The sequence below is a fragment of the Gracilibacillus lacisalsi DSM 19029 genome (assembly GCF_000377765.1).
GTDB lineage: Bacteria > Bacillota > Bacilli > Bacillales > Amphibacillaceae > Gracilibacillus > Gracilibacillus lacisalsi.
The window spans coordinates 1-115,343 of the sequence record NZ_KB898671.1 but is presented as its reverse complement, the minus strand read 5'-3'; the positions used below and the strand labels follow the sequence as shown (position 1 = coordinate 115,343).

Sequence of the window (115,343 nt, the reverse complement as noted above, 5' to 3'; positions counted from 1 at the left end):
AGCATTATTTTTTTGTTTTGAAAATAAAATATATTTTGTTACCATTATTTACATAAACATATATTAGGGGGGGGGGCAAAATTGAAACGAATTATTTCGGTCGCTATTGGTGCGACAATATTATTGGCAGGTGTTTGCGTGGTATATGCCGAAGGGGATGAATTGACAACAAGAAGCAACGTCAAAACAACCGACAATGAAACATTACAATCTTCAAACATTCCATTGCAAAAGACGACGCCAAGACACGAAAATCGTTCCGAAGTCGTAAATAAATTTAGAGAAACGGCATATTCGTTTTCTTTAGGTTTTGATTACGTCGATTTTGAAGAAGAAATTTCGTACAAGGACGAAGAAACGGCAAAGGAACGGTTACAATCCGCCACAAATTACTTGAATACTTTAACGGATAACGGAAAAGATTTTTCCGCCGCTGAAAATTTACAACGTAATGACGAATGGAAAAAGTTTGTTAAAGACGTTGCACGTCTAAAATATGAGGATTTCGACAAATCCGAAATCTTGAACGACTTGAACGTTGCAGGTGCTTTAATCTTACAAGCTGAAATGCACAAAGACAAACCTTCATTACAATATTTATATGAAACAATCAACGACTTGAATTCAGTTGTTCAAGGAAATTCGGACAAAAACGAAAACACACGAACATTCGGAAATGATGCATTCGAAGAAGTTCAATCATATTTGAAATCGAAACTATAAAGACGGTGGGGCATTGACACGAAGGAAATCGAACTTAAACAACGTGGGTTTAAAATAAAGTTTAACTATTTGTAATAAATTCTAACAGTTTATAAAAAAAGTTGCACCGTTTTACCCCTGGATATGCTTGTTTAAAGAGCTGTTTATTACGACCACATATGGTATTGGTTCGTTCATTCTTGCTATAAAAGAAGTAACATGTTAACATTTATAATGAACGTTCTATATGGAGGTTGTTACATGAAAAAATCACAGAAAAAAGAAAATATAATTAACACAGCTGAGACATTATTTTATCAGCATGGTTTTCATGCAATTGGTGTAAAAAATATATTGGAGCAAGCAGGAGTAGCAACAATGACAATGTATTATCATTTCAAGTCGAAGGAAGATGTTATCAAAGAAATATTAATTCAAAGGGAAAAACAATATTTCCAATTGGTAGAAGCTAAAATCGACAGAGAGAATGGTATTAATCAGTATGTAGAGTCGCTAATTAATGCGCACCTAGAATGGATAGAAACTGAAGGTTTCAATGGTTGTTTATTCTTAAGAGCGAAACAGGAATACGAAGGTATCAACGAAGAAATTGCTTCAATAAGTAAAGATCATAAAAAAAGACTCTTAAACAAAATTGAAAATGATCTGAAGTTCCTTAATGCTCCCAACTCTCTTAGTGTGCAAATATCTATTATACTAGAGGGAATAACATCGATGGTTCAAATACTAGAGTTAGATAAGGTGAAAAAGACGGCACTTGATTTAGCGAAAAGTATTCTGGATTCCGAAAAATGAATATAACAGAAAATAGGTAGAGAATAGTGTCTTAAATTTTCATTGTTCTCTCTATTTTTTACTTAATTATTATAATGAACGTTATATATAAAAAAGGAGAGAACTATTATGAATCCAAAAAAATTAATAGCAGTGGGCTTACCAATGATTGCCGTGACGTATGGTTTGTCTCGGTTTAGTTATGGTCTTATGCTTCCATATATTAACGAAACGATTAATATGGATCAATCCACTAGTGGTGTCCTCTCGTCTTTATCATACATTGCTTACTGTATAGCAATACTATTTGCAATGGTGTTTTCTAATAAAGTTACTCCAAAATCCTTTCTTGTGGTAGCTGGATTATCATCGATTGTTGGTTTGGGTATAATATCCATTTCTTTTCATCCGGTAGTACTAGGTTTAGGGATATTTTTGGCAGGGTTGAGTACAGGGGTTTCATCGCCGCCATACGCTAATATTGTTAGCACTAACGTAGAAACAAGGTTTCAGAATCAGACGAATTCATGGATTAATTCCGGTACAAGTATTGGAACAGCTAGTACTGGGGCAATTGCAATCCTTATGACTAATAGCTGGAGAGAAACATATTTGATATTTATGATCATTGCTATTTTTGTGCTTATTGTTAATTATAAAGTACTTCCAAAACATCAGAGTTCAGAAAGGAAGGGCACGGTTGGCTACTCTAAAAAAGAATGGAGACGTTCTTTTCAACTAATTATTGCATCTTTCTTTATAGGAATATCCTGTTCGGCATATTGGACATTCTCAAGAGACTTTATATTAAATTTGGATAGAGTTCCTACATACCTAGGAGAGTGGTTTTGGGTAATTATAGGAGTAGCAGGCTTATTGGGAGGAACTTCTGGTGCATTTATACAAGAGTTCGGGTTAGTGAGTGCTTATAGGCTATCTGTTTTAACAATTTCAACTTCTTCCCTTATTCTTGGAATTCATCCTGGTAACAATATAACAGGATTTCTGTCACCAGTACTGTTTGGAAGCTCTTATATTTTCATAACAGGGGTCTTCATCGTATGGGGAATTTCCGTGTTTAAAACTAACCCATCATTCGGACTAGGAATACCGTTCTTAATACTTGCACTGGGGCAGGCCATAGGGTCCATTATATCAGGAGTAGTAGCCGATATATCAGGATATTATATACTTTTTATCGGGGCTTCTATAATTGGTTACGTAACCTTAGTATTTAAACCCAAAGTAAATTAGATTTTTTGCTTATACTACAAAAATGATCAATCTTTATTTTCTCCTTGGGGTAAAACCAGCAACAGGTTCTACCCCTTGTAAGGTTTATTTTAGTTAGCTTTATGTTAAGGTAAGGGTTATTAAGCATTAGAACAGTGAGCTGGTATCCAACCTTTTACCAGTGCACCACCTTCTGAATGGTTATCTACGACAAGGTCACCCCCGTGTTGTCTAATGATCCTTCTTGAAATAGTTAACCCTAACCCGGCCCCTCCGGTTGAACGATTTCGTGATGATTCACCACGATATAGGGGGTCAAAAACACGCTGAATCTCTTCTGAAGAGAAACCTTTCCCTGTATCTTGAACAGTAAAGACCACTATGTTACCGTCCTTATAGCATTGTATATAAATTTTACCAGAGCGTGGTGTATGTCTGACAGCATTATCCAATAAGTTATTGATGGCACGCTCTAATAAATACGAATCGCCCATGATCATACAATCGTCCCCAAGATGGTTTGCGATAATAGAAATGTTGTTTTCCTTAGCTAATGGATTCAAGCTATCAATCGACTTCTTTAATAAAACCGGAAGATTAACTGTATTTTTTTTGAGTTCCATCTCCAAATATTCCGTCTTTGTAAATGTAAAAAGATCCTCTACAAGGCGGTTCAATTGTGCTGACTTTTCCTTACAAACCGCCAAATACTTTGCTTGTTTATCCGGTGAATCAGCAATTCCTTTTTCCAGACCATCCAAATAACCTCGTAAGGCAAATAATGGTGTCCGTAAATCGTGGGCCACTGCAGCAATAATAAATCGCCGTTCTTCTTCCAACTCCACTTGTTTTTGCATGGATGCATGGAGACTATCTGTCATTATTCGAATTCCGCCATGAACTTCCGTAATTTCTTTGATCGGGGACTCAGGTAATTGGATGTCCAAATCCCCATCTGCGACTTGTCGGACTGCCAAGCTCATTCGCTCAAGTGGTTTGAGAATGAACCTTCGCATAACATAACCGATGATAAAAAAGGCTAAAAATAATCCCGCAAATGCCACAATCATCTGAACCATTCTTGAATTCGGCTGAAAAATCATTACTCTTCCCAATATGCGCCCATCTTGTATAATTGAAAACTGTTCCGCACGCGTAAATGAGCGATCCTCCTCAGGGAAAAATTGAAAAATCTCTTGATTTGATTCGGTTAAAATTTCTACACCCATGTCCAATGTTTGTAACTTTCCTCTTAAATCATCTTGCCACTTAGGGTCAGACCAGTTTTCTATATTTGTTTCAATAAAGTGGCTCATTTTTATTAAATCTTCCTTCTGAGCATCATTTGTTTCGAAACTGAGTGATTTCGTTGTTAGTAAGTGGGCCATTACGTAAAACACCCATGGCAACATCAAGATTAAAAGCAAGCTAAGTATAGAAAATGTACGAATACGAATTGGTCTCATTTTATTCTCCTTTAAAACGGTAGCCTATACCCCAGACATTGAATATATATTTTGGTTCGTTTGGATCGGACTCAAGTTTCTCACGTAGACGGCTAATATGAACGCGTACAGTATGTTTATCGCCAATCCCATCCCAAAATTTTTCAAGTAATTGATCATATGTAAAAACATGTTGCGGATGCTCAGCAAATAATCGCAATAATTCATATTCTTTTGGTGTAAGGGAGATGTATCGTCCATCTACAAATACTTCTCTTGTAGATAAATTCAAAGTGAGACCACCGTAATCCAATACCCTCCTGCTAAATCCCTGCTGAGAACCAGAGCGTCGCAATACAGCCTTCACTCGGGCAATAATCTCTCCTGGAGATGCGGTTTTAACGATATAATCATCTCCTCCAAGTGCCAGCCCGCGAATTTTATCTACATCATCACTGAGGGCGCTCAAAAAGAGGATAGGAATGTTACTATCCTCCCGTACCTGCCGACAGAACTCGAAACCATTTTGTCTTGGCATCATGATGTCAAGAATAATGCAATCAATTGTAACCTGCTTAATTATGGACAGTGCTTGATCGGCGTCATAAGCAGTTTTTACAAAGAAACCGTCATTCTCCAAAAAGTCGCTTAATAGTTCGACAATGCTTTTGTCATCATCCACAACCAAAATCGTCTGTATTTCCTTCACAAAATCCTACCTGCCCTTCGATGCTAATTAAAGAAACGAACCTTCCATCAAAATCTACTTTTAGTATATCACTGTTTCAACCATGACTTCACATCACTTTGTAGGATTGTGATTGTTTTGTGACCTTTTTGTACCATTATTTGAGACACTTAAAGGTTATTCTTTAACTGTGAAACGATCAGCAAATATTCACTATAAATAAAATGTTTCACTTCACACTTTTCTGCTTTTAGGCGGTTCGAATCTTTGAAATTCACTGTCGTCCAATCAGAAAGGTAGGACATAACCACGATTCTTCAAAATCGGTTAGTCAAGGGAAGGTTAAAAGAGCTTCAAAGCTTAATTAAAATTATTAAAAATGGAGGTAATATGTATGAATGTTCAGATTGTGTTGTTTGATGGATTTGATTTATTGGATGCAATTGCTCCTTATGAAGTGTTTAATGCAGCTGGAATGTACTCAAAAGAGGAGATAATAGTTAAACTAGTGTCCGCTGAAGGTGAACGAATGGTAACAAGTGGAGTAAATCAATTACAGCTTCAAGCAAGTGACAAAATTGATTTATCCTCTAAAGGAATCATTCTTGTTCCAGGTGCATCTGGTTCTATTGATGATAATGAACCAGATTCAATACCAGTAAGAATAAAACAAGCAACGGAAACAGAATTAAGTAATGTATTAAAAGAAGCAATTCGAAAACCTGATATTTTGCTTTCCACAGTTTGTGGCGGTTCTCTCCTATTAGCCATGAATGATCTGCTAGAAGGCCGTCATGCTGTTACACACCATTTGGGAATGGGGCTTTTGCAAGCTACAAATACGTTTCCGGTTCATGCCCGGGTTGTAGACGACGGTGATCTTATCACTGGTGGTGGTGTTACTTCGGGACTTGATGTTGCGCTTTATTTAGTTGAGCGAGAGTTAGGTCCCCGTATAGCACATGCTGTGGAACAACTATTTGAGTATGAGCGCAGGGGCACGGTTTGGAAAGCTGAAGGAAATGCACCTATAGCAAGCAAACATGAAAACCCAATGGAAGCGACAAGTTCCAACTCCTCTAATCAAACGGATAAGAGCTTTAACTTTCAAGGAAAATGGGATACTACCATTTCCACTCCTATTGGCGATCTTTCCGTTTTATTAGATTTAGATTCTATAGATGGTCAAATAGTGGGAACTGCCAAGCAAGGAGATGATATTGCTAAGCTAGACAACGCTGTACTGGAAGGGAATCAATTAAAGTGGTCCATGAAAGTGACGAAGCCTATGCGTCTTACATTAAAATTTATCGTTTCTGTAGACGGTAACAATATGTATGGTGAAGCAAAGGCTGGTATGCTTCCCTCATCAAAATTAATAGGACATCGTATTTCATAAGAATGGAGTTGTAGTTTATGTATTCATTTATTGTATTTGTTCATGTAATAGGTGCTTTATTGCTCGGTAGTTTTCTAGCTTTTCCAGTTGCGTTTAAATCTCTTTTGTCGCGTTCAGGTACAGAATTAAAAATATCTGTTAAAACATTGGTAAGCTTTACTCGCTTTGGACACTATGCGCTATTTGTGTTAATCATTACAGGAGGATGGATGGTAATGAGATATGCCACTTATCCTTCTTGGTTATGGGTGGTGTTATCATTGATCCTGTTGATGCTTATTGGGGCTTTAATTGGTATGATACAAAAAGGCTTGAAAAGCATTATGCTAGCAAAGAATCCCGACAAAGTGTTGCAACGAAATACGGCCAAACTCAATATACTGGGCTGGTTTACATTTCTTCTTATTGTTATCGCTGTATTTATTATGACAAATCGTGGTTTATTTAGTTAAATTGATGAGGAAAGGATAATCATAATATGAAAAAGAACATGTGGATCATTTTTTTTATCATATCGTTTATGTGGGTCATGCATACATTTTCAAAAAACTTCATGGTTGATCCCACTTTTCAGGATTTTCTTGCTAAAAAAGATGAAGTTTTAACTAACGAATCTTTGTGGATACTGATGATCAGATTACATATCATTTTTGCTATTATCTCCCTTATCACTGGACCCTTGGGTGTGATCAAGAAACTACGAATTAAATCTATCCAATTTCATCGCTGGAATGGTCGAGTCTATGTGCTGTCTATTTTGTTAAACTTTATCCCTGGTGTTTATGTTTCTTTTTTTGCAACAGGAGGCTGGTTGAGCACTATTGGATTTTTTTTTTAAATACACTATGGTTTGGTACAACAATTCTAGGCTATATCCATATTAGAAGAAAAAACGTGATAAAGCATAGTTCATGGATGACAAGAAGCTTCTTTCTTGCCTTTGCCAATATGATTATCTACATCATTGTGGCCATTGCACACAATGCTTTGCAATTTTCATATGGTACTTCTTACACAATTGCTGTATGGTTATGCTGGATGGTCAGTTTATGTATTGCAGAAATTGTGATACGAAAAAAAGTATTGATATAATTGGATATTAATAGATTATAATAGAACGAATCTATCAAGTACCTATACACGTTAGGATCTTGTTATTTATAATATGATTACAGAAAAGCATGTTGATATGGGGACGATTCTTAAGGAGCTTTCTGATGCTTCTCTTGATATAGTGACAATACTGCTCAAAACCTTATAAGGCTCTTAAAATCAAAAATAAGTAGAAAATGATTGTACTAAAAAAGGTTACTTAAAGTAGCCTTTTTTAGTAGATTAATTCCTATAGTCTTTGTCCCCCAACAGTTGCGGATCAACGGTCAAAGAGCTTGTTTTCTAAATGGTTTGATTCTCGTCCTCTATAGCGATAACTTCCCTTGCTGCTTCAATGAAAGACAATATGATTGGTGAAAGCCACTTTTCTTTATGCCAAGCCATATGAGTATATACGTGTAAGTCTGAAAGTTGCCATGGAAGAGCAACAAGATCACCCCGTTCAACTTCTGCTTCCGCTGTGATTTCAGGAAGAAAGGCAATACCGATCCCAGAAATTGCACATTGCTTAATGGCTTCGGCATTTTGAAACTCCAAATAAGTAATACTTTCAATGCCCTTTTTCTCAAATGATCGGTCAAACATGGTTCGATAAGGACAGCCCTTTTCATTAACCAGTAATACTTCTCCGTGAAAATCTTCCTGTTGCAGTACAGGTTGTTTCGCAAGTGGGTGATCAGGAGCAACGAACAAGCGGAAAGTTTCTTCCAGTAACGGTTCTACAGCAAGTCTCGTTGAGAGAATGGTTTCGTCCAGCATAAAGACGACATCTGCGGTTCCATCAAAGAGTGTTTGCTTGAGTTCCTGATTTGGAACAGAGCGGAAGATAAGTCGAACGCCTGGATAGCGGGAACGAAATAGCTTAAAGACAACTGGGAGGCGATAGGCGCAAAGGACCTCGTTGGCACTGATTGTAAGGGTGCCTCTAATATCTTCGTTGTCATGAACGCTATTGCGAGCTTCGTCTAATTTGTCTAGAACGCTTTGGATATGAGTTAAAAAGCGTTTACCCGCAGTGGTGAGAACGAGCTGCTTGCCCAAGCGGTCAAAGAGAGGAACACCAAGCTCATCCTCCAATGCTTTTATTTGCATCGTAACGTTGGAGGGGACGTAGTTTAGCGCGTCCGCAGCCCGACTAAAATTTAAAGTGGAAGCAACTGTGCGAAACGTTTTCAGTTGGCGCAATTTCATTATACTTTCCCCCTTTTATTTTCAATATTATTGAATGCTAGTTTGAATTTTATTCACTTTTATTGAGAGTACCATGGGATTATACTTAGTACAAGAAATACATTCTAGATGTGTTTCATTTTTGAAGGGGGCTACAATACAATGGATTATGAGATTTTTGATTTGGGTGACGTAACCTTGCAATCAGGAGTAACGTTACCGAACGCATTTCTTGCATATAAGACTTATGGAGAATTGAATGAGAAGAAAGATAATGTGATCGTCTATCCAACTGCTTTTGGCGACCATCATGTTCAGAATGAATGGTTGATTGGAAACGGCATGGCACTAGATCCGAGAAAATATTTCATTATCGTTCCAAATCTGCTGGGAAACGGATTATCTTCGTCTCCTAGTAATACTCCTGCTCCATTCGACAAGGCTAATTTTCCACAGGTAACCAACGGATTATCTTCGTCTCCTAGTAATACTCCTGCTCCATTCGACAAGGCTAATTTTCCACAGGTAACCATCTATGATAACGTTAAATTTCAGCATCGACTGGTGACCGAAAAATTCGGCATTGAAAAGATCGCTCTGGTAGTTGGATGGTCAATGGGAGGTGTTCAATCATTCCAATGGGGGTCAAGCTATCCCGACATGGTGGAACGAATTGCCCCCTTCTGCGGAGGTGCAAAGACTTGGCCACAAACGTATATAGTACTAGACGGAATGAAAGCTGCTCTCATGGCTGCAGTTGGCCATGATTTAAATAAACTAAATCATTTGACTTCAGCGGACATGCGCGCTGTTGGTCGTGTCTATGCGGGATGGGGCTTATCTCAGACCTATTACAAAGAGGAACTTTATCGTGAGATGGGATATGATTCATTGGAAAATTTTGTGGCTGGAGTCTGGGAAGATAGCTTTATGAGGATGGATCCACACAATGTCCTAGCTATGTTATGGACTGGACAAAATGGAGATATTAGTGCAAACTCCGCCTATAACGGAGACTTCGATGAGGCGCTTAACAGCATTAAAGCGCTTGCTATCATCATGCCAAGTATCACGGATCTCTTCTGCACGGCGGATGATAACGAATACGAGGCTAAGCATATCCCTAATGCTGTTTTAAATCCTATCGAGTAAGAGGAAAAGGAACCACTGTGGATGACCTAGAAGAAAGACAGCAAATAAAAGTTTGGGTAGAGAAAATTAACGAACGTATGGTAGCAAATAAAATTAATATTATGGAAGAGTAATAACAATTTCTTTTAAAGCAACGGGTGGCTTTAGCTAAAAAACTGTTACTGACTTTGTTGTGGTAACGGAGCAGTTAAGTTGAAGAAGATTGTAACACGAAATAGAACTTCCAATTATTTGGGGGTTCATTTTTTATTGAATATCAACCATGTTTGTGTAATCTATGTGGCTATATCTGTAAAGTGTTCCTCTTATATTGAAATACGAAAATCCGATGGTTATACTACTTTTGAATCATGGATATGGATCACGATGAACGAAAGGAGGTTGCAATTTGAAAATCAAACTTGACATTAGTAATGAGCGTTATGATGAAATCAAATCCGCACTCGAAGAACGAGGAATTGAAATAGATGATACGGCCGACTTGGTATTAAGTCAAACTAACAGCTTCATTGATAATCTGATTGTGAGAGAAAAAGGAACAAATGCGCGGATCATTTTATTGGTAGAGGATATTGTTTGTATCGAATCGTTCGGTCATGTAGTAGAGGTACAAACGCAAGAAGCAATATATCAAGCTACCGACCGATTATACCGAATTGTCAGTTTGCTTGACCCAACAAAATTTTTGCGTATAAGTAATTCTGTTGTAATTGCAAGAAATAAGGTTAAACGAATTACACCTACTCTTTCGACGAAGTTCATCCTTACCATGACTAATGGTAAAAGTGTTGATGTAACAAGAAGCTATTACTACATTTTTAAAGAATATTTCGGAATATAGAGGAGGCAATTACATGGGTTTTCCTATTTATTTTCTCGCACTGTTTGCAATTCTAATTATATTAGTCGCTAGCGTTACTGTCTATTTTCAAGTCTATAAACGACATATCAATAAGGCTTTAGAATCAACCGAGGGCATGCGTACTTCAATGGTCCCTCCATATAGAGTGGCTATTGTTATGACTATAATAGTTTTACTCATTGGTATATTGATTAGCTATTTTGCGGGGTATGTTAATGCCTATAAAGATTACGAAGAAGATGCGTGGGTGATGTCCCATTCTGATATTCAGACATTCTATGCAGAAGTAAAAGAAGTTGGCGAGAAATCTTTATTGGTTGATGGTATATCCCTCAATGATGAGAATTACCGAGGTGAGTTTCAATATGATATATGGGAAGAAGTGAGTATATATCGACAGGATGCTGTTATCTCGCTTTCTGATTTGTCAGAAGGTGATTTGATTTCAATCACACTATTGACCGACCGCGCAGACATTACAAATATCTTCAAAATACAGCTATTAACTGATAAGAAGTAACCTTGTGTTCCGATCAATACCATTGTCATAGCGGGTGATGTTACGGAAAAGATGGTTGTTATGTGCTGCTTAGGTTAACAATATGGTGAATGATCATCTAATCTTTTCTCTTTTATTTACTTTCATTGGAATGGTTATTGGATCTTTACATTTTTCTATATCTGAAGTTTTACGAAATAAAATAAAATAGTTTTATTTAACTAACGGGTAGTGTTAATTCAAGAAGGTATATTAACGGGCAGTTATGTAGAATAAGAAAATTGCCAATTGTTTAATGCGTAGTAGACTATTACTGTGCAACAACAAGTTTTTCCTAAGGGGAAATACTTCAAGGTACCCTATATAAGGTACCTTTTATTTTAGATAAGGGGAGTTTTAATTGATATATTTTTCGCTAGTTTGCATCCATAAAGGGAACCATTAATTTGAAATCCACACTACTTTATACATCAAAATTTATAATAGATAAATTCATAGTTGTCTGAATAAGGTGAGTATTGTATTATAATTGTGACTCATTAAAAGCTATATTACTATTGCTGTATAATCAATATTTTGATGCGCTATTTAAATTGGAAAAGGAGAAAACTTATGAAAAAGTATATTTGTAATGAGTGTGGAGGAGAATTCTCCAAAAATCAACTCGATTCAGAATTACTGGTAGATGGTGAGTCTTTCTGCAAAGGATGTGCTAGCAGCTTAATGGAGGCTGGAAGAGACTTTGTAGATCCTAATCATAATTTTGATTCGTATGAAGACTGGGACAAAAATGGACGTTAACTAAAATAACAGAAGTATTAAGAATAGACCCCAATATAGTTGGTGAAGATTTTTTATTGTTTCTTTGGCTTACTATATTGGGTGCTTATTTTGAATAAGACCAACTAACAATACCCAATTGGTTTGTTGCGCAGTACAACGATACTGCGTATTAAAACAACACCTATTTGTACTATCTTTGTGAAATCATCTACTTAAAGTAAATGGCGCTTTAGTTGAACAAGAGCTATAATATTAAACAGAAACTTTTGTTCCCCAGTAACGATACTATTTAATAAAGAATCGGGTTATAGGCCCTCCGTATCACCAATTTTTCGCGGATAGGTGCTGTACCCCTCCTGTTCTAAATTGAATAAGATTACACAAAAAGTCGATTCCCTATACGTTGGGGAGGTTATGTTTAAGGGGGCAGGCACCATAAAAAGACATTTGTCCATATACGGTGCCCTGATACCTTATCCCATTTGTTACTGGTGCAAGCTATATTGTAATAACAATGATATTTTCTAGTGCTTGTAGCTGTCGTAATTGCTTGCCACGTTGGGTCTCTTCTTCGCCTTTGGGCGTTATTTCTTCTACCTCATCGATAAAAAGGGAAGGATCCCATTGTTTCCATTCCTTTATTTTGGGGTAGATTTTTTTTCCTTGTTCATACAACTCTTTAAAAATTGGGGAATCGCCAACCTTGCTAAACCAATATTTTGAGTTGCCAAAGTCACCTTCTCGTCGGTGCATAATCCCGTGCGAATAGCTACCGATTGGATCTGGAATATTTTGTGAAATCGCATGTGAAGCGTAGAGGTCGTCGTTCCATAGCAATAAGCCTGAACGAGTTGCAAGGATAGTAAGGCTTAACAAGAGTTTCACTTTATTTAGGATCAACTAATTTTCCTTTGAACAGGATTTTCTTTGAAACAGTTAAATTTAATTGCCGACTAAACTTCCGCAGTTGTCGCTCCTCACTCTCCGTGACAATGGCTACAACGGTACCTGAGTCAGACCCTAACCGCCCAGTTCTTCCGGAGCGATGAACGAATTGTGTCGTCTCTTTAGGCAAATCCATATGAATAACATGGGATAAATCAGGGATATCTAAGCCTCTTGCAGCAACATCTGAAGCTAGTAGTAGTTCAGAGTTTCCTTCGCGGAATTCTTTAATTGCTTTAGCGCGCTCTTGCTTTTTGGAGTCACTATGTAAAACTCCTGCATGGATGCCCATATAATCTAGTTTTTCTGCCAGTATCGAAAGCGTTGTAATATCTTTGACGAATACCAGTGCTTTCATGTCATGATTACGTACGAGCCTTCTTAGTGCTTCAATTTTATCTCTCGCTTCACAAACAAGATACATATACTCCACATTTGGTCGATCATCCTCTTCTTTACCTACTCGAAATACTTCAGGACTATTCATTAGTTCTTCTGCCTTTGATTGTACTGTCTCAGGTAGCGTTGCCGAAAAGATGAGCACTTGCCGATCACTTAAGGTACTTTTCACAATTTTTTCGATAGTAGCTATATGTTCGGGTATTAACAGTTGATCTGCTTCATCCAATACAATCGTTTTTACTTGATGCATCTTTAATTTTTTCTGATTAATTAGTTCGTTCATTCTCCCTGGTGTTCCAATTACGATTTGCGGTTTCTTTTTCAATTTTTCAATTTGTCGTTTTACGTTTGCTCCACCAATCAGTGTAGCACTTCCAATTCCACTATCCCTTGACCACTCCTGAACTTCTTGATTTATTTGCATCACTAGTTCATGGGAGGATGCTAAGATGACAACTTGCGTATTTCTTTGAGTTGGGTCGATTTGTTGCAAAAGCGGTAAAAGGTAAGCTAGTGTTTTACCGCTGCCTGTTGGTGACTCAGCAATGATATCTTTTCCTTCAATTATAAAACGGGCCGTATGCAGTTGAATGGCTGTTAGCTTTACGAACCCGGATTTATCCCAAGCGGTTTGAAGAAATGGTTTTAGGTCAGGTAATACTTCATTTAATGATTGTTGTGTTTTATTCATTATTAATGCCCCTTTTATTGCTTCAATTCGTACGTCCTTATTCAGAGTAATCTTGATTACTATATACGTCAACTTGTACCATTATTTTGTGATAAATTAAATCGATTATGTGCCCTCCATAAGCTGGGGAACGATCACACATAAAAATTTCGCCTTCGTTACAAACTATAAGTATGTTTAGGAGGTAAAGAATATGGACAATCAAGAATTTGAGAAAATATACCAAGATTATAAACAACAGGGTGAGGAACAAGCTCAGCAGGAGGTCTCAGCATCTGGAGAGCATGGAAAAGAACAAATTGTTGCTGTTCGAAAAAATGATGAGGGCGATATTATTGCATTTAAAACGAATAGCGGCAGAGAGTTAGACTACGTCACCGCAATTGATGAAGCAAAAGCAGGAAAATTGGAGCACGTCGATGTTTTTCATAAGTATGGTCGAGACATTATCCGTAGTGAACCTGATGGTATTAAAGCAAATAATCTAGATCAATTAGATACTTTTTAATGGACTGTTGAAATAGACTTCTCTAATTTTTGGAAGTCCAAATGGAGACTAACTTATGAAAAGGAATACCAAACTACATCGTGTGATTGGTATTCTTTTTTCGTGGGTATAGGAAGCAATAATCATCAAAAATAAAGGTATTCTTTAAACTAAAAAGATAGGATTTGCTTTTAAAAACTTTTAACTTGCTGATCATCAGATGATATAATAAACATAAATGATTTGGATTGTCATTACCAACTAAAGGACGTATATTTATGTATGCTGATTATTTGTCATGGCTTGAGGATGAACGAATCGAGATTATTGCTGGTGTACCTTACTTACAAGCAGCACCTGCTAGATTGCATCAGGAGGTATTATCTTCAATTACATCGCCATTTACGTTTGGTATTTGCACAGTAAATCTATCATACTTTAATGGGGCTGTTGTCAGTTATGGGCAATGCCCCTTTTATTAAGTGTTTCATAATAGGAAAGGAGCGACTAAAATGAGTCCAAAGGTAAAATTAAGTGCGATTATAGATGGAATGGAGATGCAATCAGAAGAATTTAATTCATTTTTAAATAAAGAAACAAGTGAAGTTGTATTCGTTTCAAGGAGTGCATTAATAACGGCAGAAGATGGAGATGATTTTGATCATCTTGCTGATTGGGAACAACAAGAGGTGAATACTGCTATCGATATTTTGCAATATGAAGATAAATATGCTTCACTTCCATCACAATATGAAATAGATGAGTATGACATGATGGAACAATTTTGTTTTAGTCAGGAAGATGAATCGATACAATCAGCTTTGCTAAATGCTATCCGTGGAAGAGGAGCATTTAGCAGATTCAAGGATCAGATTATCACACTTGGTGTCAGTGATGAATGGTTTACATTCCAAGAGGATTGTTACAAACAAATAGCCATTGATTTTTGTGAAAAAGAGCAGATCGACTATGTGGAATAGGAGGTACATCATTGAATGTGAACAATTTTGAACAATATATAAATGAGATCATAGTATCTCGAGGCGAAGATTACTATGAATGGGAACTTGTAAATAACATAAATGAGATTCAGTCAGGACATTTTCGTGCAATTGTCAATGGTTCAGAAGATTATCATGTACAAGTAACCCTCGATGAAAAAGGAAATATTCTTTATTCAAGTTGTGATTGTCCCTATGATTTTGGTGATATATGCAAACATGAAACAGCTGTGTTTTTTGCTTTGCGAAATAGAAATTCTGATGTTGATCGGAAAGAATCAACATTACATGAGCTTTTACAAACCTTGACAAAAAAAGAATTAATACAACTATTAGTGGAATACGCTACCGATAACCCTGTAATGGAACAAGAGCTGCGTCTTAAATATGGACCTAAAAAGAATGGCATAGCAGGAGCAAAGGAATTAATTCAGCAATATATTGAGATGGCAGAGGAAGGTGGATTTGTTAATTGGCGCAATGCCAGTCTTGCTGTAAAAGGTGCAGAGTTAGTAATAGAAAAAATGGAAGAAAGCATTGATAATCAGGAAACCAAAATAGCAGTTCTTCTCGGTGAATTAATCTTGACCGAAATGATGGATCTGCTACAATATTGTGATGATTCTGGTGGAGAAGTCGGTATGGTCGTTGACGAGACACTTGATAAAATCGATATGGCGATATTAGAAGGAGCCGATCATCTAAACGATCTAGAAAAAATAGATATTGTTCAACAACTGATAGATGCGTCAAGAAAGAATAGTTATAAAGGATGGAGTGAATGGCGATTTGCTTTACTCGAGTTTTGCGTTTCATTCTGTGATAGTATCGAATGCCGAAAAATGTTAGAAGAAGAGCTTGAACAAATCTTAGCTGAATCAAATAGTGACCGGTGGAGTGCTTCTTATGATCGTAAACAAATAAAACTGATTCAGTTGGAATTAATTGAACAATTCGAGACAGCAGAAAAACATAGATTCTTCTGAATTCAGAGAACGTGTGATCCAAGACAATTTTAATCAGGCAAACTATGAAAAAGTAATAGAACTATGTTTGGACGGCGAGAAAAAAGACAAACAATTTCTAGGACTTATACATAAATGGCAGCAATACCGGTTTCAGGCATATGAAGTAGTACAGGATGAAACGAACCAGAAATCATTAGGCATGTCCCTATTGCTAGATGGCAATTATGACTATTTTCTAATATTAAAGCAGTTATACAGTCAGGAAGAATGGTCGCAAGTTTTAGAGTATATTACCGACAATTTGTCACAAACAAGATTGAGAGGTACTATCTATGTTCGTATCTTAATAGAAGAAGGGCTAACAGATAAATTACTAACATATTGTGAGAATTCCCCTATCGAAATTGAACATCTGTATCCTCATCTAATAGAGCAGTATCCACAACGAGTAACCGAGATATTTATACAGCATATTCATTCAATGGCTGAAAGATCCTCAAATAGAAGCGCTTACCGCAATGTGTGTAAGGTAATAAAAACGTTTAGAAAAGTATGTGGGCCAGAAAGTGCTAATGTTATTATCAAAGAATTAGAAGATAGATACCCTAGAAGACCAGCATTTTTGGATGAATTGTCAAAAGTTTGAGGTAAATTTCACCCTAGACCGTATAAAAACTATGAATGAACAGTGGAGAGGTAAAGTTGAAAATATTTTTCCTTACATTATATTCGATTCTAGTATTCGGAACAGGTGTCTTACATTTTCTTCGTGAGCATAATTTCCGAAAAAATTTAATACTGATTATTACCTATCTTTAACTCGTAGTTATCGCTGCGGGTTATTCAATTTATTCATGTATTAGCTTATTTGTCTTACTGATTATGGGAAATTTTGCTTATTTATTTTTTAACTGGGTGAATAGTTTGAGTGAAAAGCATTGGGATATAAAAGAATTTAAGCACATAAAAAAGAAAAAAATATTTCAAAACAATCTTGTAATGATATTTTTCATCTTGCTGATCGGTTATTTTATTGCAAATTATTCAATCTACCGTCCTTTAAAGCTCTCCTTATAATCAAAGTAACTTCTCCTTGTACATTTGCGGAATAACGCTGAAGAACAAAAATTCGTGTAATTAACATTATACATAAAAGACTGTATAACATACCGTTATATTTATTGGCGCACGAAATACTTACGTTTACAGATTTACGATTATTCTAGCTGAATGACTATTGAGCAGAGATGGAGAATTATCTTCACCATATTAAACTTAGAATGTATTTAAAAAAGTGTTCCAACTGACAGTTATATTACCTATATAACCGATAAGATTAAGCTAGTGAGCAAGAAAGGATCCGCTTCACTTTTTATGATGAAGTAGTAAAAAAATGAAGGAGAGCGATATTGGGCAGCTCGTGTGAAGGAATGGGAAGAGAGTGGTCAAAGCGCCGCCCAATGGTGCAGAACTAAGAAATGCATATAATATAACCCGTAGCGGACACTACGGGTTATGGATAAGCGGTTCCCCCAGAGGGATCGGCTATCAAGTGTGATAGACCCTCCTAGTTACTTGTTGGGCAAATAGGGAGGTCATCTTCTTGCAATTTGTCGATTCTTATTTTACAATAAAATAAGAACGTACATTCGTATTTAGTCATCATTTCATTAGGAAAGAAGATGATGATAGTGACCATTCAAAATCCACACGATAAGTTTTTTAAAGAAACTTTTTCTGATGTGGAAGTTGCTAAATCCTTTATTCAACATTATTTGCCCACCAGTATTGTTAACCTCATTGAAGTAGAAAGTATTCAACCACAGAAAGATAGCTTCATCTCGAATGAGTTACGAGAATCTTTTTCCGATTTACTTTTTCAACTAAAACTTAATGGAAACGAAGGTTATTTACATTTGTTGTTAGAACATAAGAGCTATCCAAGTAAAACAATCGTATTTCAATTATTGAGGTACATGATCGAAATTTGGGAAGCAAAAATGGAGAAAGAAAAACAAAAAGAACTACCGATCGTTATTCCTGTCGTTATTTTTCACAGTGAAAACAAATGGACTTATCCGAAAAACTTAGGTGAAATGTTACAAGGTTTTGATGCGTTTCCTGAAGATATTAAACAATATATACCAGATTTTGCATGTATTTTGTTTGATGTGTCAAACTATGATGATGAGGATATCAAAGGCATCGCTCAACTTAAAATTATTCTAACAATTTTTCGAGATATGACCACGAAAAACAAACAAAATGCCATCAAAGCAGTTAAAAGATCTATCTATTATTTGCAACAACTAGATGATCAAGAGACAGCCATACAATACCTGGAAACATTGCTACGCTATGTGTTTCACCTAGATCGTCAGCTTACAAAAGCGGATTTTCATGATATGATAAAGTATGTAGAAAGTTCTTATTCTGAAGGGAGCGAAATAGTGATGACTTTAGCGGATTTATTCCGAGATGAAGGAAAAAGAGAAGGAAAAAAAGAGGGAATTCAAGAAGGAATGCATAAAGGAATAAAAGAAGGTTTAGCAAAAGGAAAAGCACAAGCATTAGCCAACACCGTCATTCGTCTACTCACAAAATTTGTAGCTCCAGTTCCAGAAGAATTGAATCAACAAATACAAAAACAAGATCCCGAAACATTAGAAGTAATAATCGAACATATAGATGAGTTTGACACATTAGATCAAGTTAAGCAGCATTTGAAATAATAATTCACGAATTCGTTTTCGTGGATTTTCTTTTTTTATGATGTAGGTGTCAGTCCCTTCGGAATTCAAGAGCGATATGATTGCACTTGGTTGGGACTATTTAGGGGATTTGAAAAACTATGATGCAAAGGAAGCTATTGAACGAAAAATAGCTGAGCAAAGAGCGGATATCGTTCTTTTAGGGTAAGGTCGGCTAATTCTCCCTATAGAAAGGGTGATGTTTATGAGCATGTATGATAGTTTTATGGTGCTGTTTGCTTTTCGTACTTTCTTGACTGGATGGTATAGGCGATGGTGCAGGCACCTTTATCCCATTCAATAATTGGTGGCAGTCTTTTGGTATTAGTTAGTTTTACTACTGACTTTGGATAGTATATAATGGGAAACCAAAGAAAAATAGATAGGAAGTGCCTATGAATAAAAGCAAAAAGAATGGATATAAACCAGGAAAAACACGCAATCAAGCGAAAAAAACAAATGGGAAAAAGCGCTCCGCACTGACTAATCAAAAGGGCGGCAAATTCCAAGGTAAGCCCTCGTCAACAAATAAGCATCGAGGTAATAAGAAATCTGTAACAGCAGAGGTGACCTGCACAGGCCTGACCAATGAGGGGAAAGGCATCGTTCAATGGAAAGGAAAGCAGCTAGAGGTAGAGCACCTATTGCCAGGTGAAACGGCGGAGATTACTTTGTCTACTAATGGGCGATATGTTAATACGGAATTGAAGCGGGTAATCACCTCATCAAAAGACCGAATCGAGCCAATCTGCTCCTATTTTTATGAGTGTGGCGGATGTCAGCTTCAGCATATGAACGAGGAAGCTCAGGAAGGTTTCAAACAGGAAACAATAGATCAATTGATGAAACCATTCGGTAAACCGGAACCCATTTTAACGATGGACCATCCGTATGATTACCGAAATAAGAGCAATACAACATTTGGTCTCAATCAGGACCGTCAGGTTATTGGTGGGCTATACGCTCAGAATAGTCATCAGCTTATTTCGATGGATAGGTGTCTCATTCATGATCCGAAAGCGGATGAGATCTGGCAAACGATTAAGGACATGATGAAGTCGTTTAAAATGCAGCCATATAATGAAGAAACGGGACGAGGTTTCCTGCGTCACGTACTGGTGAAAGTCGGTAAAGTCAGTGGTGAGATCATGGTGGTGCTGGTTGTGGCTTCACCTATTTTTAAGGGTAAGAATAATTTTGTAAAAGCTCTCAGGAAGGCTCACCCAGAGATTACGACCATCCTCATGAACGTGAATAACCGGGATACGAGCATGGTTCTAGGAGATCAGGAGAAAGTGTTGTTCGGTAAAGGGACTATAACTGACACTCTTTGTGGAATGAAGTTTGAAATTTCCGCGAAATCCTTCTATCAGATTAATCCGGTCCAGACGGAAAAGTTATATGCAAAAGCCATTGAAATGGCCCAGTTGACTGGAAGTGAAACCGTAATTGATGCGTACTGTGGGATCGGTACTATCGGTCTGATTGCTAGTCAAAAGGCTGGCAAAGTCATTGGAGTAGAGTTGAATAAGGATGCTGTTCGAGACGCAATCCGCAATTCAAAGCGCAACGGCGTGAAAAATGCCCGTTTCTATCAAGGCGATTCCGGGGAATTCATGATGGAGATGGCAGCACGTGGTGAGAAAGCGGATGTAGTAATTATGGATCCACCACGAAGCGGAAGTGATAAAGCTTTCTTGTCTAGTGTCGTTAAGCTTAAGCCAAAGCGTATCGTTTATGTGTCCTGCAATCCGGTGACACAGGTGCGGGATATGAGATATTTAGTAAAGAACGGATATCAGGTAAAAGGGATTCAGCCAGTGGATATGTTTCCACAGACGACGCACGTTGAGACAGTCGCGTTGATAGAGTGTAAATAGCTTGGTAGCAATGGTTTTGTAGTTTTTAGTTGAATATTGATGTGTATTTTATGTTCCCTCGGACTAACGGTTCGGGGGATTTTTTGATCCCTAGGGGTCTAACGCCATACTAGAAAATAAGGGTCACTTTATAAATAAGTGGGGACAGAAAGGTAGCGATAATCTTCTAAAAAAATATAAAACAGAACAGTTTATTGAAATCTTCAAGGAAGCTACAACATTAACAGAGTTTGATATAGATTTATACTTTAAGCTAATCGAGAAGATGACGGTATTTAAAGGACAAAAAATTATTGTAACTTTACTAGATGACACTGAAGTAGAGTGTGAAATTGAATAGAGCATTAGTATGCCGGTTGGGGTGTTTTTTCACCCTAACCGGCATTTTTTTTTTTCATTCCGTTTTATTCAAGAATTAAGTTAGCAAAAATGGTACAATTATCCTAAATGATATATATGAGATTTGAGGTGCAGAGATGAGTAGTCAAACTAAGGATACGATTATTGATTATATAGCTAGTTTAGGAGAATATGCAGCGGATCATGCTGTTGAAATAAACAATATACATAAAAGTTTAATAGAAAAAATGCACTATTTAGAAGACGATGTAGTTCGTAGTGAATTACAGAAATTAGAACAGGAGATTCTACATCAATTAAGTGAATTAGAAAAATCAATTTTACAAGTTGGAAAGCATACGAACACAAAGATTTCTTCTGCTGAGGGGAAAATCTTAAATAGTGCCTCCAAACAGATAGAAGAATTAAAGGAAATGAGGAGCCAACTATATACTCAGCTTCAACAAATTGAACGTAAAATTTCTAGTTTGAATACTCAATATCATCAAGAAATTGTCCGGAAAATTGATATTAATCAAAAAGCAGTGATGACAAAACTGGATCAGAATCATAAGAAGGTTAATCAAGATTTTAATGAGATAAACAATTACTTAGAAAGTCTGAATAAAAAAGTAAGGTTTGGTAATGTTGTTAGTACTTTAGGCTTAGGAGTATTAGTTGGATTTATTATTTATTTATACTCGATAGGTGTGATTCTGTGACGAGATTTATATTTTGTTATGAAGAGCAAATATTAATTAATGAAGGTAACAAAGAAAAAGTATGTGAAAATTATTGTGTGAAAAATATCAATAGTCGCTATTATTTCGGAGAAAAAGCCAGTGAACTTCACCGTGTGTGGCCAAATTTGATAAGAATGCATTTTAATAAAGCAATTAGACAAGCATCAACATTAGAGGAAAGAAGTCAATTAGTAAGAAATTTTCTTAATCAAAACATCGATGGTACTGATCGCCATGTTTTCATAATGCCTAGAGATATTATTGAGATTATTGAGAAAGAACAAAAAGAAATTATAGATGAATTTTCTGATCGGGTTCTTTTGCAAGGTTTCGGGATGTTCTACTCGAAAATTACTAAAAATGTTAAAAAGGAAAGCATTACTTATACGATTCATGTATACCAAGGGCTTGAAGGAATCGAGGGAGTATTGTCAGAGATGAAGCCAGGAGGAGAATTAAAAGTAATTTCTGAGATTTATGTTAAGCCATCGAATCAAAGTATTATCCTGAATAAAGTAATAGAACATCTATATAAACAAGTACAACAATCAAGTAGTGTTAAGTTGTATATCAAAACTGGAAATGAATTAACGAAAAAATTTCCTTATCTACCTATTTTGGAACAGAAAGATGAGGATTTTAATTTCACATTCAATTCAAGTGACTTTAATGACGATACAGGGTCATATGAAATGAATGAATTACAATACGACCTTAAATTGCTTGCAAATCATTTAATAGAAAGATTACCAAATGAAAAGTATAAAAGTTTATTTTCTAGTATTATTTATTCGTTTAATAAGGTTGCCATAAAGGACCAAGAATTTGTTCTCGAACAATTAAAAAATGTCATTTTGAAGAATTCGAGAATTACAGATGATGACTTAGAGAAGTTAAGAAATATCTTTCTACTGAGGAAGTCTTCAACTTATAAGGTAGGGTTTATCAGTCCATTTTCTTACGGCAAATCATCATTAATTAATGGACTTCTTGGTAAGTCTCTATTAAAGGCTGATATTCGAGCAGAAACTGCTGTTGTAACTCATGTTACATATGCAGATGAATATTCTCTATTTTTTGTAAATAATGAAGAAATAATAGCTGACCGTTTTGATACAATCGATCAGTTTAAGGAAGAAGTGGATAAAATTACAAGTGTCCATACTGCTGATGAAACTTTGCAGCACTTATATTTAACCTTACCTTATGATACAAGATATCCCTCAATTGAGTGGATAGATACACCGGGATTGTTTGCTAAACATGAGTATCATAATCAGGTAACTGATGAGGCAATTGAAGGTTTAGATTTAGTTGTGTACGTGTTTGATCCCACAAAAATTGGAGAAAAGCCTTTTACTAAAAAAATAAAGGAGTACACAGAAATTATTGGAGAAGAAAATACTATATTTGCAATTGGAAAAAGAGATTCTGTAGTTGATTCGTTAGAGTTAATAGAACAAGAATTAAGACAACATTTACCGAAAAGTCAGGAAAAAAGAGATATTGTTAGTGCCTCTGGGTATTTTGCATTAAGGGCTAGACAGTATAAATCTGGACAGCTTGAGTTAGTGGACCTTCAAAAAGATTATTTAATATATGCACATTATAAAGAAGATTCATACTCGGGGAAACGCTTAGAAGCACATCATATTGATAGGGTGTTAGAAATGAGCAATATTGGTACTCTAGAAAGAGTTATTTATAAAAAAGTAAGAAAGTGGCTTAAAGAGGAGGGAGTTTATGAAAATAGTATTGTTTTACGATAATGAAATGTATGTTGAAATATGGAAGTGCATTATGGATTGTCTAGTAGACCAGGATTCAACTACTGTGACATACACTTCCTTATTTGACCAATATAAAATGGAGGGTTCGTTTTTTTCTTTTTTTCTATTAACACCGCAACAAGCTACATCAATGCCTTTATTAGAAAAAGTAGAAGCTTTAATGAAAGCTGGAGCACATGAAAAAAGTATGTTGTTTATTATTAATGATAAAGATCAAGTGAGCCTAGAGGAAAGAGAAGTTATTACTACAGAAGTATGTAAGACCCTAGGAAAATATATATTTAGTCCAGAAATACTTTGGACTGCTAGCCATGGATATCACTTGTATCAAACATATAAAAAAAATCATGAAGATGAAGAGTTAAAAAGAGAGCTGAGATATACTTATTGGAACACTGAAGGAGAGCCTCTAACTTTACAAGATATGATGAAAAACCAAGAAATGACACTCGTTATTGAAGACTCTGGTATTCCAGCGTTAACTGAGTTTATTGAAAATCAGATGCTTCTCTTTCCACAGAGAGCAAACAGGAGAGATCCGAGCAAAAAACATGTGTTGTTACTAGGAGATAACCGATTAATTAGAGATGCGCTTGCAGAACAAGATAATTTGGTTATACATAAAGTAGAAAATTTTAACCAATTGGAACAGGAAGCGATGCCGCATGACTGTATTTTGATTGTTACTTCTCATGAGCAAGTAGAGTTGCTTGATTATGAAAAGTTAAATAGTTTTTCTTCTGTCACAGTCTTAATAGATGGAGGTAATCAACGAAATGTCTGGGAGATACACTCTGATGAGGCTTCACAACTAACTGTTAAACATCCTTACCTTAAGTTTATAGAGGTTTGTTCATACTATGTAGAGTGTTTAAAGGTTAAAAAGACTCCTGAAGAATTAATTGACGATCCATTTATTGTAATTCGTGGCCAACATGGATTTCCAATTTATAAAGTTGAAGTATCTGACTGGGATGAAGCATTGTTGAATGAAAGTGGAATTCCAAATGTTATTAAAGCTATTTCATAAAACTAAAGAAATAACTATACATCTTTGAATCGATAGGAGGAAAAAAGGTTGTTAAAAGAATTTGCAATTAAAAAAGAATTTACATTACAACAAGCAAATAAGGTAGTTAATGATGAGAATATTGTCAATGAAGTGTTAAAAGAATCTGGTTTAAAGGAGAAGGTAAATAGATTAGAACAAGGCTTGTTTCGCATTGCACTTGTTGCCCCTTTTTCAGCAGGGAAGTCAACATTTATTAACGGCTTGATAGGGAAAGATTTACTTTCAGTAAATATCTTAGCTGAAACAGCCGCAATTACTGTCATTAAATATAGTGAGGAAAAACGTATTGAAATTCATTATAAAGATGGTACTAAGGATATCTTTCCTACTGATGGATCTGAACCAACAGATGAAGAATTAAAGCAGTTTTTAAAAATAAAAACTGCTGTTCAGCGTAAAGATGGGGAAACAGTGGAAATATTTGAAGAAAAAATCGATAAAGTAGAAGTGTATTGGGATCTGCCAATCTGTGAAGATGGAGTAGAGTTAGTTGATACACCCGGATTGTTCTCTGCATATGATCAGCATAGTCAATTGACGAATAATATTCTTCCTACTATTAATGCTGTTCTGTTTGTAGTGGAGCCCCACCAAGTCGGTCAGAAACATTTCATGGAAGTTATACAAGATAGAGTAGAAGAAGCCAAAAATAGTCGCTTAGAAGAAGAAGGGCGTCATATCTTCTTTATTATTAATAAAATCGATAAATACCCAACTGAAGAAGTGGAAAAGGCTGAGAAAGAACTTATAAATATCTTAAAGCCTATTTTAGCTGTTCCAAACATTTTTAAAGTGTCTTCATACTTTGCCGTAAAAGCAAGAATGTTTAAAAATAATGAAATAAGTATAGATGAAATACAAAAGGATACACAGATCCGTTTCACAGATGAAGAAGGATTTCCTGTGGCAGGAAGAGGCATACAAGAACAACACATTCCGGAGATATTAAATATTAGTAATTTTTTACCTTTAGAAAAAGCACTATCGGATTACTTATCTGAAAAGAATGATTTTCTTATTTCAGACGTACTTAATACTATACAAATTTTATTTGATAGAGAGATAGAAGGGCTAAAGCAAAGCATTGAAATTCAAAATAATGCAGGCGATGAAAAGCGTGAATATTATATTGAACGACTAGCTGAGTTAAAAGATTCCTTTGGCGAAATGCTACATAATATTCAAGATGATATTGAGGAAACAATTCATTTTGATTTATTTGGCAGTTCATCATCTTCTGGAGGATTAAAAGAAATATCAGAGAAAATTGAAGATGAAGAAGCTGAGAAATACGCCTTAGATCTTGAAGAGTATGCAGGGAAGTTTTGGAATACAAAATCTGTTTTCCTAGATGAGGACAATGCAGTAGAAATGATGAACGAAGTCGCAGATAAAATAAATTCAAAAATCAACATATTTCGTCGTCAATTAACCAAAAATTCTTTTGATCAAATTGAACAACGTGTTAAGAAAACTGCTAATAAAGTTGTAAACCTTTTTGAGCAATTTGAAGTAGAAGTTAATAAGTCCTTTGAGGACAAACTGGACTTATCAAAGAAAGACCATACATCATTTCTGGATGTAAATGCTTTATTAGAGAAATTACGTTATGATCTTGAAAAGAATTTTTCAAAAACATTAATTAAAATTTCTAAAAAACTAGAAAATGAAATTGCTAACGCTAGAAGAAATCGAGTATCCTATCGTGATAAGCCAGGTGTATGGAACTGGTTTAAATCATGGTTTGGGAAACAGGATACAGAGCGCATGTTTGATGAAGTTGGCTTTCGAAAGGATGTCTCAAAAAAGGTTCGTCAAATGGTTCAAGATGGTGCAGCTACTTTAAGAGAGGAAGCAAGTGAAATTGCACAATATATTTTAGATGAAAGTATTCGTGAGATAATTGAAAACTTTCAACATACTATCGCTGAACGTATATCTTCTTATAACAGCTGGCGAAAGCGAATGCTTAAAGGAATTGAGAAAGACTTAGCTGAAATAGAGCAAACAAAAGAAGAAGTAATTCTGCAATACGAAGATAGAATAAAAGAACTCCAAGAAAAGAAAGTAATGCTAAGAGAAGAAGAAGTAAATTTTATGATTAATACACTCGAATTAGCGGAAAAAGAGGTGGCTGCAAATGTCGATTAATTTTTCTAATTTCAAAACTAATGTCTCGGTTTGGTTGGATCGCCAATATAGTCAATTTGAAAATGAATTTCAAAAGAGAAACGCATCAGAATATGAGAGTTTAATAAAAAAAGAGAAGCTTACAGTAAATAATTATATTCGGAGTCTTATTGATGAAATTAACTTTACAGTGCGCAATGACTTAAAAGATAAGTTTGATTTTAAGGAAGTACGAAGATTATATGAAGAATATCAGTCAATGACTAAACCTTACAATCTCTCATTAATGGAATACAAAGTTGGTGCTATACCAAAAAAAGATTCAGTTTTTGAGCGTATTCCTGCAGACTCTGAAAAAGCTCAAACAGGAAAAGGGCATTCAGTTCAAAGAAATAAAGAACAAAATATGATTATAGGAGCAAGTGTTGGAGGCCTTTTAGGAGCGGGTATTGGATTTAAGGCAGTAAACCCATTAATGTTTAAAATGATTACAACACCGACGGGACTATTTTTAGGAGCAATAGTAGGTGGATATATAGCTCTACAATTGTTGCCTGAAATTGAAAGTAATAAAAAACCTAATCAAGCAGTATCTGTACAGACAAAAACTAAAAATCAGTCTTATAAAGAAGTGGCAATTACTGAAGAAACTAATGTACAGAAGACACAGTCAATTAATAAAGTCTTACAAGAAAGAAAAATTCGAGTAGGAAGAAAATTAAATGACATTGTTGATCATATGGAACAAAATTATAAAAAACTTTTAGCAACTGCTAATGAATAAGGGGGGGGACCAGGGTGATTTCAAATAGTGATAAACAAAAAATTCACAATCATTTAAAAGCACTCGCATCTCCAATAAATCCACAGATTGATTCTGGGCGGACGAAAATTCAACGTCCCCCTTTTCACTGGTTGAAAATTGCAGAAATCAAAGTGGATCACGTAGAACATGATGACATTCTAATGGAGATTAAAAACCGCTGCAAACAATTTACGCATGCTTTAGTAGGTATACGTGAATATGTTTATTTACGGTTATCAAATACGGAACATTTTACTGTTTGTGTTGAAGTAGGAATTGGTGGACCTAAACGTTCAGAAAATGAAATAGTTGGAATTTTCGAGGGGGCTTTTCCAGGAGCTAATCTAAACATCTCAACAACCAGAGAACTAATTAACTCCTATAGTTATAGTGCAGCAGCAATTGGAATTCCTCCAAAGTTGGATTATGAGGAATTGTCTTCATCGTGGTTGAATCATTTGTTTTCTGCTTTGAAAGGACATGTATTTTCACTCGTCATATGTGCAGCACCACTTGACCAAGAAGAAGTCCTGGAAGGAAAAAAAAGGATTTCCCAAGAGAGAGATACGTTTTTTACTAATAAAAAACTTTCCACCTCAAATGGAACATCAAACATGGTTCAAGAAGGAGAAAACACCAATGATAATAGTGGATTTAATGTTCTAATTAAAAGTTCAGGTGACTCTAAGGGCTACACTCATTCGAAGTCCGAAACGGTGACTAAAGACGACACTTATGAATTCGAATCAAGTGATACGGCACGTTACCTCGATTTACTTGATCAACAACTTGATCGTTATGACAATGGCCAATCGATAGGTATGTGGCAAACTGCTATTTATTTTGCAACGAGTGAAGAAGGTAACTTAGATAAAATTGCATCTTCTATATCTAGTTCCTTGCATAATGAAGAAGGGGTACACCCTTTTACATTTGTTAAAAATGAAAAAGTTTTGGATCTTTTAGCTCGCTGTGAAATTCCGGGAGATGATTCTTCAGAAGATTTACTTAGAGGAAAGCTGAGCAAATTAACATCTGTCATAACTACCGATGAACTAGCAAGCTTATTTGTCTTACCATCTATGGAACTACCAGGCTATCAAATATCATCTGTATATGATTCTACGGTGAATGTCCCGCAAACAGGAGGGGAAATTCCATTAGGAAGAGTGTTACACCGTAGTAAAGAAATCAATCAAAATTTTGGAATAACACCTGAACAATTAAATAAACATGCATTAATTACTGGCATCACCGGGAGTGGCAAAACTAACACAATCTATTCCTTGCTCGACTCTTTTCATTTACCGTTTTTAATTATTGAGCCGACAAAGCAGGAATATCGTCATCTTCTCAATAAGTTTGAAACATTAAGAGTGTATACTTTAGGGAATGAGAGGGTTTCACCGATTCGTTTAAATCCTTTTTATTTTCCAGAAGGTATCTCACTATTAACTCATATTGATTCACTAAAAGCAGTATTCACATCATCATTTTCTATGTATGCTTCGATGCCGAATATCTTAGAGCAATGTTTGTACAATATTTATTTAAAAAAAGGATGGAGCCTACATCATTCTACGAATATATATGGAAAAACGCATGAAGAAGCTAAAGAATTTTTCCCAACAATTAAGGATTTATACGAAGAAGTTGATGAATATCTGAGTAAATCAGGCTATGCAGAAGAACAAAAATCTAATATACGTGCTGCTTTATTAACCAGGTTAAAAAGTTTAATGGTTGGAAGTAAGGGTCTAATGCTAAATACAACAGAGTGTACTGATTTTTCAGAATTACTCTCTACTTCCACTGTCCTAGAGCTTGAAGAGATAGCGGATGATGATGATAAGGCTCTTATTATGGGTGTATTATTTATTCGGTTAGCCCAACAACTAAAAATCTCACGTACAAATAGCCAAATTGATAATGACCTTAAGCATATAACCATTGTAGAAGAAGCCCATCGTATTTTTAGTAACCAAGAGGGAAAATCAGAAAGTCAAGAAACAGCCAATATAAAAGGGAAGGCTGTTGAACATTTCTCAAATGTGCTAAGTGAAATTCGCTCAATGGGTGAAGGAATGGTTATTATTGACCAAGTACCAACAAAGCTGGCTCCTGACGCTATTAAGAATACAAACTTAAAAATTGTACATCGTATTGTAAGTGTTGATGATGCTGAACATATGGCACAAGCTTTAGCGATGAAGCCAGACCAAACAGAATTTTTCACTAGACTTAAAAAAGGAGAAGCCTTTGTCTTTCAAGAAGGAATGGATAAGCCAGCACATGTGAAAATGTTTCCTATCAAGAGCACTCAGTCATTTGTACGTGAAGATGAAATTATGAAAGCTGCGATGGAGTATAATGCTTTTGTCACAAACAGTCCTGGTATCCATCCTTTTGCAGAGTTAATGATGGAGCAGGATCTATACGCAATGAAAAAAATTGTTGAAGTAGGAAAGAAATTGTATCATAGCCTAATCTTTGGAGAACTTAGCTCAATTCAATCATATTTAATATATACGGAAAAACAATTACTTTCAATCGCGTATCAAAATGGCTTTGATGTAAATGAAGAAGATCAAGTTCATTTCCTCCAATCAGTAATTCAATTGATGATTGGTCGCTTAATTGAGACAGATCTTTACTTTTCAAAAATACATCGGATTCGCACAAAAGTGCATTATTTCTTGAAACTATTAACAAAGGATCGTAAATATATTTGGTCTGAAAGAGAAATTCAATTGTTAGAGCTAAGGCGTAAGGAATTAATTTACCCTTTACTAGAAGAAGCAACGCGGAGGCAACTATATGAAGAAAGGACAGCTCAATGTTTATGGAGTAGGCCTTCCGCAATTAACGGACAAGCTTATAAAATAGCTAGTAACATGATGGAGAATGGTATTTTTGAAAAAGTTCAAACAAATGTGGATCAATCGGCAATGGAGCATTTATATCAATCAGTAAAACAAGAATTACAAACTTATATGATTCATCCAATTATGAGTTCTCCACAAGACGCTCTATTGCTCTCAAAAGTCTTGGTGCTTCTAATTCAAGGATCAAAAAAAGCAAAAGAAATACAATATGTGATGGATTCTTTTATTGAAAAGGAGATGGAAAAATGGGTGGTGGAGTATCAGCTGCAGTTTTAGAAAAAATAACAGAGGCTTCTGTAGAATTGCAAAAGTCTATCGAAGGTTTGGTTAAAAGTGTCGAATCATCAATTGAATCCGAACAAGCCCAAGGAGTATATGAAGGATTAGAACAAGAAGTAAACGAGAGTTTTGTTCCTTTAAAAAACGAGTTAGGTGAAACAGTAATTGAGGTTCCACCGGCAGAAAAACAACTATATGATGAGATTGGAGTTGACTACGAGAATATCAACGGAATGGATGTATATGTTCGCAACGATATAGATCCTAATCAAACTGACGCACTAGGAAGAACGAACCTTGAAAGGATGGAACAAGGATTAGCTCCATTAGATGAAACAGGACAATCAATTGAGTTGCATCATATTCGTCAAAATCCTGAAGGTCCCCTTGTTGAATTAAAAAGTGTTGAACATGAAGGTAATTTCGAATTGCTCCATCCAAATCTAGAGAGTCCATCTGCCATTGACCGTGGGGAATTTGCAAAGATTCGTGCGGAACATTGGAAAGCGCGGGCAGAAATGATTAAAGCAGGAGGAATGGTATAATGAATCATGATAAGCTTCGTAAATTAATACAGGAAAAACGTGATGCCTCTTATTTCTTCGGTACTGTTGATGATGCAACAATAAAAAAAGCTGAAGAAAAGCTTGATTTAAAGTTTCCAAAAGAATACCGTGAATTTCTTGGAGAGTATGGATGTGGAAATATAGGACCGATAGAAATTTTTGGGTTAGGACCAAGTGTGGAAAGTGTACCAAATGTAGAGTGGGTTATAAAGAATTTGCGAGAAACGAGAGACCTACCCAATTATTTAATTCCTGTTGAAAACATAGGAGATGGTTCTTATGCAGTATTGTCTTCTGCAAGTTCAAGCAAACATGGTGTTATGGAGGGGATCGTCCTACAATGGAATTCTAGGGTGAATGATCCCCAGAAAATAGCAAATAACTTTGGAGAGTATTTACAAGAACGTTTGTTGAACACATGACTTAGAAAAAAACAGGGACTACATAATGGTGTGGTTCCTGTTTTAACGAGGTAAGTGCTTTCGCGATTTTTAGACCCCCTGAAATTAAAGATGAGAAACTGGAAAGATATCGAAAACAACTGAAGGAATACGATCCTGAAATAATTGAGTGGTTAATTGGTATTTATTCAGAGTACGGCAAGCAAATAAATAAAAACATAGGAAATATCCTAAAAGAAGATGAATTCTTTTTTCTGTAGAGCTCCGATAAAGCATCTAGATCATTATCCTATGATTGCTATTCAAAACTAATTAAAAAGCTCCCTTTTATAAAGGATCAAACAGAGATGCTGTTTTTATTTATTAAGGATTATCATAGGGTAATGAGTCAGAGCGGAATGCAAAATGATGATATGTTCATTTCTGCTGAAATAACTGAATGGATAAAAAAACGTGGGCAAAGTACCAGGTTAATTTACAGGAATTTTCGTTTTAGTGGGGGAACTATTTCTGGGATAATGATGATTTGTGGCCAACATCTCATAGGAAGAAGAGTACTACTAATGCATTAATGTTTAAGTTACTTGGAATGTTCCTTGTAAATAAGGGGATAGGAAGTGATAATGTTGGAACGTTTAACAATAGATTATAAAAAGTTTCTAGTAGATCATTATGTTTTTGATTCATGGCAATTTCTTGTAAATGCACAAAAGAATATTGCTACTGCGGATTACTGTTATAAAGTTGTGAAAAAACTACTTTCTAAAATGGAAGAGGAGCATTTGGAATGGCAGGATGAATTTAAGAAAAGAATAACAGACTTAGGAACGGAAAAAGGTTCAATTTCTATTGGTTATGATGATATGCCACAATATAACTTAAATGTTTTAGGGATGGATGTAGGTTACCCTTTCTTTGTTGATAAGTATGTGAAGGATTTTTTTCAGTATTTAAGAAACGCGTTTGATTCAATTGCTCAGGCTGTTAATACAGCATTACTTGCAAATGAAAGTAAAAATATTGAAAGAGTAGACTTTATTAAGATTTATACAGCCCTAAGCAGTGCATCATTTTCACAAAAATTTCCCAAAACATTAGATTGGTTTTCAGTGGTTAAAGATAGTAGTGAATTTTCCTACATTAGTGAATTCAATAATCGTATAAAACACATTAGTGATGCAAGAGTTATAATGTCCCAGAATCTTTTTAATGATGATAAAACTAATAAAATTGATGCATTTTTTAAAAAAGGAATTCAATTTAGTGAACAAGATATTCTGACAATTACAGAAGGTGTTATGGGTTTTGTTAATGATAAATTTAAAGTTTTTTTAGATGTACTAACAGAAGAGATAAAGCTAGATACATTTTCAAAAGGAAGAATACATAACTTAAACTTTTATGGACAACAAATTAAGAATGATCCTGATAGCTCTTTTAATGTAATATTTATTGAAGTTGAAAGTTCAATAGACGAACTTGAAGATATTATCAGAATATTACTAATTAATAAAAATGACGATATATACTCTATGAACTGTGACTACGATGAAATATTAGTAAGAGATCAAAACGAAAAGTATATTGGTAAATTTATATTAGATGATGTAAGTACTGAAGATGGCTTGCTTCGTTATAGAAAGTATAAAAAAGAGTATTGCGACGGTATGTATGCCTTTATAAACCAATCAAGAAAAAAATTATCTGTAAAGCCGTTTTTCATGTCTGGGAAAATTGTGAGAGTAGGGTTTGATGATCCTGAGGTTTAATTATCACAAAAGGTAGGTTGTACGAAAACCGAAGATAGGGGTGAAGATGGTTGGATCATTTGAATATTTTTAATGCTTATAAGAATAAATCAAATAATCATGAAGATGAGCTTACAAGGAGTTTTTTAATTCTAATTAAAAACATACCAATTGTTCAGGTTATGTTTTTTGAGATGATAAAAAGAGAAATGCCAGCAATTAATTTAGAATCTATTGCAAGTGGGGGTTTAAGTGTTGAAGAGGTGCATACTCAGTTATCTAACACTAATGATATATTCTCTAAAAGTATAATTGAAGGAAGAACGCTACTTTCCATTATAATCTCTGATGACAAATTAGAATCAGAGGAAAAGGTGCAGAATGATAATAGGCAGGCACGGTATGATGGAGTAATCCTAGGTAATCCCTCTTGGTTATTTATTATTGAAAATAAACCTTCAAAGGATAATATATGGTTAGGACAGCTTAACCCGAATGTGGCAGAGGATGCAGATGTATCAATAATAGAAGAGCCATGTTGCCTTTCGTGGAGGAGCATTCTCTCAGGAATAAATTCTATTATTCAAAATAAAATGGCAAGTGGGTTTGAGGAATTAATTATTGATAATTTTATTGAGTTTGTCGATAATGAATTCCCTTGGCTAAATCCCTATACAAATTTTAGTGTATGCAAGGGGAACCTCTATTTATTAAATAAACGCTGTGTCTCCGTAATGTCTAATTATCAAATTAACGGGAATTTTCCTGAAGTCAAATATCATAGAGGGTGGAAGAATTATATAATAAGTGGAAAAAATACAGTTAAGCAAATTGCCCTCGATGCAAATCTTTATTCTCAAGAATGGGAAATTAATTTATGGCTACATGCTGGAGATACAATGAATGCTGCAAAAGAAACATTCAAAAAACTCGATGTTGAAAAGCTTTTAGAACTTGAAAAACAAGGTTTCCAATTATCAAAAAATTTTCATGTCTCCTACCGTTCAAGTAATTTATTATGGTTTGAAGGCACGCTTTCTTTTGAAGAATATATAAGATTTTGGAAGAAGGAATATTCCAATTTAAAACAAATTAAAAGAGCAGACTTTGCTGATTTATTTAATGAATTAGAAGACAAGAAGATAATTGTATCTGAGGATAGAAGTAACATTAAAGAAAAAATTTTAGATAAGAGATATGATAAGTTAAACATATGTCCTGGATTCTTAATGAAGTATACATGGAAAGATGAGGATGCAATTAGGCTAGATAAGAGTAATATGTTTGATGCTGATTTTAAAGATAAAGTTGAGGCAGCTTTTAGTGTTATTGGTGGAATCTAACATCACAAGTATTAGGGGGGCCACCTTCTCGCGAAATTGAAACTTTAGCGAAAACGTATCAATCGTTTATAGAAACACATGTCGAGAGTGTAGCGTCGCTAGAGTTAAAATAGCTTTAGTGGTTTTAAACTAAAAATTAAAGTATGTTTTATCCTCCCTCGGACTAATGGTTCGGGGGATTTTTTGACCCCTAGTATCTTTATGTTTACACAAAAAAAGCAAATGCTAGAGGTCTTTCTTATGGAAATATGAGTTATATTAAAATTAACATAAAGACCATGATTTCTTTCATATTGGTCCATTCCATTTCACCTATCCAAAAATTTAGTTTGTAAAATTTGGATTGCCTCTTCCATTTCTTCTAGTTCGGACTCTGTCAAATGGTTAATTCGCTCTTGAAATTTTAATTCAAGCTGTTGAAACACTTCATTCATTAGTGCCGTTCCTTTCTCTGTTAGACGAATGTCAAACTTGCGACGATCATTCGGATCAATAATTTTTTCGCATAGTTGGCTTTGAATTAATTTTTTTAACTCACGGCTAGAATTAGGTAAAGATAAATGTAAACATTCACTGATTTCACTAAGAGTTACTGGTTGGCTAACTGTAATGAACTCTAATATTTTGTATTGAACGGTAGTTATGTTTTCAATTTTGATTTCTTTTGTCATATCGTTTGTCACTTGATGTACTGATGTAGTAAATCGAACAAACTGCTGGAAAAGCTTACCCTTGTCCATATCAATCACCTCATTTACAAAGTATCAAATATATTATCAAAAAACAATTATCAATTGACAACTAAATAGTTAGAGTGTTAATATTTAGTTATCAAATGATAACAAATGAGGTGTTTATTCGTGAATGTCCTGATTGTTTTTACCCATCCAAATCATCAAAGCTTGAGCTACGCTTTTTTACAAGAGGTACTTCGAGGGTGTGAGGAAAACCATGTTATACAAAATGTTCAAGTTTTAGATTTATATGAAGAAAAATTTAATCCGGTCCTTGAATTTGGGGAGAAAAAGAAAAGAAGAGATATGTATAAAGATCCTGAATTAGAAAAATATCGGGATCAACTATCGTGGGCTGAAAAGATTATTTTTATCTACCCGATATGGTGGGGAAGGCCTCCTGCAATGTTAATGGGTTATATCGATAAAATGTTTGCATCAGGATTTGCCTACAAAGATAACGGTAAGTTGTTACCAGACGGCTTGTTGAAGGGTAAATCAGTCGTATGTATTTCTGTAATGAAAGGTCCAACCTTTTATCCAATGTTTTGGCTAAATAATGCTCATAAAGTTTTAATGCGTAAAGCATTATTTCAATACGTAGGCATTAAAAAGGTAAAGTTTTTTGAGTTTGGGAATATGGAAAATCCAAAGGGTAAACATCAGAAAAAAATAAACAAAGTATATAGGTATTTTCAAAAATTGAATAAACAGATCTCCTGATTAAATATATCGATGTAGAGATCATAAGCAGCTGAAATGTTGGTCCAAACATTTAGACGATTTCCACCTTTTAGATGTATGATATATTTTTCTTTTGCTTTTGAAGATTTGAATGGATTTTCATTTTCTGTTTTTAAGTTAATATTTGATATAAAAGTTGAAAAATGAGTAATCGGTATCTTAATTGACAGGATATTATCATGAACTACACCTTAATTCCCCCAAATAAGTCAATAAACGATGAAGTAATAAAAAACAAGAGTAATTTTATATTGTATGGTAGGCGAAGCAAAAGTATATTGTGCAGCAACAATTATCATTTGTTTTCTTAATAGGATTGGGCAGGCCCTATTAAAATGAATTTGGCAGAGCCTGCTTCAGTATTTTCAAATCCGCGTATAAATTAATTTAAACATTTTAGCTGCTCTTTTGTATGATAAGGGAAAATCTCTTGATTTGCTTTCAGACGAATAACCAAATCAGGATTGGCTATAAATAATTGTCCAAATGCAACTAGGTCCGCTTGATTTTCTTCAATGATATCTGCCCCTTCATTAGGAGCTATATTACCAACGGCTATAAGGGTTTCCCTCCAGTATTTCCTAAATAACTCATGAAGCGATCTTTGATCATTTTTAAGTGCAACACCGTAGTTTTCTACAGAGGGATGGATAATTTTTATTCGATGTTTGGAAAGGATCTCTGTGATAGCGCGTACCATTTCTTCAGGTTGCTCCCATACGTAATCCATATCGTCATCTTTCTTTTCAGAAACCCTGATGCTAATTCTATTTTTAGGCACAACTTTCTTTACCTCTTTAATAATTAAATCTAAAAATCGCAGTCTATTTTGTAAGGATCCTCCAAACATGTCTTGACGAATATTTGATTTCTCACTGATAAATTGATAAATGAGATAACCATGTGCGGCATGTATTTCAACACCGTCAAATCCAGCCTCCATTGCATTTCTTGCTGCCTGTCTATAGTCATCGATAATTTGATATATTTCCGCCTGACTTAAAGGTTTAGGTGCTTGGAACGGTTTCCTTAATCTATGCACGTGGCCGCTAGCACTTATGGCAGATGGAGCGACAGGAGTATGACCTTTTAAAATTTCCTGATGACTTAATCTGCCTACATGCCAAAGCTGGGCAAAAATTTTCGTATTATATTGATGAACTTCTCTTGTGACTTTCTTCCAACTTAGGGTTTGACGATGTGTAAATATTCCCGGAATCCCATAGGTTCCTTTGGCTGATTCATTGATGACAATTCCTTCTGTGATGATTAAGCCGGCACCGTATCTAGCTCTTTTTCCATAATAGTCGGCAATCAAATGATTGACTTCACCGGTTTCATTATCAGCAAATCCTCTTGTCATGGGAGCCATCACAATTCTATTGTCTAATGTTAAGTTCCCGATTTTGTAATCAGAGAAAATGGAACAAGTCATATTTATCACCTCATATAGAATGTTAAATCTATTCCGATTTGTTTACAATGGAATTATTAAGCTATATACTATGAAAAACTTTAAATTTTAAAGTAATGGGAGAGTGGGTGAAAGCAATGTTAGATGATATCGATCATCAAATTTTAGATTTATTAAAAAGAAATTCAAGGCTTACTTATACGGAAATCGGTAAACAAATAAACATGTCATCTCCTGCTGTGAAAACGAGGATAGAAAGATTAGAAGATTATGTGATAAATCGTTATACCGTAGAGATAAATCATAAAGAACTCTATAAAGGAATTCATGGTTTTGTTTTATTTAAAACAAAAAGCTGTGAAAAGTTAACGAATTATTGTAAAGAGAACCGTAATATTATCGATTTATGGAGAATTAGCGGAGAGTATAATTATATGGCTGAAGTAGTATGTACAAAGGTGGAGGAGTTGGAGCAAATCTCTAAAGATACAACGCAATATGCCTTTTCCAATATACTATCTGTTCTAGGGAATTATAAGGTTAGTGATGGTTAAAAATGATAGTTCATATCAAGCAAACCTGATGCTTGAATCACTAATAATAACTTATATTATCTCTAGAGATAGCAAATATTCATCCTCCATTTCTTAACTCGATACTTAGTGTTTAACACGAAATAGAGGGTATATTGCGCTTCAACTCATTAACTCTTTTCTACAAAAATTAAAGAAAAAGCAGCTAAGAAAGCTGCTTTATGATGATCTGTCATTTCAAGTTAGGGTTTTCCTTTTTAGCTTCATTGACTTTAGGTTTTCGGTATCCACCAGCAATATCTGCTTGTTTAAATTCTTTTGCATAAATAACTTCTTGAGTGTCTGATGGTTCATCCCCATTTCCTCCTATAGGTTGATACTGTGTTTTTCTGGACATAGTGTTCATCCTTTCTATTGGAATTGGGTTATATAAATTATTTACCCTCTATAGTAAATTGCTAAACATAGGCTTTTCGGAAGTGGATGGAGTAAAACAAGCTTAACCTCCTGTGTGTCACTAACTTTATAGGCTATGATTTCGTTATTATATAAGTCCATAATGGTTGATAAATAAAGCATTTTCTCTCCATATGGTAAGTAAGTAATATCAGTAACCCACTTTTGATTAGGGCGATCAGCCTTGAAATCCTGTTTAAGAAGGGTCACTGTCACTCTATTCTGTTTTGCAGGGTTCTTTGTTGTATAATCAAAGGATAAAAATAGTTGAATTAAAAAGCGAATATTGTCCATCATAAACAGACTATAGTGAATTGGGTGAAAGCGGATTCTTTATTATGATAAGAGTACATTAATCAGTGGGGCTACACGGTGAAGAAATGATTACTAGTAAAACTGCACGATTTACGATTCATTTCTGTCTACTTGCATTTGGATTAGTTTGGATATATCCATTTATATGGATGGTATTTTCTTCTTTTAAAACGAATAATGAATTAATGACCTCTGGAATCAATCCAATTCCTGAATCGTTTAATTGGGATAATTATGTAAGAGCATGGGAAAGCGCTAATTTTTCAGGTTACTTTGTAAATACAGTAATATTAACTGTATCGACAGTTGCTATTGTTGTGTTTCTTTGTGCAATAACTGGATATGCATTGGGCCGTGTCAATTTCCCAGGAAGGAATATCGTTATTATTTGTATAGCCGCGATCATGTTTATTCCAAAAGGTTATACTATAATTCCTTTGTTTAAAATAGTAAATCAGTTGGGACTATCTAATAGTATGCTAGGAGTAATTTTAGCTGAGTCATCTGGAGCCCATGTGCTATTTATTCTCATGTTTACTTCGTTTTTTGCTAAAATACCTAAAGAATTAGAGGAAGCAGCTGAAATTGATGGTGCTGGTTTTTTAAGGACATTTACTAAAGTTATGTTACCTTTAAGTGCACCAATGATTGCAACTACTGCCATCATGCAATTTATATGGACATGGAGTTCTTTTTTAATTCCATTGGTACTGACTTTAAACAAGCCTGAATTAAGAACATTAGCAGTCGGTATGGAATCATTTGTGGGTAATTATGCTTCAGATTATGCTGGAATGGCAGCTGGTGCAAGTATATCATTAGTTCCTGTAATGATTGTATTTATAATCATGCAAAGATACTTTATAGAAGGTGTAGCAGGAGCAGTAAAATCTTAATGAAGAAATATAATGATAAAACTATTTGGAGGTTACTATGCGAGAATATAATATTAATGTAGGTAACGCAAAGAAAGACATTTATCCTTCTTTACCTAATCTGAAAGGGAAAAATAAGAGAGGGAATGAAATAAGTTTCACCAATTATTATATGGAAGTTGATAAAAAACCTTTTTTTGCAATAAGTGGTGAATTTCATTTTAGTCGATATAATCATGAATTATGGGAAGATGAACTGATTAAAATGAAGATGGGAGGAATTAATGTTGTTCCTACCTACATTTTTTGGCATCATCATGAAGAAATCGAAGGAACATTTGAATGGGAAGGCGATAAAGATTTAAGAAAATTTATTGAATTATGCGGAAAACATAAGCTTTACGTTATTATAAGAATTGGACCTTTTGATCATGGGGAAGCACGCAATGGCGGGATACCGGATTGGATGTTTGGGCGACCATTTGAAATACGCTCCAATGATGAAGGGTATTTATATTATGTTAGAAGACTGTACAAAGAAATCGGGAAGCAAGTGAAAGGGTTACTATACAAAGATGATGGTCCAATTATCGGAACCCAGTTAGAAAATGAATTTCAGCATGCAGGGGCACCTTGGGAAATAACTACTGGTACAAGTAATGAATGGCTACCTGGAGGTAGAGATGGTGCTGAACATATGATGAAATTGAAAGAAATCGCTTTAGATTCTGGAATCGATACACCAATTTATACTGGCACTGGTTGGGGAGGAGCTATTGCCCCAACAGATGAAGTACTACCTTTGTGGGGTGGGTATGCTTATTGGCCATGGATATTTTATGGTGATGTAGAGGAACATCCTGCGACACCAAATTATATTTTTAGAGATTACCACAATAACGAGGTGCCTAAAACATTTGACTTTAAACCTGAATATAAACCAGAAAACTTCCCATTTGCATGTGCAGAAATGATGGGAGGAATGACGCCTTTTTATAACTATCGATTCAAGCTCCCTTATGAAAGTGTGGATGCTTTAAGCTCCATTAAAGTAGCGGGTGGTTGTAATTTTATCGGTTATTATGTGTATCATGGGGGATCTAATCCACAAGGGAAGAAAACACCTTTTTTAAATGAAACCGTTACACCAAAAATATCTTATGACTACCAGGCACCAATAGGAGAATATGGCCAAGTTAGAGAATCGTATCATAGATTAAAACGTCAACATTTATTTTATCATCAGTATGGTAAGGGTTTCTCTCAAACTAAAACAGTCCTATCTCAAAATCCTGAAAATATGAATCCAGAAGATGTAGAAACTTTAAGATATGCTGTTAGAGCTGATGGAGATTCGGGTTTTATATATATCAATAACTTTCAAGACCATATAGAAACAAAGGATCAAAATGATTTCACTATTTCTGTTCAGTTAGAAAACGAAACCATTATTTTACCGAACTTGTCATTAGCAAAAGATCAAAATTGCATTTTACCATTTAACTTTAATATGGAAGGTGTTAATCTGAGCTACTCTACTACACAGTTAATTACAGAACTAAATAAGGATGATGAAAAATATTACTTTTTCTTTACCCCAAAGGGTATGAAGGGCGAATATGTTTTTGATAAAAAAAATGTAGATGAAGTACAAGTCAGTAGAGGTAATGTTAAAAGAACTGGTAATAAAGTTATCGTACAGGTTGAGCAAGATGATATGACAAAACTAGTCGGTAAAGATGGACAGAAAATAAATATTTGTACACTAACAGATCAGCAGAGCTTGAATTTCTGGAAGGTATCAATAAAAGGGAAAGAAACCATCTTTATAACAGAAGCAAACGTTTTAGTAGACGATGATCAGTTAAGGTTAGAAGTTGATGGCTTAGATAACGTTTCCTTGAAAGCTTTCCCTGCATTTAGTAATAGCATTGTTGTGGAAGGAGAAGAAGTTACTGGGGAAAAGCAAGGTATATTTACTGAATATATTATTCCGATCAATCCAAAGGAAATAGAACTCGAAGTGAAGCATATCAATAATTCAAAGGCTACTATCAATGTAGATCCAAAAGAATTTAAAAATGTGAAGGAATTATTATTGAAAATAAATTATATTGGAGATATCGGATATGCATTTATTGATGGAGAATTAATAAATGACAATTATTCTAATTATGAGACGTGGGAAATTGGTCTAAAGAGGTTTGAAAAAGATGTTGTCAGCAAAGGAATGTATATATATGTGTCTCCGATTAAAGAAGGCGTATCAGTGAAAAGTGATTCTCCAATGGCAGCAAGAACGGAAATTACAGAGAAAGTGATAGCGGAAATAAAGTCAATTAAAGCTACTCCAGTATATGAATATAATATTTTATACTAAAAAGAGAAGGATTTCGAGGATTAATTTCTTCGAATATCCTTTTTTTATAAGGAAAGAAAGTATAAAAACCGCGGTATCAACGCATTTGTAAGCAGAGTAGCCATTTTGAAATAGCTTGTACAGGAAACCATCGCTGCGGCTGTCCACTTCCCTTTCCACGGGATTTTCGCCTAAGCTAACTTTAGTAAGCAAAGAGCGCTTACCAAAGTGGATCTTAGTCGAAAATCATCCCGTAGGAGTGGAAGTGGACGGCCTCCGCTATGAAACTGTTCTACAACGTTTGTGACTGCTAACTTCTCGAGCTTTCTTAACCTGTGAAATAATAAGAATATTATTAATATAATATATGGATATTACTACATTATAAACTTTTAAATTATTCCATAATAAGATTATAGTCCATCAAAAACAGAATTTAATTTATTGGATGTTGCTATTATAAACGGTAATGTAGACATATAGAATGAAACAAGGGAGTGAGAATTTATGAATAATAAAGTGAAAGTGTGGGAGGAAAAAAGAGAAATTCCGACGTATGAAGTTGGAAAGCCTGATAAAAATCCAATGTTCCTTGAGAAACGAGTATACCAGGGAAGTTCTGGTCGAGTCTATCCTCATCCCGTAATAGATAAAATATATGACGAAAAAGTAAAGAAAACCTATCAAATGGTGATCTTAGAGAATGATTTTATAAGGGTTGAAATCATGCCAGAAATTGGTGGAAGAATTTACCGAGCTTTGGATAAAACAAATAACTACGACTTTGTCTACTATAATCGAGTGATTAAGCCAGCATTAGTTGGTCTAGTTGGTCCTTGGATATCTGGTGGAATTGAATTTAATTGGCCGCAACATCATCGTCCGAATACATTCGGTCCTGTCGAATATCGCTTAGAAGAAGAAAATGATGGAAGTGCAGTTGTGTGGGTTGGTGAAGTGGACCGAATGTATGGAACAAAAGTAACGACTGGATTTAGACTGTTTCCACATAAAGCCTATATAGAAATTGAAGCACAATTATACAATAGGACATCTGAACCGCAGACTTTTCTATGGTGGGCAAATCCAGCCGTCGCTGTAAATAATCATACACAAACCGTATTTCCGCCTGATGTAAATGCAGTAATGGACCATGGCAAAAGAGATGTCTCAAGGTTCCCAATTGCAACAGGCACTTATTATAAAATGGATTATTCAGAAGGAGTAGATATTTCTCGCTATAAAAATATCCCTGTACCAACTTCTTATATGGCATATAAGTCGGATTATAACTTTGTGGGTGGTTATGATCACGGTGTTAATGCAGGTTTGCTACATGTAGCCGATCACCATATTTCACCAGGTAAAAAACAATGGACTTGGGGAAATGGAGAATTTGGGCAGGCATGGGATCGAAATCTTACAGATGAAGATGGACCGTATATTGAATTAATGACAGGTGTATACACTGATAATCAGCCTGATTTCACATGGCTAAAGCCATATGAAGAAAAAGCATTTAAACAATATTTTATGCCTTATAAAGATATCGGGGTAGTAAAAAACGCTTCAATAGACGCAGCAGTCAATTTGGATACAGATGAAAATAAACGTACTGTAGTTCAAGCGTATGCAACATCAGTTTTTGAAGGAGCAAAAATAGAATTAAAAGGGAAAAATCGTTATTATCTAAAAGAAAGTGTGAATTTATCTCCGACAGAAACATTTAAGACAATTGTTACTTTGGATGAGGTGGATAAAGAGCATGAATTAGAGGTAACAGTTAAAGATTCAAAAGGAAAAGTCCTTGTTTCCTATAAACCACAAGCTCCTAAAATTGAAGAAATTCCTGACGCGGCGGAACCTATGTCTGAACCAGAAGACTTAAAAACTAATGAAGAATTATATTTAGCGGGTTTGCATTTAGAACAATATAGACATGCTACATTTGAACCGGAAAATTATTACTTAGAAGGTTTGAAACGTGACAGTAAAGATATCCGACTTAATGTAGCTTATGGAAAATTAATTCTTAGAAGGGGATTATTTGAAGAAAGTGAATCTTACTTCAGAAAAGCTATACAATCATTAACTTCACGTAACCCAAATCCTTATGATAGTGAAGCCTATTATCAATTAGGAGTGACTTTGAAATTTCAAAGGAAATATAGAGAAGCATTCGCTGCATTCTACAAGGCTTGTTGGTCAGCGGATTGGCAAGATAGTGGTTATTTCTCTTTAGCGCAAATTGCTCATTCAGAAGGGCACTTTAAAAAAGCGTTAGAGTTTGTAAATCAATCATTAACTCGCAACACTCACAATTACCAAGCGAGACTTTTGAAATCTGGAATTCTTCGTAAACTTAATAGATTGGAAGAAGCTGAAGCTTTTACCATAGAGACTTTAAATATAGATAAAATGGACTTTGGTGCATTCAACGAACTTTATCTCATTTATAGAGCTTTAGGTGAAAAGGAAAAAGAAAGTCAATTGCTTGAGAAAGTAATTCTACTAATGCGAGGAGATGTTCATAATTATTTGACATTAGCAGATGATTATCAAAGCTCAGGCTTTATCGCTGAGGCGATTGATATCTTACAGCGCATTCAGCCGAATCGATCGGATGATGCATACCCAATGCAACAATATGCCTTAGCTTATTTCTATCGCTTGCTGGGTAAAAATGATAAATCAGAGTTCTATCAAAAAGCTGGGAGTAAAGCAAAACCTGACTATTGCTTCCCAAATAGTCTGTTTGAATTAGTTGTTTTACAAGAGATGATTGATAAACACCCTGATGATAGTAAGGCATATTATTACCTTGGCAATCTTTTATATGACAAGAAAAGGCATAAAGAGGCAATTAAATATTGGGAAAAATCTATCGAGTTGGATAATACGTTTGCAACAGCTCATCGAAATTTATCTTTAGGTTATTATAATAAATTAGGCTTAAAGGATGAATCTCTTCAAGCATTAGAAAAAGCATTTAGTTGTAATCAAGAAGATGCACGTGTTTTCTATGAGCTTGATCAACTCTATAAAAAGTTAAAAGTAACTCCTGCAAAACGCCTGGGAAATTTCAACAAACATATTGATTTAGTTCAAGCAAGAGATGATCTGTATCTGGAATATGTTACACTTCTAAACTCGATGGGTGAATATGAGAAAGTATTACAAGCACTACAAAATAGAATTTTCCATCCATGGGAAGGTGGAGAAGGGAAAATCCCAGGACAATATGTGTTTGCGAATGTGGAGTTAGGAAAAGTATGTATTGAAGATAGGCAATATAATCAAGCTGTGGCCTATTTACAACAAGCTTTGAATTATCCTGAAAACTTAGGTGAAGGGAAATTAGCCGGTGCACAGGAGAATAATATTTATTATTATTTAGGCTGTGCCTATGAAGGGTTAAACAAAACTATCGAGGCTAAAGATTGTTTTGAAATAGCCTCAACTGGATTAGATGAACCCACAAGTGTCATGTATTATAATGATCAACCGCCCGAAATGATTTATTATCAAGGTTTAGCATGGTTAAAGTTAAATAATAAAAAAGAAGCAAAACGTCGATTTAATAAGTTAATAGATTATGGAGAGACACATTTTTATGATGATGTAAAAATTGAATATTTTGCTGTTTCCTTACCAGATTTCTTAGTGTTTGAAGATGATTTGAATCAAAGAAATAAAATTCATTGTCTTTTTATGATAGGGCTTGGACTGTTAGGTATGCAGAAAGTAGCAGAAGCGCAAAAGTATTTTGAGGATGTATTAGCAATAGAACCTAATCATCAAGGGGCAATTAGCCATCTTCCATTGTGTAAGGAAAACCATATGTTAGTAAGTATTGATTAAATAATTATGTTAACCAACAAACCTCCATCATTTTTTTCCGAGGTTTGTTGGGGAAAATTGGAGGGAAAAGATGATGAAAATAGAATTAAATGGCACTTGGAATTTTTCGCTTGACCCGAAAAATGATCAGGATTGGGTGGGTCCAGATGCTGCTTTACCCCAGGATACGATTCAAATTCCCGGCTCTATAGAAGAGCAGGGATATGGGCAGTCTTCCACACACTTTCCAATCGGTACATGGAAAAAAGATCGAGAATATGAGGGTATAGCATGGTTTGTAAAAGAGATTGAAATACCTGAAAACATCAATCAAAACAATTTATATCTAGAATTAAAAGGAGTTAGATGGATTACACAGTTATGGATTGATGGTAATTATGTCGGGACAGAAGATAGTCTATCAACCATACAACGTTACGAAATTACACCATTTGTAAAAGCAGGGAAAAAACATCGATTTGTTATTAGGTTAGATAATCAGATGCATTTACCGTTGCAGGAAAGCCATATTCACTCTTACCATACATCGACTCATTGGGGAGGCATTACAGGTGGCATACAAATTATTTCTGAATTACCTCATACCATTCAGGATGTTAAGGTTAAAACCGAGATAAACCCTAAACTTGTTCACTTCGAAGTGGAAGTTGATAGGATAAACTGTGAGGATAGAAATAATTGGAGTATGTGTATTCATATTTATGATCAAAACAATACTTTAATTAAATCTAATGAATCAAATATTTTGGATAAGACTTCAGTTTTACAGCTAACCAAATCTATTCAAATAGAATTGGATGAAGCTAAAACATGGTCTCCAAATGAACCATATTTGTATCATGCAGAAATTGTACTTTTATATAATGGAAAGCAATATGATACAAAAAGCGTAAGATTTGGTCTAAGGACCATTTCCACTGAAAACAATCAAATTTTATTAAATGAAATTCCTGTATTTTTAACAGGGTATGTAGATTGTTGTATTTTTCCGCAAACAGGTTATCCAGAATGGGACATAGAGCATTATCGAAAACAATTTAGTGTAGTGAAGAGCTACGGTTTTAATCATGTGAGATTACACGGATGGACCCCACCAGAACCTTTCTGGCAAGCAGCAGATGAAGCTGGTATGCTTGTGCAAACCGAATTACCGCATTGGAGTAAACAGTATACCAAAAGTGAGAGTCAAGCACCTGAAGAAGTCCATACTTTCTTAACGCGAGAGTTGAAGCGAGTAATAAGGTCATTAAAGAATCATCCTTCATTTGTGATGTTATCGATGGGAAATGAATTAATTGCTGAAGACGGCCACCCACAGTTAAATGAATTAGTTTATTTAGCAAGACAACTAGATTCTAGTCGTATTTATACAGATAATACTGGCCATGGTCAATTACCTTCTCAAAGCCGTGAGGGTGACTTTTTTGTCCCAACACTCAATTGGCATCCTCCATACAATATTGATCATGCTGCTACAGCAGATACAACTACTGATTATGGTGAGGTGACCCGGTTAGAGAAAAATCCGCTAATTGCACATGAGCACGGTCAATTTACAATGTATGTGCGACCGGAAGAGGAAACTAAATATCAAGGTATACTTAAACCTCATTGGTTAGAAAGCATTAATAAGACTTTGGAGTCAAAAAGAATCACTTCCCGTACAAATGAATTTATTGAATCAACAGGAATACACCTTATTCGTTCCTTAAAGGAGAATATGGAAAAAGCACGAAGAACTCCTAACCTTTCAGGAATTCAATTATTGGATATACGCGATTTTCCTGGTCAAGGCCATGCTACTGTGGGAATATTAGATGTATTCTGGGATTCGAAAAATGTGGTAGAACCAAATAAGTTTCGTCAATTTAATGAGCAAACAGTGTTATTAATGAGATCCAAAAAACGAACATTTTACAATGACGAAGAAATAGCAGTAAGTATAGAATTATCACACTTTGGCTTACCAGTAGATACCGCGGATTTCAAATGGTCATTAAATATTGATAAAAACGTGTGGAAGCAGGGAGAAACTATTATAAATGATATCCCTGGAACTGGAAATATAGATTTAATAAAAATTAATGAAGAAATATCGGTAAATGAAGCAAAAAAGGTAACGCTTGAGGCTTCCATAATAATAAACGGAATTACGTTTAAAAATGAGTGGGATTTTTGGGTATTTCCACGTCAACAGCTTACTGAAAAGCCTGAACGGACTTGGACTAATATTCCCGAACTGCGCTCCGCTTTATTTGGTGCCCGAGTTGAAAAAACAATCGGGTTAGACGAGCATAGTTTTAAAAAAGAAAAAGATGTGGATTTAGCCATAACAGATCAAATAGGAAGGGATGTCTTACAATTTCTAGTAGATGGTGGAAAGGTATGGCTAATGGCTAAGGAGAATGGTCAACATGATGAGGTCTTAACTCGTTATCTACCAATATTTTGGAATTACTTATGGTTTCCTGAACAAGTAGGAACAACAATGGGAATGCGCATCCACTCACATCCAGTTTTCGATGAGTTTCCAAATGATGGGCACTCTGACTGGGGCTGGTATCATTTAGTAGATCGTACGATTGCTCTAAACTTAGAATTGACGCCTAATGTGAAGCCAATTATAGAAGTAATCGATAATTTCAATAGATCCAAAAAACTAGCATATGTTTATGAGGTAAATGTGGGGAGAGGGAAGCTCTTTGTATCAACTTTAAATCTAACTGATCGAAAAATGATGAAGAGTCCAGAATCTCATTTTCTTCTCTTTAAAATAATTGAGTACTTAAAAAGCAGTAACTTTCAACCAGATTCTTCGATTAGTGTAGGTGAATTAATTAGTACATTTAAAGTAAAATCACTATTTAATCTAAGATATTAAATTTGTTATTAAAAATAATTATGAAGTATGTGACGAACGATTCTGAGACCAAAGTGTTTTATGATCCAAACGATTATCGGACAATGATTCGATATCGTTTGGATTTTTTACATAATACAAAGATAATGCGCAACCGATTACAACGGTATAAATTTAAAATTAATATAATATAGTTATATTTTTAGCCTTTTTGTTCTTTCCGGTAAGCTGTTGGCGATGAGCCCATAATTTTTTTGAATAATCTTGAAAAATAATAGGGATCCGTAATACCAAGAGAATTACAAATTTCTTTTATACTCATATCTGTTAAATCTAACATCTCACAGGCACGCTGCATTTTAAGTCTAATAAAATAATCGATAGGTGGAAAGCCTGTTTCTTTTTTGAAAATATAAATAACGTGTTGTTTAGATAACCCTATAAATTTTGCCAAAGTGGATAGTTTGATCGTGGTATGAAGGTGGTCTATCATATACTGGATGGCACTCTCCAGATAATGTTCCCTCTTTTCTTCTTGCTGTGAACGTAGACTCGTAATCCCTATTGTACTAAGAAAATAGCGCATGGTTTGTGAAACGTGTATATGGTGAACCTTGGAATATGGTTTATCAATTAACATATTATAGCACTGGTCAAATAATTCTGTGAATTTAGTAAAGAAATTACTAGGAAATTGCAATGGTTCACCATTTAAACCAAAGCTTTCAATAAAGTGTGAGACGTGCTTTCCTCTTAAATGAAACCAATAAATACTCCATGGATTACTATCCTTACTCCCGTAACAATGAGGGGTTTCAGAAGGTATAACAATTAAAGTATTCTTTAAAATTATTTGTTTTGGTCCTTTATTTAATTCAACCCATCCTTCACCATTAGAACAATAAATGAAAATATGTGACTTTGTACCTGATTGCCTTTCGCGAAAGTGATATTTAGCATCGGGGAAAAATCCTATGTCTGTTACAAAGAAATCTTTTATTAATGCATGCTCAACTAGTTCTTCCTGTACATAGTCCGGTAAAACAAACAATTTCTCAGAATCAAACCCATCTCTTTTTCTGATATTTTCCATTTCTAATGCTCCTTATTTAAATTATTATTTTGTACAAAGTACTTCAATAAAAAAAGTATATCGTCAATTCAAATAATATGGTGTCAAAGTATTATCATTTTACACTATATGGTGACAAGTTAAGATAGCATATAGGAAGAAACGAGGGGATATAAACAAGTTCTTCTAAGTTGTTACTTGGATAAGCGTTATCATACTGATGTTATTATATCATCTCGGGGGTTGTTAATCATCTTTCTTTTTTATCCCACAAAAGTAAGCTGGACCAATAAAAACGATATATGAACCCATACATACAGGGGAGAAGGTGAACTTATTCTACGCGGCTATAACGAAGAATAATTTAAAAAAATGTGAGGTTACCTATTAAAAAGAGAGAGAAATATCAAAAAAATCAGAAAAGTCCATTGATTTTTCCTTCCAATCTATATTATTATAGTCTCTCTTAAAAATAGTGATCATAAAAACTCCATACTGATTTGATCCTTATTACCATGCATCTTCCAGACTAGCTCTTTTCTTGAGATAAACCGGATATCTTATCAAGTGAGATCTTGGAAATCGAAGCTAAGAGTACTTTATGATTTAGTGGTCTTTTCTATATTGTTATAACCATTCTACTAAGACTGATGTGTCATTTTACAATCCATCACTTACTTATTTCCCCTATTCATTTCACTCTTATAAGGGTAACGGAGAGAATAGTAGCTAATGTTAAAAGAATTATCTCTGAAAGGGAAAGAGATGATTCTACGGGAGCCATATTCATATGAATTAGTGACAAATAACTCAAAAACTGAGATAATTAAATAACATATAGATGAATTTATCGAAAAATAACCATTAAAGATTATTTTCACAAAATCTTGGTTCGGTAAAGAAGTAATAGAATGTCTAGAGGTGCAAAATATATGAAATTAAGCAATGTTATAAAGTGGTGTCTAGGTATTTTACTTATCTTCCTAATAATTGGTTGCCGAAATGAGGAATTATCGAAAGATGATGCCCTTCAGAAAATGATAGAAAACACTAAAGAATTAGAGAGTTTTAGTTTTCAACTCGATGCAGAGCAAATAGACGGTATGGATAATGAAACAAAGCTGGAACTTAAAGGAGAAACAACAGTTGATCCTTTTCATGCTAGCATGGAAATGAAACAGAAATTATATGATGAATGGGAAAACATGCTCACTTATTATCAAGAGGATATGGTGTATTATAATCACCCGGACCTTGATTATCTGGTGAAAGGTAAGATAACAGATGAAACAATATTACTTAAAGGTATGGAGAAACTTTACGAGAATATAGAAATGTTACAGTTTAATAAAGAAAGTGAAAACTATCTTTATGAGTACGATGGAGAAAATAAGGATAAGAATATTAGCATCCTGAAAGCATTGTATCCGGTGTTTGCTAAATCCTCATCCGTTGAACGAGGGGTGGCAGCATCTTTAATGTTCGATTATATAGATATCGTAGAGCTCAATGTCCGTATTAAAGTGAATAAACAGTCCCTTCAATTAACAGAATTGCAGATTGACTACATTGGTGAAAGTAAATTTGTAGAGTCAAATCCTCCCCAAATGAAAGAGACAGTCACCTTTGTACTATCTAATCATAATGAAATAGAAAATCTAGAATTACCAGCAGATGAAATCGAGAATGCACTTACTATTGCAGAACATTTCACTACAGATATCGAGGAGGAAGACGAAGAGGATAATAAAGATGAAGTCGAACAATTAGGTAATACTGGAGCTAATATTATGAATCATGGTAAGTGGGCTACAGACGGAGAATGGATTTATTTTTCTTCGCTTGGCAAAGGAATAAATCGCATGAGAAGGGATGGGACTGATCAAACACGGCTCTCCGAAGAAAGAGCAGCAAATATTAATGTGGTTAATGATAAGTTATATTACATACAGATAACTGAACCTGCTGATTTGACGCAAGGAGCAAAATTAATTCAGATGAATAAGGACGGCTCAGACCGTCAACAGATCTATGATATTTCAGCAACTAATCTAATAGTGAAAAATGAATGGATGTATTATCTTGAAGTCAGTGATACACCTACACCACGAGTCTATCTTGAAAAACAAAAAACAAATTTAAGTTATGGAGAAAGAATTCTCGAAGATGTAGGTAGATTTATAATAGAAAATGACAAAATCGTCTATCAAAAAACGGAAGATAATCAGCTATATTACACAGATATTGATGTTGATATTTATTCACAAGAATCAGAAACAGCTTTAGATGGAAAACGTGCTAGAAGTTTCGCTATGGAAGATGATTGGATATATTATGAAAATGCAAATCATAACTACCATTTGTATCGCTTCAACCTTGAAACAGAAAAAGAGGAAGAGTTAACAACATATCCCGTAGAAGGATTTAATGTTGATAACCATGTGTTTTATCGGAACCCTTCTGATAATTGGAGTCTATATAGGTTGGATGTAAATACAATGGAAAGTGAGAAATTGGATGAAGGGTCAGTCTATTTTTTGCATATTATTGATGGATATGTGTACTATGCAAAAATTGAAGAAGTCGATACAGAAGATTGGTATCGAATCCCAGTAGACGGTAAGGAAATAGAGAAAGTACAGTTTTGAACAATCATATCAGACCACAAGATAGGGAGGGCCAAGGTTTCTGAAATTGATAACTCTTTTCGGTAAAAAAACAACAACTAATTTCGTTGGGTACTTCTCAAAGTGGTCCATGGCTTAAATTCGATAGAAGGTTAAGCGACAAGTACAGTATGGAAACGATATGTGAAAGGCGATTCCGTTCGGGTCGTCTTTTTTCGTTCAAGGTGTTAATAAAATCACATAAAAAATGTAGAATGATAGGAGCGTAATACATTGAACGAATACAACTCAAACAAAATATCGTCCCAACCAGCCAAGCATGTAAACGATAGTGTTCAATCATTATTAGGTAACGGGACAAAGGGGGTAGTGTTGTTTTGCTGGAAAGAATTAAAAGTGTAGGTTGGAAGAAGATATGCTTATACATAATCATTGTCATCTTCTTGTTGATTATATTTAGTTTTGTCATTCTTTTCGGGACTTTATTATTAATGGACAAATATGACGATAGATATGATGAAAATGAACTTACGCTTTATAATGCGGTTGATTTATCATCATAAGTATGTTTTTATAATTTTAACATTAAAATCGAATCCTTAATGACAGACCCAATATAAAAAGAACTTTGAGACTAATTTATTTAAAGCCCCACACATAATTTGCAAATTGTGTGAGGCTTTTTCAATCTCTCAGAAAGCAGCTGAATAATTAATAATAATAGGAAGAAACTGAAGATATTATCGATACCTTATTTCATACAAAATATAAATATTTGCTGCTATTCGTTGTCGAACCAGTTAATAGGTTCTGGATTCAAGTTTTGGAAGATATGCTTTGTTTCTGTATATTCTTCTAGTCCAAGTTTGCCTAATTCACGACCGATACCGGATTGTTTGAAGCCGCCCCATGGAGCATGAGGGAAGTAAAGGTTGAAATCATTAATCCACACAGTGCCCATGCGCATTTTGACAGCACAACGCTCTGCTTTAACGATGTCGTTGGTCCAAACGCCACCAGCTAATCCATAAATAGAGTTATTGGCTAGCTCAACAGCCTCTTCCTCTGTTCGAAATTTTTCTACCGTAATGATTGGACCAAAAGCTTCGTCTTGCACAATACTCATATCTGCTGTGCAATCCGTGAAAATTGTTGGTAAATAGAAAAAGCCATTTTGCAGTGCTGGCTCTTCTGGACGCTTACCGCCGAGTACAAGCTGCGCGCCTTCCTTTATTCCTGCTTCCACATAGTGCTCAACCTTTGCTAAGTGCTCAGCTGAAATAAGTGGACCCATTTGAGTATCCGGATTAAAACCACTACCGATTTTAATGTTTTTAACACGCTCGACTAGTGCTTCTACGAATTTATCATGAATACTTTCTTCAACAATTAGTCGTGTTCCAGCTGAACAAATTTGTCCGGCATGGAAGAATACTGCATTCATCGCTTGATCCACTGCTGTTTCAAAGTCGGTATCAGCAAAAACAAGGTTAGGATTTTTCCCACCAAGTTCAAGCGCAAGTTTTTTTACATTAACACTAGCAGCTTGCATTATTTTTTTCCCCGTTTCAATTCCACCTGTGAAGGAGATTAAATCGACATCAACGTTCGTAGAAAGCTCCGATCCAACTGTATTGCCTGCTCCAAGCACTAGGTTTGCCACACCAGCTGGGATACCTGCTTCTTCTATTAATTCAAATACTTTAACGGTTGTAAGAGGTGTAATTTCACTTGGTTTCATTACAAGCGAGTTCCCGGTGACCAAGGCTGGTGCAAGCTTCCAAGATGCTTGTAGTAATGGATAATTCCAAGGTGTAATTTGTCCACAAACACCTACAGGCTCGTGTACAACTTTACTCACCGAATTTGGAACAGGGGACGCAATGATTTCTCCACCATCCTTGTCGCCGATTTCAGCATAATAGCGAAATACTCCGGCGATATCATCCATATCCCAGCGACTTTCTTCTACTGTTTTACCTGTATCAAGTGATTCCAGTTCAGCTAGTTCTTCTTTATCACGCTCGATTAGCTCAGCAATTCTTCGAACAATGCCTGCTCGTTCTGTTGCTGGTGTGTTGGGCCAATTCCCTTGATCAAACGCTTGTCTTGCAGCTGCTATGGCTGCTTTTGCATCCGATTGATCTCCTTCTGCAACCATTGCAATTTCTTCTTGATTGTATGGATTGATAATGGTACGCATTTGACCACTATTGGCATCCACCCATTTTCCGTCTATAAACATCTTTTTTATTTTTACCAAGTTGACTTCCTCCTTTTAAAAACAATAAATCACGATCCCTAGTACCGCTGAACAACAAATAACCCAAACTGGTGACACCTCTATATAAATAGCGGAATTAATTGCAATCGAACTAGGAACTGTTTGAGCTACTGCTACAACGTTTGGAATTTCTTCTTTTGTAAGCCATTTTCGTTTATTTACTACTTTACTCTCAATGTGGGGAATCATGGCGACCCCACCGCCAAAGGTGAGAGGGCTAATTTTGATAAAGGTTAGAAAAATAGCTAGTAAATCTGTGAAATAGCTTTGAGTTGCTACTACTTGTTTTTCTTGAGAAATCAAGTTTTACACGCCGCCTAATACTCTTGTACTATGAGGTGGTTGGACTTTGGCTTTAGGATCGATATAATGCTTCGCTTGGCTAATCGCAGTTGGCGCTTCACCAAAACCGGAGGCGATTAGTTTTACTTTACCAGCGTGTGTTGTAATATCACCTGCTGCATATATCCCTGTGATATTTGTTTCCATTTTTTCGTTTACTACAATTGATTTTTTTTCGAGTTCTATTCCCCACTCACGAATGGCACCCAAATCAGAAAGGAAACCATGATTGACAATAAGAGCGTCTATCTCAAGCTCCTCAGTCCGTTCCCCCTTATTTTCTTTAATGACAACTTGTTTTATCAAGCCGTCATAACCGATTAACTCATCAATAACCATTGGTGTTTTTATCTGAACAGATGATTCTTTCAATTGATTAACACTGTGTTCGTGTGCTCTAAAATCATTTCGTCGGTGGACAAGTGAAACCTCATCGGCAATGGATTCTAACATAAGAGCCCAATCAACAGCGGAGTCTCCACCGCCTGCAACACACACCTTTTGACCTTTAAATGCTTGCAGATCCGTAATCGAGTAGAGAAGGTTGTTTCCTTCGTATTCGCTAGCTGTTTCATGCTTGAGACGGCGTGGTTGGAAGGCACCTGCACCACTTGTTATAATGACGGTTTTTCCGTAGTGAACCTCTTTTGTTGTCGTTACTTGAAATAATTGCTCATCCAGTTTTTCTACGGATGTCACATTCTCTTCTAAACAAATTTCTGGGTTGAATTGTTTCGCTTGTTCTTCCAATTGGTTTACTAAATCTTTTGCTAAAACATTTGGAAAGCCAGCTACATCGTAAATATATTTTTCCGGGTATAAAGCCATCAGCTGCCCACCAACTTGTGGCAAGCTATCGATGACTTTGACTGACATTTCACGCATACCTCCATAAAAGGCAGCGAACAAGCCCGTTGGTCCTGCACCAATAATGATTGAATCTACGACATTTTCTGATCGATTCATAGTTTTTTCACCTTCTTCTTTAATATGCTAGATGGACAGACTAAATAGTTGTCTGCTCTTTTACTGTTTATTTATAAACAATCACATTCTTTTCTTCGATTCTAACTTTATAACTAGGCAGTTTTTTGTTTGGATTAGCTAGCATTCTACCTTCATCTTTAATGTCAAACTCTCTTCCATGCCATGGGCAACGGATAATTTCACCTTTTCGACAGTAATGATAGTCTCCAGGTTTACTTTCATTAGTCGTCGCTCCACAGATCATTCCTTTATCAAGTGGGGCCCCTTGATGTGTACATTGATTTAGAAATGCGTAAAATTCACCATCTAATGTTCGACAAACTAACACATTTTGCTTTCCGAAATTAGTAGCCTTCATTTCACCAGGTTCGATATCTGTAGTTTTACATACGACTTGTTCCTTCATAATTTAACCCTCCTACTTTGGTAGTTTTGGATAAAATGCTTTTGCGTTGTCTGCGAATATTTTCTTCTTTAGGTCTGGGTCCATATTCGGTAATGCACGAGTCGGCGAATCATAATCCCAGTGCGGGTAATCAGTAGAGAAACATAGGATCTCATCGGTCCCCATTTGGTCAATAAGAGATGCAAATTCTTGTTTAGTTAGTTCTTCCGCTGGTTGTGTAGTAACACGAATTTGTTCTTTGAAAATATCACTAGGTTTTCTTTTTAACCATGGCACTTCATGACGTAAATCGCGGTATTGTTGGTCCATTTTCCACATGATGTGAGGTACCCAAGTGAAGCCACCTTCGATCATCATTAAGCCAAGGTTTGGATATTTATCAAAAACGCCATTGAAAATCATATTTGTTACTTGTTTCATGTGAGCAGTCGGGATTAAAGTATGCCACTCAATGAAGTATCTTGGCCATTTACCGTAATAGACAGGTGGTTCATTATGGTGCATACCGATCATTAAATTATGCTTTTCTGCTGCTTCAAAAATTGGATGGTAGAATGGATCGCCCCACATGATGTCATCAATCGGTAGTAAAACTTGCACCATTTTCGGATGGGACCCGACTCTTTCAATTTCCCTTACCGCCGCGTCGCGATCTTGGGCTGCGATATGAACAGATCCATATAAACGGTCATCTTTTTCTAACCATTCTTCAATTTGCCAATCATTGTAGGCAGTTGCTAATGCAGTCGCCATTTCATACCAGCCATGCATAGATGATGGCGAAGGGTCTAATGCACTCGTTAAGATGCCGAATTCATGACCGATATCATCTAGCAACTGTTTTTGCATAAAGGCTAAGTCTGATCCAGCTGGACGGCCATCTGGTATGATTGCATCTGCTCGATCTACACCAGCAACAGCAGGCTGGGTGTATGGCATATGCTTTTCTTGGATCCAATGACAGTTTTGAATGTAATGTTTAAAAGGTTCATCTAAATATTTCAAGATATCCTCATATTGGACTCGCTCGTGTATATCTGTATCAACGATTCGAATTTGTTCTTTAGCCATCTTCATTCCTCCCAGTTCTTTGTTATGATATTGTGTATTTTAGCAGTGGATTAAAATTCCTCCAAACTCGCTGAGTGGCATTGAGTAGCATTTAGCTTGGTCAGTGAAGCTCAGTGAAGCTCAGTGAACGTCAGTGACATTTTTTGAATTTTTCACCGCTATTCGGAAGGTGGATGGTAGATGTATAGAAATAAAAAACCACTCTCGGCTTACGGAAGCCAAGAGTGGTTTGGTAAGAATGTATTAACATGTAATTAAATAGATTGCTCACTTTGCTCTGCTTGTTTTTTCCTTTTTCGGTTTCTTCGTCTAGGTTCTTTTACGACCTCTTTTTTGGCTGATTTGTAGAACGATCCTCCCATTAAAAGCATCACGATAGAGAATGGTAATGCAGCAATAATCAACATGTTTTGTAATCCCTGTGTACCACCGAAGTAGACAATAATAGCTGCCATTGCTGACATTGTAAGTCCCCAAATGATTTTTACGGAATTGGCAGGGTTAATCGAGCCTGATGTACTAAGCATACCGAGTACAAATGTTGCTGAATCAGCTGAAGTGATGAAAAAGATCGCAATGACGACAATGGTGATAAGTGACATCAGTTGACCTAGTGGATAATGTTGAAGGACTCCGAACGTTGTTGTTTCAAGAGAGTAGTTTGAAATAGCATCGATTCCATTTTGCTCAATATTTAGTGCAGAAACCCCAAATACGGCAAAAAATATGAAACATACTAACGCGGGGACAATAAGAACACCAAGCATAAATTCTTTTATAGTTCGTCCCTTAGATATCCTAGCGATAAAAATTCCGACAAATGGAGCCCATGATATCCACCATGCCCAGTAGAAGATTGTCCAATTATCAATCCAAGTTCGACCTTTTTCATTTAATGGTGACAGACGGAAACTCATATCAAAAAAGTTTGCAAGATAACTACCAAGCGTTGTTGTAAACATATTTAAAATATATATCGTTGGTCCAACAATAAATAACAGTAGTAATAATGCAAAACCAAGTCCCATGTTTATATTACTTAAATATTTTATTCCTTTCCCAATACCTGACCAAGCTGAAATAATAAATAATACAGTGGCAACGGTTAGAATTAATAATTGCATTCCAAAATTATTTGGAGTATCGAAAAGGTAAGCAAGGCCACCATTAATCTGGGCTGATCCAAAACCTAACGTAGAAGCTACACCAACTACTGTTGCGAAAATAGCTAGCGTATCAATGACTTTTCCAGGCCACCCTTGCATACTTTTTTCACCGAATATCGGTATCAGTGTTGCACTTATTAATCCGGGAAGATCTTTACGGAATTTAAAATAAGCTAATACAAGTGCTACAACGCCATAAACTGCCCATGCATGAATCCCCCAGTGGAAAAAAGAATATTGTAATGACTGTCTAATCGCTTCATTAGATCCTGTCGCTGCCCCTGGTGGACTCTTAAATGCATGAGAAATTGGTTCCGCGGTAGTCCAAAAGACTAATCCCATCCCCATTCCTGCACTGAATAACATGGCAAACCATGTAGATAAATTAAAATCAGGTTTGTCGTCATCTTTACCTAATTTAATTTTCCCGAATCTTGAAAAAATTAAATAAATGCAAGAAGCGAGTAATAGCATAATAATTAAGAGGTAGTACCATCCAAATGCTTCAGAAATATACGTTGTTACATTTGATGTTACCGTCTGTAAATGATTTGGCGATACAGCTCCCCATGTAACTATTACGGCACAAATTATAAGCGTGTACCAAAAAACTGAACTAACATTTTTCACATTTTCACCTCAATTAATATTTTTTCAACTTCGTCATTATCTCTTAATATTATAAAAATATCAACATTATGTGACTTTTAGTATGAAAAGAAAGGGGGGGCTAAAGGTCTACTACAGGCCGATAAAATCGAAGATAAGTAAACTTGTATCTAGTAAGATAAAAACTTTAATTAATTACAGGAACATAAATTTTTAGTTGAAAAAGAGTAGAAGGAAAAGGAATAAATATGTGAATCCGGTAATAAGTGGTACGAATGAAATTAAAGAAGACTGACCTTCATGTAGATAATTCAGTGGTATCTCTATGGATAATGGATTGGTTGAAATCTTGTCATGACGTTATAAAACCCGGAGCCATCATACTCCGGGTTCAACAATAATTATAGCTTATTCACCTACTTCTATTGGCAGGCTATTATCAGATGACCACTCCACCATAGAGCCATCATAGACAGCAACATCTTCACGCCCAAGTGCGAACAATGCTAGTGCATTCCATGTTGCAGCAATTCCGCCACCACAATAGGTAATCACTTTTTTGGATGGATCTAGTGCACCGACTGGTTCAAAAAGTTCATGTAATTTTTCTTTGTCCGGCAGTCCCTTGGTTTTCGGATCTGTAACATCGCCAAAGAAAACATTTTTACTGTTGGGAATATGCCCATTACGGGGATAAGAATTTGTCTCACCTTTAAATTCAGCAGGGGACAGGCAATTAACGATAACGGTTGAGCTATTATGCATTGCTTCTTTCACATCTTCTTTTGATGCTAGTAGTTCAGGTCTTCGTTGTCCAGTAAAAGTAGCTTTCGGATAAGATCCTGGTTCACTTGTCAATGGACGCCCTTCTTCTTTCCACTTTGGTAAACCACCGGCTAATATGTATACCTCATCGAAACCCTCAAGTCGAAGCTGCCACCATAGTCGCGATGCCCAATCGGAAGCTGAGAATGTTGCTCCAACAACAGGCCCACGGTCATAGACAACAACATAGGTATCATCCCCTACACCTAATTCAGACATTTTTTGAACAAACTGATCGTGTTGGGCTGCAGTTAATGGGAGGGGAGCATTAGGATCACTTAACTCATGTATTAGATCTGCGAAAACTGCACCAGGAATATGTTCCTTAACATATTCTTCTTTTCCGGAGGAGATATCCACTCCATTTTCGTCTTGTTTCATAATCACTGTAGCATCTAGCAAGCGTAGTTTTGGGTCATTTAAATGAGACTTTAGCCAATCAGTATCAACCATTAAATGGTTATTATTCATATATGTACCTCCAGTTGGGTTGGGTATTGCTAACCCAGATTTTTTGAAATTTCTAGAATTATCTTTCTATTACTTATAATACAGTTTATTAACTAATCGGATAAAATTCAAAAATTCAGTCTCTCTTTTTTAGCTATAATCATTTTTGAAAAGGTAATTATCAAAAATATAGATAACATTTATTACAGTGTGAAACATTCTACTATGTTTGGTGTGAAATGGAAATGTGTTGAATGATATAGTTCCAAGTGATGTTCATTGAAGATTTATCACAAGAAATATTTATCAAATGCTATAAATTTCTTGATACATTCCAAAATCGTTCCTCCTATCAAACTTGGTTGTACAGGATTATTGCTGGAATATGTGTATTCTGCCAAAATTGAAGAAGTTGTTACAGAAGATTGGTATCGAATACCAGTAGGCGGTAAAGAATAGAGTTAAGTACAGTTTTGACCACTCATACCAGTTATTCAATTGCATTCACTTATTGCGCATATTTTTTTCAAAAGCTACTGACGATAAATAATCAATAGACCAATATAAACATTTGTAGTTATAAAAGGTCATGAATAGGCAAGTCTGCTTCTTTTATCTTCTTCCCGTCTTGGATACTTCTAATGGCATAGGAGTTCGACCCGTTTGAGAAGAATTAATTAATATTGCAAAATCGGATGATACAAGAGCTGTTAGATCAATGCTTTTCTGAATAACTGAATTGTACGTTCGACATTTTCCTTCAAATAAAGTAAGTCATACGTCAGATTCTTTGCCATCCCATTGAGAATAAAAATATTCCTATCAGGGAATAGTAAACCAAAATATGTATTGGAGTACTATCTATTATGAGGAGATTGTTTAACACTATAAAACAGTATCGCAAAAGTAAGTTGCCAGAAACAATGGATTCTGCTATATCAACTGACCTTGACAATAATATCAAATTCTTTAAGAAACAGTTTGAAAACTCATCTGACATAGTATTCCGGCAAATAACGACACCTAAAAATAAAGCTTATATCATTTTTATTGATGGTTTAATTGATTCAGCACGAATTGAACTTCATGCCATTCAACAGCTATTGGAGCAAACACCAGCCGATGCGCTAGATGCGACTTACATAGAGGAACAAATTATTTCAGTAAATTCCGTTACTGAAGAGAATAAATTGAAAAAGCTTATAAAGCAAATTTTAGACGGTAATACTATTTTGTTAATTGATAAATTTGATAAAGCTTTAGTATTAGATGCAAAAGGTGGTTCGAGCAGGAGTATTTCAGAGCCAGATACTGAATCAGTTATTCGCGGTCCACGTGAAGGGTTTACGGAGAGCCTCCGAGTAAATACATCATTAGTAAGGCGAAAGATTCATTCCAACCATTTAAAAGTTGTATCGAGAACTGTCGGTAGCGAGACGCAGACATCGCTAGCGATTCTTTACTTGGAGAATCTTGCACCTCCACAATTAGTTGAAGAAGTTCTATCTAGAATCGATCGGATTGAAATTGATGGAATATTAGAAAGTGGATATATAGAGGAATTAATTGAGGATGATTCATGGAGTCCTTTTCCACAAATCCAAAATACCGAAAGACCTGATACTGTAGCTGCCAATTTATTAGAAGGTAGAGTTTCCATTATTGTGGATGGAACACCTTTTGTACTCATACTACCAACAAGCTTCTGGCAATTCATACAAGCAAGTGAGGATTATTATCAACGGTTTCATATATCTGTTTTCTTACGTTTATTACGGATAAGCCTTCTTTTTCTTGCTTTATTAATGCCTGCTTTTTATGTAGCAATTGCGTCTTTCCATCAAGACATGATTCCTACAACGCTACTTTTAAGTATTACCGCAAGTAGGGAAGCCATCCCCTTCCCTGTATTTATTGAGGCGTTAATTATGGAGCTTTCATTTGAAGCTCTACGGGAAGCAGGTGTCCGTTTGCCAAAAGTTATCGGCCAAGCGGTTAGTATTCTGGGTGCACTAGTTATTGGGACTGCAGCTGTGGAGGCGGGGATAGTTTCAGCACCAATGGTTATCACTGTTTCTCTAACTGGAATTGCTTCCTTTACGATACCGAGATTTAATATGGCTATATCCATTCGACTCTTACGCTTTCCAATGATGATACTTGCAGGTATGTTTGGCTTATTTGGAATAGTTTTAGGTTCAATTGTTTTATTAACACATCTTTGTAAATTAAGATCCTTTGGTATCCCTTATTTCTCTCCACTTAGCCCATTAAAATGGAGTGACTTAAAAGACGTATTCGTCCGCGTACCTTGGTGGGACATGGGCAGTCGACCAAACCAGTTTGTAAAAGAAGATCCTGTAAGAGAAGGAAGTAATTTAAAGCCTTCTCCTAATCAGAAAAAGTCATAAACATGAATGGGAGAATGATAATGACTTTATACAAAAAAGGGTATTTACTTATTTTTTGTTTATTTGTTTTAACAGGATGTTGGGACCGCATTGAAGTCAACGATTTAGCTTTCGTAACGGCAACAGGGATTGACAAAATAGAAGAAAATAGATTTAGAACAGCTGTACAAATTCCTTTGCCTGGTAATATGGGTGGAGCTGGTTCATCTGGTGGTGGAGGAGGCTCCGGTGGGGAATTGCCTTATTATGTTGACTCTGGATTAGGGAGGAATATAAGAGAAAGCAATGATGATCTTCAACAAAGGATGTCAAGAAAACTTTATTTCTCTCACCGGCGAGTCATTATTTTCGGTGCAGAAATGGCCCGAAGTGGATTTAAAAAATCTCTAGAAGTAATTATAGAACAACCTCAATCTAGATTGTCCGCCTATGTTCTAATTACAAAAGGAGAAGCGATTGGAGTACTGAACTCTACCCCACACCTTGAACAATTTTCATCGGAAGCGATTAGAGAAATGGCGAAATATGGTTTATCAATTTCGGTAAAAGATGTCTTGAATGATATAGAAAAAAACGGTAAAGATCCAGTTATTCCTATTGTTGAAACAAAAAAGACTCAAAACGAAGACGAAGAAAATATGAAAGACGAAATTATGGTCAAAGGTGCCGCCATTCTAAAAAATGACAAATTGAAATTCTTTACCAACGAAGAAGAAGCTTTAGGTGTTTCCTGGTTACTAGAAGAGTCGCCACAGAAAAACTACACTTTTTCTGTGGGGGAAAATGACGAAATAAATGTAAGTATTGATGAAAAAAGCTTAAACCACACCCACTTTATTTCGGAAGGTACACCTTCTTTTTCATTAACGGTGGATATTGAAGCAACCGTGATGCAAAACGAGGCTGATTCAGATCTGGATAATCTTGATAGCTACCAGTTAGTAATAGACAGCATGGAGAAAAAAATCAAGAAAGAAATTGATGCACTATTAGATCACTCTACATCTGAAGGAATTGATGTATATGGTTTCGGATGGCACTTGTATCAACAAGAGAATAGACAGTGGGAGGAGAAATGGGCTGATAACTGGAGTAGCATACTGAAAGAAATGGAAATTGATGTACAGGTAAACGCAACAATTCAAGAATCTACGAATCCGGGAATAACAATAAAGGAATGATTAAATATGGTTGGAACAATAGGAATCCTATCGATTTTACTAATTTTCCTGATAACCCAGTATAAACATATAAAGCAACTAAAAGAGCGAAAGTGGGTTTACTTATTCGTTTTGGTTACAGCAGGAATCTCTTTGTTCCTTTCATTACCTTTTTCATTTAATGGACTGACAGAGTATTTGAATATGACTGTTGGATATTTAACTAAGATGGTGGTCTCCTAATGAAACAATTTATTTCACCATTCCAATTAGCCTTACTTGTCGCTAATTTTATATTTGCTGCATCGTTAATAACACTACCACAAATCCTGACACAAATATCAAATCAAAATACATGGATGGTTCCATTTCTTGTCTATCCAATAGTGGTAGTGCTTTTATTAATAGGTTTTGGAAGGGGAAACAAAGCACAAAGTAGTTTTTTAACCGAACAAAAATCAAGTCTTCACCATCTCTTCTATATAACGTTAGGATTGTTTCTAATTATTATTTATATTAGGGATTTACGTGCCTTTGTTGACTTCACATCCAGAGCGCTATTGCCGACAACTCCTATTGAAGTGATCGCAATATTAGTATCTGTTGTCTTACTTTATATAAGCTCTGCCGGTATCGAAGTGGTAACAAGAATTACTGTTATACAATTCATTGTGCTAGGTGTCACAATCCTATCACTCCCTTTCATGTTATTGAATGAAATAGAATTATCACACATCACGCCCATTTTTGGAGCGGACACCGTACAAGACTTGAGTAAGTCTTCTTTCGAGCTATTCCCTTGGATGGGCGAATGCCTTATCTTCTTTTCCCTACTTGGAAATGTGACTGCTAAAAAGAGGGTGAGGCGAGCTACAATCATTGGGGTAAGTACTGGTTTATTCCTTTTATTCCTATTAATTATCACGAGTATTGCGGTTTTAGGAGAAAACATCGTGTCAAAGTCGATCTATCCAAACTATATCATGATTCAACAAATTAATATAACAGACTTTATGGATCGGTTGGATTTAATTATTGTTATCATATGGATGCCAGTAATGTTGAGCAAATTAGCTCTTACCCTATATTGTATTCATCGAGCATTTTTCAATCTAAATGGTCGGGCTACATCAAACTTACTAATGACTCCATTAAGTTTATTGCTAGCCGTTCTAGCCATTATTCTATTTGAAAATAACACCGTTCACTTGGAATTCAGCTTTCTCACTTGGACGATAATCGGAATTGCAATGGAATGTTTCCTGTTAATCCTAATTATAGTGTTGAGAGTTAGGACAAAAGATAATAAATGATAAAAAGATATATGGCTTTCGCATTGACTTTAACCTCTGGTGCCTGTCACTACCCGAATTATCAGCAGCAGATAATGTAACTATCGCTAGAGGGGTGCATAGTACTTGTAATTTGTGTAAGGTTGGCTGTAGCCCCAGGTACGCAGGTGAAGTGGGGATATTACGGTTGGTTAGCACTGTCTAAAGAAACGAGCTGCAGTGACCACAGAAAGATAGCCCTGCAGCTGTTTTCTTAGAAATAAACAAATGGGATTGCTGATTTCATCGAGCCCTTAATTATTTTATACCTACCGAGTATATGTTGATTAAGCTTTAAAAGAAGGTAAAGGTCTCTCATAGCCTAATAAAAAGGAAAGCATCAAATCACCTTATAATTCCACCTGTTATTGACACCCCCTTCTGTGGGGACAAGTCAAAGAAAAAAGCAGCTAAGAAAGCTGCTTTATGATCATTGTCATTTCAAGTTAGGGTTTTCCTTTTTAGCTTCATTGACTTTAGGTTTTCGGTATCCACCAGCAATATCTGCTTGTTTAAATTCTTTAGCATAAATAACTTCCTGAGTGTCTGATGGTTCATCCCCATTTCCTCCTATAGGTTGATACTGTGTTTTTCTGGACATAGTTTTCATCCTTTCTATTGGAATTGGGTTTATAAATTATTTACCCACTATAGTAAATTGCTAAACAAAGGCTTTTCGGAAGTGGAAGACTTCAATAGAGTATCAATAAAAGTCACAAGTATTTCGGTTATTGTGTGTTTTGCAAAGGAGCCAGCGAGCACACAAGTGTGCTGCTCGCTATTTCTTTAAATTTTTCATTGATTTTGTACCATCAGAAGTAAGCGCTTCTTCTCTTCGTCTGTCTTTTTTCGTACCATATTCTTCATTCGTTAATTTTCCTGTATCTTTCGGCTGAAATGCTTTACCCATTTGTCTAACCTCCTACTTTAATTAAGGGAAGAATAAACCTATTATTTCTCTTAAAAGCATAATTATGCTTTTAACAGTAAAATTTTTGGACAAATTTATGAAACAACCTTAAATTAATATTATCAATGTGCTTACATATAACTAGCAGAATCCCCATTTAAATCTTCCAACGAAATAAACGTTTCCTTTTCAAGGTTAAATAATGATTTAATAATAAATAGTCTTTGTGATAATGCTATATTTGAAACGTTTCCAAAGATAAAGCCGTATAAGATAGTGGATTAATGGGGGATTTTAGGGGGTGAATTAGTGGAAAGTGAAAGAGTGAAGAAACTTATTACAATGCTTGAGGAACTGAGAAACACTGTTGATGAACATGTTGCCCCAAAGCTTGAAATAGATAAATGTAAGCGAGTTGTTCAAAGAATGAGCTCTTTCTCGGACGATTGCAAGGATTGCTATCAGTATTTGGTTGAATTCGAAGAACATTTACGCCAACTTAGTGGTGAGTACTTAGCTGAAATGGATGTTAAACATCATAAACAAAAACTAATTAACATCAGTTCTCACCTGCAGAAGCAACACAAGTTAGTAACAAGTGGATATTATTTAAGTATATACATGTCGATTGGTACTAGTTTAGGTGTAGTGTTTGGACTACTTATATTTGATAATATTGGTCTAGGATTACCACTTGGAATAGCAATGGGTGTAGCAAATTGGGGCTGGATTAGATGCAGATGCCAAGAAGAAGGGAATGGTCATGTAATACATGAGCACAAGGATTAAGTCAAAGAAGCTAATGTCCTCTTATTATTTGGTAATTTTTTCAATAGCAATTGGAGGAAAATCAAATGAACGTTGCGAAAAGCCTAAAAAGTTGGAGCGTGCTAATGCTTATCATTTTTTTTACTAGTTGTTCCAATGATGCCAAAGATTTTACACCTGAACAAGCTGCTCATGAGGTGATAGAGTTACTGCGAACTGGAGATTATCAAACAGTTCATAACCAATGGTTTGGGGAAGAATTACAAGCTTCAATACCTATGGATCAGCTAGAAAGGCAATGGGAGGGACGAATAGCAGGTGGTGGAAAATTTGTTGACGTCCATTCCTTAAATGTGGAGAAACGGGGCAATAATTTAGAGGTTATTGAAGGAAAAGTAGAATATACGAATCTGACACTAGACGTTAGGATGATCTTTAACAATCAGTTATTAGTTGGTTTTAGTCTGCCTAATAGTATGACAAATGCTAGTCTGCCAGATTCGCTTGTTGAAGAAGAAATTATTGTTGGAGAAGGAACCGCTTATGAGCTTGGTGGAACAATTACTCTTCCTAAGAATCAAGAAAATTTACCAGCGGTCGTCCTTGTACATGGTTCTGGACCAAGTGATCGTGACGAATCAGTGTACGCGTATAAGCCTTTTCGTGATATTGCTTGGGGTTTGGCAGAACAGGGCATTGCGGTAATTCGTTATGATAAAAGAACCTATACTTATGGGGAGAAAGTAGTGCAGGATACCAACAAAATTACGGTATATGAAGAAACAGTAGAAGATGCCATTCGGGCTACAGAATTATTGAAGAGTGATAAACGCATTGATGAAAATAATGTCTATATACTAGGGCATAGCCTTGGTGGGATGTTAGCTCCTCGAATTGATGTACAAGGTGGAGATTATGCGGGGATTATTATACTTGCTGGTTCACCACGCCCCTTATGGAAAATTGTCTATGACCAAAATAAAGCCGTATTAGAGAATACACCGATGAATGAATCTGATAAAAAGGAACAAAAAGAACTGGTTGAAGAGGAATACAAAAAAGCTCAGAAGTTAAGAGAAATAACAGAAGAGGAAGCTAAAAAAATGACTGTATTTGGAATGAATGGCTACTATTTAAAGGAAATGGATCAATATAATGTTTCATCAATTGTTTCAAAGCTGGATAAACCGTTTTTCATTTTGCAAGGGGAGGACGATTTCCAAGTATCTTATGAGAAGGATTTTACCGCTTGGCAAGAGCTATTAGAGGATAGCGAAAATGCTACTATAAGTAGTTATCCAGATCTTAATCACTTTTTTGTTGATTACCAAGGATCAGGTGAAGGAACAATTAAAGAGTATGAAACACCAAAGCAAGTTGACAAGAAGGTAATTAACGATATAGGGGAATGGATGTTCACACAACTAAAGGAGAACAATTAGATATAATGGAGGAATGGCAAATGAAAAAACTTCAATCGATCGTTGTTGTAATGATAGCAGGATTGATGCTGCTCGCAGGATGTAACCAATCAAATGAGTCAAAAGAAGAACCATTAGATCAAAATCAAGAGGGGCAGGATGAGGAACAATCTGCTACTGAAAGTAACGAGAATGATCAGATAATTGGCATGGCAGAGACTTTTATTGATCAATTAAATGAAGGGAAGTTTGATGAAGCAACAGAAAACTTTGACGAAACAATGGCTGAACAGTTAACTGCCGATAAAATAGAGGGAATTTGGAATGATCTCCATAACCAGCTAGGAGACTTTATCGATCAAGAGTTCAATACTGTCGAAGAAGTGGATGGATATCAGGTTGTATTAATTACAGGTATCTTTAATGCTGATGAAGTCACATTTCAAGTTACTTTTAATGAAAACCAACAAATTGCAGGATTTTATATTCAATAAATAAAACCAATTAATACTAAATTTTGAAATTAACAAAGGAGAGGAATGAAAGGAGAGTAGTTAGCTATTTATCTTGTCTTATATTCCATGTATACTCCTTACACTGTATTTATCGATGAGCGAATAACTTCTAGAATCCTTGAAACGAAAAAATGGTAGCAACCGAAAATTTTACCGCCACTGGCTAACGTCACTAAGATATATAACTAGTAGGTACGATCCACTTAATATGCAATCTACTTTGGTTTCGAGATGATCCGTGCTATGATTTGCGTTAGCAAGACTATTGGTCCAAGGAGAATAATCAATAGTCTTGATCACTATAGTAAAGGAAATTATCATGAAAAAATACCACGTAGATGTCATTCAATATAGAGGCGATTATAGATCGTTCGGTTTTCAACAGGGGGAATGGTTAAAACAATCTCCATTGCATCCAATCTATACGAATCCTAATATGGCAAAGAAACTACGTTTTTCTGTAGATCGTGCGGAAGCGATTCAATGGATTAATGCGCTGTTTCCACAGTTCTTAGAAGAACTAAAAGGGTTAGCAGAATCCTTGAATTTATCGCTAGATCAAGCGATTATGCATTTCAGTGGTTATCAGCAGGAATGGATACGATCTGGTTGCTCTATTTTAACCGGTGATCATTTTCTAGTACGTAATTACGATTACCATCCGAAAACATATGAAGGAAGATTCGTGTTATATCAGCCTAAACAAGGATTTGCAACGATCGGACCTTCGCAACGAATTGTTGGTAGAGCGGATGGGATGAACGAAAAAGGACTGATGACTGGATATAATTTTGTGAATCGACGAGGTTCCGGTGATGGCTTTATTCCAACCATTATTACACGAATGATTTTAGAGCAATGCCAAAACAATGAAGAAGCAATTGCCTTGTTAAAAGAAGTTCCACATCGTGTAGCGTTTAATTATGTGTTGGCAGATCGATTTGGTAATAGACATGTGGTGGAAGCTACTTCACAAGCTGTTCGTGTTAAAGAGGATACGGTAAGCACGAACCATTTTGATCTACTTCCTGAAGCAAATCGCTATCATCTAACAGATTCCCAACGTCGATTAGCTATTTTACGAAAGCAAAAACAATCACTTTCCAAAGCAGAGGCTTATCAAGTATTGAATAATATGGAAAATGAAGTATTCTCGGAAAAATATTTGCAGTCAGCTGGAACATTACACACGACAATATATGATGTGGGTTCATTGGAAGTGGGGATTGGATTGGGTTCTAATCGAGTACCAACTAATTTCGCGTTTGGCGAATGGCTAAAAGGACGTAACACCTGGGTTAAGCAAGTAAGAGGAGAAATCAATACAGAGGCACGTATGCCATATATGGATGGATTGTAAATGTTTTCGATCAATAAAAAGACATGATAACAGCATCGAAAAAGTCTGTTATCATGTCTTTCTTTTTTAAGGATTTTTAATTCTTCCTATTTTATTTTTGACTAAACGTTCGGTCAATAATAAAATGAAAGTAGAATGAAATATAAATTGGATGGAGGGTTTACCATGGATTTGTATTATCAAGTAACCGGAGAGGGTCATTCTATTGTACTGCTACATAGTGGAGGAACGGATCGGAGAGACTGGACATTTTTAGCTCCACGATTAGCTCAACATTATAAAGTCGTTACCTTTGATGTGCGTGGAATTGGAAAATCACCATCGCCAAATCCAAATGACAAGGTCAATTATGTTGAAGATTTATTATTACTTATGGATCATCTAGAGCTAGAGTCGGCGATGCTTGTTGGTCATTCAATAGGGGGGCAAATTGCAACAGAGTTTGCGTTGCATTATCCGGAAAAAGTAAATAATCTGATTTTAATTGCACCATCATTATCAGGTTTCCATTATTCTGAAGCATTTAATGAGTATATTAACAGCATTAATCTGGTTGCTCCAGATATCGATCAAATGCTTGATATCTCTTTGAGTGGTTCGTTGTATCAAGTTGTCATGTCAAGCCCACATCGCGATCTGATGATTCAAATGCATCGAGACTACTTCAATCGGATTTTAACATGGCCTAATTTTGAAATGATTTGGCCACAACCGCCTGCTGTTGTGAGATTAGATGAATTATCGGTGAATACGTTGTTTATTATAGGCGAAAACGATTTTCAAGATAATCATCGTGTAGCAGAACATTTTAAAAAAGTTCCCAATGTCCGTTTATCCGAAATAGCGAATGCAGACCACATGGTAACAATTACGCATCCAGATACGATATTTGAAAAGATTGATAATTTTATAAAGGATTGATCTGTACCTATGCCAAGAACACCCGAAGAAAATGAACGAATTCGTCAAAAAGCAAAAGAAAATATCCGACACAAAGCGATGGAACTGTTTATTAATCAAGGATATCATGCGACTTCTATTAGTGATATAGCGAAAGAAGCAGAAATCTCTAAAGGCTTACTTTACAATTACTTCAAAGGAAAAGAAGACCTGCTTGCAACGATTGTGGAAGAACGGATTATAAAATTAATCGAAGTGATGGAAGGTGCTTTAGCACATGATACACCAGCTGAACAACTAAAATATGTTGTAAATCATGCGATTGATAATGTTTACACAAATCCTCAAGTTCATCGCTTTTTTCTACACTTACAAACACAACCTGAGGCTGATAAAGAGTTAATTAAATATAGTAAACGGATCGTCGAGGAAAATGCAAGGCAGTTTGAGTTACAATGTGAAATGTTTGAAAGTCTAGGAGTTGCCAATCCTCGAGAGAGATCTCTATATTTTTCGTCTACCTTGCAAGGCGTAATGTTGATGATTGCCACTTATCCTCAGAAATTTCCGGTTGAAGAGATTAAAACACAAATCATAGAGAAATTTTGCCAATAACCAATATAATAAGCTTATTATAAAGTGTAATCATCTTAATGGTTAGCCAAAAGATAATTATTGTAAAAGAAAAGACAGGTAAATTAGCCTGTCTTTTTTTGATGTATATATTAATATGCCGCCTTTTGTACCCTTTTTCAATAAACTAACTTTCTGCCTTAGTTTCGGCCATTCATAATAATGAAACAACAGGTCAAACTAAAGTTAGTAATATGATCCCGGTGTCTATCGCCTGGAGGATTCCTGCTCAAACTTCCAGTGAAATAGGGAAGTGAAGTGTCGGATAGCACCTTGATCATAGTCTCACTTAATAGGAGGAATGGTATGTGAATATCGCCAACTTTATGACGATCATTGGATTCGTAGTTTGTACGGTTGTAATACTTATACTCTTATTGGTTGGATCGTATTTATTTACAATAGACAAAAGACAAAAACAACATCCTATTCTTCGTAATTATCCATTAATAGGGAGAGTTAGATATTTCTTAGAAAATATCGGACCTGAGTTACGCCAATATTTATTTCATAATAATCGTGAGGGAGAGCCTTTTTCACGAAACGACTATCAGCATATAGTGAAAAAGGCAAAATACAAACGAGATGTCCTTGGATATGGATCACAACGTGACTTTGAAGAGCCTGGATATTATATTCGAAATTCTCTGTTCCCTAAATTAACAGATGAATTAAAGATGGATCGCAAGACGAAAGTGACGACAGAGCGTTACCTGTTGCTTAATGAACCTTTATTCGCACAAAGAAAAGAGCGATTGGATAACGATGAATCCCCTGTTTATTTATTGGAAGATGATGAGGCGATTGTAATCGGAGAACAAGCGAGGCATCCCTTCAAGGTTAAAGGGCAGATTGGTATGTCTGCGATGAGTTACGGCTCCTTAGGTGATAGAGCTATTACAGCTCTATCAGAAGGATTAGGCATTGCAAAAGGAACTTGGATGAATACCGGTGAAGGTGGGATTTCTGATTATCATCTCAAGGGTGGGGTAGATCTTATCATGCAAATTGGGCCTGGTTTATTTGGGGTAAGAGATAAGGAAGGGAACTTTAGTTGGGATGCATTACAAGAGAAAAGCAACATGGCAGAAGTAAAAGCATTTGAAATTAAATTAGCACAAGGTGCCAAAACACGAGGTGGCCATATTGACGCAGAGAAAGTGACCGAAGAAATTGCCCAAATAAGAATGGTTGAACCCTTTAAGTCGATTGACAGTCCCAATCGCTTTCGTGAATTTAATGACTTACCTTCCTTATTTAAATTTTTAGAAAAGATTCGTGAACATACGGGAAAACCTGTAGGCATGAAGGTTGTCATTGGAAGTAGTCAGGAGGCTGATGAACTTGCCAAAGCGATTAAGGATACGGGGATGGGACCAGACTTCCTCACAGTAGATGGCGGTGAAGGCGGAACAGGTGCATCCTATCAAGAATTAGCGGACAGTGTCGGGTTACCGATTCGATCGGCATTACCATTAGTCGATAATGCCCTTCGGAAGTATGGTGTGCGAAATAAGTTAAAGATTATTGCATCTGGGAAAATGTTTTCACCCGACCGGATTGCGATTGCACTTGCTATGGGAGCAGATCTCGTTAATATCGCTAGAGCGTTTATGATAACAGTTGGATGTATCCAAGCATTACAATGTCAATCCAATTCATGTCCGGTTGGCGTCGCAACGACAGATCATGATCTGCAAAAAGGGCTTGTGATTGAGGAGAAAAAATGGCGTACGGCAAATTATTTAATTACTATGCGTAAAGGTCTATTCCGGTTAGCTGCAGCAGCAGGCTTAGATTCACCGACCAAATTCACACGAGAACACATTGTTTATCGAGACGAAAAGGGTAGGACATGGTCGTTAGACGATATCTATCAAGCAATGGTACGGCCTAAGGATATAAACGATATTTCTTAAAAGAAGAAGGTGTAATCAATGAAAGTAGCAGAACTATTGATCAGTTGTTTAGAACATGAAGGAGTCGAATATATTTTTGGGGTACCAGGTGAAGAAAATATTGATGTAATGGACGCCCTTCATGACTCCACAATTCAATTTATTGTAACACGTCATGAAACAAGTGCTGCATTTATGGCGGGAACATACGGAAAATTGACAGGGAAACCAGGTGTATGTTTGGCAACACTTGGCCCAGGTGCAACCAATTTATTAACCGGTGTTGCCAATGCCAACATGGATCTCTGTCCGATCGTGGCGATCACAGCACAAGCTGGCCTAGGTCGTCAGCATAAGGTTTCCCATCAGCATTACGATATGGTATCTGTTTATGATGAAGTAACTAAATGGAATACCCAGATAAAAACGCCTGACGTAGTTCCAGAAGTGGTACGGAAAGCATTTAAAGTTGCTGCGGAGGAAAAGACCGGAGCAACGCATATTGAACTCCCAGAAGATGTTGCAAAGATGGAAATTGAGAGTTCACCTCTAAATATTGTCCCTCATCATCTTTCAGAGGCGGATGAACCAGTAATTAAAGAGGCGGCCAAAATAATAGAACAAGCGAAGCACCCACTCCTATTAGTTGGGAATGGTGTAACAAGAGGGGATGCTGCTGATGAGTTGAGGTCTCTAGTAAAGACGGCAAATCTCCCCGTTGTTCATACTTTCATGGGAAAAGGTGCAATACCGTGGACTGATGAACATAGTCTACTCACTGCAGGGATAGGCGGTAATGATTATATTGCTTGTGGATTTAACGAGTCTGACCTGATCATTGCTATTGGTTTTGATATGGCTGAGTATTCACCAAAAAGTTGGAATCCTGAGGGCAAAACCCCTATCCTGCACATTGATACAAAGGAAGCAGAAATTGATGCATGCTATCCTGTACAATTAAATCTTGTAGGTAATATCAAAGAGAATATCAAAAATCTAAACAAGGCAATTACTGAAAAAGAAAGAGATTTAACTTGGGTGTCACATGTTCGCAACGAAGCACTAACTGAACTAGAATCGTTTAAAAGCGACATCGAATTTCCTGTGAAACCACAAAAGATTATTGCTGATTTGCGTTCTGTATTGGAGGAAGACAGTATTGTTATCTCTGATGTAGGAGCACACAAAATGTGGATCGCTAGAATGTACCACGGTTATCAACCGAATACATGCCTCATTTCGAATGGTTTAGCATCAATGGGTGTTGCAGTGCCTAGTGCCATTGCTGCCAAAATGGTTCACCCAGAACGTCAGGTAGTTGCTGTATGTGGTGATGGATCATTTCAAATGACGAGTGCAGAATTAGAAACTGCGAAACGCTTAAACTTACCGATTGTGATTCTTTTATGGCGTGATGAAGGTTACGGTTTAATTGAATGGCATCAAATGAAAGCTTTCAATCGTTCATCCCATATTAAATTTGGCAATCCAGATTTTGTTCAGTTAGCAAAGTCTTATGGATTCGAAGGACTGACTGTTGAAAAGACTGAAGAATTGAAATCAACCATAGTCAAAGCGTTATCGTTGAACAAGCCTGTACTTATTGATTGTCCAGTTGATTATCGTGAAAATATGAAGCTTACCGAAAAGCTAGGAAATATTATTTGTTAACGGAGGTCATACTATGATGAAAATAGGTTCCATTATCAACGGCCAAGAACGAATAGAAGATAATCGTGAAATAGTAGCAGTCCATAATCCTTTTAATAATGAAAAAGTAGCGGAATTAAAACTTGCCACTAAGAAAGATCTCGAAGACGCTGTAACCAATAGCTTTGAAAAGTTCCATTCCGAAATGAAAGTTATGCCAGCCCATCAACGTGCTGATATTTTGCGAAAAGCTGCCGATTTGTTAGTAGATAAAACGGAGGATTTTGCAACCATTATTAGCAAGGAAGCTGGTAAACCAATTAAGTATAGCCGCGGTGAAGTCGAACGGTCTATTCAAGTTCTCCGATTTGCTTCTGAATTAGCCAAGAATATTCCCGGGGAAATAATACCTATGGATGCTGCTATTGGTGGCGAACATCGTATGGGTTTAGTCAAGCGTGAGCCTTTAGGTGTAGTAGGAGCCATCACACCGTTTAACTTCCCATTAAACCTTTCCCTTCATAAACTTGCACCTGCTCTAGCAGCGGGTAACACAGTCGTATTTAAACCGGCAGAAAAAACACCAATTTCGGCCTATATGCTCGTAAAGCTGTTTCAAGAAGCAGGATTGCCAGACGGTTTCATTAATCTACTTATTGGAGCTGGTGAAGAAGTTGGTGCACCACTTGTGACACATGACAAAGTTGCTAAAATCAGCTTTACTGGCAGCCTTCCAGTGGGTAAGAACATCAGGGAAACAGCAGGATTTAAGAAGGTTACTTTAGAGCTTGGTTCTAATTCACCAAACCTATTATTTGAGGATGCTAACATTGATTATGCTACAACAGAATTAGTAAAAGGCGCTTTTGCATTCTCTGGTCAAGTCTGTATTTCTGCACAACGTATTTATGTCCATAAGGAAATTTATGCTGCATTCTTGGAGGCATATATCCAAAAAACAAAAGCATTACGAATGGGTGACCCGATCAGTGAGGAAACTGACATTGGTCCGATGATTAATGAAGAAGAAGCTAAGCGGGCTAAACAGTGGATTGATGACGCGGTAGACAAGGGGGCGAGGATTGCGGTCGGTGGTGAAAGAAATGGCACGATTTTATCACCTACGATCATGACTGATGTGGATGAAAATATGAAAATCATTGCAGAAGAGGTTTTTGCTCCTATTGTATCGGTCATTCCATTTAATACAGAAGAAGAAGCAATCGAGTATTCCAATGATTCCATTTACGGACTACAAGCTGGTGTTTTTACAAGAGACATTAACCGAGCATTACGTGTTGCAGATCGATTAGAAATGGGCGGAGTTTGGATCAATGAAATCTCAACGTATAGGCAGGATAATCATCCTTATGGTGGCGTGAAGCAAAGTGGTGTTGGAAGAGAAGGCGTTAAATATGCGATAGAAGACATGACCGAAATGAAATTTATTGGGATTAAAATTGATCAGAACTAATTAGTAGACAGATCTGAATTCTACGATGAAACACTCACAATGTTGGAACCGATTTTAGTGAGTGTTTTTTCGTTAAATGTAAAACAAAAGTATCTGGATTCTTAAAAATTGTTATGAGATATTTTTAGTTTGTTGAGTTTGTCACGTTTGTTGAATATTCATATTATAATAGTATATAATATGAATAGGAGGTGGAAGTACATGATTGATGTTAGGGATCAAGAGCAAGAAAAATTGTGGGACAGTATTCTTACGATTGCAAAGATAGATAAGGAACAAGCAAAAATCGTATTTAAAGCCGTCGTAGAACGATCATTACGTCACATTGGCATGTTTACTCCTTTTGTTGCTAGTATTCCATTAAGGCTACCAAAAAATGAACACATTCAATTGTTGAAAAATCTTGAAAAGCAAATTAACAAACATTTAATACAAAAAAATGAAGAAGAGGCCTATGAGATTTTAGTTGAATATATTGAGGTATTAAGTGGTCTTACAGAATCTGATTCTAAAATCATTCGACGACGGTTGATTGCTTCAATATTAAGACAGCAAAGTCAACGGTCTGCTTCCACGACATATCGCGTCATTAGAGAAAAAGCACCAATTTCAAACATCACAATCTCAGATGAAAAAAATGAATCATTGTATTACAAGCCTAAAGAAATAGCGAAACGGTTAGGTATAAGTGATCAAACAGTTCGACGTATGTGTGAAAGGGGAAAATTTCCAGGTGCCTATCAAACCGATGGGGGACATTGGAAAATACCAAAAGATGTTCTCATTACGACAGAAAAGCAAGATAAGAAAGCAGAACAACTATTCCAACAAATAGATACTAAAAATAAAGAAGCGGGGGCTGTAGATGAATTTGATCTATGATGCTCCCTATCCTCCGAAAATATTTATTGATACCACTGTATTGTGTGGAGCATTACGGTTTGATGGTGCCAATCGCAAACTTTTAACAGCAGCCAGAAACCCATATTTGTACCGGCCAGTTTTATCTCGAGTTTGCTTATTTGAATTCGTCCGTAATGCCTGTCAAGGGTTAGGAAAAGGAGAAAAAAAGGTTGTGTACACACAATTAGAGATCGAAGGTTTTATGGATCATTTTATAGCACCCATTTTTAATCACTATATGGAATTGCCTGTTAATAGTTTAGTAGGAAGATATAATGTGGAAACTATTATCCGAGAATATCGACCAATTGGAGAAGTATTAGTAGAATTAAGCGGATGTAACCATGAAACAGCAAAAGAGATAGTATCTTCTCAAGAAATGTCTGAGCCTCTCCGACGCTTTGACCAAGATGACTTCCATGTTTGGATCACAGCGATACAAGAAGAATGTAATTACATATTAACAACCAATCATCGTCGATTTCCCTCAGAAATAGGTAAGATTAAACGCATTCATCCAAGTACCTTATTTGAAGATTTAACAAAACCATAGAGATAGGGCAGATAACTTTTTTCGTTGAATTCAAAGTAATCACTAGCCGAAAAACACACTAATTTTAGGTGTGTTTTTTATTGGTTAAAATAGGAAATGTTTTTTGCAGTAATTCATAAATCTAGTCGAGTGAAGTATCTTATGTATAAATCCACAAAATTTCGCGAAAATAAGGATTATAAAATGCGTTAAAAGGTGGGTTTATATGGATAATCAAAGATTAATTAATTTTTTGAACCAATTATTATCAAACCATTTCGTGTTATATGTTAAGTTACATCGCTATCACTGGTTTGTTCAAGGGAGGCATTTCTTCCAGCTCCATGCTACCTTTGAAGAAATGTACAATCAAATTGCCGAAGATTTAGATGAAGTGGCAGAAAGAATTTTAGCAATAGACGGAAAGCCGTTGGCAGTTATGTCAAAGTATTTAGAAGAAGCTACATTAGTAGAAGCGAACGCTGATGATAAAGAGAATGAGATTATTCAACAACTAATGGATGATTATAAGCAAATTATTGCTGAAATTCAACATGATGGATTACCTCTAGCAAGTGAGAATAGCGATGAGCCAACAGCTGATTTATTAATTGCTTTACAAGGTAAGTATGAAAAATATGTATGGATGTTATCAGCGTACATAGCATACGAATAGTTTGGTTTACTAGCCTTCGCTAAGGACAAATTGCAAGGTGTTTTTGACTTATTTTCCTCACTAACCTATAATTGAGTGTCTGTGTTTACATACACAAAAATTTCTCGTTACTTTTTTGAATTAATAAGTTTATGGATATAGGACATGAATAATAAATGATAAAAAGTTATGTGGCATTATTATAGGAGGACAAGAATGGATGACAGTACTAGGAAGAAGAAAAAATTAGATTGGATGACGTTGATTGTAAGTGGAGGACTGCTTTTGCTCTTCGTCATCGCTTCCATTTTTAATGAAAAATTAGTGGGGCAGTGGATCAGTGATTCCTTCTCTTTTACAGCGAAATATTTTGGAGCATATTGGCAAGTGTTACTGCTCGTAATGTTTATCATTGGATTAATATTAGCTTTTAGCAAATATGGAAAAGTACGACTGGGCAAAATGGAGCGGCCGGAGAATAGCAATTTTCGTTGGGTTTCTATGATTTTATGTACATTGTTAGCCAGTGGAGGAGTTTTTTGGGCTGCGGCTGGACCAATGTATCATTATTTGACAACACCTCCGCTGTTTAAAGGTATTGAAGAAGGGACAGTGTCTGCAACATTTCCTGCAATGGCACAAAGTTATCTACACTGGGGCTTCTCAGCTTGGGCAAGTTTGGGCACCTTGACAGCGATTGTGCTTATGTATGCCCATTATCAGAAAGGCTATCCACTTAAACCACGAACCTTTTTGTACCCAATGTTTGGTAAGAAAATCTTTAAAAATAGTTTTCTTGGCTCTTTGGCTGATATTGTATCCATTGTAGCAACAGCGGCTGGAACAATCGGACCAATCGGTTTTCTAGGACTTCAGGTCGGTTATGGATTAGAAGCGGTATGGGGGATTTCGAATACTTTTACTACACAGTCTTTAATCATTATCTTTTTAGTTGTAATTGCTTCGATTTCGGCGGCCACTGGTATTGAGCGCGGTATCCAATTGCTCAGCCGAGTGAATGTTAGTTTGGTTGTTGTTTTAATGGCCACCATGTTAATACTTGGTCCGACCTTGTACATTATCGACTTATTTATCGGTTCAGAAGCCTTCTATCTACAAAACTTTTTGACGATGAGTTTATATCGAGTAGATCAGGCTTGGCTTGGTTCATGGACGATTTTCTTCTGGGGTTGGTTTATTGGTTATGGTCCTATGATGGCTATCTTTATCAGCAGAATATCTCGAGGAAGAACAATAAGAGAATTGATTGTCGCTGTCTCCATTATAGCTCCAATTGTTAGTAACTTTTGGTTCACTGTAGTTGGTGGTTCAGGTATTTTTTATGAAAGGGAAAATCCGGGTTCTGTTTCAACCGCACTAAATGAAAGTGGTATGCCAGCAACTGTGATGGCAATCATGGATCAAATCCCATTTGGAATTGTGTTAGCGATTGGTTTTATCATTGTATCGGTTATTTTTGTTGCGACAACGGCTGATTCCATGTCCTATACCGTTGCGGTGACTTTGAGTGGTACTGATGAGCCTAATCGATTCATTCGAGTCTTTTGGGCACTAATGTTTGGAGGGCTTGCTGTTTCTTTGTTAGCGATTGGCGAGGAAACAGTCGGTACGCTGCAAAACTTTATTGTCGTAACAGCAGCTCCAGTGTCATTACTTCTTCTCCCTTCACTATGGGATGCACCAAGGATAGCGAAGAGAATGGCGAAAGAGCAAAATATTATCAATAGAAAATAATGAAAAGCTGCCTTTTATATCTTAAGGCAGCTTTTTTGCTACATTCATAATTCCATCAGTGAAAAAGATAGGATATTTTGTCGAAAAAACTACAAAAAACCTAGAATTTTGTCGATATAGTATGTAAGTCAAAGTTTATTTGTACTTACAACTATAAAGCATGGAGGGAAAACAGCATGAAAAAAATATTCCAATTTAAGAGCATTAAAACGAAGATGATGGCATTTTTCTCCCTGATAACGGTTTTAGTTTTAGGGGTTGGTTTTTATTTGATTTATTCGATTAGTGATATGACAAAAGAAACGGAACAACTGGCAAATAAGGAAATTCCATTACTTGCGACAGATTTTAAATTATTAAGTGTACTTACTGCCCAGCAAAATGAGTTAAGAGGATATTTAATTACTGCGAATGAAAGCCATGAGCAAGCCTTTATAGGTATGCAGGAAGCTGCATTAGGTTTTAAAGAGGACTTGTTAGACCTAACGAATAATCCTACTACTATGGAATTAACCGGGAATATTGATCAAATATATAATATAGTAGATGAGGAATTCCTTCCGGCAATGCACGCAGGAGAAACGGAAGAAGCTGCTCAGATATTGGAAGAAAAAATAGATCCATTAATTGAAGAAACATCGAATGGTTTTTTAGATTTAGCTCTGACAAGAGAGGCAGAGAGTAAAGAAAGTAGTCAGTTAGCACTCGAACATGGGGAATCCAATTCGATCATCGCTATTATTTCTGGCATTGTGTTACTTATTATCATTATTCTATTATCGATTTTTGTACCAAGAATTATTTCTAAACCAATTATTCAATTAAAAGAACGAATGGACTTAATTGCTAGTGGTGATTTAAGCAGTGAACCATTAATTACAAAATCAAAAGATGAGATAGCTGACTTAATTGAGGCGTCTAATCGTGTAAACAATAATTTGAAAGACATGTTGAATCAAATAACTACTGTATCGAAGACTCTCAATGATCAAAGTTATGAATTAATGCAATCATCTAACAATGTGAAAGAAGGTAGCGAACAAGTAGTTAGCACTATGCAAGAGTTAGCAAGTGGTTCAGAATCCCAAGCAAATACAACCAGTGATCTTGCCAATTCGATGAACGATTTTAGTAACAAAATAAAAGAAGCAAATAATAGTGGAGAAACGGTTTATTCTTCTTCACAAGAGGTTCTTCAGTTAACTGATGAAGGTAGTAAACTGATGAATTCTTCTATTGATCAAATGGGGATCATTGATTCGATTGTAAAAGAATCAGTTGATAAGGTAAATGGACTAGATAAGCAATCCCAAGAAGTCTCTAAACTCGTGAATGTTATTAAAGACATTGCTGAACAAACGAATTTGTTAGCATTAAATGCAGCAATTGAAGCAGCACGTGCTGGGGAGCAAGGGAAGGGCTTTGCAGTAGTTGCTGATGAAGTACGGAAACTAGCAGAGCAAGTATCCTTATCTGTCACAGATATAACACAGATAGTAAATGATATTCAACAGGAAACTGGATCAGTGACAGAAGCTTTACAAAATGGTTATAAAGAAGTAGAAAGTGGAAGAAATACAATTATCTCTACTGGGAAAACCTTTGAAGGAATTAATAGTTCTCTCTCTGAAATGGCGAACGGAATTAAATATATTTCTGAGAATTTAAGAGATATTGCAGGAAATAGTGACGAGATCAATAACTCAATTGAAGATATTGCTTCTGTGTCTGAAGAATCAGCTGCAGGAATTGAAGAAACCTCAGCAACCATTGATCAAACTGGTAACTCAATTGAGCAAGTGACTTTAAGTGCCAATCATTTAAATAAGCTATCGAATAATTTAAATGAATTAATTAAAAATTTTAAGTTGTAAGAATTTTATAATAGACAATTTATGACCGAATGAAAGGCAATGTTCTACTAAATAGAAACATTGCCTTTTTGGTAATATAGGAAAGTATCCGCAGTATCAACACATTTGTAAGCAGAGTAGCCATTTTGAAATAGCTTGTACAGGAAACCATCGCTGTGGCTATCCACTTCCCATTCCAGGGGATTTTCGCCTAAGCTAACTTTGGTAAACAAAGAGCGCTTACCAAAGTGGATCTTAGCCGAAAATCATCCCGTAGGAGTGGAAGTGCACGGCAATGCCGAACTGATCCTGTTTTTATAATCAGGGAAAGTGCCGATCAATCCTTATGCCATGATAATGAATGAGAATGTTTTTTTGCTTCAAACTAATTCCATATACAATCAAAAGTTGGTGTCAAACAATGATCCTTAGGTATGGTTATGTCTCAACTGCGCTTTCACTTTGGGAAGCATCTCCTTCTCGAACGTTAACGTTTACGAATTGGAAGAAATTAAGTAAAGAGGCAAGAAGAGAAAAACTTTATTATCTTACAGAACAAAACCTAAGAAATACCATTCGTATATTACATTATAATATTGCACATGGTATAGATGTTTATCGAATGTCGTCCTCACTTGTACCACTCGCTACACACCCAGAGGTAAGATGGGACTTTATAACTCCTTTTACCGCCCTTTTTAAGGAGATTGGTGTACTAGTACAAAAACATAAGCTACGTGTCAGTTTTCATCCGAATCAATTTACTTTGTTCACTAGTTCAAAGAACCATGTCACAGAGAATGCGATTGTGGATATGACTTATCACTATGATATATTGAGAGCGATGGGATTAGAAAGAAAAGCAACGATAAACCTTCATGTAGGTGGTGCTTATGGTAACAAAGAAGAGGCGATCGAGCAATTTAATCAAAATTTTTTAAAGCTTGATAAGAATATACGTATGCAAACGACTTTAGAAAACGATGATAAGACCTATACAGCAAAAGAAACGTTAAAGATTTGTGAGAAGAACGGTCTGCCTTTTGTGTTTGATTATCATCACCATTGGGTGAACTCCGGAAAAGAGTCATGGGAGGAGTTACTCCCGAAAATTTTCGCTACTTGGGAAGGAACAGGCCACCCACCTAAATTTCACTTATCTTCTCCTAAATCGGAAAAGCAGATCAGAGCACATGCTGATTATGTAGGTATTGATTTTGCCAAAAATTTCATAAAACCTTTAAAAGCGTTTGGAAAATCCGCAGATATCATGATTGAAGCGAAAGCGAAGGATAGGGCAGCTTTAAAGCTCATAGAAGACCTTAGTAAGTTGCGTGGTTTTAAAAGATTGAGTGGAGGAGCGATGGAGGTATAGAATCTTCTTTTTGCAAAAGGAGCGGATTTATTGTTGATAGTCCGCTCCATGTATAGAAGCACATATAAAATGATTAAGTATCTGCTGCTATTTGTTCAATATCTTTATAAATAGTAGAATAAATCTTATCGACGACCGTAAAATCTACTGCATCGATATAAAAAGCTTCTAATTTATCATGTAAGGCCTTGGCTTCCTTCAAATAAGTGATGCCATCTTTCATTCGTTGCTTGTAGCGTTTGGTGTAATAAGTAATATCTGATTCATATTTTTCATCCGTACCAAGAGTAATGGTTTGCTCGTATAGGTCAACAATTTCATCACCTTGACGCTCAGGGAAATATTCATGCGGATCGGTACTATCAAATACACAGACACCTAGCTCTCGGATAACAACCATATCGATACTTTCCGGGTCAAATCCGCAGTGATACATTTCCACATCAAAGCCACTTTCCTCCGCATTAGTGGCAACTTTTTTTAGTAGTGTTGATTTACCAGTGCCAGCACGCCCTTTGATAAAGTAACGTTTTGCCAACTCTTCGGTAATGGAGGGAATAAAATCAACCACACCTTCAGGGGTAGAGGCACCGAAAAAGCGATGTCGCACGATACCATTTCCGTGAATACTTGCTTTATCGAGCAGAATCTTTTGAATTAATTCGTCAGTGACTTGATTAGCTTTGTCAAAATCCATCTCATTAATATATATTTCCTCTAAGTAATCGTGAAGATGAAGCCCATCTGCAAAACAGTCATAAGCCGATTGAAATGCAGCACTTATTTGTGTTTGCAACTCAACGATGTCATCTTTATTTGCTTTTAGCTTTGTATTATCCCAAGCAACTCCGAGATTAACATACTGTTCAATTGCCCCAGGGGCCTTTGGCTCTAAAACATGTGGAGCAGTTGCATCAAAAATTCCAAAATGAAGCGTGGGGATAATAAACCCATCTAAAGAATCATTATCTGCTGAACAATGAATTCGCTCAATATTATAACCTTGCTTTCCCCATGCATCTGCTAGCTTTTTCATTATTGTGGATTTTCCAGTACCAGGACCACCTTTTAATAGATATATATTTTCTAACCCTTGCATATTTGACTCAAACAGGTTGTAGAATCCCTTTGCCGTGTTGCCACCAGCATAGTAGTTAATCACTTTCCCTGACAAAACCACCACCCCTTTGTAAAAAAGATTTACACATTAGCCTATGCGATCGTGGAACTATCTGACACTTTTGTAGATGGGATAATTTAAGTACCAAAATTCACTCGTATGAAGTCAAAATGGTACTAAAAAGACATTTAAGTACCAAAAATAAAAATTATCTGATTAAAATGGTACTTAATACACGATTAAGTACCAAAATGACTCCCCATGACCACCATTTTGGTACTTAAATACTCATCATGAAACATGTTATAATATGTAAAAATGGGAGGGATTTCATGATAACAAAGCAAAGGAAAAAGTCTGATGAATTAATCGCTTATGAGTTATTATCTAAACGAAAGCAATTGAACGAGGAAGAAAAGAAACGATACCGAAGCTTAGCTAAAGGTTTTGAAGGGGAGGTTATGTTTGATACTTATTTAGATAAACTAGCAGGAGAGCATATCATCTTAAAAGATTTACTAATACATCATAATAAATATTGTCAAATGGATACGATATTATTAAAAAACGGCAAGATTTTCTTATTTGAGATAAAAAATTTCATCGGTGAATACTATTGGGACGATGGTAATTTATTTATGTTGAACCAAGTGGAAGTCAATAATCCGCTAGTTCAACGTGATCGAGCCTATTCCATTCTACGGCGCTTACTACAGTCGCTAGATATCAGACTCCCCTTGGTTTCCTACTTAATATTTGTGAACCCCGAATGTTCTATCTTTCAAGCTCCTTTAGACAAACAGATTATGTTACCAACGCAAATCAATCGCTTCATCAAGCATTTTCCTATTACCACGAACATTACCTCGCAAGAAAAAGAAGCTTCAGAAAAACTTAAAGCAAATCATATCGAAAATTCCCCATTTAATCAGTTTCCATCCTATCAGTATGATCAATTAGAAAAAGGAATCCCATGTTATCACTGTGGAAACATGGCAACAATCCCGAAAAAACAAGGGATTGAATGTCGTTTATGTGGTCACTTTGAAAAGGGGAGCGAAGCCATTATACGTATTTGCAGAGAATATCAGTTTTTGTTCCCGGAACGAAAAGTAACCTCAACCTCTATTTATAATTGGGGGGGTAGGATGATATCGAGAAGAAGAATCTTTCGAATATTACAACAATACTATGAGAAAAAAGGTGAACATAGGTGTCACTATTTTGAATGACACCTATACACATTTCTAACCTAAAACTTTCTTAAATTCCTCTGTAAGTAATGGCACAACTTCAAAAAGGTCGCCAACTATTCCATAATCAGCAATTTTGAAGATTGGTGCTTCAGGATCTTTGTTAATGGCAACAATAATCTTTGATTGACTCATGCCGGCTACATGCTGAATTGCACCACTAATTCCGCATGCAATATAGATTTCTGGTGTAACAACTTTACCAGTTTGCCCAATTTGCAGTGAATAGTCGCAGTAATCAGCATCGCAAGCACCTCTAGAAGCACCGACTGCTCCACCGAGGACATCAGCTAGCTCTTGTAAAGGCTTAAATCCGTCTGCACTTTTGACTCCGCGCCCGCCTGATACAACAATTTTTGCTTCTGATAAATCGACTTTTCCAGATGTATTCTGTACGACGTCTTTGATAACGGTTCGTAAAGAAGCAGGTTTAGCATATTCGATATGTTCCATTTCTGCTTTATCTCCGCTTGAATCAGCTCCTGCAATATTATTTGGTCTAATGGTGACAACCCATGGAGTGCTTTGAAAAACTTTCTTTTCAAATGCTTTTCCTGCATAGATTGGTCGGGTATATACAACTTGCTCGTCGATGTTTTCGATATTCGTGACATCCGAAATTTGTCCGGCATCGATCTTTGCGGAAATCATTGGTGCTAGATCACGGCCAATAGCGGTATGTCCCAAAATGATTCCGTCTGGATTGGAGGCATCAATCACTTGTATTACAGCAGTAAGATACGCTTCAGGGTTATATTGCTGTAAATCTGGGTGATCAATAAGATAAATTTTCTCCGCATTAATACTAGAAAGGGACTCTGTTAGGTTATCTAATGAATGACCGATCACGGCGACATGGAGTTGGTCGTTTTCGGTTGAGGATAATGTTGCTGCATGTAGTGACTCATAGGTGACTTGACGCAATGCACCACCGCGGTGCTCAGCAACGACTAGAATAGTTCTACTCATAAGAATGCCTCCTTATTATAATACTTTTGCATCATGCTGTAGTTTTTCAACGAGTTCTTTCACTTGCTCAGCAGTCTCGCCTTTCAGAATTTGACCTGCTTCTTTTTGAGGAGGAAGAAAAAGGTCTTTTCTAGCTGTTTTTGGAATTAGCTCGCTTTCTTCTATATCGAGATCATCTAATGTTAATTGTTGTAGCGGTTTTCTTTTTGCTTTCATAATTCCAGGAAGGCTTGGGTAACGTGGTTCATTTAACCCTTGTTGTGCGTTGAAAACTGCAGGAAGTGTGACTTCAACTTGTTCAAGGTCGCCTTCTGCATCACGATCTGCTAGTGCTTTGTCATTACTAATATCAAGCTTCGTAATCGATCCGACATGTGGAATGTCTAAGAGTTGTGCTAATCGTATCGCTACTTGACCAGCACCATTATCAACCGAGAAGTAACCACCCAGAATGAAATCAACTTTTTGACCTTCAAAGTATGCAGCTAATACCTTTGAGATGGTGTTTTCATCTGATCCTATTCTTTCATCTGATATTAATACAGCTTCATCAGCTCCCATTGCTAATGCTGTGCGGAGAGCTTCGGATGTTCGCTCTGGACCGACAGCAATAACATAAACATTACCCCCAAGTTCCTCTCGTTTTTGGATCGCTTCTTCTACGGCATATTCATCATATGGGTTGATGACATATTGCACGCCATCTTCGGAAATAGTGCCATCTTCAACGATGATTTTTTCCTCGGTGTCGAAGGTCTGTTTTAGAATGACATAGATATCCATTTATCATTCTCCTTTCCAACATAAATGGTAAGCATTTTCTAATAATCACGTTCATATCCATAATATGAGAGCCCTTACACATTCATGTGTGTTTCTTGTAAGGTAAAGGGTGGCTCAAAAGCTTTTCTGAGCCTACTAAGTATCAGGAAGGGAGCGATCAATGTGGCTTGGCAATGGATTCAATTTCTCGCATTTCTTCTAGTAACTGGTTACGGCTTGTATTTATTTGGGAAAGTGGTTTATCGTCGTTACTTATATATTAAGTTAGGAAAGCAGGTGGAAATCGAAAAGAATCTCGATGAACGCTTGAGAACGTTTGTCTCGCAAGTATTCGGTCAATCAAAATTATTGAAGCATAAAAAAAGTGGGATCATGCATGTCATTATTTTTTATGGCTTTATCATCTTACAATTTGGGGCCTTGGATATCATTGTCAAGGGCCTTGGGGCAGATCGACTTCCGATTCCAGGCTATCACGTCTTTAACCTCTTTCAGGAAGTAACGGTCTTTCTTATATTTCTTGCAGTTGGTTATGCAGCCTATCGCCGTTATGGTGAGAAACTACCTCGTTTAAAAAGAGGAAAAAAACCGAGCATCGTTATTTACTTTATTTTTTCCTTAATGTTATCGGTTCTTTTGACACTAGGATTAGAGCGGGTTCTACATGATCTCTCTTTTTCTTGGTATTCACCGCTTTCCTCTTTGATTGCAGCAGCTTTTATGTCGGTTGAAGAGATGACAGCACAGATTCTTTTTTTCACGTTTTGGTGGGCACATTTATTGATATTATTAGCGTTTTTAGTATATGTTCCGCAATCAAAACATTTTCATCTGATGGTTGCTCCGATCAACATTTTTTTAAGACGAACAGAACCGGTTGGTCAATTGAGAAGCCTTGATCTTGAAGATGAAAATGCGGAATCATTCGGTGTTGGAAAAATAGAAGATTTTACACAACAACAAATGCTCGATTTCTATTCCTGTGTTGAATGTGGACGTTGCACGGATGTCTGTCCAGCTTCTAATACGGGTAAGCTGCTTTCGCCAATGCATCTTATTGTAAAGTTGCGAGACCACCTTACTGAAAAAGGTGCAGCGATCACATCGAAATCACCTTGGGTACCGCAGTCTAATTATGGTATACACAGCATTCAAGATGTTGATAGAGAGCAGGTCGAGTGGGGGCAAGGGACGACGATTCAACCGACGATGACACTCCAGCAACAGATGTGGTCGACAAGTGATAACAATGTAGAGGAACTAAATCTCGTTGGCGATGTGATGACCGAGGAGGAGATTTGGGCATGTACGACATGTCGGAACTGTGAGGATCAATGTCCGGTCGGGAATGAACATGTGGATAAAATCGTAGACTTGCGTCGACATTTACTGCTCATGGAAGGTAGTGTTCCTCATGAAGGCCAACGTGCAATGCAAAACATTGAGCGCCAAGGGAATCCATGGGGAATCAATCGCAAAGATCGTGCGAAGTGGGTGGAAGACATTGACGGAATTCCGGTTCCGACAGTAAAGGAAAATCCTGATTTTGATATTCTTTACTTTGTTGGTTCAATGGGGTCTTACGATAATCGCAGTCGCAAAGTGTCTCGTGCATTTGTAAGATTGCTAAATGAAGCAGGTGTCAACTTTGCGATTCTTGGCAACGAAGAGAAGAATTCCGGTGATACGCCGAGAAGAATGGGTAATGAACTACTTTTCCAAGAGTTGTGCATGGAAAACATTGCAACATTAAAGAAATACAACGTGAAAAAAATCGTTACAGCCTGTCCGCATACTTTTAATACATTAAAAAATGAGTACCCAGAGTTTGGTTTAGACGGGGTTGAGGTCCTTCATCATACGGAGCTTCTCAATCAGCTAGTGAAAGACGGTCGATTAACGCCAACGTATGAATTGGATGAACGGATTACGTATCATGATTCCTGTTATCTAGGACGCTATAACAATGTATATGACCAGCCACGAGATATTCTCCGTTCGATTAAAGGTGTCGAATTAGTTGAGATGGATCGTAACCGTGAGAATGGCATGTGCTGTGGTGCAGGAGGAGGGATGATGTGGATGGAGGAAACCGCTGGAAAGCGGGTAAATCTAGCTCGCACAGAACAAGCACTTGATGTAAATCCAACAGTGATTAGTAGTGCCTGTCCGTATTGTCTCACGATGCTAGATGATGGCACGAAAGCAATCGAAGTAGAGGACGATGTGAAGGCAAAGGATATTGCCGAAATTTTAGAGCAAGCGGTATTTGGCGTGTCTAGCTCTAACAAACTGACAGGATGACATAGAACAGGAGGTTAATAGGATGGAAAGACAAATTCGACGTGCAGCTGTAATTGGTTCGGGCGTTATGGGAGCAAGCATCGCAGCCCACTTAGCAAACGTGGGTATCCCTTGTCTTTTGCTCGATATGGTCCCTGATCAATTAACAGAAGATGAAAAAAGAAAAGGACTGCGTCTAGATAGTAAAGAAGTCCGTAACCGTTTAGCTATAAATGCAATCAAAAGACTGAAGAAAACAAAGCCAGCCCCATTGTATGATGAGGATTTGGCGTCGTTTATAACTCCTGGCAATATCGAGGATGATCTCGAACGAATCAAAGAAGTAGATTGGGTTGTAGAAGTGATTGTTGAAAACCTTGCCATTAAGAAGCAGCTTTTGGAGCGTGTTGAAAAAGTATGGGAGAAGGGTATTATTGTCAGTTCTAATACGTCAGGTATTTCCATCAATGCCATGGTAGATGGTCGTAGCAATGTATTTAAAGAACATTTTCTAGGCACACATTTTTTCAATCCGCCTCGTTATATGAAACTATTAGAAATTATTCCAGGCAAGCAAACACAAACCGAAATCATAGATAGGATGAATCAATTTTGTGAGAAAAAGCTCGGTAAAGGTGTTGTAATTGCGAAGGATACGCCAAACTTTATCGCTAACCGGATCGGAGCGTACAGTTTGCATATCACACTTAACGAAATGCTTGATAATGGCTATACAGTTGAAGAAATTGACGCATGTACAGGACCGGCAATCGGGCGTCCGAAAAGTGCGACATTTCGAACATTGGACTTAGTGGGACTTGATACGTTTGTACATATTGCTAACAATATGTACGATAAATTGACTGATGAGGAAGAGAAGAAGGTGTTCAAGGTACCGGAGATTTTACGAAAGCTAGTTGAAAAAGGATGGATTGGTGAGAAAACGGGGCAGGGCTTTTATAAAAAGGTAAAAAACGAAAAGGGGAAGGAGATTCTCTCCCTTAACGTCCAGACCATGGAATATGAGCCACAAAAGAAAACTGTCGGTGCATCTTTGGAAGCTGCAAAAATGGCAAAAGGAACAAAACAAAAGTTAAAAGCACTGTTAGGGACGCAAGATCAATACTCGGAACTAGCTTGGAATACGCTCAAAAAAGTACTTCTTTATTCAGCAGAAAAAGTAGGAGAAATTGCCGATTCGATTTTAGAAATTGATCAAGCGATGAAATGGGGCTTTAATTGGGAGCTTGGTCCATTCGAAACGTGGGATGCGATTGGATTAGAGACGTCCGTAAAGCGGATGGAAGCAGAAGGAGAAAGTGTTCCACGATGGGTAAAAGATTGGATTAAAGCCGGAAACCAATCCTTTTACAAGAAGCAAGAAGGTACCATGTTTTTCGCATCAGATAGTGTCTATAAGCAAATAGAGCCAAAGCCTGAAGTGATTTCGCTACGTACACTTAAAGAGCAAAATAAGGTTGTGAAATCCAACAGTGGAGCTAGCCTACTTGACCTTGGTGACGGAATAGCTTGTTTGGAGTTTCATTCCCCTAATAATGCGATCGGTGCGGAAATTTTAATGATGATTGAAGAAAGTATCAAAGAAGTCCGTCGCAATTACGATGGACTCGTTATTGCCAATCAAGGACGTAATTTCTGTGTTGGTGCTAATTTAATGATGCTTTTAATGGAAGCACAGGATGAGGAATGGGATGAAGTCGACCATATTATCCGCCAGTTTCAAAATACGATGTATCATTTAAAACAGTTTGAAAAGCCTGTTATTGCAGCTCCACATCGGATGACCTTAGGTGGAGGTGTTGAGGTTTGTCTGCCAGCCGATCAAGTTGTCGCCTCGGCAGAAACGTACTACGGATTAGTCGAGGTTGGTGTTGGCTTAATACCAGCAGGTGGCGGGTGTAAGGAACTGATCTGTCGTCTTAGCAACTCTGTTACGAATCCGGAGGCTGATTTACAACCATATGTCAACCAAATATTTGAAACGATCGGCATGGCAAAGGTATCGACAAGTGCACTAGATGCGAAAAAGCTTGGCTATTTGCGTGATCAGGATAATGTTGTTGTTCATCAAGATCATTTAATTTACGAAGCAAAGCAAGCTGCACTGCGGTTGGTTGAGCAAGACTATACACCAGAGCCAAAAGAAGAGATTCGTGTAGTTGGAAGCGAAGGGAAGGCGTTGTTGAAGTTAGGTGCTTATCAAATGAAGTTAGCTGGTTATATCAGTGATCATGACCAACTAATAGCCAATAAACTGGCTCACGTATTAGCTGGAGGGGATGTTCCTGCGGGGACACGAGTGAGTGAGCAATATATGCTCGATCTCGAACGGGAAGCTTTCTTAAGTTTGTGTGGTGAGCCGAAAACTAGGCAGCGCATGCAGTATATGTTAAGCAAAGGGAAACCATTACGTAATTAAATTAGAAATGAGGTGACTTTGTGAGAGAAGCAGTGATTGTATCGATTGCACGTACACCAGTAGGGAAGGCAAAGAAAGGCCGTTTTGCCCAAACACGGATAGAGGATCTAGGTAGTACGGTTTTAAATGCGGTCATGGATCGGGCTCAAGGGTTAAAGAAAGAGGATGTGGAGGATATCATTATTGGCTGTGCCATGCCTGAAGGAGAGCAAGGGTTAAATGTCGCAAGAATTATTTCCCTTTATGCTGGTTTTCCGGCTACAACTCCAGCGATAACGATCAATCGTTTTTGCTCATCAGGCTTACAGTCAATTGCCTTTGCCGCAGAGCGTGTTATGCTCGGTCATGCAGATGTTGTTATCGGCGGAGGAGTAGAAAGTATGAGTCATGTTCCGATGTCAGGGTTTAAGATGTCTCCACATCCACAAATTGTCGATGAAATGCCTGAAATCTATATGGGGATGGGCTTTACGGCTGAAGAAGTAGCAGCACGATTTGATGTTTCACGAAACGATCAGGATCACTTTGCCGCAATGAGCCATCAGAAAGCAGCAGCAGCTATGCAAGCAGGCAAGTTTAAAGAAGAAATTGTCCCCGTACAAACAGTGCGTAAGGGTGTTGATGAGAACGGGAATCCTTGGGAAGAACAAAGCGTTGTCGACACGGACGAAGGGGTTCGTGCGGCTACAAGTGTTGACGTACTGGCAGGACTCAAACCAGCGTTCAAGCAGGGAGGAACTGTAACTGCTGGTAACTCATCGCAAATGAGTGATGGTGCAGCAGCATGTGTAGTAATGAGTAAAGAAAAAGCGGAAGCACTTGGTTTAAAACCATTAGCTACCTTTAGATCCTTTGCAGTGGCTGGCGTTGAACCTGAGATTATGGGGATTGGTCCGATCAAGGCGATTCCCAAAGCCCTTGATATGGCAGGGGTGAGCCAGGATGACATTGAACTTTTTGAAATAAACGAAGCATTTGCAGCACAATGTTTGCCAATCATTCGCGAACTGAAAATAGATGAAGAGAAAGTAAACGTGAATGGAGGAGCAATTGCACTTGGCCATCCTCTCGGATGTACAGGGGCCAAGTTAACCTCCACCTTACTTTATGAGCTGAAACGCCGAGGCGGTGGGTACGGAGTCGTTTCGATGTGTATCGGTGGAGGTATGGGTGCAGCTAGTGTGTTTGAAGTGCATCCAAGCTAAAAAAATACCAGCATCATGATTAGAAAGGGGAACACAATGATGGAGGAAAAAATAGTTGGTGGAAGTTTTATTATTGACGATGTCGATTATAACTCGGTCATTACACCAGAGGATTTCACTCAGGAACAGCGAATGATTGCCGAAACAACAAAGGATTTTATTGAAGGAGAGATTCTGCCACAGGATGAAGCGATTGAAAGCTTAAATTACGACCTTACCGTAACACTACTGCAAAAGGCAGGAGAATTGGGACTTCTTAGTGCTGATGTGCCAGAACAATATCAAGGTCTTGGTCTCGATAAAGTAAGCTCGACATTGATCAGTGAACGATTATCTAAGGCGTCGTCCTTTGGTCTATCCCTTGGAGCACATGTCGGGATTGGTACCTTGCCGATCGTTTACTTCGGATCAGAAGAGCAAAAGCAAAAATATCTGCCTCCATTAGCTAGTGGGGAAAAAATTGCCGCTTATTGTTTAACAGAACCATCTTCTGGTTCAGATGCACTAGGTGCCAAAACTACTGCTACATTATCGGAGGATGGTAAGCACTTTATCTTAAATGGAACAAAGCAATTTATTACAAATGCAGCCTTTGCTGATATTTTCATTGTTTATGCTAAAGTAAATGGAACAGATTTTAGTACATTTATTGTAGAGAGAACAATGGAAGGAGTCAGTACTGGACCAGAAGAACAGAAGATGGGTATCAAAGGCTCCTCAACGTGTCCATTAATTTTGGAAGATGTGAAGGTTCCTACAGAGAATTTGTTGTGGGAGGTTGGAAAAGGTCATCTTATCGCCTTCAACATCTTGAATATTGGTCGATTTAAGCTTGCGGCAGGTTGTCTTGGTTCCTCGAAGGATACGATTGAACTAGCATCGGCCTATGCGAATGAAAGAGTTCAATTTAAGCAGCCCATTTCATCTTTTCCTCTCATTCGTAAAAAATTAGCAGAAATGAATATAGGGGCCTACGTTCTTGATAGTATGGTGTACCGAACAGCTGGATTAATAGATGCGAGTATGAAAGATATTGATTTCAACAGTTCTGATGCAGGGGTGGCTTCTGCCAAAGCAATTGCTGAGTATGCGCTAGAGTGTTCGATCAATAAAGCATTTGGATCTGAGACATTAGATTTTATTGCTGATGAAGGTGTGCAAATTTACGGTGGCTATGGATTTATCAAGGAATACAAAATCGAGCGCATCTATCGTGACTCACGCATCAATCGAATTTTTGAAGGAACAAATGAAATCAACCGTTTATTAATTCCGGGTACGTTGATTAAGCGAGCAATGAAGGGCGAACTTCCGCTGATGCAGAAAGCTCAACAGTTACAAGAAGAATTACTTACGTTTATGCCACAACGCACGTTTGAAGGGCTCTTAGAACAAGAACAATACATGATTAAAATGGCCAAGAAAATCTTCCTCATGCTTGGCGGTTTAGCTGTACAAAAATACCAACAAGAGCTTGAAAAAGAACAAGAAATTCTAAGTCATTTAGCAGATATTATGATTCAAGTGTACGCAGCTGAAAGTGCATTACTTAGAACGAAGAAATTGATCGCGAACGAAGGTGAAGAGAAAGCGGCAAATGCGATCACGATGACTCAAGTATTTGTTCACGAATCATTTGAAACAATCGAGTCTTTTGCTAAGGATGCGTTAGCTGCGATAGAGTCAGGTGATATGCTTCAAGCCCAATTGTCTATAGTAAAAAAACTCACTCGCCGAACACCAGTCAATACAGTTGCATTGAAAAGACAAATTGCAGAGCGTGTCATTTCAGCTGAGAAGTATGTCGTTTAACATGCCATAGCCAAAAAGGAGAGTTGGATATGTCTGAAAAAGTATGGTTAGCGTATTACCCCGAAGAAGTCGCACCGTCATACGAATATCCAAAGCAAAATTTGGCTCAATTCTTGATAGATACTGCAGAAAAACATCCTCAACATACAGCCCTGTTTTTCTATGGAAAAAAGATCACCTATGAGCAGTTATTAAAGGAAACATACCAGTTTAGCAATGTTTTAAAAGATTTAGGGGTTGAAAAGGGCGATCGGGTAGCAATTATGCTCCCGAATTGTCCTCAATCCGTCATCGCATACTACGGAGCATTAATGATAGGCGCGATTGTCGTTCAAACCAATCCGCTTTATGTGGAAAGAGAGTTAGAGCACCAGCTGAATGATTCTGAAGCGACAGTTCTTATCGCCTTGGATCATTTATTTAAGCGTGTCAAAAACGTATTGCCGAAAGTAGAAGTAAGACATACCATTTTCACCTCATTTAAGGACTACTTGCCATTTCCGAAAAATATACTGTACCCGATAAAAGCCAAAAAAGATGGCTTGTCAATGGAGGTCAGCTACGATCAGCAAACACATTCTTTTAAGAAACTTCTATCCATTGCATCGACTAACCCCATTAACGTTAAAATCGATGCAGAGGAAGATTTAGCTCTGCTTCAGTACACAGGTGGTACTACAGGTGTGTCCAAAGGTGTCATGCTTACCCACTATAACCTTGTCTCCAATACATTACAGACAAAAGCTTGGGTATATCGTAGTGAGGAGAAGAAAGAACGATACTTAGCGACACTCCCATTTTTTCATGTATTTGGGATGACCACGCTCATGAATCTGTCGATAAGATTAGGGGGCACACTCCTGCTTCTCCCTAAGTTTGATGTAGACATGACCTTAAAGCTCATCAATAAGCAGAAGCCGACTACTTTTCCAGGAGCGCCAACAATGTATATGTCATTAATCAATCACCCCAAAATAAAAAACTTTGATCTGTCGTCCATTAATGTATGTATTAGTGGCGCGGCCCCGCTGCCCGGCGAGGTTCAGGAAACGTTCGAGAGGATAACCGGAGGTAAGTTAATTGAAGGATACGGTTTAACTGAAGCTTCTCCCGTTACCCATGCGAATAACATTTGGGAAAGACGGAAACTCGGCTCGATTGGGATTCCTTTTCCAGATACGATCGCCAAGGTTGTCGATCCGGAAACGGGTGAAGAAGTTGAAAACGGTGAAGTGGGGGAACTGATCGTTCAAGGACCACAGGTTATGAAAGGCTACTGGAAACGCCCAGAGGAAACGAGTAAAACCTTAAAGAACGGATGGCTTTATACAGGTGATATGGCAAAGATGGATGATGACGGCTTCTTTTACATTGTCGATCGCAAAAAAGACCTCATCATTGCCGGCGGATTTAACATTTATCCTCGAGAAGTGGAGGAGGTCTTGTTTGAACATCCAGCAATAATCGATGCAGCTGCGGTAGGAGTGCCAGATGAATACCGTGGAGAAACGGTGAAGGCTTATATTGTCTTAAAAAAAGGTGCTACTACAGACGAGAAGGAGTTGGAGACGTTCTGTCGCGAAAGACTTGCCGCATACAAAATACCGCGAATATACGAATTTCGCGAAAGCCTCCCTAAATCATTAATCGGAAAAACCTTGCGTAGACTCTTAGTTGAAGAAGAGAATGAAAAATAATATATTTTTTAATAATAACTTCTAAGGAATTGTAAACGGATACACACAAACGAAATGCCGATTAAGTACCAAAATAGAAAGCGAACAAGTAAAAATGGTACTTAAAGTTGGTTTTAGTACCAAAATCGAACGAAAAATTATCAATTTGGTACTAAAATGGCATACTTTGAATGAAAACGTTCTGAGACAACTTCCCTTCGCCATAAATTAGTTACGAAGGGAGAGATTCTTTTGAGACTAATAGATTGGACGATGATATGGTTTGTTAGCTCTTCATTATTGCATGAATATTGGTTGTTATCAGGTCTACCTCGGATTTACTACTGGGATGTGAAAAGACAACATTTAAGTAAGTTGAATGAGGACGATGATGAGAGAAAAATTGCTTAATTTAAGATAACCTAAACGAACATGATATACGTCTAGTACACTTTTCCTTCTTGTTGAATTAACTAGTAATAAATGTATGTTGCAAGGAGGAGAACAATGGCGCGAGTACGTTTAATTCCATATAAAATGGAACAACAGATTGACGACACGAGTGAAATTCCTGCTGGTGTCGAAATGATGCAGGCACCTAAAAAGTGGGAAGAAGGGTATAAAGGAAGCGACGTTGTAGTTGCTGTAATTGATACAGGGTGTGATCGACATCATCCTGATTTAAGCAACCGAATCATTGATGGGAGAAATTTTACTACTGAAAATAATAGCAATCCACGCAATTTTTCCGATCTAAACGGACATGGCACACATGTTGCTGGAACGATTGCGGCTGTACTCAATGGTCGAGGTGTAGTCGGAGTAGCTCCTGAAGCAAAATTATTAATATTAAAAGCATTTGATGGCAAAGGTTCTGGAGACTTTAATGGCATTATACAGGCGATCCAACATGCTATAAAATGGCGTGGGAAAAATGGGGAAAAAGTGCGAGTAATTTCCATGTCCTTTGGCGCCAAATGGGATGTACCAGGGCTTCATCAAGTGATTCGAAGAGCTGTCGCTAATGATATTTTAGTTGTTTGTGCTGCTGGAAATGAAGGCGATGGAAATGCACGAACAACAGAACGAATTTATCCCGGTTTTTATAAAGAAGTAGTCCAAGTAGGAGCTGTAGATAATCAGGGGAATATGGCTGAATTTACGAATACTAATAGTGAGATCGATCTAGTGGCACCTGGTGTTGATGTAATGTCTACCTATTTGCATGGAAAATATGCGAAGCTGTCGGGAACGTCGATGGCAACCCCACATGTTTCCGGAGCGGCAGCGATTCTAATTGAACAAATGGAACAAGAATTGGGCAGAACATTAACGGAACCAGAACTGTATGCTCAACTTATAAAATCCACCTTCCCATTAGGGCATAGTAAAAGAGTGGAAGGGAATGGATTGATTACTTTAAGTAATGATTCATTAAATATCTTGAAGTCAGAGCAGCAAAAAGAGGAACAAACATCGGTAAAAGGTAATAAAATTGCAGGGAGTGGCTTTGTTATCTCAGATGCTGAAGTTTAAATAGAAGGAGCTGTCTCATCATGTTAGTTTCATAAACTACACTGAGCTAACTTTTGAGACAGTTTTTATATGTCTAGCTCCAAACGAACAGAAACCAAGTCATTTCTTGTAGGTTGTTTAAAAAGCGTCTAGTGTCTAATCGGTGGAATCTTTACATTCTTTTCATCGTATAAAGAAATATGTAACTCATGATTTTGATTGATGGAAGCAAAAAAAACTTCTTCTATATCCTTAATTCCTAACTGGTATAACTGCTGATCTAACCACTTCTCATCAAGATTAAATTCCTTTAACACATTGGTGTACAGCGTACCTTCGACGATGACAGCAAATGCAATTTTTGATTTTGTATCATATATATTCATATCTTCTAGCGTAACGGTATTTTTTTGAGGCTTTTTTAATACGCTCAAAGCTCCATTTGCTTCGATAATGGCTGTTTCAACTTCCTTTATATCAAAAACATTTTTTTCTCTAAGCATTTGCAGTATATTATCAATAGAGTAACGAATTTTTTTAAGGTTGTTATCGAGAAATTTCCCATCTTGAATAATGATAGTTGGTTCAAATGTTAACCATCTACCTATTTTTCGATTAGAAATTTTCCATTTTGCAACAACTCTTTGGAGAACTCCGACTCCAATTATTGCTATTGCAGTTGGAAAGTGTTTAATATTCGGATCAGCGATATCAGCTCCAGCAATAGCCCCCAATATGACGATAATTAGAAAATCGAATACCGGTAATTCTCCAATTGCTCGTTTCCCCATAAATAAAGTTATAAACAATAGCAAAGGTAAAATAGTAATGACTCTTCCAAGAACTAAGGATATATCATGCAGAAATTCAAGCATTATCACACCACTCTCGCCCTTATATAGTTTAATAATTTTCATAGACATTATCTTTTCGTAGAAAAATTGCCAATTAGGAGAATTTCCATAACGAAAATAATAGATATATGTATGCACAGGTCAAACTCAAAAATTACGATACTATCATTTTTTCCAGTGTGAAACGAAATTATACCTTTTTAACCACTTGTTTCTAATTAATTAGTATATTGTGTCAAAAAATAATAATTTGGGTACGTAACATAAATGTTAGGATATGGTAAAATAAAAATAACGGCTAGTTCCTAAAAGTCATGGGCAAAAAATTTGGATAAAAAGGAGAATACGATGACTATTATCAATAAACTAAATCTTACTAAATATAAAAATATCGCTGTGCTTAATCAACCGAGTGATTATGATTTATTTGATGATTATCAAACAGAATTAACAGGAGACCATGACGCTATTTTCATTTTTGTAGAGACAATTGATGAAATGATAAGCCATACTCAACGAATAATCAAAGAGGAAGCCTTAGTTGAAAAAGGATACTTATTTTTTGCCTATCCGAAGAAAGGGAACAAACGGTATGATACATATATTCACAGAGATGATATCTTTCCATCATTAAAAGTTGGAGAAGATGGATACGTCGAAAATAGTGATGTGAAATTTTCACGCATGGTAAGTATGGATGATGTATTTACGGTTGTCGGTATCAAACGCGAAAAAAAGAAAACGAATAAGTCATCAAAAGCCAGTCAGTCGGTAGCTGATTATGAGGATAACGTAAAAGATGTTGAGGAAATTTTAGGTAATTATCCTAATGAACTTAAATTCTATCAAGATTTAACGCCAGGTTATCAAAGAGATTGGGCACGTTATATTTTTTCTGCTAAACAGCAAAAAACACGTGAAAAACGTCATGCACAAATGGTTGATATTTTATCTCAAGGGTATAAATCAGTGGACTTATTTCGTCAAAAGAAGAAATAGATTTGGACTGGGAGGGCAAAATATCTTGAAAAGCCTACATATGAAGAATCACTTTCAAAAGATATACAAGCAAAGAGAAGAAATAAAGGAAGAATTAGTTGTTTTTCGAAATCAGGAATGGAAGAGGCCGCATCAAGATAAGTGGTCATGGGGAGAAACCTATTATCACCTATACTTGATGATGAAATGGTTTCGAAGGCTAAGTAAAGGTTATGTTCCCTTATCTCTGCCTATCGCTACATTAAGAAAAAACAAACCATATAAAGTACATAGTACAGATGTATATGCAGCATATAAACAAAAAAATAAAAAGCCGATGAAAGCTCCTTTCCTTTTAGTCCCACCAAAAGATATAGAATATGATGTTGATTTTCAATGGCTGATAGAACAACTCGATAATGAGACAAAGCAACTAGAAAAGATAGTTTTAAATATTACAGATGATGTTGCAGGCCATATACGCTTCCCAGATCCACTCGCAAATAATCCCAATTTAATCCAAAGTATTGATCTCCTTGGTATACATGAGAAACACCACTTTTTATTATGTGAAAAATATTATAACGAATAATGTTATGAAAAATCAGACTTAATTCAAACTAAAGAGAGGTAAAGGGGTTTTTCCCTTACCTCTCTTTATCTTTATTGAATTTCCAAAACAAGATCTTCTTGACGGCCATAGCCATCAATTTCTAAGCGATCTTTATAGATGCGAATGATAGAGTAGGCAGTAGTATCCTTAGTTTCTACCATTCCTTCAAGATTGACGTAGTGAGTGCCATTTTGTAGACCGTAGTTTCCAGCGTGGTTGTGTCCGTTGAAATAGGCTACGACATTGCCATTAGCCTCAAGTACTTCAGTCACTTCTTCTGCATTCCAAACATTGTGGTGATTTTCCGGGTAGACTGGCATGTGCCCAAAAACAACCACTTTTTCATTTCGTTTTGCCGCTTTATCTAGTACATCCTGAAGCCAAGCTAACTGTTCAGCACTTATGCCACCGTTGTATGTTTGTGCTTGGATGGCCCCATTTTCTACTAATTGATTATACATTGCCTCGGCTTCTTCGTATTTTTCAGAGCCTTCTGGGTTTGCATAGAAACTAAGGTCATTTGTGTCTAGGACAACAAAGCGCCAATTCTTGTATTTAAAATCATAATATTGGTTTTCCATCCCAAGAATATCAATTACTTCGTCCGTTTTCACAGCAAAATCGTGATTGCCGAGGACATGATATTTGGGGCCTTCTATCATATTAAAGATTGGTAGAATGGTAGAGAAACTTTGTAGATCTCGGTCAATTAAATCGCCAAGCTGTACAGTAAAGTCGACATTCTCTTGATTTAATACTTGGGATGCGTCAATCAGTTTTGATACAGAATTGCGATAATAGCGAGTGCCATTAATTTCACAATCACAATACTGAACATCCGGGACAACCCCAAATTCTAATTTTGGTTGTTCTGCCCCTTTAGCATATATGGATGTTGTTAGAAAGGTACTAAAAAGTGTCACTGCAAGTCCAAGAGTGGCTACTAAACCAATAAATTTACTGAAAAGTTCTTTTTGGGGATGAAACATCATTCATTCTCCTTTCGCTTTTCTATTAGTTATTTTTAACCGGATGATGATACACATGCTCTGGATAATCAGTGATAATTCCATCTACACCTAAATTAAACAGACGGTCAGCTTGTTCTTGTGATCTGGAGGTATAGGGCATAATCTGCATTCCTGTTTCATGAACGCGATCAACTAACGTTGGTGTTACAATGTTCTGATTAGGATTGAAGTAATCTGCATATGTAGTGAACGCTTCTAATTGTTCATCGGTCACACCTGCCCAACTGAGACCTGCTAAAACACCGTGAGGAATTTCTGGTAAAAGCTCTTTAGATAGTTCCATCGATCCGTGATTAAAAGATTGAATAATGATTTTTTTATTTTTGGCATGATCCATATTGCGTTCCTTTAAAGCATCTGCAACTTTCTCCTCCATACCTGGATAAAGCTCAGGAGACTTTAATTCAATTAAAATACCTACTTTTCCACGAAAGGCATCTAGTACTTCTTCAAATGTAGGGATTTTTTCGCCAGCAAATTCTTCACTGAACCAACTACCAGCATCTAACGCACGAATTTCTTCTAATGTCAGATCACCAACAGCGCCAGTACCATTTGTTGTGCGGTTTACTGTAGTATCATGAATAATTACTAATTCTTCATCTGCCGTCATTTGTACATCAATTTCAATGTAATCTGACTTCATTTCCACACCTTTATGAAATGCGGCCATCGTGTTCTCCGGTGCATGTGCAGATGCTCCGCGGTGAGCGACATTAATCATCTTTTGTTGGTCTTGTTTGGAGATGGAGAGTTCCTTCTCATTCGCAAATGCTGGAACTGCGAAACTAGTCATTAGAATACTCGTGATAAAGAAAATAGATAAGAAACGCTTCATATCAATTACCACTCCTTTTAATTTGATAACTCTATTATAAATAGAGAATATGAAGCGCTAATTAATAGACTATTAAATGATTGTAAGAAATTTTATGTACATTGTCGCGAGTAAAAAGTAGGTATATGGATATTCTTAATCAAGATGCGATTTGTTTAAAGCAAGTAAGATGGGATTAACCGGAGTGCATAAAGCTTTTTTATTTTCGTGCAAAGTGGGTGTCTGAGACACTACAAAACGACAAGAAAAAGTCGGAATATAGAAGGTGGAAAGCCGCAAGTGGAGGGGTTATATTGAGCTTATTCATTTGATAGAGTTGTTCTATCGTATGAAAAGCTTACCAAGCATTATGTAAAAAAAGGACTGTTAAAAAATGTCGAAAAACACTATTAAAATTTCATACATGCTATAATGGAGCATAGGTGCATAAGGCTTTTTATGGGTGGTGGCTCACTCCCTTTTTGTTTTTCATTCTTAGAGAAGGGGGGTGGTGCCTTGATGATGAGTGTTTTTGAAACATTAACACTGATGATAGCGTTCGCTATGTTGATTATTGCGCTGCTGTCTTTTCATCAAAAGAAATAACCACCCCATAGCCTGACAAGCAAATAGTGGTGGTTATTTTCTTCACTAATGTGAGTCGCCCCCTTAAAGGGCTATGCACTAACCGTAGACGTTGAAGCGTCTGCGGTTTTTAATATGTTATGTCTTTTCTAGTTATATTATACTTGATCGCAGGATTTTTAACAACTGGTCTTTATCATTTTCTTGGCAATAGCAACAGCAATAAACATGGACTGTTGTGTGGAATATATTGTGAACTTTCATTGTTCTTTACTGCTTAAATACAGCATCTACAAAGTCCATTTGCATGTTAAGATTTTCTTTTGCATATTTGTTACGCTTTTTTTCGAATCCATGGGGAAGCTCCATAACATGTTTACTATAGATATTTAATTGATGCTTAACTCCTAGTGTTGTAAATTTAGCTTTTAAATCCTTCGCTTGATTGTTAAAAGTTTTTGTATTTCCATCAGACATAAAGGTAGGCGGAAAATCCTTGGTAACATGCTTAATGACATTGGATTGTTCTACGTCCTTATTACCTTCCAAAGTATTCACATTAAAGTACGCTCGTCCCATTGTGTTAAACCTATAATCAGATATGACACTATCCGTCTCATCAAATCGGGAAGGGTCATATAAACCGGAGTTGAATACTACAGCCTTAATATCTGAGGCGCTTAAAACTGGTTGTATCTCCATCTCATCAGCATAAGTGGGATCTATCTGGATATTAACAAATTGGCCAGCTATTTGAGCCCCCGCACTTTGTCCCGCGATTACAATATTATTCATGTTCAAATCATACGTTTCAACATTTTGTTTTAGAAATGACACTGCTGCAGAGACTTGCTTCAAAGGTATCGGATAATTATATTCTGGCGCAAAGGTGTAATTCAGTGCAATAACATTATATCCTCTGTCTAAAACTTGCTGTATATAGGCTATCATTCCTGAATCATCTCCGTTCTGACCGTCTCCAGTTTTATCACCCCAAATATAGCCACCACCATGAATAAGAATAAAAGTCGGCGCTGTATCAGGATTATGAACGGTTTGATAAATATCTAAATAACTATTGGGATAATTATCATCATAGAGAATATCATTGATGTAGATATTTCCATCGTCTAAGACATTTTCTTTTGATTCCTCGGCGTTATATGAGTTTGTTATGCCCTTACTTGCTTGTAAGATTGAGACAAGTGGGCGTGGGCTAATTTGATTAATGAGCATAACCACCACTAATACTGTTGCTAAAGTAGTAATTAGTGTAACTAGAATCATCTTCCATTTGCCAAGTATTGACCGAAATTTGAAAGGTTTTAGATAAAATGAAGATTTCAAACCAAAAGCAAACATGAAAAGAAATGTTATTAAGTGTAATAAATTACTAAGGATAGCAAAGCCATAAATTTGATCTCTTACCCAAATTAATTCACTAATGATGGCGAAAATAGCAAGTATCAACAATAACTTCGTATATGGATTCACTTTAAGACGGTGCTTTTTATAATGAACTCCAAGACTGACGAGCACTAACAGATAGAGTAGGATTAAAGTAATTCCTATATATGTTTGAGCGTTTATTAAAAATAAATTCAATATGGTTAATATACAAAGAGCAAAAGCGCCCATGTATGATAACCAGACCTGACTTTTCAACAACAGTTAACCTCCTGACTCCAGAAATACAGCTTTTAAGTGTCCATTTGATTTTTACGTAATGTTTCCCCGATACTGTAATCATTTTTCCCTTTCTATTTCAATTCATAACTTCTTAAATTCATTCGGAATAAAGCTGTATCTCTCTAAGAAAAAATAATATACTTCTTATACTTGAGAAGATAGGGACTGTAGAGTTAAGTAATATGCCATTCTCTAATAAAAATATTATAAAAGTATAGATGGAAATATGATGTAAGTGACCGTGTTAAACGAAGTAGTTATTTTGAAATGATGTTGGCAACGCTCCGACTAATTACTTCGATTTCCGGGGGCAAGGTCTCAACTAACTTTGCAAAGTGGGTTTTAGGCTCGCGCTATTCCCGCTGGAGTCTCCGTAATTAGTCTCAGCTAGGGCAGGTCCAACAATTCTTGCCCTAAGTAATAGGTTGATTTTTTTACAATGGACCGCTATCTGTGAGTATAAAAGCAGACGTGTTACTTCATGCTAGCGTTGTAATACAGATCTTAACGAAGGCCGCCCACTTCCACTCCTGTGGGAAGTGTTTGGCTCGAAAAAGTTAGCTGAAGTGTAAACCCCACGGAAAGGGAGGTGGGCAGCCGGAGTGGTGGTTAAGCTGTTCAAGTATTTCATAATGGATGCTCGAGAAATGTTAAATCTTTAGCTTTTAGTCATTAGGACGGAGTGTTTTATACTTCTTTTCATAATAAAAAGGCGTAGTATCCTAATCGGGCACTACGCCTTTCGATAGTTATTGAATGATCAACAGGAGTCAAATTCAACCTCATTTATCACTTGGAAACCATCTGTATCAGAATAATCTACCGTTGGAGGATTTCCTTCCAGATAGCGCTTAGTAAAAGGATCGACACGAATGGAAACACCATGAGAATGATAGATAGTATCGTTTTTTCTAGCTTGATCAAAAATAAATAGATAATTAATCGTGAGTCCACAACCACCAGTGACATTAGCATCAACCCGAGGTAATACTCCATCTTGCCATTCAATGGATGATAATTTCTGTTGCGCTTCTTTGGTAATATGGATCATTCTTACATTGTCCTCCTTCAACAACGTCATTAAACCGATTTTGTATAGCGTAAGACCGGTTTCCTTGCTGCCTTTGTCTCGTCTAATCTGCCAACCACCGTTGTATGGGGAGCATCTAATACGATATCGGGATCTTCTTCCACCTCATTTGCAATCTGAATCATCGAATCAGCAAAAGCATCTAATGTTTCTTTTGTTTCCGTTTCTGTCGGTTCAATCATTAAACATTCCTCCACATTAAGTGGAAAATAGATAGTCGGTGGATGGTAGCCAAAATCAAGCAACCGCTTGGCAATATTCATTGTTCGAACACCAAGCTTTTTCTGTTTTGAGCCTGATAAAACAAATTCATGCTTGCAAAATTGGGCATACGGTGACTCGTAGTGCGTCTCTAATCGTTTTCTTAGATAATTGGCGTGAAGAACAGCAGATTCTGATACTTGCCGCAGTCCTTCAGGTCCCATTGTCCGAATATACGTGTACGCACGAGCAAGAATTCCGAAGTTTCCATAATAACCTTTTACCCTTCCAATGGATAATGGTTCATCATCATTCCATATATAGTTGTCTCCATCTTTTTCGATACGAGGCACAGGTAAAAAAGGGATCAGTTCTTTTGTTACGCCGACCGGACCTGCTCCTGGGCCACCGCCACCATGTGGGGTAGTGAAGGTTTTATGCAGATTTAGATGGACGATATCGAAGCCCATCTTCCCTGGTGTGGTCTTACCTAAAATCGCATTGGCGTTAGCCCCATCATAGTAGAGGAGGCCACCAGCTTCATGAACGACCTCGGCGATTTCTACTATATCTTTTTCAAAAAGACCTAGTGTATTAGGGTTGGTTAACATTAATGCTGCTGTGTCTTGATCGACGCGTTTTTTTAATGCTTCCAAGTCGACTAATCCATTTTCATTAGAAGGGATCGTTACCGTATCAAACCCTGCGACTGCAGCGCTTGCTGGATTAGTACCGTGAGCAGAGTCTGGCACAAGTACTTTGGATCTGTTTTCACCATTTTGTTGATGATAATTTTTTGCTATCATTAAGCCGGTCCATTCTCCTTGGGCACCTGCGGATGGTTGTAAGGTGACAGCATCCATTCCCGAAATAGCGGCTAAATCTTCTTGTAACTCATACAATAACTGAAGTGCTCCTTGTACAGTTTCTGCTGGTTGATAAGGGTGAATACGGCTAAACCCTTCCAACCGAGCGACATCCTCGTTGATTTTTGGATTGTATTTCATCGTACAGGAGCCGAGCGGATAGAAGCCGTTATCGACACCATAATTTTTGTGAGAAAGTGCCGTATAGTGACGGACAAGCTGAAGCTCTGATACTTCTGGAAGTTCTGCTGGTGTTTCTCGAAGTAAATGCTTCGGAAACTTTTCATCTAACTCGATTGGATCCACATCACTTTCGGGAAGGTCAGCTCCTGTTCGACCAGATTGACTAATTTCAAAGATCAATTGATGATAGTCCGCCATTTATAATCCCTCCAATATCGTTATGAATTGATCAATTTCCTGCTTTGATCGTTGCTCTGTCACAGCGATGAGCATCTGATTATTCATCCGATAATCCTTGTTTAAATCGAAACCTCCAATAATGCCAGCCTCAAATAACTTGTGATTGACTTCGCTAGCAGAAACAGGTAATGTCACAACGAATTCATTAAAGAAAGGAGATTGATTGTTTACGCTGAATCCTTTTTCAGTAAGTTGCCTTGCCATATAATCTGCTTTTTTGATATTTAATGTTGCCATCTGGCGAATGCCTTGTTTACCAAGGGCAGACATAAAGACAGCCGAAGCTAGAGCATTTAATGCTTGATTGGAACAAATGTTGGAGGATGCTTTTTCCCGGCGGATGTGTTGCTCACGTGTTTGTAAAGTTAAAGTGAAGCCACGATTCCCCTGAGCATCTGTCGTTTGCCCGACGATACGGCCAGGAATTTTACGCATCAATTTTTTTGTTACTGCAAAATAGCCACAATGGGGGCCACCGAATGAGATCTGAATACCGAATGGTTGCATATCACCAACGACAATATCGGCACCAAGCTTGCCAGGTGGTTGCAATATCGCTAAAGCTAAAGGGTTCGCACTAACGATCAGCAGTGCACCGTGTTCTTGGGCAATTTTCTTTATTTCGAGTAAATCCTCAACAGAACCAAAAAAGTTTGGATACTGAACAATAATCGCAGCGGTTTGATCATCTGCTTTTTCCTGTATGTCTCGGATATTGGTGATGTCAGTGGTTAAATCGATTTCTTCAACTTGATATCCTGGTCCAGTAGCAGCCGTTTTGAGAATGGCTCGAGATTCTGGGTGAACTGCTTGAGAGACCATTACTTTGGAACGTTTGGTTGTAGATACAGCAAGTGCAGCAGCTTCGGCAACAGAAGTAAAGCCATCATACATAGAGGAATTGGCGATATCCATTCCTGTTAGTTCACAAACCATGGTTTGAAATTCAAAGATGGCTTGAAGTTCGCCTTGACTAATTTCAGGTTGATAGGGGGTATAGGCAGTATAAAATTCTGACCTGCCAATGATATGGCTGACTACGCTCGGAATAAAATGATCATAGGTGCCTGCCCCAAGAAATAATGGGTATTGGTTGGCATGGATGTTTTGTAGGGATAGTTGTTGCATTTTCTTGATTAGATCAGGTTCAGGGATTGCTTTTGGAATAGCTAACGCTTCAGTTAACTTAATGCTGGAAGGGAGATCGGCAAATAAGTCATCGATCGACTGAATGTTTAAAAAATCTAACATATCCTGTTGATCTTGCTTTGTATCAGGGAGATATCGAAAGGTGGACGTCATGTTAATCCTCTCCTTCTTTGGTAAAATGGTGTATGGACTACAACAGCATCGATCAATTTGTTACGAACTTTTACTTTTAAATTTGTACCTATTTCGGCATATGGTTGTTGAACTAATGCAAGGCCAAGAGCTTTCTTTAAAGTAGGAGAATGAGTACCTGATGTAACAAACCCAATTTTTTTGTCTGTTGGTGTAAATACTTGATAGCCATGCCGTGGGATTCCTTTGCCGATTATTTCTAACCCTACAAGCTTCCTTGTAGGACCATTTTCTTTCTCTTTCGTAAGTGGTGCTTTTCCGATAAAGTCGCTATTTTTTTGTGTCTTGACCGTAAAGCCGATACCAGCTTCAATTGGAGTGATAGAGGATGTTAGTTCTTGACCATATAATGCTAATGCGGCTTCAAAACGAAGCGTATCCCTTGCTCCAAGACCACATGGCTGTGGAGCTTCTTCGAGAGATAACAATTTCTGGCACAGTTTTGTCGCCTCGTTACTAGCAAGATAGATTTCGAAACCATCTTCACCGGTATATCCAGTACGTGAGACTAAACAATTGGTTACGCCGGCAACCTTCACATTTTGCATAAAACGGAATGTACCTATTTTGTTTAAATCTATATCCGTTAGTTGTTGCAGAGTCTGCAAAGCGTCAGGACCTTGGATAGCAAGTTGTGCGATTTGATCAGAAATATTGGTAACCAAAACATCCTCTGTTGCATGCTTGTTAATCCACTCTAAGTCTTTATCCGTGTTAGCCGCATTGACAACGAGGAAGAATTTCTGATGATCTAACTTATAAACTAGCAAATCATCGACAGTACCTCCGTCTTCATAACACATTGCCGTATATTTAGCTTGGTTTACTGCCATGTTCGTGATGTCATTGGTCATCAGGTAGTTAACAAAGTTTTCCGCATTTTGTCCCTCAATCAGTATTTCTCCCATATGCGAAACATCAAAGAGTCCTGCCTTAGTTCGTACAGCATGATGTTCATCAATTATACTGGAGAAGTGTACCGGTAAAGCCCATCCTCCAAAATCAATCACTTTAGCACCATAGCTCTTGTATAACGTAAAGAGCGGAGTGCGTTTTAAAGCAGTTGGATCACTCATATGCTACCACCTCCAATAGTATTTGGGTGTCAAAGTATCCCTTCTTCTTTTTATTCAAGTGGACATAAAAAAACAGAGAAGGGCAGTATGAACTGTTGACCCTTCTCTGTCCGGTTACCTGAGAGTTTTTGCCTTTTAGAAAGCTTCCCCTTTGGTGGCGTATGGATACGCGCTCTCCAGAGATTCGTCCTATTATGGTACTTTAACCTGAGAGATTGGTTCATAAGGATTTTTTATGAACTTGCTCCTTCGGTGGTAATCAATACGCTCTCCCATAATAATCATCCGATTCGTATTTAGTTATATCATTATGTTATGGTGTTTTGTTTTTTTAGTCAATAGGAATGTAAAATTTTGTTACAAAGGTGCTTCATCTGTTACATGGTTATGCAGGAAAAACTGAATCTATACATCTGCTCCAACTACACCTCATTATTTGTTTTTAAAAAAGTACATTGTTAAAGGACCAAATATCACAATTAATGCAATCGATATATAAATGACGATCATGACATCTCCATTTGCCTCCGAACCATGGATCAGTGTACGAACCGCATCAACTACAAACGTTATTGGATTAATATCTACAAACTTCTGTAACCAGTTTGGCATTGTTGAAGGATCAACAAACACACTACTTAAAAAGGTGAGTGGAAATAAAAACATCATACTAATTCCCATTAATGCCTTTTCAGAACGAACGATAATCCCGAGCATTGTCCAGATCCATGATAAACTAAAGGAGAACAAAAGAAGAATAGCAACTCCCATGATGACACCACTAAAACCAGCTTCTGGTCTAAACCCTAATATATACCCTAGTGTTACCATGATAGTCGAGGCAATTAAGTATCTTAGTGTGTCAACAAGTAAAGCACCAACTAGTACAGACGGTTGCCATATCGGTAGAGAACGGAAACGATCAAATACGCCTTTTTCGATATCCTTATTCAAGTCTAGGCCAGTGTACATCGTGATCATAGAAACCGTCATTACTAAAATACCTGGCAAAACGAAATTTAAATATTCCCCTGTAGAACCGGAAATTGCTCCACCAAACAAATAAGTAAACATTAATAAAAAGATAATTGGAAAGATCGTCACGTCAAACAGCTGTTCAGGAACATAACGGATCCGTAATAATGCTCGCCATGCGAAAGTAGCAGACGCTTGGATCGCTGTGGGACTTTTGGGCCTGGTTCGATTAGTTAATACTTCTTCAATTGTTGATGGTTTATTCATTTGAGGAGTCGCCTCCTTCATGATCTGGTACATTTCCGGTTAAAGTTAGAAACACTTCATCAAGACTTGGCTGACTCATCGAAAAGTCTTTGATTTGCACATTAGTATTCGCTAATTCACCAATTGCTTTTGCGGCTTTTGCATGCTCCTTGATCATAATGGTTAAGGATATATCTTGTTCGTTAATGTCAGGTTGCTGTTCAAATCGCGAAACAAAAATGTTCTGTGCTTTTTTCAATTCATCGAGATCATCAAAGTGAACGGTCAGGCTACCGGCACCAATGGAGGATTTTAATTCTTTACTTGTACCCTCTGCAATCAGCTTTCCACGATCGATGACTCCGATTAAATCAGCTAATTGATCCGCTTCTTCTAAATACTGTGTGGTTAAAAATACAGTGGTTCCATTTTTAACAAGTGCTCTGACGATGTCCCATACTTGATTTCTGCTTCGTGGGTCTAGTCCTGTGGTAGGCTCATCAAGGAAAAGTAGTTCTGGGGAGGTAACTATACTTGCAGCAATGTCGATCCGTCTACGCATTCCGCCTGAGTATTTTTTTACTTGGCGCTTTGCGGCCTCTTCTAATTGAAAGGCTTGTAATAATTCATCTGCTCTTTGTTTTGCTTGTTTTCTGCTATAACCTACTAATCTACCGATAAAGATAAGGTTTTCTCTACCTGACAGTTCCTCATCAACCGAAGCAAATTGCCCGGTTAGACTAATAGAATGTCTGACTTTATCCGCTTCTTGTGTAAGATCATATCCCATCACTTTGGCATGCCCTTCATTTGGTTTCAACAAGGTTGCCAGCATGCGAATGGTAGTTGTCTTTCCGGCGCCATTCGGACCAAGGAATCCATAGACAATACCTTTTGGCACTTGAAGACTAATGCCATCGACAGCACGTTCCTTACCGAAAATTTTCACTAAATCGGTTGCTTCTACCGCATATGTACTCATTAGACACATCACACCTTTCCTTTATTATTTCATCTATAAAAGTATAGCACATTAATGTTTGTTTATTGTAAAGAAATTTAGTGTAAGAGGAAGGCTTTTTAGAGGACTTGGGACTTTATTGATCTTTATTGCATTTTATGGAAAATAGATAGTAATATAAGATCTTAAATAATACAATAAAGGAGAATACATTCGAAAAAATATGTTCTTATCGAAAAAGTAACAGAGATCTCAGAACACAGAGAATAAGCTTGTCTCGAGGTGGGGGAGATTAATATGAATATTATCTACAAAAGTTTGGAGCAGGACCATTGTGTTGAATTTGTTACGTTAACGATCTTGTCGATTGTTACTTTTAAACGAATTCAGAAAGTCGAAATGAAACGTGAGAAATTGAAAAAAGAAATAAGAGATAAACCTTATTATCGTGTTTGATATGAAACCTCCTAATGCTAGTTTAGAGGTTTCTTTTTACTTGTAAATGAAAAGGAACCGTGTTACCTCATGCTAGTGTTGTGGAGTCTGATAATAGCGAAGGACGCACACTTCCACTCCTGTGGGAAACATTTAGTGGCTCAGCTTTTCTTATAGAGGTAACCCTTTTGGAGTCTCGGAATCTAGCAAGAAAACCTATGTCGGTTGGTATTCAACTGGAATTGCTGTCTGAAAATAGTAGAATTATCCTATGTTATTTCACTTCCAATACATGGTAGAATGTTTGTTGGATTGTATTTCCTTCTATGGAGAGGTAAGGTATGGTGAATATGAAGAACTCTTGAAGTAAAATCTTTCTGCCAGGAAACCATTTACTAGCACCATTACGAGAATTTATCAAAGCATGATGCAAGGAGAGAAATAAAATGAAAAAATACATAATATTTATATTGATAGCATTAGCAGCATTCTTAACAGGATGTAATGATGATGAAAGTAGCAGTGAAAACTCAACAAACGAAAACGAACCAGATACAGAGGAAGTAGCTGCAGAAACAGAATAATCCGATAGTACTTTTGACCGGATAGATATAACATTAGAAGGAGAAACGAGTTTAGTACATAATGAGTTTGATGATGTAGAAGTATCATATGAGTTGAAAGATGCCTATTACCTAGATGGTATACCGCAAGAGTTGAAAGAAACTATTTGGGATCTAGACTTTGGAAGTGGTTATTATGATGCACTAATATTTATTGAAGCCGAAATTGAAAATTTAACAGATGAAGAAGATGTATCACTGATTCCATGGCAATTAGCTCATATTGACAGTGAAGAGATTCTGGATACGGAAGGTGAAGTACCAAACGTTATGTTTGAGACGCATCACTTGGCAGACGAGGATGACGGGGTTCCATTAGATTTAGCAGAACAATATGATTTAATAGAATATGGAGAACGTGCTTCATTAGATGCGCATGAAAAAGTAGAAGGTTATTTCATGATGACGACGAAAAAAGAAATATTAGACAAATTCGAAGATGGTGAGTTGGAATTACGGATGCCATCTACTTGGGGAAGCAAAGAGGATTATCCGCCAATGAAAGTACATTTTGCTCATTAATTTTTACGGGGAATACATTTCAAAATAAAATAGAACACTTCGAGAGAAATAATAAACTGTCTAGTGAGAGTGCGAGCTACGGTGGTTACCCCCAAAAGTTAGAGTCTTGTTATACAGCTGATTGGTTAGATTGAGTTCGGTATTCTACTGGACTCAATCCAGCCAATTTTTCTTTTGATCGTTCGTGATTATACCAGTAGATGTATTCTTCAATTCGTCTTTTTAATTCCTCATAGCTTACTAGTTCTTCTCCATAATACATTTCTTGTTTCAATAGACCAAAGAAATTCTCTATTGAAGCATTGTCTGCACAAGTAGCTTTACGTGACATGCTTTGGAATACTTTATTTTGTTTTAATGTACTTACCCATTGGTTGTGCTGATAATGCCATCCTTGATCA

The 115,343-nt window shown here is 36.7% G+C and carries 99 protein-coding genes, 4 pseudogenes and 2 riboswitches; of the genes and pseudogenes, 70 read left to right on the top strand and 33 right to left on the bottom strand.

What is annotated here, in order from left to right:
* Positions 1 to 81 precede the first annotated feature (81 nt).
* The 3 genes from D569_RS0115095 (at position 82) to D569_RS0115085 (ending at position 2,751) form a co-directional block, all read left to right on the top strand.
* Entirely contained in the window at positions 82 to 723 is a 642-nt protein-coding gene (locus D569_RS0115095) for a hypothetical protein (RefSeq protein WP_018933275.1), read from the top strand.
* A gap of 240 nt (positions 724 to 963) precedes the next feature.
* Complete coding sequence (locus D569_RS0115090; protein WP_018933274.1) at positions 964 to 1,518, top strand: TetR/AcrR family transcriptional regulator; 555 nt, start codon at positions 964 to 966, stop codon at positions 1,516 to 1,518.
* A gap of 108 nt (positions 1,519 to 1,626) precedes the next feature.
* A complete protein-coding gene (locus D569_RS0115085) occupies positions 1,627 to 2,751 on the top strand; it encodes an MFS transporter (RefSeq protein WP_018933273.1) in 1,125 nt (374 codons plus the stop codon).
* 119 nt (positions 2,752 to 2,870) lie between these two features.
* Here the strand turns inward: D569_RS0115085 and D569_RS0115080 are convergent, their stop codons facing one another.
* Together D569_RS0115080 and D569_RS0115075 are read right to left on the bottom strand one after the other, a co-directional pair.
* The gene (locus D569_RS0115080; protein ID WP_018933272.1) at positions 2,871 to 4,196 is read right to left on the bottom strand and encodes a sensor histidine kinase; all 1,326 of its coding nucleotides are present in this window, start codon (positions 4,194 to 4,196) and stop codon (positions 2,871 to 2,873) included.
* Position 4,197: 1 nt separating this feature from the next.
* Entirely contained in the window at positions 4,198 to 4,884 is a 687-nt protein-coding gene (locus D569_RS0115075) for a response regulator transcription factor (RefSeq protein ID WP_018933271.1), read from the bottom strand.
* Positions 4,885 to 5,257: 373 nt separating this feature from the next.
* Between D569_RS0115075 and D569_RS0115070 the strand changes: the two genes are divergently transcribed.
* The 4 genes and pseudogenes from D569_RS0115070 to D569_RS24425 form a co-directional block, all read left to right on the top strand.
* Entirely contained in the window at positions 5,258 to 6,262 is a 1,005-nt protein-coding gene (locus D569_RS0115070) for a DJ-1/PfpI family protein (RefSeq protein WP_018933270.1), read from the top strand.
* A 17-nt stretch (positions 6,263 to 6,279) separates the two neighbouring features.
* Positions 6,280 to 6,714 carry a hypothetical protein gene (locus D569_RS0115065; protein WP_018933269.1) on the top strand — a complete coding sequence of 145 codons (435 nt, stop codon included), beginning with the start codon at positions 6,280 to 6,282 and terminating at the stop codon, positions 6,712 to 6,714.
* A gap of 26 nt (positions 6,715 to 6,740) precedes the next feature.
* Positions 6,741 to 7,354, top strand: a pseudogene (locus D569_RS25155) (DUF2306 domain-containing protein).
* 55 nt (positions 7,355 to 7,409) lie between these two features.
* Positions 7,410 to 7,522 (top strand): annotated as a pseudogene (locus D569_RS24425) (class A beta-lactamase); the annotation flags it as partial.
* A 135-nt stretch (positions 7,523 to 7,657) separates the two neighbouring features.
* On the opposite strand, the gene D569_RS0115055 reads toward D569_RS24425, so the two are convergent.
* The gene (locus D569_RS0115055) at positions 7,658 to 8,566 is read right to left on the bottom strand and encodes a LysR family transcriptional regulator (protein ID WP_018933267.1); all 909 of its coding nucleotides are present in this window, start codon (positions 8,564 to 8,566) and stop codon (positions 7,658 to 7,660) included.
* A gap of 141 nt (positions 8,567 to 8,707) precedes the next feature.
* Between D569_RS0115055 and D569_RS0115050 the strand changes: the two genes are divergently transcribed.
* The 4 genes from D569_RS0115050 (at position 8,708) to D569_RS0115030 (ending at position 11,859) form a co-directional block, all read left to right on the top strand.
* Entirely contained in the window at positions 8,708 to 9,697 is a 990-nt protein-coding gene (locus tag D569_RS0115050) for an alpha/beta fold hydrolase (RefSeq protein WP_018933266.1), read from the top strand.
* Positions 9,698 to 10,085: 388 nt separating this feature from the next.
* A complete protein-coding gene (locus D569_RS0115040; protein WP_018933264.1) occupies positions 10,086 to 10,538 on the top strand; it encodes a LytTR family DNA-binding domain-containing protein in 453 nt (150 codons plus the stop codon).
* Positions 10,539 to 10,716: 178 nt separating this feature from the next.
* Positions 10,717 to 11,079: a hypothetical protein gene (locus D569_RS0115035; protein ID WP_245548512.1), complete on the top strand. Its 363-nt coding sequence runs from the start codon at positions 10,717 to 10,719 to the stop codon at positions 11,077 to 11,079.
* 591 nt (positions 11,080 to 11,670) lie between these two features.
* Entirely contained in the window at positions 11,671 to 11,859 is a 189-nt protein-coding gene (locus D569_RS0115030) for a hypothetical protein (RefSeq protein ID WP_018933262.1), read from the top strand.
* A gap of 480 nt (positions 11,860 to 12,339) precedes the next feature.
* Here D569_RS0115030 and D569_RS23675 read toward each other — a convergent pair whose 3' ends face one another.
* Complete coding sequence (locus D569_RS23675; RefSeq protein WP_018933261.1) at positions 12,340 to 12,741, bottom strand: hypothetical protein; 402 nt, start codon at positions 12,739 to 12,741, stop codon at positions 12,340 to 12,342.
* Positions 12,728 to 13,879: a DEAD/DEAH box helicase gene (locus tag D569_RS0115020; protein WP_018933260.1), complete on the bottom strand. Its 1,152-nt coding sequence runs from the start codon at positions 13,877 to 13,879 to the stop codon at positions 12,728 to 12,730. Before D569_RS0115020 ends, D569_RS23675 begins: the two co-directional genes overlap by 14 nt.
* Positions 13,880 to 14,072: 193 nt before the next feature.
* On the opposite strand from D569_RS0115020, the gene D569_RS0115015 reads away from it, so the two are divergent.
* The 18 genes and pseudogenes from D569_RS0115015 to D569_RS0114925 all read left to right on the top strand — a co-directional run bounded on the left by D569_RS0115015 (position 14,073) and on the right by D569_RS0114925 (position 35,066).
* On the top strand, positions 14,073 to 14,387 hold the full coding sequence (locus tag D569_RS0115015) for a DUF3892 domain-containing protein (protein ID WP_018933259.1): 315 nt from the start codon (positions 14,073 to 14,075) through the stop codon (positions 14,385 to 14,387).
* Between the two features lie 257 nt (positions 14,388 to 14,644).
* The gene (locus D569_RS0115010) at positions 14,645 to 14,848 is read left to right on the top strand and encodes a hypothetical protein (RefSeq protein ID WP_018933258.1); all 204 of its coding nucleotides are present in this window, start codon (positions 14,645 to 14,647) and stop codon (positions 14,846 to 14,848) included.
* Between the two features lie 30 nt (positions 14,849 to 14,878).
* Entirely contained in the window at positions 14,879 to 15,346 is a 468-nt protein-coding gene (locus D569_RS0115005) for a UPF0158 family protein (RefSeq protein WP_018933257.1), read from the top strand.
* Positions 15,347 to 15,363: 17 nt separating this feature from the next.
* Positions 15,364 to 16,353, top strand: coding sequence for an SWIM zinc finger family protein (locus tag D569_RS0115000; protein WP_342662690.1), 990 nt, complete (start codon positions 15,364 to 15,366; stop codon positions 16,351 to 16,353).
* Complete coding sequence (locus D569_RS0114995; protein ID WP_026287351.1) at positions 16,313 to 16,981, top strand: hypothetical protein; 669 nt, start codon at positions 16,313 to 16,315, stop codon at positions 16,979 to 16,981. The genes D569_RS0115000 and D569_RS0114995 overlap by 41 nt, the downstream gene beginning before the upstream one ends.
* A 764-nt stretch (positions 16,982 to 17,745) precedes the next feature.
* Positions 17,746 to 17,823: pseudogene (locus D569_RS25150) on the top strand (IS66 family insertion sequence element accessory protein TnpA); the annotation flags it as partial.
* 194 nt (positions 17,824 to 18,017) lie between these two features.
* Positions 18,018 to 19,067, top strand: a complete 1,050-nt coding sequence (locus tag D569_RS0114990; RefSeq protein ID WP_245548511.1) for an Rpn family recombination-promoting nuclease/putative transposase — start codon at positions 18,018 to 18,020, stop codon at positions 19,065 to 19,067.
* A 413-nt stretch (positions 19,068 to 19,480) separates the two neighbouring features.
* A complete protein-coding gene (gene rlmD, locus D569_RS0114980) occupies positions 19,481 to 20,965 on the top strand; it encodes a 23S rRNA (uracil(1939)-C(5))-methyltransferase RlmD (RefSeq protein WP_018933254.1) in 1,485 nt (494 codons plus the stop codon).
* A gap of 476 nt (positions 20,966 to 21,441) precedes the next feature.
* On the top strand, positions 21,442 to 22,026 hold the full coding sequence (locus D569_RS0114975; RefSeq protein ID WP_018933253.1) for a hypothetical protein: 585 nt from the start codon (positions 21,442 to 21,444) through the stop codon (positions 22,024 to 22,026).
* Complete coding sequence (locus tag D569_RS0114970; protein WP_018933252.1) at positions 22,023 to 23,816, top strand: dynamin family protein; 1,794 nt, start codon at positions 22,023 to 22,025, stop codon at positions 23,814 to 23,816. Before D569_RS0114975 ends, D569_RS0114970 begins: the two co-directional genes overlap by 4 nt.
* Positions 23,791 to 24,867 carry a hypothetical protein gene (locus D569_RS0114965; protein WP_018933251.1) on the top strand — a complete coding sequence of 359 codons (1,077 nt, stop codon included), beginning with the start codon at positions 23,791 to 23,793 and terminating at the stop codon, positions 24,865 to 24,867. The genes D569_RS0114970 and D569_RS0114965 overlap by 26 nt, the downstream gene beginning before the upstream one ends.
* Positions 24,868 to 24,915: 48 nt before the next feature.
* Positions 24,916 to 27,060 carry a dynamin family protein gene (locus D569_RS0114960; RefSeq protein ID WP_018933250.1) on the top strand — a complete coding sequence of 715 codons (2,145 nt, stop codon included), beginning with the start codon at positions 24,916 to 24,918 and terminating at the stop codon, positions 27,058 to 27,060.
* The gene (locus D569_RS0114955; RefSeq protein WP_018933249.1) at positions 27,050 to 27,823 is read left to right on the top strand and encodes a hypothetical protein; all 774 of its coding nucleotides are present in this window, start codon (positions 27,050 to 27,052) and stop codon (positions 27,821 to 27,823) included. Before D569_RS0114960 ends, D569_RS0114955 begins: the two co-directional genes overlap by 11 nt.
* Positions 27,824 to 27,837: 14 nt before the next feature.
* Positions 27,838 to 31,005 carry an ATP-binding protein gene (locus tag D569_RS22985; protein WP_018933248.1) on the top strand — a complete coding sequence of 1,056 codons (3,168 nt, stop codon included), beginning with the start codon at positions 27,838 to 27,840 and terminating at the stop codon, positions 31,003 to 31,005.
* Complete coding sequence (locus D569_RS22980; RefSeq protein WP_018933247.1) at positions 30,975 to 31,553, top strand: HNH/ENDO VII family nuclease; 579 nt, start codon at positions 30,975 to 30,977, stop codon at positions 31,551 to 31,553. The genes D569_RS22985 and D569_RS22980 overlap by 31 nt, the downstream gene beginning before the upstream one ends.
* Positions 31,553 to 31,996 carry an SMI1/KNR4 family protein gene (locus D569_RS0114940; protein ID WP_018933246.1) on the top strand — a complete coding sequence of 148 codons (444 nt, stop codon included), beginning with the start codon at positions 31,553 to 31,555 and terminating at the stop codon, positions 31,994 to 31,996. The genes D569_RS22980 and D569_RS0114940 overlap by 1 nt, the downstream gene beginning before the upstream one ends.
* 602 nt (positions 31,997 to 32,598) lie before the next feature.
* A complete protein-coding gene (locus D569_RS0114930) occupies positions 32,599 to 33,744 on the top strand; it encodes a hypothetical protein (protein WP_018933244.1) in 1,146 nt (381 codons plus the stop codon).
* Positions 33,745 to 33,794: 50 nt separating this feature from the next.
* Positions 33,795 to 35,066, top strand: coding sequence for a hypothetical protein (locus D569_RS0114925; RefSeq protein ID WP_018933243.1), 1,272 nt, complete (start codon positions 33,795 to 33,797; stop codon positions 35,064 to 35,066).
* Positions 35,067 to 35,374: 308 nt separating this feature from the next.
* On the opposite strand, the gene D569_RS0114920 is transcribed toward D569_RS0114925, so the two are convergent.
* Entirely contained in the window at positions 35,375 to 35,806 is a 432-nt protein-coding gene (locus D569_RS0114920) for a MarR family winged helix-turn-helix transcriptional regulator (RefSeq protein ID WP_018933242.1), read from the bottom strand.
* Positions 35,807 to 35,926: 120 nt separating this feature from the next.
* Here D569_RS0114920 and D569_RS0114915 point away from each other — a divergent pair, with 120 nt between their 5' ends.
* Positions 35,927 to 36,523, top strand: a complete 597-nt coding sequence (locus D569_RS0114915; RefSeq protein ID WP_018933241.1) for an NAD(P)H-dependent oxidoreductase — start codon at positions 35,927 to 35,929, stop codon at positions 36,521 to 36,523.
* A gap of 403 nt (positions 36,524 to 36,926) precedes the next feature.
* On the opposite strand, the gene D569_RS22970 is transcribed toward D569_RS0114915, so the two are convergent.
* The gene (locus D569_RS22970; RefSeq protein ID WP_018933240.1) at positions 36,927 to 37,979 is read right to left on the bottom strand and encodes an oxidoreductase; all 1,053 of its coding nucleotides are present in this window, start codon (positions 37,977 to 37,979) and stop codon (positions 36,927 to 36,929) included.
* Positions 37,980 to 38,095: 116 nt separating this feature from the next.
* On the opposite strand from D569_RS22970, the gene D569_RS22965 reads away from it, so the two are divergent.
* The gene (locus D569_RS22965; protein ID WP_245548513.1) at positions 38,096 to 38,512 is read left to right on the top strand and encodes an Lrp/AsnC family transcriptional regulator; all 417 of its coding nucleotides are present in this window, start codon (positions 38,096 to 38,098) and stop codon (positions 38,510 to 38,512) included.
* Between the two features lie 211 nt (positions 38,513 to 38,723).
* Here the strand turns inward: D569_RS22965 and D569_RS24060 are convergent, their stop codons facing one another.
* Together D569_RS24060 and D569_RS24420 are read right to left on the bottom strand one after the other, a co-directional pair.
* Positions 38,724 to 38,888, bottom strand: coding sequence for a YfhE family protein (locus D569_RS24060; RefSeq protein WP_018933218.1), 165 nt, complete (start codon positions 38,886 to 38,888; stop codon positions 38,724 to 38,726).
* Positions 38,889 to 38,980: 92 nt separating this feature from the next.
* A pseudogene (locus D569_RS24420) lies at positions 38,981 to 39,163 on the bottom strand (DDE-type integrase/transposase/recombinase); the annotation flags it as partial.
* Between the two features lie 143 nt (positions 39,164 to 39,306).
* Between D569_RS24420 and D569_RS0114890 the strand changes: the two are divergent.
* From D569_RS0114890 to D569_RS0114875, 4 genes are all read left to right on the top strand, one after another.
* On the top strand, positions 39,307 to 40,158 hold the full coding sequence (locus D569_RS0114890; RefSeq protein ID WP_018933237.1) for a carbohydrate ABC transporter permease: 852 nt from the start codon (positions 39,307 to 39,309) through the stop codon (positions 40,156 to 40,158).
* 37 nt (positions 40,159 to 40,195) lie between these two features.
* Complete coding sequence (locus D569_RS0114885) at positions 40,196 to 42,517, top strand: beta-galactosidase (protein WP_018933236.1); 2,322 nt, start codon at positions 40,196 to 40,198, stop codon at positions 42,515 to 42,517.
* A gap of 486 nt (positions 42,518 to 43,003) precedes the next feature.
* Positions 43,004 to 46,357 carry a DUF5107 domain-containing protein gene (locus tag D569_RS0114880; RefSeq protein WP_018933235.1) on the top strand — a complete coding sequence of 1,118 codons (3,354 nt, stop codon included), beginning with the start codon at positions 43,004 to 43,006 and terminating at the stop codon, positions 46,355 to 46,357.
* Positions 46,358 to 46,427: 70 nt separating this feature from the next.
* Positions 46,428 to 49,238, top strand: a complete 2,811-nt coding sequence (locus D569_RS0114875; protein WP_018933234.1) for a glycoside hydrolase family 2 protein — start codon at positions 46,428 to 46,430, stop codon at positions 49,236 to 49,238.
* A 181-nt stretch (positions 49,239 to 49,419) separates the two neighbouring features.
* Here D569_RS0114875 and D569_RS0114870 read toward each other — a convergent pair whose 3' ends face one another.
* Positions 49,420 to 50,310, bottom strand: coding sequence for an AraC family transcriptional regulator (locus tag D569_RS0114870; RefSeq protein ID WP_018933233.1), 891 nt, complete (start codon positions 50,308 to 50,310; stop codon positions 49,420 to 49,422).
* A 911-nt stretch (positions 50,311 to 51,221) separates the two neighbouring features.
* On the opposite strand from D569_RS0114870, the gene D569_RS0114865 reads away from it, so the two are divergent.
* Complete coding sequence (locus D569_RS0114865) at positions 51,222 to 52,937, top strand: DUF6612 family protein (protein ID WP_169336450.1); 1,716 nt, start codon at positions 51,222 to 51,224, stop codon at positions 52,935 to 52,937.
* 356 nt (positions 52,938 to 53,293) lie between these two features.
* Positions 53,294 to 53,479, top strand: a complete 186-nt coding sequence (locus D569_RS0114860; RefSeq protein ID WP_018933231.1) for a hypothetical protein — start codon at positions 53,294 to 53,296, stop codon at positions 53,477 to 53,479.
* Positions 53,480 to 53,697: 218 nt separating this feature from the next.
* Here D569_RS0114860 and betB read toward each other — a convergent pair whose 3' ends face one another.
* From betB to D569_RS0114825, 7 genes are all read right to left on the bottom strand, one after another.
* The gene (gene betB, locus D569_RS0114855) at positions 53,698 to 55,161 is read right to left on the bottom strand and encodes a betaine-aldehyde dehydrogenase (RefSeq protein WP_033405046.1); all 1,464 of its coding nucleotides are present in this window, start codon (positions 55,159 to 55,161) and stop codon (positions 53,698 to 53,700) included.
* 33 nt (positions 55,162 to 55,194) lie between these two features.
* On the bottom strand, positions 55,195 to 55,503 hold the full coding sequence (locus D569_RS22960) for a chromate transporter (RefSeq protein ID WP_018933229.1): 309 nt from the start codon (positions 55,501 to 55,503) through the stop codon (positions 55,195 to 55,197).
* Positions 55,504 to 55,506: 3 nt separating this feature from the next.
* On the bottom strand, positions 55,507 to 56,508 hold the full coding sequence (locus D569_RS0114845) for an NAD(P)/FAD-dependent oxidoreductase (RefSeq protein WP_018933228.1): 1,002 nt from the start codon (positions 56,506 to 56,508) through the stop codon (positions 55,507 to 55,509).
* Between the two features lie 67 nt (positions 56,509 to 56,575).
* On the bottom strand, positions 56,576 to 56,935 hold the full coding sequence (locus D569_RS0114840) for a Rieske (2Fe-2S) protein (RefSeq protein ID WP_018933227.1): 360 nt from the start codon (positions 56,933 to 56,935) through the stop codon (positions 56,576 to 56,578).
* 12 nt (positions 56,936 to 56,947) lie between these two features.
* The gene (locus D569_RS0114835) at positions 56,948 to 58,006 is read right to left on the bottom strand and encodes an amidohydrolase family protein (RefSeq protein ID WP_018933226.1); all 1,059 of its coding nucleotides are present in this window, start codon (positions 58,004 to 58,006) and stop codon (positions 56,948 to 56,950) included.
* Between the two features lie 254 nt (positions 58,007 to 58,260).
* The gene (locus D569_RS0114830; protein WP_018933225.1) at positions 58,261 to 59,802 is read right to left on the bottom strand and encodes a glycine betaine uptake BCCT transporter; all 1,542 of its coding nucleotides are present in this window, start codon (positions 59,800 to 59,802) and stop codon (positions 58,261 to 58,263) included.
* Positions 59,803 to 60,189: 387 nt separating this feature from the next.
* Complete coding sequence (locus D569_RS0114825; RefSeq protein WP_018933224.1) at positions 60,190 to 61,077, bottom strand: sulfurtransferase; 888 nt, start codon at positions 61,075 to 61,077, stop codon at positions 60,190 to 60,192.
* Positions 61,078 to 61,328: 251 nt separating this feature from the next.
* Between D569_RS0114825 and D569_RS0114820 the strand changes: the two genes are divergently transcribed.
* The 4 genes from D569_RS0114820 (at position 61,329) to D569_RS0114800 (ending at position 65,940) form a co-directional block, all read left to right on the top strand.
* Positions 61,329 to 61,463 carry a sigma factor gene (locus D569_RS0114820; protein ID WP_083939058.1) on the top strand — a complete coding sequence of 45 codons (135 nt, stop codon included), beginning with the start codon at positions 61,329 to 61,331 and terminating at the stop codon, positions 61,461 to 61,463.
* Positions 61,464 to 61,922: 459 nt separating this feature from the next.
* Positions 61,923 to 63,467, top strand: coding sequence for a spore germination protein (locus tag D569_RS0114815; RefSeq protein ID WP_018933222.1), 1,545 nt, complete (start codon positions 61,923 to 61,925; stop codon positions 63,465 to 63,467).
* Between the two features lie 20 nt (positions 63,468 to 63,487).
* Positions 63,488 to 64,648, top strand: coding sequence for a Ger(x)C family spore germination protein (locus tag D569_RS0114810; protein ID WP_018933221.1), 1,161 nt, complete (start codon positions 63,488 to 63,490; stop codon positions 64,646 to 64,648).
* Between the two features lie 221 nt (positions 64,649 to 64,869).
* Positions 64,870 to 65,940, top strand: coding sequence for a GerAB/ArcD/ProY family transporter (locus D569_RS0114800; protein ID WP_018933219.1), 1,071 nt, complete (start codon positions 64,870 to 64,872; stop codon positions 65,938 to 65,940).
* 454 nt (positions 65,941 to 66,394) lie between these two features.
* On the opposite strand, the gene D569_RS24055 is transcribed toward D569_RS0114800, so the two are convergent.
* On the bottom strand, positions 66,395 to 66,559 hold the full coding sequence (locus D569_RS24055) for a YfhE family protein (RefSeq protein WP_018933218.1): 165 nt from the start codon (positions 66,557 to 66,559) through the stop codon (positions 66,395 to 66,397).
* Positions 66,560 to 66,736: 177 nt separating this feature from the next.
* Complete coding sequence (locus tag D569_RS25030) at positions 66,737 to 66,868, bottom strand: hypothetical protein (RefSeq protein ID WP_018933217.1); 132 nt, start codon at positions 66,866 to 66,868, stop codon at positions 66,737 to 66,739.
* A gap of 309 nt (positions 66,869 to 67,177) precedes the next feature.
* On the opposite strand from D569_RS25030, the gene D569_RS24745 reads away from it, so the two are divergent.
* The 15 genes from D569_RS24745 (at position 67,178) to uvsE (ending at position 84,560) form a co-directional block, all read left to right on the top strand.
* Positions 67,178 to 67,657 carry a glycine zipper domain-containing protein gene (locus tag D569_RS24745; RefSeq protein ID WP_245548510.1) on the top strand — a complete coding sequence of 160 codons (480 nt, stop codon included), beginning with the start codon at positions 67,178 to 67,180 and terminating at the stop codon, positions 67,655 to 67,657.
* A gap of 104 nt (positions 67,658 to 67,761) precedes the next feature.
* On the top strand, positions 67,762 to 69,078 hold the full coding sequence (locus D569_RS22950) for an alpha/beta hydrolase (RefSeq protein WP_169336449.1): 1,317 nt from the start codon (positions 67,762 to 67,764) through the stop codon (positions 69,076 to 69,078).
* A 20-nt stretch (positions 69,079 to 69,098) separates the two neighbouring features.
* Entirely contained in the window at positions 69,099 to 69,551 is a 453-nt protein-coding gene (locus D569_RS0114775) for a DUF3887 domain-containing protein (protein ID WP_169336448.1), read from the top strand.
* Positions 69,552 to 69,891: 340 nt separating this feature from the next.
* Entirely contained in the window at positions 69,892 to 70,932 is a 1,041-nt protein-coding gene (locus D569_RS0114770; protein ID WP_026287347.1) for a C45 family autoproteolytic acyltransferase/hydrolase, read from the top strand.
* Positions 70,933 to 71,097: 165 nt separating this feature from the next.
* Positions 71,098 to 71,853, top strand: a complete 756-nt coding sequence (locus D569_RS0114765; protein WP_018933213.1) for an alpha/beta fold hydrolase — start codon at positions 71,098 to 71,100, stop codon at positions 71,851 to 71,853.
* 9 nt (positions 71,854 to 71,862) lie between these two features.
* Positions 71,863 to 72,447 carry a TetR/AcrR family transcriptional regulator gene (locus tag D569_RS0114760; RefSeq protein ID WP_018933212.1) on the top strand — a complete coding sequence of 195 codons (585 nt, stop codon included), beginning with the start codon at positions 71,863 to 71,865 and terminating at the stop codon, positions 72,445 to 72,447.
* A 326-nt stretch (positions 72,448 to 72,773) separates the two neighbouring features.
* Positions 72,774 to 74,384, top strand: coding sequence for an FMN-binding glutamate synthase family protein (locus tag D569_RS0114755; RefSeq protein WP_018933211.1), 1,611 nt, complete (start codon positions 72,774 to 72,776; stop codon positions 74,382 to 74,384).
* Between the two features lie 18 nt (positions 74,385 to 74,402).
* Positions 74,403 to 76,034 (top strand): acetolactate synthase large subunit, encoded by a 1,632-nt coding sequence (locus tag D569_RS0114750; RefSeq protein ID WP_018933210.1) that lies wholly within the window; start codon positions 74,403 to 74,405, stop codon positions 76,032 to 76,034.
* Positions 76,035 to 76,047: 13 nt separating this feature from the next.
* Positions 76,048 to 77,487 (top strand): aldehyde dehydrogenase family protein, encoded by a 1,440-nt coding sequence (locus D569_RS0114745; protein ID WP_018933209.1) that lies wholly within the window; start codon positions 76,048 to 76,050, stop codon positions 77,485 to 77,487.
* Positions 77,488 to 77,688: 201 nt separating this feature from the next.
* On the top strand, positions 77,689 to 78,369 hold the full coding sequence (locus D569_RS0114740; protein ID WP_018933208.1) for a helix-turn-helix domain-containing protein: 681 nt from the start codon (positions 77,689 to 77,691) through the stop codon (positions 78,367 to 78,369).
* A complete protein-coding gene (locus tag D569_RS0114735; protein WP_018933207.1) occupies positions 78,353 to 78,943 on the top strand; it encodes a PIN domain-containing protein in 591 nt (196 codons plus the stop codon). Before D569_RS0114740 ends, D569_RS0114735 begins: the two co-directional genes overlap by 17 nt.
* Positions 78,944 to 79,148: 205 nt before the next feature.
* Positions 79,149 to 79,598, top strand: coding sequence for a Dps family protein (locus tag D569_RS0114730; RefSeq protein ID WP_018933206.1), 450 nt, complete (start codon positions 79,149 to 79,151; stop codon positions 79,596 to 79,598).
* 195 nt (positions 79,599 to 79,793) lie between these two features.
* Positions 79,794 to 81,332 carry a BCCT family transporter gene (locus D569_RS0114725; protein WP_018933205.1) on the top strand — a complete coding sequence of 513 codons (1,539 nt, stop codon included), beginning with the start codon at positions 79,794 to 79,796 and terminating at the stop codon, positions 81,330 to 81,332.
* Positions 81,333 to 81,508: 176 nt separating this feature from the next.
* On the top strand, positions 81,509 to 83,206 hold the full coding sequence (locus D569_RS0114720) for a methyl-accepting chemotaxis protein (protein ID WP_018933204.1): 1,698 nt from the start codon (positions 81,509 to 81,511) through the stop codon (positions 83,204 to 83,206).
* A gap of 400 nt (positions 83,207 to 83,606) precedes the next feature.
* Positions 83,607 to 84,560, top strand: a complete 954-nt coding sequence (gene uvsE, locus D569_RS0114715) for a UV DNA damage repair endonuclease UvsE (RefSeq protein WP_018933203.1) — start codon at positions 83,607 to 83,609, stop codon at positions 84,558 to 84,560.
* Positions 84,561 to 84,633: 73 nt separating this feature from the next.
* Here uvsE and D569_RS0114710 read toward each other — a convergent pair whose 3' ends face one another.
* Positions 84,634 to 85,734: a PRK06851 family protein gene (locus D569_RS0114710; protein WP_018933202.1), complete on the bottom strand. Its 1,101-nt coding sequence runs from the start codon at positions 85,732 to 85,734 to the stop codon at positions 84,634 to 84,636.
* Between the two features lie 278 nt (positions 85,735 to 86,012).
* On the opposite strand from D569_RS0114710, the gene D569_RS0114705 reads away from it, so the two are divergent.
* Positions 86,013 to 86,912 (top strand): nuclease-related domain-containing protein, encoded by a 900-nt coding sequence (locus tag D569_RS0114705; RefSeq protein ID WP_018933201.1) that lies wholly within the window; start codon positions 86,013 to 86,015, stop codon positions 86,910 to 86,912.
* Between the two features lie 15 nt (positions 86,913 to 86,927).
* Here D569_RS0114705 and D569_RS0114700 read toward each other — a convergent pair whose 3' ends face one another.
* Together D569_RS0114700 and D569_RS0114695 are read right to left on the bottom strand one after the other, a co-directional pair.
* The gene (locus D569_RS0114700; protein WP_018933200.1) at positions 86,928 to 87,902 is read right to left on the bottom strand and encodes an electron transfer flavoprotein subunit alpha/FixB family protein; all 975 of its coding nucleotides are present in this window, start codon (positions 87,900 to 87,902) and stop codon (positions 86,928 to 86,930) included.
* A gap of 15 nt (positions 87,903 to 87,917) precedes the next feature.
* Positions 87,918 to 88,685, bottom strand: coding sequence for an electron transfer flavoprotein subunit beta/FixA family protein (locus D569_RS0114695; protein WP_018933199.1), 768 nt, complete (start codon positions 88,683 to 88,685; stop codon positions 87,918 to 87,920).
* A 162-nt stretch (positions 88,686 to 88,847) separates the two neighbouring features.
* On the opposite strand from D569_RS0114695, the gene D569_RS0114690 reads away from it, so the two are divergent.
* From D569_RS0114690 to D569_RS0114665, 7 genes are all read left to right on the top strand, one after another.
* A complete protein-coding gene (locus tag D569_RS0114690) occupies positions 88,848 to 90,989 on the top strand; it encodes a (Fe-S)-binding protein (RefSeq protein WP_018933198.1) in 2,142 nt (713 codons plus the stop codon).
* Between the two features lie 22 nt (positions 90,990 to 91,011).
* On the top strand, positions 91,012 to 93,408 hold the full coding sequence (locus D569_RS0114685; RefSeq protein WP_018933197.1) for a 3-hydroxyacyl-CoA dehydrogenase/enoyl-CoA hydratase family protein: 2,397 nt from the start codon (positions 91,012 to 91,014) through the stop codon (positions 93,406 to 93,408).
* 20 nt (positions 93,409 to 93,428) lie between these two features.
* Positions 93,429 to 94,613 (top strand): acetyl-CoA C-acyltransferase, encoded by a 1,185-nt coding sequence (locus tag D569_RS0114680; protein ID WP_018933196.1) that lies wholly within the window; start codon positions 93,429 to 93,431, stop codon positions 94,611 to 94,613.
* Between the two features lie 39 nt (positions 94,614 to 94,652).
* Positions 94,653 to 96,425, top strand: a complete 1,773-nt coding sequence (locus D569_RS0114675) for an acyl-CoA dehydrogenase family protein (RefSeq protein WP_018933195.1) — start codon at positions 94,653 to 94,655, stop codon at positions 96,423 to 96,425.
* A 29-nt stretch (positions 96,426 to 96,454) separates the two neighbouring features.
* Positions 96,455 to 98,122 carry a long-chain-fatty-acid--CoA ligase gene (locus D569_RS0114670; RefSeq protein WP_018933194.1) on the top strand — a complete coding sequence of 556 codons (1,668 nt, stop codon included), beginning with the start codon at positions 96,455 to 96,457 and terminating at the stop codon, positions 98,120 to 98,122.
* Between the two features lie 231 nt (positions 98,123 to 98,353).
* The gene (locus D569_RS24645; RefSeq protein ID WP_018933193.1) at positions 98,354 to 98,512 is read left to right on the top strand and encodes a hypothetical protein; all 159 of its coding nucleotides are present in this window, start codon (positions 98,354 to 98,356) and stop codon (positions 98,510 to 98,512) included.
* 96 nt (positions 98,513 to 98,608) lie between these two features.
* Positions 98,609 to 99,637, top strand: coding sequence for a S8 family peptidase (locus tag D569_RS0114665; protein WP_018933192.1), 1,029 nt, complete (start codon positions 98,609 to 98,611; stop codon positions 99,635 to 99,637).
* 128 nt (positions 99,638 to 99,765) lie between these two features.
* On the opposite strand, the gene D569_RS0114660 is transcribed toward D569_RS0114665, so the two are convergent.
* On the bottom strand, positions 99,766 to 100,491 hold the full coding sequence (locus D569_RS0114660) for a DUF421 domain-containing protein (protein ID WP_018933191.1): 726 nt from the start codon (positions 100,489 to 100,491) through the stop codon (positions 99,766 to 99,768).
* Between the two features lie 327 nt (positions 100,492 to 100,818).
* Between D569_RS0114660 and D569_RS0114655 the strand changes: the two genes are divergently transcribed.
* On the top strand, positions 100,819 to 101,469 hold the full coding sequence (locus tag D569_RS0114655) for a YdeI/OmpD-associated family protein (RefSeq protein WP_018933190.1): 651 nt from the start codon (positions 100,819 to 100,821) through the stop codon (positions 101,467 to 101,469).
* A gap of 25 nt (positions 101,470 to 101,494) precedes the next feature.
* On the top strand, positions 101,495 to 102,040 hold the full coding sequence (locus D569_RS0114650) for a DinB family protein (protein ID WP_018933189.1): 546 nt from the start codon (positions 101,495 to 101,497) through the stop codon (positions 102,038 to 102,040).
* Positions 102,041 to 102,111: 71 nt separating this feature from the next.
* On the opposite strand, the gene D569_RS0114645 is transcribed toward D569_RS0114650, so the two are convergent.
* Positions 102,112 to 103,053 carry a metallophosphoesterase gene (locus D569_RS0114645; protein WP_083939051.1) on the bottom strand — a complete coding sequence of 314 codons (942 nt, stop codon included), beginning with the start codon at positions 103,051 to 103,053 and terminating at the stop codon, positions 102,112 to 102,114.
* 22 nt (positions 103,054 to 103,075) lie between these two features.
* Positions 103,076 to 103,930 carry a glycerophosphodiester phosphodiesterase gene (locus tag D569_RS0114640; RefSeq protein WP_018933187.1) on the bottom strand — a complete coding sequence of 285 codons (855 nt, stop codon included), beginning with the start codon at positions 103,928 to 103,930 and terminating at the stop codon, positions 103,076 to 103,078.
* Between the two features lie 411 nt (positions 103,931 to 104,341).
* Here D569_RS0114640 and D569_RS25145 point away from each other — a divergent pair, with 411 nt between their 5' ends.
* The gene (locus D569_RS25145) at positions 104,342 to 104,515 is read left to right on the top strand and encodes a putative holin-like toxin (RefSeq protein WP_425401992.1); all 174 of its coding nucleotides are present in this window, start codon (positions 104,342 to 104,344) and stop codon (positions 104,513 to 104,515) included.
* 249 nt (positions 104,516 to 104,764) lie between these two features.
* Here the strand turns inward: D569_RS25145 and D569_RS0114630 are convergent, their stop codons facing one another.
* The 7 genes from D569_RS0114630 to D569_RS0114600 all read right to left on the bottom strand — a co-directional run bounded on the left by D569_RS0114630 (position 104,765) and on the right by D569_RS0114600 (position 113,383).
* On the bottom strand, positions 104,765 to 106,162 hold the full coding sequence (locus D569_RS0114630) for an alpha/beta hydrolase (RefSeq protein WP_018933186.1): 1,398 nt from the start codon (positions 106,160 to 106,162) through the stop codon (positions 104,765 to 104,767).
* A 781-nt stretch (positions 106,163 to 106,943) separates the two neighbouring features.
* Positions 106,944 to 107,234 carry an iron-sulfur cluster biosynthesis family protein gene (locus D569_RS0114625; RefSeq protein WP_018933185.1) on the bottom strand — a complete coding sequence of 97 codons (291 nt, stop codon included), beginning with the start codon at positions 107,232 to 107,234 and terminating at the stop codon, positions 106,944 to 106,946.
* Positions 107,235 to 107,263: 29 nt separating this feature from the next.
* Positions 107,264 to 108,721, bottom strand: coding sequence for an aminomethyl-transferring glycine dehydrogenase subunit GcvPB (gene gcvPB / locus D569_RS0114620; protein WP_018933184.1), 1,458 nt, complete (start codon positions 108,719 to 108,721; stop codon positions 107,264 to 107,266).
* A complete protein-coding gene (gcvPA, locus tag D569_RS0114615) occupies positions 108,722 to 110,065 on the bottom strand; it encodes an aminomethyl-transferring glycine dehydrogenase subunit GcvPA (RefSeq protein ID WP_018933183.1) in 1,344 nt (447 codons plus the stop codon). It abuts the gene before it with no gap.
* A complete protein-coding gene (gene gcvT, locus D569_RS0114610) occupies positions 110,062 to 111,180 on the bottom strand; it encodes a glycine cleavage system aminomethyltransferase GcvT (protein WP_018933182.1) in 1,119 nt (372 codons plus the stop codon). Before gcvT ends, gcvPA begins: the two co-directional genes overlap by 4 nt.
* Positions 111,181 to 111,283: 103 nt before the next feature.
* Positions 111,284 to 111,363: riboswitch (glycine riboswitch) on the bottom strand.
* Positions 111,364 to 111,365: 2 nt separating this feature from the next.
* A riboswitch (glycine riboswitch) is annotated at positions 111,366 to 111,465 on the bottom strand.
* 147 nt (positions 111,466 to 111,612) lie between these two features.
* Positions 111,613 to 112,422 carry an ABC transporter permease gene (locus D569_RS0114605; RefSeq protein ID WP_018933181.1) on the bottom strand — a complete coding sequence of 270 codons (810 nt, stop codon included), beginning with the start codon at positions 112,420 to 112,422 and terminating at the stop codon, positions 111,613 to 111,615.
* Positions 112,415 to 113,383 (bottom strand): ATP-binding cassette domain-containing protein, encoded by a 969-nt coding sequence (locus D569_RS0114600; protein ID WP_018933180.1) that lies wholly within the window; start codon positions 113,381 to 113,383, stop codon positions 112,415 to 112,417. Before D569_RS0114600 ends, D569_RS0114605 begins: the two co-directional genes overlap by 8 nt.
* Positions 113,384 to 113,659: 276 nt before the next feature.
* Between D569_RS0114600 and D569_RS24415 the strand changes: the two genes are divergently transcribed.
* From D569_RS24415 to D569_RS0114585, 3 genes are all read left to right on the top strand, one after another.
* Positions 113,660 to 113,818, top strand: a complete 159-nt coding sequence (locus tag D569_RS24415) for a hypothetical protein (protein WP_018933179.1) — start codon at positions 113,660 to 113,662, stop codon at positions 113,816 to 113,818.
* 425 nt (positions 113,819 to 114,243) lie between these two features.
* A complete protein-coding gene (locus D569_RS24410) occupies positions 114,244 to 114,381 on the top strand; it encodes a membrane lipoprotein lipid attachment site-containing protein (RefSeq protein ID WP_018933178.1) in 138 nt (45 codons plus the stop codon).
* Between the two features lie 93 nt (positions 114,382 to 114,474).
* Entirely contained in the window at positions 114,475 to 114,942 is a 468-nt protein-coding gene (locus D569_RS0114585; protein ID WP_018933177.1) for a hypothetical protein, read from the top strand.
* Positions 114,943 to 115,051: 109 nt separating this feature from the next.
* Here the strand turns inward: D569_RS0114585 and D569_RS0114580 are convergent.
* Positions 115,052 to 115,343, bottom strand: a 292-nt coding sequence (locus tag D569_RS0114580; protein WP_018932306.1) for an IS3 family transposase, incomplete at its 5' end; no start/stop codon positions are given.

Coding starts and splice junctions, on each gene's coding strand:
- D569_RS0115065 (WP_018933269.1), top strand. CDS start 6,280: ATGTATTCATTTATTGTATTTGTTCATGTAATAGGTGCTTTATTGCTC.
- D569_RS0115070 (WP_018933270.1), top strand. CDS start 5,258: ATGAATGTTCAGATTGTGTTGTTTGATGGATTTGATTTATTGGATGCA.
- D569_RS0114940 (WP_018933246.1), top strand. CDS start 31,553: ATGAATCATGATAAGCTTCGTAAATTAATACAGGAAAAACGTGATGCC.
- D569_RS25030 (WP_018933217.1), bottom strand. CDS start 66,868: ATGGGTAAAGCATTTCAGCCGAAAGATACAGGAAAATTAACGAATGAA.
- D569_RS0114920 (WP_018933242.1), bottom strand. CDS start 35,806: ATGGACAAGGGTAAGCTTTTCCAGCAGTTTGTTCGATTTACTACATCA.
- D569_RS0114745 (WP_018933209.1), top strand. CDS start 76,048: ATGATGAAAATAGGTTCCATTATCAACGGCCAAGAACGAATAGAAGAT.
- D569_RS0114695 (WP_018933199.1), bottom strand. CDS start 88,685: ATGGATATCTATGTCATTCTAAAACAGACCTTCGACACCGAGGAAAAA.
- D569_RS0114700 (WP_018933200.1), bottom strand. CDS start 87,902: ATGAGTAGAACTATTCTAGTCGTTGCTGAGCACCGCGGTGGTGCATTG.
- D569_RS0114975 (WP_018933253.1), top strand. CDS start 21,442: ATGAGTAGTCAAACTAAGGATACGATTATTGATTATATAGCTAGTTTA.
- D569_RS0114815 (WP_018933222.1), top strand. CDS start 61,923: ATGAGGAGATTGTTTAACACTATAAAACAGTATCGCAAAAGTAAGTTG.
- betB (WP_033405046.1), bottom strand. CDS start 55,161: ATGTTTATAGACGGAAAATGGGTGGATGCCAATAGTGGTCAAATGCGT.
- D569_RS0114735 (WP_018933207.1), top strand. CDS start 78,353: ATGAATTTGATCTATGATGCTCCCTATCCTCCGAAAATATTTATTGAT.
- D569_RS22980 (WP_018933247.1), top strand. CDS start 30,975: ATGGGTGGTGGAGTATCAGCTGCAGTTTTAGAAAAAATAACAGAGGCT.
- D569_RS22950 (WP_169336449.1), top strand. CDS start 67,762: ATGCTTATCATTTTTTTTACTAGTTGTTCCAATGATGCCAAAGATTTT.
- D569_RS0115005 (WP_018933257.1), top strand. CDS start 14,879: ATGAGTCCAAAGGTAAAATTAAGTGCGATTATAGATGGAATGGAGATG.
- D569_RS0114810 (WP_018933221.1), top strand. CDS start 63,488: ATGACTTTATACAAAAAAGGGTATTTACTTATTTTTTGTTTATTTGTT.
- D569_RS0114820 (WP_083939058.1), top strand. CDS start 61,329: ATGTTCATTGAAGATTTATCACAAGAAATATTTATCAAATGCTATAAA.
- D569_RS25145 (WP_425401992.1), top strand. CDS start 104,342: ATGGAGCATAGGTGCATAAGGCTTTTTATGGGTGGTGGCTCACTCCCT.
- gcvT (WP_018933182.1), bottom strand. CDS start 111,180: ATGAGTGATCCAACTGCTTTAAAACGCACTCCGCTCTTTACGTTATAC.
- uvsE (WP_018933203.1), top strand. CDS start 83,607: ATGATCCTTAGGTATGGTTATGTCTCAACTGCGCTTTCACTTTGGGAA.
- D569_RS0114875 (WP_018933234.1), top strand. CDS start 46,428: ATGATGAAAATAGAATTAAATGGCACTTGGAATTTTTCGCTTGACCCG.
- D569_RS24055 (WP_018933218.1), bottom strand. CDS start 66,559: ATGTCCAGAAAAACACAGTATCAACCTATAGGAGGAAATGGGGATGAA.
- D569_RS0114660 (WP_018933191.1), bottom strand. CDS start 100,491: ATGCTTGAATTTCTGCATGATATATCCTTAGTTCTTGGAAGAGTCATT.
- D569_RS0115030 (WP_018933262.1), top strand. CDS start 11,671: ATGAAAAAGTATATTTGTAATGAGTGTGGAGGAGAATTCTCCAAAAAT.
- D569_RS0114775 (WP_169336448.1), top strand. CDS start 69,099: ATGAAAAAACTTCAATCGATCGTTGTTGTAATGATAGCAGGATTGATG.
- D569_RS0114605 (WP_018933181.1), bottom strand. CDS start 112,422: ATGAATAAACCATCAACAATTGAAGAAGTATTAACTAATCGAACCAGG.
- D569_RS0114645 (WP_083939051.1), bottom strand. CDS start 103,053: ATGATGTTTCATCCCCAAAAAGAACTTTTCAGTAAATTTATTGGTTTA.
- D569_RS0114955 (WP_018933249.1), top strand. CDS start 27,050: ATGTCGATTAATTTTTCTAATTTCAAAACTAATGTCTCGGTTTGGTTG.
- D569_RS0114625 (WP_018933185.1), bottom strand. CDS start 107,234: ATGATCCATATTACCAAAGAAGCGCAACAGAAATTATCATCCATTGAA.
- D569_RS0114730 (WP_018933206.1), top strand. CDS start 79,149: ATGGATAATCAAAGATTAATTAATTTTTTGAACCAATTATTATCAAAC.
- D569_RS0114885 (WP_018933236.1), top strand. CDS start 40,196: ATGCGAGAATATAATATTAATGTAGGTAACGCAAAGAAAGACATTTAT.
- D569_RS0114825 (WP_018933224.1), bottom strand. CDS start 61,077: ATGAATAATAACCATTTAATGGTTGATACTGATTGGCTAAAGTCTCAT.
- D569_RS0114800 (WP_018933219.1), top strand. CDS start 64,870: ATGAAACAATTTATTTCACCATTCCAATTAGCCTTACTTGTCGCTAAT.
- D569_RS0115055 (WP_018933267.1), bottom strand. CDS start 8,566: ATGAAATTGCGCCAACTGAAAACGTTTCGCACAGTTGCTTCCACTTTA.
- D569_RS0114600 (WP_018933180.1), bottom strand. CDS start 113,383: ATGAGTACATATGCGGTAGAAGCAACCGATTTAGTGAAAATTTTCGGT.
- D569_RS0114655 (WP_018933190.1), top strand. CDS start 100,819: ATGACTATTATCAATAAACTAAATCTTACTAAATATAAAAATATCGCT.
- D569_RS0114880 (WP_018933235.1), top strand. CDS start 43,004: ATGAATAATAAAGTGAAAGTGTGGGAGGAAAAAAGAGAAATTCCGACG.
- D569_RS0114870 (WP_018933233.1), bottom strand. CDS start 50,310: ATGGAAAATATCAGAAAAAGAGATGGGTTTGATTCTGAGAAATTGTTT.
- D569_RS0114770 (WP_026287347.1), top strand. CDS start 69,892: ATGAAAAAATACCACGTAGATGTCATTCAATATAGAGGCGATTATAGA.
- D569_RS0115035 (WP_245548512.1), top strand. CDS start 10,717: ATGACTATAATAGTTTTACTCATTGGTATATTGATTAGCTATTTTGCG.
- D569_RS0114930 (WP_018933244.1), top strand. CDS start 32,599: ATGTTGGAACGTTTAACAATAGATTATAAAAAGTTTCTAGTAGATCAT.
- D569_RS0114750 (WP_018933210.1), top strand. CDS start 74,403: ATGAAAGTAGCAGAACTATTGATCAGTTGTTTAGAACATGAAGGAGTC.
- D569_RS0115090 (WP_018933274.1), top strand. CDS start 964: ATGAAAAAATCACAGAAAAAAGAAAATATAATTAACACAGCTGAGACA.
- D569_RS0114845 (WP_018933228.1), bottom strand. CDS start 56,508: ATGAATCGATCAGAAAATGTCGTAGATTCAATCATTATTGGTGCAGGA.
- D569_RS0115050 (WP_018933266.1), top strand. CDS start 8,708: ATGGATTATGAGATTTTTGATTTGGGTGACGTAACCTTGCAATCAGGA.
- D569_RS0114835 (WP_018933226.1), bottom strand. CDS start 58,006: ATGGCTAAAGAACAAATTCGAATCGTTGATACAGATATACACGAGCGA.
- D569_RS0114670 (WP_018933194.1), top strand. CDS start 96,455: ATGTCTGAAAAAGTATGGTTAGCGTATTACCCCGAAGAAGTCGCACCG.
- D569_RS0114840 (WP_018933227.1), bottom strand. CDS start 56,935: ATGAAGGAACAAGTCGTATGTAAAACTACAGATATCGAACCTGGTGAA.
- rlmD (WP_018933254.1), top strand. CDS start 19,481: ATGAATAAAAGCAAAAAGAATGGATATAAACCAGGAAAAACACGCAAT.
- D569_RS0114765 (WP_018933213.1), top strand. CDS start 71,098: ATGGATTTGTATTATCAAGTAACCGGAGAGGGTCATTCTATTGTACTG.
- D569_RS0114675 (WP_018933195.1), top strand. CDS start 94,653: ATGGAGGAAAAAATAGTTGGTGGAAGTTTTATTATTGACGATGTCGAT.
- D569_RS0115015 (WP_018933259.1), top strand. CDS start 14,073: ATGGACAATCAAGAATTTGAGAAAATATACCAAGATTATAAACAACAG.
- D569_RS24410 (WP_018933178.1), top strand. CDS start 114,244: ATGAAAAAATACATAATATTTATATTGATAGCATTAGCAGCATTCTTA.
- D569_RS0114640 (WP_018933187.1), bottom strand. CDS start 103,930: ATGAAGCGTTTCTTATCTATTTTCTTTATCACGAGTATTCTAATGACT.
- D569_RS0115020 (WP_018933260.1), bottom strand. CDS start 13,879: ATGAATAAAACACAACAATCATTAAATGAAGTATTACCTGACCTAAAA.
- D569_RS0114705 (WP_018933201.1), top strand. CDS start 86,013: ATGATAACAAAGCAAAGGAAAAAGTCTGATGAATTAATCGCTTATGAG.
- D569_RS0114990 (WP_245548511.1), top strand. CDS start 18,018: ATGATGATAGTGACCATTCAAAATCCACACGATAAGTTTTTTAAAGAA.
- D569_RS0114665 (WP_018933192.1), top strand. CDS start 98,609: ATGGCGCGAGTACGTTTAATTCCATATAAAATGGAACAACAGATTGAC.
- D569_RS0114865 (WP_169336450.1), top strand. CDS start 51,222: ATGAAATTAAGCAATGTTATAAAGTGGTGTCTAGGTATTTTACTTATC.
- D569_RS0114725 (WP_018933205.1), top strand. CDS start 79,794: ATGGATGACAGTACTAGGAAGAAGAAAAAATTAGATTGGATGACGTTG.
- D569_RS0115010 (WP_018933258.1), top strand. CDS start 14,645: ATGTATGCTGATTATTTGTCATGGCTTGAGGATGAACGAATCGAGATT.
- gcvPB (WP_018933184.1), bottom strand. CDS start 108,721: ATGGCGGACTATCATCAATTGATCTTTGAAATTAGTCAATCTGGTCGA.
- D569_RS0114760 (WP_018933212.1), top strand. CDS start 71,863: ATGCCAAGAACACCCGAAGAAAATGAACGAATTCGTCAAAAAGCAAAA.
- D569_RS22970 (WP_018933240.1), bottom strand. CDS start 37,979: ATGACTTGTTCCATTTTCTCTGATTACAAAATCGGGAACTTAACATTA.
- D569_RS24060 (WP_018933218.1), bottom strand. CDS start 38,888: ATGTCCAGAAAAACACAGTATCAACCTATAGGAGGAAATGGGGATGAA.
- D569_RS0114720 (WP_018933204.1), top strand. CDS start 81,509: ATGAAAAAAATATTCCAATTTAAGAGCATTAAAACGAAGATGATGGCA.
- D569_RS0114685 (WP_018933197.1), top strand. CDS start 91,012: ATGGAAAGACAAATTCGACGTGCAGCTGTAATTGGTTCGGGCGTTATG.
- D569_RS24415 (WP_018933179.1), top strand. CDS start 113,660: ATGAATATTATCTACAAAAGTTTGGAGCAGGACCATTGTGTTGAATTT.
- D569_RS0115085 (WP_018933273.1), top strand. CDS start 1,627: ATGAATCCAAAAAAATTAATAGCAGTGGGCTTACCAATGATTGCCGTG.
- D569_RS0114965 (WP_018933251.1), top strand. CDS start 23,791: ATGAAAATAGTATTGTTTTACGATAATGAAATGTATGTTGAAATATGG.
- D569_RS0115080 (WP_018933272.1), bottom strand. CDS start 4,196: ATGAGACCAATTCGTATTCGTACATTTTCTATACTTAGCTTGCTTTTA.
- gcvPA (WP_018933183.1), bottom strand. CDS start 110,065: ATGACGTCCACCTTTCGATATCTCCCTGATACAAAGCAAGATCAACAG.
- D569_RS22965 (WP_245548513.1), top strand. CDS start 38,096: ATGTTAGATGATATCGATCATCAAATTTTAGATTTATTAAAAAGAAAT.
- D569_RS0114740 (WP_018933208.1), top strand. CDS start 77,689: ATGATTGATGTTAGGGATCAAGAGCAAGAAAAATTGTGGGACAGTATT.